The sequence below is a fragment of the Sphaerisporangium rhizosphaerae genome (assembly GCF_042665155.1).
Taxonomy (GTDB): domain Bacteria; phylum Actinomycetota; class Actinomycetes; order Streptosporangiales; family Streptosporangiaceae; genus Sphaerisporangium; species Sphaerisporangium rhizosphaerae.
In genome coordinates this window covers 1-115343 of record NZ_JBHTCG010000015.1, presented here as the reverse complement: position 1 = coordinate 115343, position 115343 = coordinate 1, and the positions used below count along the sequence as shown (strand labels likewise).

The window sequence follows — 115343 nt, the reverse complement described above, 5'->3', positions numbered from 1 at the left end:
ATCTTGCGCTGTCGGGATCGGATAGTGGTGCGGTCGGGGTGGTGGCCAATCGGTTGAGTCCTGGGCTGCCTGGGGCCCGTAACACCGGCATCGCCGCGTTGGACACCGATCTGGTGGCCTTCTGCGACGACGACGACGTGTGGCTTCCCGGCAAGCTGACCGCCCAGCTCGCGGCGCTCGACGCCGACCCGGACGCCGAGTTCGCCGGGTGCGCCATCGAGGTCGAGTACGGTTCGCGCCGCGTCGTCCGCCTCGCCGGCACCGACCAGGTGACCAGGCGGCATCTCACCCGCTCCCGCATGGTGATGGTGCACTCCTCGACCTTCCTGTTCAGGCGCGGCTCGATCTGGCCGGACGAGAGCGCCCCCGGCGGGCAGAACGAAGACTGGGACCTCGCCCTGCGCGCCGTCGGCCGCCACCCGATCGCCTACGTCGACCGGCCCCTGGTACGGGTCCGCTGGGGCGGTTCCGCGTACGCGACACGGTGGGCCGACCGCATCGCCGGCCTGGAATGGATGCTCGCCCGTCATCCTTACCTGGCCGCCGACCCGCGCGGAGCCGCGCGCATCTACGGCCAGCTCGCCTTCCACCACGCGGCGCTCGGACGCCGTGCGGCCGCATGGCGGTGGGCGCGCCGCGCGTTCGCCGCCCGCCGGGGCGAGCCGCGCGTCCCCATAGCCCTCGCGGTCGCCTCCGGCCTGGTCCCCGCGCAGACCATGCTCGGCCTGCTGCACACCCGAGGGCACGGCATCTGATGACGCCCCGCACACTTCCCGGTCACCCTCTTGCCGCAGACATCGCGGACGCCGCCGGAGGCCCCGGTTCGGTGGCCATCGCGGGAGCCGCCGGTTCGGCGGAAACCGCCATGTCCTCAGGGGCCGCCGGAGCCGTCGGCGGTGCCGTTGGCGCGGGGCTCGGCGGCCGGGCGCGGGTCACGGTGGCGGGGGTCACGGTCGACACGCTCACCGAGGAGCAGGTGGTCGAGCATGTCGTCACGGCCCTGCGGCAGGGGCGGGGCGGGCACGTCGTGACCCCGAACGTCGACATCTGCCGGGCCTGCTCCCGCGACCCCGAGGTGCGGGCCATCGTCGAGGGCGCCGACCTCGCCGTGCCGGACGGCATGCCGCTGGTCTGGGCGTCCAAGCTGCTGGGCACCCCGGTGCCCGAGCGCATCACCGGGGCCGATCTGATCTGGTCGCTGTCGGCGGCGGCCGCGTCCGCCGGGCTGTCGGTCTACCTCGTCGGAGGGCTTCCCGGCGTCGCCGTACGCGCCGCCGAGGTGCTGAGCGACCGTCATCCGGGGCTGCGCGTCGCCGGGGTGGTGTCGCCTCCGTTCGGGTTCGAGACCTCGGCGGAAGGGCTCGCCGCCGTGCGGGAGGCGTTGCTGCGAGCCCGTCCCGACCTGGTGTTCGTGGGTCTGGGCTTCCCCAAGCAAGATCGCCTTATCGGCCTGCTCCGCGCCGACCTCCCCCACACGTGGTTCGTCGGCTGCGGCTCGGCCATCGGGTTCGCCGCCGGGGCGGTGCGGCGGGCGCCCGAGTGGATGCGGCGCTCCGGCCTCGAATGGCTGTTCCGCCTGGCTGCCGAGCCCGGCCGGCTCGCCCGCCGTTACCTGGTCGACGATCTCCCCTTCGCGCTGCGCCTGCTCACTTCGTGCCTCCTCCGGCACGCCGCCCGCAGGCTCAGGCCAGACCGCTAGAACGCGTCTGACGATTCGAGGTGGCGGAGCCGACGCGTCAGGGCTCCGATGGTGGGTCACCACGCCTGACCACGAGGGATCATCTAACGCGATCACCGTGATCATCTGCGGTACATGCTCTGGCGCGGCTTGGAAGGCGAGCGGGGCCACATCAACCGGCGGTGCGATGGATCGTGTGTTCTCGATCTGTTCGCGGATGGCCAACGCTGATCCTTGGGCTGCGTGGCCCGGCCGCTGGTGCGGTGGCCCTCACCTTCGCCGGGCCGCCTCCCCTTCAGCCCGGGTCGATGCCGGCAGCGTGACGGTGACGGCCAGTCCGCTGCCCTCGGCGTTCGGCGCCGCCGTCACCGTGCCGCCGTGCGCGTGCACGATGGACCTGACGATGGCCAGGCCCAGACCGGTCGACCGGGAGCCCGCGGCGCGGCCGGACGCCAGCCGCTGGAACGGCTCGAACAGCCGGTCGACCTCCGCGGGAGGGATCACCTCGCCACTGTTGCGCACCGTGACCACCGCTACCCCGCCGGCCGCGCCCCGATCGTCGGCAATGTCGCGATCATCGGCCATGCCGCGTCCATAGGTCACGTCACGACCGTCGACCATGCCGCGTCCATCGGCCACGTCGCGACCGTCGATCGCTTCACGACCGTCGATCGCTTCACGACCGTCGATCGCTTCACGACCGTTGGCCGCGCCGTGGCCGGTGGTGACCTCGACCCAGCCGCCTTCCCGGTTGTGCCGGATCGCGTTGTCCACCAGGTTGCGCACCAGGCGTTCGAGCAGGACCGGGTCGCCGTCGACCAGGGCGGGACGCAGGTCGGTGGTGACGTCCAGGCCGGCGCGCTCGGCCTCGTCGTCCGCCTCGCTCACCGCGACGGCCGCCGCCACCGCCAGGTCGTACGGCTCGTGGGCGATGACGCCGCTGTCGCTGCGGGCCAGTGCCAACAGGCCGTCCAGCAGCCGTTCGGCCCGGCCGGCCGCGGTCAGCGCGTTGTGTGCCATGGCCTCCCACTGGGCGGGCGTGCTCTCCCGCTTGCCGAGCAGCACCTCGGCACCTGTACGGACGATCGCGAGCGGGGTGCGCAGTTCGTGCGAGGCGTCGGCGACGAACCTCCGCTGGCTGTTGAACGAGGCTTCCAGCCTGGCCACCATCTCGTCGAAGGTGTCGGCCAGTTCCTTGAGCTCACCGCGCGGTCCGGTGAGCGCGACGCGCTCGTGCAGCCGGTCCTGGGAGATCCGCCGGGTCGTGGCGGTGAGCGTCCGCAGCGGCCGGAGCATGCGCCCGGCGACGACCCAGGAAACTCCGAGTCCCAGCATGGCGGTGACCGCCAGTGCGATCGCCGAGGTTCCGGCGCTCTTCAGCAGCGTGTCGGCCCGCAGCCGGTCGAGGCCGCTCTGCTTGATCTCGTCGAACCTCGCGGGGTCGCCGGCGCTGGACTTCTCGTCCCTCAGCAGCGAGTCTTCTCCGGCCGAAGTGTCGCCCGTCGCCCCGGCCGAGGGGCGGCGTCCGATGCTGTCGGTGTACAGGCTCTGGTAGAGCAGGGCGTAGTTGAGCGCGAGGAGCGCCGCGCAGGTCGCCACGAGCACGACCGCGTAGACGAGGGTCAGCCGCAGCCGGATCGACGGGTGCTTTCGGCGGCGCCTCACAGCCGGTACCCTGCGCCGATGACGGTCTCGATCAGCGGTGGGTCGCCCAGTTTGCGGCGCAGCCGGGCGATGGTGACCCGCACGGTCGCGGTGAAGGGGTCGGCGTGCTCGTCCCATGCCCGTTCCAGCAGGTTCTCGGCGCTGACCATGCCTCCGTCGGCGCTCATGAGGATCTCCAGCACGGCCAGTTCCTTGGTGGTCAGCGGGATGATCCGGCCGTCGCGGGTGACGACGCGCCGCGCGGTGTCGAAGGTCAGGCCGGCGCGCCGCAGGACCCGTGGAGCGTTGTTGGCGCGGCGGGCCAGAGCGCGTATCCGCAGCACCAGCTCGTCGAAGACGAACGGCTTGGCCAGGTAGTCGTCGGCGCCGAGGATGAGGCCGGCGACCCGGTCCGCCGCCTCGCCCGCCGCGGTGAGCATGAGGACGCGGGCGTCAGCGCCCCCCGCGGCCAACGCGGTGCACACCTGGTCGCCGTGGACGAGCGGCAGGTCACGGTCGAGCACGATCACGTCGTACCGGTTCGCGCCGGCCTTGTGCAGGCCGTCGAGCCCATCGGCCGCGAGGTCGACCGCGATGCCCTGATCCCGTAGCCCGTCGGCGACCTGTTCGGCCAGCAGTACTTCGTCCTCGATGAGCAGCACTCGCACCCCTGCACCCTCCCTGACCGCAGTATCCGCGATCGCGCATTACACCGGTGTTACCCGCTCTGTGACGACCGGGTTGCCGGCGTCCTGCTCCACTGGGCCGACAGGACCAGAGGAGAACACCGATGAGAACGCAATTACTGGCCGGCTGCCTGCTACCGCTCTTGCTGGTGGCGACGGCCGCCTGTACCCGACCGGCCGACGGCGAGCACGTCGCCTCGGCGGGCGGCTCGGCCGCGCCGACGGCGACGGCGAGCCTCAGCCTCCTGGACCAGGGAATCAGGTGGGCGCGGTGCATGCGGGAGCACGGGGTGCCGCAGCCGGATCCGGTGGTCAATCACGGTGACGGCATCCGTTACCAGGGGCTCGCCAAGGACGCGGTGGACGGCAACGTGCTGGAGAAGGCACAGCAGGCGTGCGAGAGCCTCCGCCCCGTCCTGCCGGCCGACGTGCGGCAGTTGAAGCAGGGGCTGTCGCGCGTGCTCGCCCAGTGCATGCGGGAGCAGGGGGTGGCGGACTTTCCTGATCCGGAGCCCGACGGTCACTTCGAGATCGAACCGTCGGTGGAGAACGACCCCCGGTTCCCCGCGGCGAAGGAGACCTGCGACGCGCGGGAGGACGCGGCGGCCGCGTCGGCGCGGCCGAGCCCGCGGCAGAGCCCGTGAGCGGCGTGGCGCCGGCGAGCGACAGAGAACGGACGGGCGACGCGGTGCCGGCGGGTGACAGAGAACGGACGGGCGATGTGGCGCTGGCGGACGACGCCGTGCCCGCGAGCGACGGCGAACGCGCGAGCGACGGCGAAGGCACGGATGACGGAGAAGGGACGGGTGACGTCGTGCCGGTGAGAGACCGCGCCGCCCGGCGGAGGCGCGGCGGGACCGTCGCGGTGCTCGGCGCGGTCCTGCTCGCGGCAGGTGCGGCGACCGCGGGCGCGGTCGGATTCGGCGGCGGCGGGTTCGGCGGCGGGGGCGGCACGGGTGCGCCGGCCGCGGCGAACCTGCCGCCGGCCACCGCCCAGGTGACCCGGATGACGATGCTGGACACCGACGAGGTGCCAGGTGATCTGGGCTACCGTGCCGAGACCGTCCTGGCCGGCCGGATCGCGGGTGTCGTCACCAAGATGCCTCTGCCCGGCGACGTCATCGCCAGGGGCCGGCGGATCTACCGGGTGGACGACACACCGGTCGTGCTCATGTACGGCGACGTCGCCGCCTACCGGACGCTCGCTCCAGGCGTCACCGGCGCGGACGTGCGGCAGCTCGAACGCAACCTCAAGACGCTCGGCTACGGCGGGTTCACGGTGGACAAGACCTACACGTGGAGCACCTCGGTCGCGGTGCGGCGATGGCAGAAGGATCTCGGCCTGCCGCGGACCGGCCAGGTCGAGCTGGGGCGGGTGGTGTTCGCCCCGGGCAGGATCCGGATCGACGCCGTCTCGGCGGGGGTGAACCGGTCCACCGGCGGCGGGCAGGAGGTCCTGCGGTACACCGGGACCGGCCGCCAGGTCACCGCCCGGCTGGAGGTGTCCAAGCAGCGGCTGGCCCGCAAGGGGGTCCGGGTACGGGTCCAGATGCCCGACGGCCGGAAGGTCGCCGGCCGGGTGGAGCGGGTCCGTACGGTGGTCCTGCGGCCGACCGGCTCCGGAGGGCAGGCGGAGACCTCGATCGAGACGATCATCGGGCTGCGCGATGCCAAGGCGGCCGCGGGGATCGAGGTGGCCGTGGTCAGCGTGGTCTTCACCGCGGCCGAGCGCGAGGACGTGCTCACCGTGCCCGTCGCGGCGCTCGTGGCGCTGGCCGAGGGCGGCTACGGCGTCGAGGTGGTCGAGGGATCCGCCACGCGCTACGTCAAGGTGAAGACCGGCCTGTTCGCGAACGGCCGGGTCGAGATCACCGGCGACGGGCTGCGCGAGGGCACGACCGTGGGGATGCCGCGATGATCGAACTGACCGACGTGACGAAGGTGTACCCCGGCGGTGTGCGGGCGCTCGCCGGCGTCACCCTGACCATCGGCGCCGGCGAGCTGGTCGCGGTGGTCGGCCCGTCCGGCTCGGGTAAGTCCACCATGCTGCACGTGCTGGGCACGCTCGACCGGCCCACTTCCGGCCGGGTGGTGGTCGACGGCCACGACGTGTCGCGGCTGTCCGACCGGCAGTTGTCGGCGCTGCGCGCGACCCGCATCGGCTTCGTGTTCCAGCAGTTCCACCTGGCCTCGGGCGTGCTGGCGCTGGACAACGTGGCCGACGGCCTGCTCTATGCCGGGGTCGCCCTGAGGGAGCGGCGACGGCGGGCCGGGGCGACGCTGGAGCGGGTGGGCCTCGGACACCGGCTCGACCACGAGCCGCATGAATTGTCCGGCGGTGAGAGGCAGCGGGTGGCGATCGCCCGGGCGGTGATCGGCGACCCCGCGCTGCTGCTCGCCGATGAGCCGACCGGCAACCTCGACTCCGCCTCGGGCGAAGGGATCATGGCCGTGCTGCGGGAGCTGCACGCCGCCGGCACGACGGTCGTGGTCATCACGCATGACCTGGACATCGCGGCCCGGCTGGACCGGCAGGTGCTGATGCGCGATGGCAGGATGGTCGGCGACACCGTCACCATGCCGCACGAGGCGGGAGTGACCACGTCATGACGGGCCGGCAGACCCGCCCCCGGCTCACGCCCGCCCGGCTGTCCCCGCGTGAGGTGGTCCGGGTCGGCGCGACCGGCTTGCGCAACCGGCCGACCCGGGCACTGCTCTCGGCGCTGGGCATCGCGATCGGCATCGCCGCGATGGTGGCGGTGGTGGGCATCTCGTCCTCCTCGCGGGAACAGCTCGAACGGCAGCTCGCCGCGCTCGGCACGAACCTGCTCACGGTCGTCCCCGGCCAGACCTTCGACGGTCAGGAGGCGAAGCTTCCCGCCGAGGCCGAGGCCATGATCGCGCGGATCGGACCGGTCACCGCCGTCTCCGCCACCGGGGCGATCCGCGACGCCAAGGTGTACCGCTCGGACAGGATCCCCAAGGTGGAGACCGGCGGGCTGACCGTGTCGGCCGCCCGGGCGAGCCTGCCGGGGACCGTCGGTGCGACGCTGCGCAACGGCGTCTGGCTGAACGGCGGCACCGGCCGGTACCCGGCCGCGGTGCTCGGCGCCGACGCGGCCGGGCGGCTCGGCATCGGCCGGGCCGGGCCGGAGACGATGATCCTGGTCGGCGGCGAGCGGTTCACCGTGATCGGCGTGCTCGACCAGGTGAAGCTCGCACCCGAGCTCGACACGGCCGTCCTGATCGGCTGGCCGGCCGCCACCGACCTGTTCCGCTTCGACGGGCGGGCGACCACCGTCTACACCCGGTCGCAGGACAGTCAGGTCGAGGCGGTGCGCGCCGTCCTGGCGGCCACCGCCAACCCGCAGGCGGCTGGTGACGTCAGCGTGTCCCGGCCCTCGGACGCCCTGGCCGCGAGCCGGGCGGCCAACGCCACCCTGAACGGACTGCTCCTCGGCCTCGGCGCGGTGGCACTGCTGGTGGGAGGCGTCGGGGTCGCCAACACGATGGTGATCTCGGTGCTGGAGCGCCGGTCCGAGATCGGCCTGCGCCGTTCGCTCGGCGCCACCCGAGGGCAGATCCGGACACAGTTCCTCGCCGAGTCGCTGCTGCTGTCCGCGCTCGGCGGCATCGGCGGGGTACTCCTGGGCATCGCGGTGACCACCGGCTACGCCGCTTATCAGAGCTGGCCGACCGTCGTGCCGGCGTGGGCGACGACCGGCGCGCTCGCCGCCACCGTGCTCATCGGCGGCGTGGCCGGGCTCTACCCCGCGATCCGCGCGGCCCGGCTGTCCCCGACGGAGGCGTTGGTGATGGTCTGAGTCCGTCCGCGCGGCCCGGTTGTTCTCGCCGGAGGCGTTGGTGATGGTCTGAGTCCGCCGGCGCGGCTCGGTTGTCCCCAGCGGAAGCGCAGGTGATGCGCTGAGTCTGCCCAGGCGGCCTGCTGTGTCTTCGTCGGAGCGTTGGGACGATCTACGTTTGGACGACTATGGCGAGGGCGTTCGGAGCGGCGCTCCTGGTCGTGTGCCCCCTTCCCGTGGTGTCCTCGATCATGATCACGTCCCCGGTCGTGAACGTACGCGTCTCGCCGTCGCTGACGGTCACCTCGATCGCGCCGCTCATCATCACCATGAGCTGCTCGCGCGGCGCGGGATGCGCCTCGCTCGACCAGTTGTCGGGCAGGGCGAGGAACATCGAGCGCGCCGCCGCCGTGGGCGGCGAGACGAGGATGGCGGGGGCCGGCGGGGCGAACTCGGCCAGGCCGAGCGTCATGCTGTCGTCGGTGAAGTGGGATTCGCCGTCCTCGTCGGCGTGCAGCCGGACGACGGGGACCGAGTGGTTCTCGTTCATGCCACCTATCCTCTGACCAGCATGGATGTGCTGACAATTCCCTCCATGACATTGCCTTGACGCATGGAGGGGGCCGGCCGGTGTCACCGGGAGGCGAAGACGCGCACGCGAGCGGCCGTCATCGCGTGATCGCTTCGATGAGCGAGAGGTCCTGGGCGGTGAGCCCGGCGGGCGGGCGGGCGGCGGCGCTGGCCGAGTCCATGCGGCGGTAGGCGGTACGCGACAGACCCGTCCAGGCGAATCCCCCCGCCCGAGGGGATCCGTCCGCCTGAGCGGATCCAGCCGTCCGGGTGGACCCGCCTGCCCGGGTGGACCCGTCCGTCCGAGTGGACCCGCTTGCCCGGGTGGAGCCGTCCGTTCGGGTGTCGCCGTGGCGCGCGGCGGGAGCGTCGTGCGGCGGGCGGGCCGCGCGGGAGCCGGTCGTGCAGGCGCGCTCGACGCGCCGGGCCGCGCGGGGCGTCCAGGGCAGGCCGCACCAGGCGTACAGATCGCGGTAGCCGGCGAGCGGATCGGCGGCCAGGTGCTCGTAGGACACCAGGCGGACGGCGGGGTGGCGGGCGGTCAGTTCCCCGGCGACCTCCCGGGCCACGGCCCACAGTGTGGCGATCGCGGCGACGTGGTCGGGGGAGCCGGCCAGCGGGCGCACCCGTCCGACCACCGGGTGGTCGCGCAGCAGGAGCGGCTGTTCCAGCAGCTCGTGAAGGTGAACGGTCCAGCCGAGCCGCCGCCAGCTCGCCACCAGGGACGCCGGATCGCGCACCAGCAGCACCACCCGGCAGCCGAGGCGCTCGGCGAACCAGCCCGCCGAGAACAGTGCGAACGGGTCGTCCAGCAGCGCGCGGCGGCGGCGTGCCCGGCCGAGCGCGAAGGCGGAGGCGTTCTTCGCCAGACGCGCCAGATCGCCCGGCGAGCGGTTGCGGCGCAGCTCGGCGACGTACTGATAGCGCAGGGCCACGGTGTCGGCGAAGGCGCGCCGCCACGCCTCCTCGTCGTCCCGGCAGATGTACTGGAACCGGTGCTCCACCGTGGCGTTCAGCACGCCAGGGGAGCGCCCGGGCGGGCGCTGCGGGTTGAGCGGCTCGTTGACGTACACCGCGCCGCCCCCGGCGGTGAGCATCTTGCCCGCCCAGCTCGTGCCGCTTCGCGGCAGCCCGGTGACCAGGATGGGCGCCGCTTCTCGCGTCACGTCGCCTGGTCGCGGCGCGCGCTTCATGTGTCTCCTCGGGGGCCGGTGTCGCCTTCTCGGTCGCTCATCTCGCCTTCTCCGAGCATCGCGTCGTCTCCGCGGGGGCCTCGTGTCGCCTTTCCAGGTCTCATGGCGGCCCTCCGGCGGACATCACGTCGCCTCTTCGGCGCGCCAGAGGCGGAGGGAGGGGAGGCTGTGGGCTCCGAAGGGACGCAGCCCGTACAAGCGGGCGATCTTCACCAGGGGCATCAGGTTCTTGGCGAACATCCCGCCGGACCAGCCGAGGGCGGCGCCCAGCGCCCCGTGCGAGGGGACGAGCGCGACGTCGAGCGCGACGGTGACCGCGATCGCGCTCAGGATGTTGGCCGTGCTCGCGGCGGTGTGTCCCGCGGCGATCAGCATGACGTCGGCCATGCCGCACGCCGTCGCCAGCATCATGGTGGCGGCCAGGACCACGGCCACGGCGGCTCCGTCCGGGTAGCCGTCGCCGAAGGCCCGCAGCAGCCAGGGGGCGAGCACGGCGTAACCCAGCCATACCGGCCAGGTCAGCAGGACGAGCCACATCGTGGTCATCTGGTACAACCTGCGGGCGAGGGGGAGATCACCCTCGGCCATGGCCCGGACGAGCCGGGGCTGGGCTGCCTGGGCGAACCCCTGGTTCACGAGCTGGCCGACCACCTTGAACCGGGTGGCGGCCGTGTACAGCGCCGCCTGCGCGGGCCCGGCCAGCACGGCCACGACGACGACGTCCAGCCGCTGGAACACCGCCTGCGCCGCCCCGCCCACCGCACGCGGACCGGTGTACCGCCAGAACGCGCGGGCCGCTCGGGGGACGTACGGCCCGGTGGGCATCCGCCGGCGCAACCAGAAGGCGCTCAGCGCGAGCACCGGCAGCGCGGGCGCCGCCCAGGCCGCTGCCAGGAGCCACCCGGTGCCGGACGCGGAGCCGGGCGTCCGGGTGCCCTCACCTACGCCGCTTGCGCCGGCCAGGACGACGGCGCCGACCAGGAGGAGCTGCGCGCCGGGCTGGAGTACCCCGCTCAACAGCGCGGTCGGCCGCATGACCCCGAAGCCCCTGGTCGCCGACACCAGGATGTCGGCCAGGACGATCACGGGAAGCGCCAGACCGAGCCCGCGCAGCGCCGCGCCGAGCAGGACGACAGCGGGGTCAGCGCCGGGCGAGGGCGCCGCGGTGGTCCCCAATACGACATGGGCGGGGCCGGTCGTGACGGGACTCGGTGAGGTCGTGGCGGGGGTCAGGCCGGCCACGGTGGGAGGCGGACCGGTGACGGCCGGGGTCAACGAGGTCGTGGCGGGGGTCAGGGAAGTTGCGCTGTGGGGCAGTGAGGTCGCGGTGTGGGTCAGCGCGGTGGCGAGCGCGTCCGCGTAGGCGACGACGAGGGCCGCGACGGCGAAGGACAGGATGACCACGGGCAGCAGGGCGGCCCGCAGGTATCCGCGGGGCGCGGCGGGCATGGCAGGGGTGGCGGACGTGGATACGCGAAGGGTGGCGCGCCCTGCGGGGGTGGGTTCCTGTGCGGGGGTGGCGGTGTGGGCTCCGGCGATGAAGTAGATCAGGCCGTTGCCGCAGTCGAGGCGCAGGACGCCGGCCGCCATCAGGCACACGGTGGTCGCGGTGAAGAAGCAGCCCGCCGTTCGCGCGTCGAACCCGCGGGTGACGGCCACCACGATCAGGAACTGCGACCCCGCGGCCACCGCCGCTCCCACCAGCCCGGCCGCGCCGCCCTTGACCACCGATCGCGTCGCGCCCGCTCCGCCGGCGGAGACGACAGGCATGGGGTGCGGGGTCAGGGGCGCCATGAGGGGCGCTCGTCGAGCCAGGGTTCGAGGCGGGCGTCCCAGGGGGCGAAGTGCTCCGACAGCCGTCGCCGCAGACCCGCCGGCATGTCGCACGGGCGGGGGCGGGCGTTGTGCCGCTCGAACACCGGGTCGCCGAGGCGGGGCAGCCCGAGGAACTCCAGCACCCGGTCGTACGCGCGCTCGGGTGCGGTGAACAAGGACCCGCTGTCGAGCACCAGGATGCGGTCACGGCCCACCAGCGGCTCCAGCCGCGCGAGCTGTTCGGCGTACTGACCGCGGGCGACGTAGGCGTGGTGCCGGTGGGCGCGGCTGCGCGCGGCCGGGTCGGCGCGCAGCCGTTCCTCCTCGCCGTCCAGGCGGTAGGGCTCCAGCGCGAGCGCCCGCTCGAACGAGGCCTCGGTCTCGAACCCGCGCGCCACCTCGTGCGCGTGCGCCGAGTAGGCCCGCTCGACCGGGTCGCGGACCAGGGCGATCAGCTTCACCCCCGGCAGGTCGGTGGCGATGCGCGAGGGGACCATCGGATGGAACAGGTAGTACGGCGAGGATTCGAAGCTGAGCGGGCGGATGCCGAACCTGCGTTCCAGGCGGTGCGCGGTGACCTTCAGCGGGAAGTGCGCGCGATACCAGGAGGAGCCCTTGCCGTAGGCCATGTCGAAGTAGTGCACCCCCTTGCGCAGCACGGGTTTGAGGATCAGGGGGTGCTGTGCCAGGGCGCGGTACAGGGAGGTGGTGCCGCAGCGCTGAGCGCCGGCGATCAGGAAGGACGGCAGGAGCCGCCCGCTCACGGTGAGCCGGCCCGCCGTATGGGACAGGGCGTGCGCGGATCTCTTCACCGTGCGGTTCAATGCAGGACCTCCAGATGGTCGAGGGCGGGGTTGAGCCACGCGGCCGGCGGGCCGAGCGGCTGGTGGCCGTCCCCCTCATGGCGGTCGGCCAGGGTGATCAGGTACTGGACGGCCGTCCACCGCGCCGCGCCCGCCGAAGGGCCGTACGGCGCGAGCGTGCGGACGGCGCCCGCCACGCACGCCTCGGCGGCGAGCCGGGGAGGCATCCGGCGCAGTGCCCGCTGGAAGAAGTGGTGCAGCGCGTCGAACCCGAGCGGCACGCCGGTGGTGAAACGCTCCCAGTCCCAGACGGCCAGGCGGCCGTCGGGGGAGAGGGCCATGTTCCACGGCGAGAAGTCGCCGTGCCAGGCGTGGTCGCCCCGCCCGTCCGCCGGGAGGCGCAGGACGCGTGCGGCGCCGTCGTTCACCTCGCCGCCGGCGGGGCAAGAGCGCGCCGGGTGGCCGGTGGCGAGGTGAGGCACCGGGTCGGCGAGGTCGTCCTCGCTGGGGCGCTGGGAGGGGACGAACGGAGAGGGGTGGCCCTCGCCGGGCATGGCCCGGGGGACGGCGAGTGCGGCGATCTCGTGGACGGCGTCCTCCAGCAGGGCCGCGGGGATGCGCCGCCGCCGCGTGGCCAGCGGGGACAGGGCGAGCACGTCGAGGCCGTTCCAGACGCCGTGGTGCAGCACGGTGGGCGCGGCGACGACCCGCAGTGGCAGCCCGGCCAGCGCTTCGAGCACCGCGCTCTCGTGCCGGACCAGCGACCGGGAGCGCTCGGTGTCCCCGATCTTGACGAACGCGAGCGGCTCCCCGGAGCCGGAACGGATCTCCAGGATGGGCTTGCGGTTGGCCCGCCGGGCCGGCCGGACGTGCACGATGACCTTGACGGGCCGGCAGAACACCTCGCTGAGGTAGGTCTCGATCGTGCCCGGCCCGTGCGGCAGGCGCCGTCGTCCCGGCAGCCAGCGGGAGCGCGGCACGAGCCGCCGGGGCAGGTACCTGCTCGGCAGCACGGCGTACGCCGCCCGGGCCCCGGAGGTCTCGGAGGCGCTGGAGGTTCCGGAGGCCCCGAAGGCGCTGTAAGCCGCTGAGGCCCTGGAGGGCTCCGAGGCGTTGGAGGGCGCGGAGGCGATGGAGGGCGCGGAAGCCTCGGCGGCGCCGGGGTCCATGCCGGGGGCGATCGCGGGGTCCGTGGTGGTGGAGGAGGTGGGGTGGCGGGTCGGGGACGAGTGGGCCGGCTCCGGGTCGATGGGGACCGCGGTGCCGGGGGCCGTGGGTGGGGGCTGGGACGGCGTGGGAGCGGGGGTCGGGTAGAGCAGGGTGGTGACCTGGTCGAGATAGCCCAGACGGGCGCGGTAGTCCCTCACCGGAACGCCTCCATTGGTGCGGTGGTCGTCGTACCGGTGGTCCGTGTCGGACGACCGGCCTCATTACCGACTGCCCGCAGACGACCGCGGGTCACGCCACCGACGGTCCGCATCGGGTCAGTGACCGCCCTGTTGTCGTTCAAGATCGGTTCGGTGCCCGCCGTGCCGTTCGTCCCGATCGGGGCGGTGAGGGCTTGCGGTCCGGCGGGTCCGGGGGGCGCGGTGCCAGGGACGGGGGCGTTGCGCCAGAGGAGGGCGTAGGAGACCAGGTAGAGGATCAGCGCGGTGACCAGGCCGTCGTACACGACCATGTACATCAGCACCAGGATCATGACCAGCGTCCCCGCCTGGCCGATGGGGGTGCGGTCGTGCCGGAACCGGCGGACGGCCCCGGCGAAGAACGCGATGTACAGCGCGGCGCCGGTGTAGCCCTGAGTGATCAGCAGCAGCCACAGCTGCCCGTCGCTGCCGAGCGGGGGGTGGCCGCATTCGGCGCACCAGTCGGTGCGGCCCGTGGTGATCGTCTGGTAGTTGCCGAAGGCGTTGCGGGTGTTGCCGTACCCGATGACCGGCGAGTGGGCGGCGGCCTCCAGCGTGCCGGCGACCGTGAAGGCCCTGATGCGGTTGCTGTGCGGGCTGTCCAGGCGCTGGGCGACGATGGCGCCGAGCGGCCCGGCCCAGAACGCGAGCGCCGCCGCCGCGAGGGCCGCGCCGACCGCGAGCGCCGTGCGCGACCGGGCGCGCACCAGGACGTAGGCGACGGTGACGGCCAGGCCGATCCACAGGCCGCGGTTGAGGGAGTAGACGATGGGCACGGTGGCCAGCGCGACGACGGCCGCGCACAGCAGGCGGCGGACGGTGCCGCCGTAGGTCCACCAGCCGACGACGAACCAGATGAGCAGCACCGAGATGTTGCTCCCCCAGGCGTTGGCCCATTCGAAGGGCGCTTCGGGGCGCGGCGAGGCGTGCCCGAGGACGTGCTGTACCTGCGCGGCCGTCGGGTGGATCAGGTTGCGGACGTAGGAGTTGCCGCCGATCCACTCGGGCAGCGCCATCTCCAGCGGCGAGGTGAACTGGAAGCCGGGGGCGAGCACGCCGAGCAGCCCGCCGGCCACGGTGGTCACGCAGAGCACGCCGAGCATGCGCACCAGCGTGCGCTGCGGCAGCTCGTCGGGGGTGAGGTTCCCCAGGTACAGCACCATGATCATGAGGGACAGGTAGAGCGCGAGCCGCATCGCGTACCCAAGGACGCGGCCGGCGCCGAGGTCGCCGTAGGTGCCGGGCGGCATTTCGCCGAGCATGAGGGCGCTGACCAGGTATCCGGCGATGAGTAGCGCCCACAGGCCCATGCCCTTGGGCACCGCGATCGGCCGCCGCCGCCACAGCACGACGGCCATCGGGACGGCCAGGACCACCAGGGACAGGCCGCCGAAGCCGAGCGCCCACCACAGCGGGTAGCCCACGAACAGCGCGGCGATCGGCCGGCGTGCCGGGGGCGGCGGCCGCAGGAGCCGTCTCATGAGGCGCGGGAGGCGGGGTTGCCGGGGTGACGGTGGTGGCCGTGCGGCAGGGAGGCTTGGCCGCGGGGCAGCGGAGCGGGCGAGGGCAGCAGGATCACGCCGAGGGGCGCGGTGTCGGTGCGCCTGAGCTGCCGGACGGCCTGGGCGAGCTGCTTGGACCGGGCGGCGCGGCGCTCGACGACCAGCACCGCGGCGTCGGCGCGCGCCGCCTGGTCGGTGCGCACCCAGATCGGGGCCAGGCCTGTGAGCGCCACGCGCAGGTCGTCGGCGATCGGCTCGGGGTCGGTGTCGGGGGAGACACCGCGCACTAACAACTCGCCGCCGTCGCGTAGGTGGCGGGCCACGGCCATGGCCAGCTCGCGCAGCTCGCGGGCGTTCTCACCCTCGCACAGGACGGGCAGCCCGGTGAGGCGCTCGATGTCGGCGGCCGTCCTGAGACGGGTGTCGAAGCGGTCGCGGACCATGGCGGCGCCGGCCCCGGCGAGCAGGCCGAGGAACAGCCCGCTGCCGAGGTAGAGCGGAGGGCTCGGCTGGGAGGGCGACGCGGGCGGGCGGGCGTCGCTGATGACGGTGCCCGGGGTGATCGCCACGGTCTTGAGGGCGTCGTACTTGACGGTGAGGTTGTAGACCTGCCGGCTCAGGACGTTCTGCCGCTGGCCGGCGATGGTGCGTGCCGCCGAGCCCGGGGCGGTGCGGGGCAGGCCGGCGACGGTGGCGGCGAGCCGGGAGTCGATCTCGCGCAGCTTGCCGGAGAGCACCTTGAGCTGGGCGTCCAGGGCGCGGGTGGCCGTCGCCTCGCGGTTGGCGAGGTAGGCCTTGGCGAACGCCTGCGCGCCCGCGGCGGCGCTGACCGGGTCGGCGGCGGTGTAGGAGATGGCGAGCACGGCGGAGTTGGGCGGCACGGTGACCGCGACGCGGTCTCTGAGCGGGTCGGGGTCGTTGACCTTGAGGGCGCGCGCGGCGCGGGCCGCGACCACGGCCGAGCGGGCGACCTGCGCCTCGGTGTCGAGGTTGAGCGGCTCGCGCTGGCGGGGCGTGGTCGGGTTGGTCTGGTCCTGCACTCCGGTGGGGGCCACCAGCACCTCGGCGGTGGCCGTGTACGAGGGCGGGGTGGTCGCGAGCACGACGCCGCCGGCGCACACCCCGGCGAGCAGGAAGACGGTGAGGGCGACGCGGCGCCGCACCAGCATCGAGCCGAATTCGGCGAGCTCGCGCCCGGGGGCCGGGCCGGAGACTGAGGACGCCGGGTGGTCCATGGGAACGGCATGCCTCTCGGTGCGGAATTGTTCCTGCGAAATCCGCCCGGTTCGCTGTGATGTGCCGGGCGCCGCGTGGTGAACGGTTCCCGAGGGGCGGATCCAGAGAACTATAGGCACAACGCGGGATGCCGCGACCGCATACCGGAGTTTTGGTGGACGAGGCATCGTCCCAGCTCAGCCTCATAATCGGATATTTCCGTTATAGGGGTCCGGTATGACGTGCGCCGCGACGTGGAGCCAACGACGGAGCCAACGATGGCGCGGATGCCGGACCGCCGGGAAAGCGCGCCGAGTTACCGGCGGCATGGCACCGATTAGTGGGAAGGTGAATAGCGACCTTCGGGGAAGACCGGGGAGAAGGGGGTTTGAGTGCATTGCGAAAAGTGACGGGAATATGGTTTTTCGGCACCGGGCTCGCCGTCGGCTGTGGTCTGATCATTTACGCCGTGGCCTCGGTGAAGCCCCCGCAGCCTGCCGTGGAGGGAGACCGCGTCCCGGGCGCCGGCGTGACCGCCACCGACGACGCCCCCGACTGCGCGGCCACCGCCAAGCTCATTCCGAGCTGCGGAGCGTGGTGGGGGGTGGCCCCGGAGGTCTTCGGCGGACGGTCGCCCGCCCGGTCCATCGCCGCCGCCGAGGAGCGCATGGGCCGCAGGGCCGACATCCTGCACGTCTACCACCGGGGCGGCGACCCGTTCCCCACCCCCGAGGAGCGCCGGCTGGCCCGGAAGCGCATCCTGCTGATCAACTGGAAGCCCTCCGTGCGCCACACGTGGGCCGAGATCGCCGCCGGCGCCATCGACGGCCGCATCGACCGCGTGGCCCGGCGCATCAGGCGCACGCTGCCCGAACGCTTCTTCCTCACCGTCCACCACGAACCCGAGAACGACGTGCGCGCGCGCCCGGGGTCGGGGATGACCGCCGAGGACTACGCCGCCATGTACCGCCATGTCGTGCTACGCCTGCGGGAGCGCGGGGTCAAGAACGCCGTCACGGTCATGACGTACATGGGGGCGCCCAACTGGGCCGCCAAGCCGTGGTTCGAGCGGCTCTACCCCGGAGACGACGTGGTCGACTGGATCGGCCTGGACCCCTACGCCGACCGCCGGGTGAACGACTTCGCCGGCCTGGTGGACAAGACCCGTGACGACCACTCCGGCTGGCCCGGCTTCTACCGCTGGACGCAGATGCGCTTCCCCGGCAAGCCGATCATGGTGGCCGAGTGGGGCGCCTTCGAGCGGCTGGACGAGCCGGCGTTCAAGGTGTCGTTCTTCAACTCGGTGCGCCGCCAGATCAAGGGGTACCCGCAGATCAAGGCGCTGGTGTACTTCGACTCGCCGCGCGCGCCGCGCGGCGACACCCGCTTCGACGCGACGGTGGCCGCCCGGCGCGCGTTCACCGAGCTGGCCCGCGCGCCCTACTTCAGCTCCACCCCGGTCCCCGACCACTGAGCCGGAGCGCGGGCGGGGCGGAGGCTCAGCGCAGCCAGCCGCCTGCGGTGAGCACGTCGAGCACCCGCTCGACCCCGCGCTCGACCGATATGCCCGTCGTGTCGAGCGTCAGATCGGCGTCCTCCGGCTCCTCGTACGGCGAGGAGATGCCGGTGAACTCGGGGATCAGCCCGGCCCTGGCCTTGGCGTACAGGCCCTTGCGGTCGCGGCGCTCGCACTCGTCCAGCGGCGTGGCCACGTGCACCAGCAGGAAGTCGGCGCCGACCCCCTCGACCATGTGGCGCACCTCGTCGCGCGTCGCCGCGAACGGGGCGATGGGCGCGCAGATGGCGAGGCCCCCGTGGCGGGCGACCTCGGCGGCGACGAAGCCGATGCGGCGGATGTTCAGGTCGCGGTCGTGCCGGGAGAAGGTGAGCCCCGCCGACAGCAGCCGCCGCACGACGTCGCCGTCCAGGTAGGTCACCGTGCGGGTGCCGCGTTCGAGCAGCGCGTCGTGCAGGCCGCGCGCGATCGTCGACTTGCCCGACCCGGACAGGCCGGTGAAGAACACCACCAGGCCGCGCCGGTGCGGCGGCCCCGGCAGCGTGACCGGCTCGGGCCCGGCCAGGTGCTCGACCGCCCCGTACGCCGTGGCGACGTGCTCGCGCAGTTCGAGGTCGATCTCGGGTTCACGGGGGGCGAGCGGGACCACGGCGACGGCGGTGCCGGACGGCAGCCGGTCGCGCGCCTTGAGCGCCGCGCGGACGACCGCCGGGCCGCCCTCGCCGAAGGCCAGCGGCAGCAGCAGGATCGCCGCGTCCAGCTCGCGGGCGGTGGCGGTGATCTCGTCCAGGTCGTCCAGCGGCCCCCGCATGGTGACGGCGAGGACGGGACGCTCGCCCAGCTCGGCCCGCACCTGCTCCGGCGAGCGCCGCAGCCGGGCGAAGGGGCCGTGCTCGGGCGCGCCGAGAGAGGTCACCGGGCCGGCGACCAGGCCGTCCGCCGTGCGCTCGGTCACGCTCACGACGGCGACCGCGGCGCCTTCGGGGTCGCGCAGCGTGAGCTCGTCGCCGGCCGAGACGGGGTGGTCGTGCGGCACCAGGAGCGTGACCGGGTCGGGCCACGGCGTGCCGTCGGGAAGGCGCCCGTCCTCGGTGACCGAGGCGGCGTCGGCCGAGCCGAGGAACCCCTTCAACGGGGCGAACGCCCCCGAGAGCAGCAGCTCGAGGTCGGCCAGTTCGCGCGCGTCGGGCACCCACTCGGGGGCCGTCCCGGAGGGCGGCGTCGTCTGCTCCACGTTTCCCACCGGGACAGGATAGTGCGGGAGTGCGTCCACGGAACGGGGTGAGGCATAGCGGGGGGCGGCCGGTCGCGTCCTAGGGGCACGACGACTTCTGGAGGTGATCGTGGACGTTGCCGAGGAGCGACGTTTCCGCGAGTTCGTGTCGGCGCGGTCGCCCGCGTTGATGAGGCTGGGCTTCCTGCTCACCGGCGGCGACCAGCACGCCGCAGAGGACCTGCTGCAGACCGTCCTGGCGCGGGCCGCCGCGCGGTGGAGCCGCATAGACGACCCCGAGCCGTACGTCCGGCGCGCCATGTACCGCCAGCAGGTGAGCTGGTGGCGGGGGGCGTCGCGGCGGCACGAGACGGTGGTCGCTGACCCGCCCGAGCGGGCCGGGCGCGACGACACGCATCTGGCCGACACCAAGCTCATCCTGCGCCGCGCGCTGGCCCGCCTCACCGCGCGCCAGCGCGCCGTGCTCGTGCTGCGCTACTTCGAGGACCTGCCGGAGGCCGAGGTCGCACAGATCATGGGCTGCTCGGTCGGCACGGTCCGCAGCACCGTCCACCGGTCCATCGCCCGGCTGCGCTCCATCTCCCCCGAGCTCGCCGACCTCCGCGCGCCGCACCACCCGTTCGAGGAGGTCACCCCATGACGCCCGAATCCCTTCTGCCCGAGACCCTTCGCGAGTGGTCCGAGGAGGCGACGGTGCCGCCCGGACTGAGCGACCGGGCGCTGGAGCGGCGTTCCCGGCGGCGCCGTGGCACGGTGGTGCTGGCCCTCGCGGCCTCGGCCGCCGTGGTCGCCGGGGCCGTCCTCGTGCCGCAGACGCTGTCCCGGGGGGCGGGCCGGCCCGTCCCGGCGACGGGGGTGACCGGTTCGGCCTCGCCCACCGGCGAGAACGGGCCGGAGCCGACGGCGACCACGACGGCCGCCGTGACCGAGCGGGGCCTCGACGTGCACGCCGACCCCCGGAACTCCCCGCCGAAGACCCTCGTCGCGGCGGGACGGATCGCCGTGTCGGCATACCGCGTCTGGGCGCCGGAGAAGATCGGCCCCACGTCCGAGCGCCGCCGCGACCAGTGGTTCCTGTACGACCCGGGCACCGGCCGGTACGAGGAGACCCCCTGGGCGGCGCTCGACGTGGCTCCGGGCATGCGGTTCGCGGCCGTGCTGGAGCGTGACCTGCCGGCCCGCAGGGTCGGCATCCTGGACATGACCACCCGCGAGATCATCCGGTGGGTGGACCTCGACCATCCGGTGGCGGACGTCTCCTGGTCGCGCGACGGCGCCAAGGTGCTCGCCACGGCCTACGACCGGGACCCGACGATCCGGTTCGACGTGTCCGCCGACGGAACCAGCTGGCGCGAGCCGGACCCCGGGCGCACCGGCTTCCAGGTGGTGGACGTCGCCTCCGGCCGGGCGTCGTTCATCGCCGTGCCGCCGCCGGGCGGCAGCCCCTACCGCCCGTTCGCCTGGGCGGATGACGGCACGCTCGTCTGGCAGCTCAACCCGGCCTTCGGCGAGGCCGGGGAGCGGCGGGAACTCGTCTACGACCTGGAGGGCAGGCCGCACGACCCGCCCGCGGGGCCGCTGGAGACCGACCAACGGGCCGGCGTCTCCCCGGACGGGACGATGTACGCCTCCTACGGGCGCCCGCCGGGTCCCGAGACGTCGGTCATAGAGGTCGCCACGGGCAGGCTCGTCGGCAGGCAGAAGATGCTGCAACTTCTGGCCTGGGCCGACGACGAGCACCTGATCGGCCTGGGCTGCGCCGGCGAGTGCCGCAACGAGTTCAACAACGGCCTGGTGCTGGTGGGCATCGACGGCAAGCACACCGTGCGGCTGTCGGGCGACCGGAAGAACAGCGAGCGGCCCGGAAGCTGGGAGCCGCTGCTCACCGTGCGCCGCTGACCTCCCGCCCGCCCGGTGCGAGAGGCCGACACAGGGGCCGGGCTCTCAGATCAGGCGGGCGAAGTGGTTCTGCGGCTTGCGGATGACCAGGGTGATCTCGTCGCGGCCGGCGGGCAGGCGGTCGCCCGAGAGGTGCTGGACGACGCGCAGCGCGGCCCGCACCAGCTTGGGGTGCCGTCCGCGCAGCGCGGGGCCGGAGGTCGCCGAATAGTCCTCGGCGATCATCAGCCCGCGCATCAGGCAGTACGAGTGGATGCCCTCGCGGGAGGCCACCTGCTCGTAGACCGCCCGGAGCGGGCCGACGGCGCCGGCCGGGGCGAGGCGCGCCCACAGCAGGCGGCGCAGCCACCACGGCGTGAGGCGGTCGCAGAAGCCGTACGCCGACGTGCGGTCGCGCATCCTGATCAGCAGCAGCCCGCCGGGGCGCAGGGCGTTGACCATGCGGTCGAGAACGAGCTCGGCGTTGCGCACCCGTTCGAGCAGGAAGGCGGCGTGCACGACGTCGAAGGTGCGCGGCGGCAGCGGCGCGTCGCGCAGGTCGCCGAGGAAGCGGGCGTCGAGGCCGGAGCGGCGCTCGACGGCGGCGCGCAGCACCGGGGTGTCCTCGTCGATGCCGGTGACCCGGGTGTCCACGCGCTCGACGTCGATCGCGTCGCCGCGGGCGCACCCGGCGATCAGGACGTCGAGCCGCCGGCCGAGCTGCTCGGTCCACAGCTCGCGGATGCGGTGACCGAACACGTCGCCCTGGGTCTCCGGCCACCATCGAACCTCTGACATGTGACTCAGAGTAGTCACCCTGGCCCTCTCTGTATTGGATTCACCTGACGAAAGCTCCGGCTTTCGCCGCCGGGAGCGTGCCGCGTCCGCCCTCAAGGCCCGCGCCGGGCGGCCGGGGAGTTTCGCGTTTCCCGACAGAACGGACGGAGGGACGGTTCCCGGCATGGTGCCGCCGAGGGGGAAGTAGCCTTGAGACAACCCCGACTCCGACGAGCCGGGGTCGCGCGTGTCGTCGTGGACACCGTGGGCCGTGCCGGTGCCGTCATGTCGTGATTCGATGGACGTGTTCCGTCCGCGGTCATCGGTGGGTTCGCGGTGTGATGCGCGGTGACGGGCGCCACGCGGGGATCTCGGCCGGCCGATCAGGCCGACAAGATCGAGAAGGCCGGCAGGCCGGGCCCTGAAGCGCGGGAGAAGGCGGGGATGACCATGTGGGGGCATTTCTAATGAGTCTTTCCGGACTGCTCGACCTTGTCGTCGCCGATCCGCAACTCGCCGGTGCCCTTGAGCGCCACGGCGAGGACGTCAACCTGGTCGCGCCGCCCGCGCTGCGGCCGTTCGCCGTGGCCGCCCTCGCGCGCCGGCGGCCGGTCCTGGCCGTCACCGCGACCGCCCGCGAGGCCGAAGACCTCGCAGCCGCGCTCACCGGCCTGGTCGGCGACCACGCCGTCGCCGTCTTCCCGGCCTGGGAGACCCTTCCGCACGAACGGCTCTCGCCGCGCAGCGACACGGTCGGCCAGCGGCTGGCCGTCCTGCGCCGGCTGGCCCACCCTGTCCAGGGCGACGCCGCCGCCGGGCCGCTGGATGTCGTGGTCGCGCCGGTCCGGGCCCTGCTGCAGCCGCTCGTCGCCGGGCTCGGCGACCTTGAACCGGTGCGGCTGCGCTCCGGGGACGACGCCGATCTGGAGAACGTGGTCGAGCGCCTGGTCGGCAACGGCTACCACCGCGTCGACATGGTGGAGAAGCGCGGCGAGGTCGCCGTGCGCGGCGGGCTGCTGGACGTCTTCCCGCCCACCGAGGAGCACCCGCTGCGCCTTGAGTTCTGGGGCGACACCATCGAGGAGATCCGCTGGTTCAAGGTCGCCGACCAGCGCTCGCTGGAGGTCGCCGAGGGCGGGCTGTTCGCCGCGCCGTGCCGCGAGCTGCTGCTCACCGACGAGGTCAGGGTGCGGGCGGCCGAGCTGGCCGACCGGCATCCCGCGCTGAAGGACATCCTCGACCAGCTCGCCGACGGCATCCCCGTCGAGGGCATGGAGGCGTTCGCGCCCGTCCTGGTCGACGGCATGGACCTCCTGCTGGACCACCTCCCGGCCCGCGCGTCGGTGTTCGTCTGCGATCCCGAGCGCATCCGCGGGCGCGCCGTCGAGCTGGTGCGCACCAGCCAGGAGTTCCTCGAGGCGTCCTGGATCAACGCCGCCGCCGGCGGCGAGGCGCCGATCGACCTCGGCGCGGCGGCCTTCCGCGACCTGGAAGAGGTGCGCCGCCACGCCCGCGAGCTCGGCCAGTCGTGGTGGACCATCGCCCCGTTCGCCACCACCGACCAGCCCTCGGGCGGCCAGGCCCCCGCGGCGCCCCCCGCGTCGAGCGGCGACGTCTACGGCGAGAGCGAGATCGTCGAGCTGTCCGCGCGCGAGGCCGAGGCCTACCGGGGGGACACCCAGCGCGCGCTCGGCGACATCAAGGGATGGCTCGGCGAGGGCCGCGCGGTCGTCCTGCTCAGCGAGGGCCACGGCCCCGCCGAGCGCATCGTCGAGCTGCTCAAGGGCGTGGACGTCGCCGCCCGCCTGGTGCCCGGCCTCGAGACCGCCCCCGGCAAGGACGTCGTGAGCGTCACCACCGGCCGGGTCGAGCACGGGTTCGTCGGCGACGCGGTCGCCGTCCTGACCCACCTCGACCTGGTGGGGCAGAAGGCCTCCACCAAGGACATGCGGCGCCTGCCGTCCCGGCGCAGGAACATGGTCGACCCGCTCCAGCTCAAGGTCGGCGACCACGTGGTCCACGGGCAGCACGGCGTCGGGCGCTACGTCGAGATGGTCCAGCGCTCGGTGCAGGGCGCCACCCGCGAATACCTGGTCATCGAGTACGCCAAGGGCGACCGGCTGTACGTGCCGACCGACCAGCTCGACGAGGTCACCCGGTACGTCGGCGGCGAGTCGCCCACGCTCAACCGCATGGGCGGCGCCGACTGGGCCAAGGCCAAGTCCCGCGCCAAGAAGGCCGTCAAGGAGATCGCCGGCGAGCTGATCCGCCTCTACAGCGCCCGCATGGCCTCGCCCGGGTACGCCTTCGCCGCCGACACCCCCTGGCAGCGCGAGATGGAGGACGCCTTCCCCTACGCCGAGACGGGTGACCAGCTCGAGGCCATCGACGAGGTCAAGCGCGACATGGAGCGCGCGGTGCCGATGGATCGGCTGATCTGCGGCGACGTCGGCTACGGCAAGACCGAGATCGCCGTGCGGGCGGCGTTCAAGGCCGTGCAGGACGGCAAGCAGGTGGCCGTCCTGGTGCCCACCACGCTGCTGGTCCAGCAGCACCTGTCGACCTTCGGCGAGCGGTTCGCGAGCTTCCCCGTGGTGGTGAAGCCCGTGTCGCGGTTCCAGAGCGACGGCGAGGTCAGGGCCACCCTGGACGGCCTCAAGGACGGCGCCGTCGACATCGTGATCGGCACCCACCGGCTGCTCAACCCCGACATCCGCTTCAAGCAGCTCGGCCTCATCATCGTCGACGAGGAGCAGCGGTTCGGCGTCGAGCACAAGGAGGCCATGAAGCACATGCGCACGCAGGTGGACGTGCTCGCCATGTCGGCGACGCCGATCCCGCGGACGCTGGAGATGGGCCTCACCGGCATCCGCGAGATGTCCACCATCCTCACCCCTCCGGAGGAGCGGCACCCGATCCTCACCTTCGTCGGCCCCTACGACGAGAAGCAGATCGCCGCCGCCGTCCGCCGCGAGCTGATGCGCGACGGCCAGGTCTTCTTCGTGCACAACCGGGTCTCCTCGATCAACAAGGTGGCCGCCCGTCTGCGCGAGCTGGTTCCCGAGGCCCGGGTGGCCGTCGCCCACGGCCAGATGAACGAGCAGCAGCTCGAGAAGATCATGGTCGGCTTCTGGGAGCGCGACTTCGACCTGCTGGTCAGCACGACGATCGTCGAGTCCGGCCTGGACATCCCGAACGCCAACACCCTGATCGTCGACCGCGCCGACAACTACGGCCTGTCGCAGCTCCACCAGCTCCGCGGCCGGGTCGGCCGGGGCCGCGAGCGGGGCTACGCCTACTTCCTGTACCCGCCGGAGGCCCCGCTCACCGAGACCGCCCACGAGCGGCTGGCCACGATCGCCCAGCACACCGAGATGGGCGCCGGCATGTACGTCGCCATGAAGGACCTGGAGATCCGCGGCGCCGGGAACATCCTCGGCGCCGAGCAGTCCGGCCACATCGCCGGCGTCGGCTTCGACCTGTACGTCCGGATGATGGCCGAGGCCGTGCAGGAGCAGAAGGCCAAGCTGTCGGGCCAGGAGGTCGTCGAGGAGCGCCCGGACGTCAAGGTCGAGCTGCCGGTCAACGCCCACATCCCGCACGACTACGTCACCTCCGAGCGGCTGCGCCTGGAGGCCTACAGGCGCATCGCCGCGGTGGGCGACGGCGCCGACATCGTGGCCGTCCGCGAGGAGCTCGTCGACCGGTACGGGCGCCCGCCGCAGGAGGTGGACAACCTGCTGGAGGTTGCCCGCTTCCGCGTCCACGCCCGCCAGGCCGGCCTGACCGACGTCGCGCTGCAGGGCCAGCACATCAGGTTCGCCCCGGTCACGCTGAGAGAGTCCCAGCAGGTCCGCCTGGACCGGCTGTACCCCAAGGCGATCCTCAAGGTGGCCGCCGAGACGCTGCTGGTGCCGGTGCCGAAGACCCGTCCGCTCGGCGGGCAGCCGCTGCGCGACCTGGACCTGCTGAAGTGGTGCACCGACCTGGTCGAGGCCATGTTCCTGGAGCCCGCGCGGGCGGCCGGTGGCCAACGAGCACATCGATGAACGGACCTGCGCGCGGTTTGAGTAGAGTAGCCGCGTCTGTCGAAGGGACCGCTAGTGAAGTCGAATCCTGTGCGCCTGCTCCTGGCCGCCGCGGCCGCGTGCGTCGCGCTGACCGCCTGCTCCTCGCCCGTGCAGGTCGGCACGGCGGCCACCGTCGGCGGCGAGCGCATCAGCAACGGCCGGCTGGACTCCGAGATCCGCGAGTACCAGGCGGCGCTGAAGCAGGCCAAGATCAACGAGTCGCAGCTCCAGATGCCCTCGATCCCGCGCGCGGTGCTGCTCCAGCTGATCTACTTCAGCCAGTTCGAGCAGTTCGCCCAGCGCACCGGCCTCACCATCAACGAGGGTGACGTCGACAAGTTCATCAACGAACAGGGCGGCATCGAGAAGGTCGGCCCGGCCATGCTCGGCAGGGGCGTCCCGCCGTCGGAGGTCCGCAAGTGGGTCCGCACCTCCCTGACCTACCAGAAGGGCCTCGAGCGATTCGGGGCCAACCTCACCGACCAGGCCTCCGTCCAGGCCGCGCAGCAGAAGCTGTTCCAGCAGCTCGACTCCATCCCGGTCAAGGTCTCCCACCGCTACGGCACCTGGGACACCGAGCAGGGCCTGGTCGAAGAGGCGCGCTTCGGGGCTCCGGCCCAGGGCGCGGCCCAGCCGGCGCCGCCCGCCGCCCAGTAGACACATGCCCCTCCTCGTCGTCACGACGTCGCCCAGGGTGGCTCCGGGCCTGCTGAGCGGGCGGGCGTGGGCGGCCCTGGGCTCCGGGCGGGTGCTCACCGGCTCCGGTGACCACCCGCTGCTGCCCTACCTGGCCGAGGAGGACATCCCGGTCGAGGTCGTGACGCCCGACCCGGCGGCCCTGGCCCGCGAGGGCCGCGACGGCACTGTGGTGTGGCTGGCCGCCCAGGACGGCGACGAGCAGCTCATGCGCGCCATCGGCCACGCCGCGCTCGGCATGGACGATCCGCCGGTCATCGAGCTGGTCCCGGGCTCCTACGACCTGCCGGGGGCGCGGGTGCTCGACCTGGTGGCCGTCATGGACCGGCTGCGGCGCTCGTGCCCGTGGGACGCCGAGCAGACCCACGAGTCCCTCCTGCCGTACCTGCTGGAGGAGTCCTACGAGGTCATGGAGACCATCGAGGACGGCGACCACGCCGCCCTGCGCGAGGAGCTCGGCGACCTGCTGCTCCAGGTGGTCTTCCACGCCCGGCTGGCGCAGGAGCGCTCCTCCGAGAACGGCGGTTTCGACGTCGACGACGTCGCCGCCGGCATCGTCGACAAGCTCGTCCGGCGCCACCCCCACGTCTTCGCCGACACGGTGGTCGAGGGCGCCGAGGACGTCAGCGCCAACTGGGACGCCATCAAGGCCGCCGAGCGGGCCGCCAAGGGCTGGGAGTCGGTGCTCGACGGCGTGCCGATGGGCCAGCCCGCGCTGTCGCTCGTGAGCGGGCTGCAGAGCCGCGCCGAGCGCTCCGGGGTCCCCGACTCGCTCGGGCGCGCGGTCGGGCAGGGCATCGGGCGCGAGCTGTTCGACCTGGTGCGCCGGGCGCGCGCCGCCGGCATCGACCCCGAGGCCGAGCTGCGTGCGGCCGCCCGCGCCTACCGCGACCGGGTGCACGCCTGGGAACGCTCCGAGGGGCGCCCGGAGCAGTAGGCGGCGCGTCCGGGTTCGGTGTGAGGCCGGGGGCGGCGGGTGTCCGCAAACGGTTCGAGGCGAGAGCGGCGAGCGTCCGGGAGCGGTGTGAGGCGGAAGCGGCGGGCGTCCGCGTCCCGGTCGTCCCGGGTTCACCCGAGTGTGGGCAACCAGACACCTGATCCGCGGGCGCGGCATCCGTACCCGCCGGTAGACCCCGATAGGCTCGTGAGGCAAACCGTCCGCAACCGCATCGCGTACGACGGTGCGGTGATGGGTTCCGGGGGCCCGTCCCCGGGCTACTGACTCATAGGAGCGCTTCGTGGCTGCCATCGAGGCCGTTACCGCCCGCGAGATTCTCGACTCACGGGGCAACCCGACGGTCGAGGTAGAGATCCTGCTCGACGACTACAGCACCGGGCGCGCGGCCGTCCCGAGCGGTGCCTCCACCGGCCAGTTCGAGGCCGTGGAGCTGCGCGACGGCGACGAGCGTTACGCGGGCAAGAGCGTGCAGAAGGCCGTGCTCAACGTCACCGACGAGATCGCCGACGAGATCATCGGGTTCGACGCCGAGGAGCAGCGGCTCGTCGACCAGACCATGATCGACCTCGACGGCACGCCCAACAAGGGCCGGCTCGGCGCCAACGCCATCCTCGGCGTCTCCCTGGCCCTGGCCAAGGCCGCGGCCGACAGCGCCGACCTGCCGCTGTTCCGCTACGTGGGCGGGCCGAACGCCCACATCCTGCCCGTCCCGATGATGAACATCCTGAACGGCGGCGCGCACGCCGACAGCAACGTCGACATCCAGGAGTTCATGATCGCGCCGATCGGCGCCGAGACCTTCTCCGACGCCGTGCGCATGGGCGCCGAGACCTACCACGTGCTCAAGAAGGTGCTCAAGGAGAAGGGCTACTCCACCGGCCTCGGCGACGAGGGCGGGTTCGCCCCCAGCCTGCCGAGCAACCGCGACGCGCTCGACCTGATCCTCGTCGCCATCGAGAAGGCCGGCTACACCCCGGGCGAGGACATCGCGCTGGCCCTGGACGTGGCCGCCACCGAGTTCCACTCCAAGGGCGTCTACACCCTCGACGGCAAGGGCCACGGCTCCGACGAGCTGATCTCCTTCTACGAGGACCTGGTCCGCTCCTACCCGCTGGTCTCCATCGAGGACCCGCTGGACGAGGAGGACTGGGAGGGCTGGAAGGCCATGACCGCCGCGCTCGGCGGCAAGGTCCAGATCGTCGGCGACGACCTGTTCGTCACCAACCCCGAGCGCCTCGAGCGGGGCATCGCCGAGGGCGCGGCCAACGCCCTGCTGGTCAAGGTCAACCAGATCGGCACCCTGTCGGAGACCCTCGACGCCGTCGACCTCGCCCACCGCAGCGGCTACCGCTCCATGATGAGCCACCGCTCCGGCGAGACCGAGGACACCACGATCGCCGACCTGGCCGTGGCCGCCAACTGCGGTCAGATCAAGACCGGCGCCCCGGCGCGGTCCGACCGCGTGGCCAAGTACAACCAGCTTCTCCGCATCGAGGAACTTCTCGACGATGTCGCCCGCTACGCGGGTCGCGGAGCTTTTCCGCGCTTCCAGGGCTAGTTTCTTCCGTACGGCTTGCGCGCTTATGGGCGCAAGCCGTACGGACCCGGGAGGACCATGAAGAAGCGACCGCAGTTGACGGGACGGGCCGCGATCCTGGCGGTCGTCGTGTGCGCGATCGCCATGAGCCTCGCCTATCCGGTGCGCGAGTACGTCGCGCAGCGACGCCAGATCGCCCAGCTGGAGAGGCAGCAGGCCCAGGCGCTGAAAGACCTCCAGGAGCTGGCCGAGCGCAGCCGGCGGCTCGACGACCCCGCCTACATCAGGCAGCTCGCCAGGGGCCGGTTGCACTACTGCGGCGACGGCCGCCAGACGTGCTACGTCCTGCTGGACCCGGCGAAGAAGGCCAAGAAGCCCGCGGCCGGGGCCACGCCGCAGTCCGCGCCCCCGTGGTACCAGACATTGTGGGAGTCCATCGAGGCCGCCGACCGCGGCACCGGCCAGAGCGTCGAACTCGGCGCCCGCACCCCCGCCCCCTGACCTCGCACGCTCGGCCGAGCCCGACTCGGCGGCGTGGCGGTGACCGGAGTCGGCGGTCGCCCTCGAACATGAAGAAGCGACCGCAGTTGACGGGACGGGCCGCGATCCTGGCGGTCGTCGTGTGCGCGATCGCCATGAGCCTCGCCTATCCGGTGCGCGAGTACGTCGCGCAGCGACGCCAGATCGCCCAGCTGGAGAGGCAGCAGGCCCAGGCGCTGAAAGACCTCCAGGAGCTGGCCGAGCGCAGCCGGCGGCTCGACGACCCCGCCTACATCAGGCAGCTCGCCAGGGGCCGGTTGCACTACTGCGGCGACGGCCGCCAGACGTGCTACGTCCTGCTGGACCCGGCGAAGAAGGCCAAGAAGCCCGCGGCCGGGGCCACGCCGCAGTCCGCGCCCCCGTGGTACCAGACATTGTGGGAGTCCATCGAGGCCGCCGACCGCGGCACCGGCCAGAGCGTCGAACTCGGCGCCCGCACCCCCGCCCCCTGACCTCGCACGCTCGGCCGAGCCCGACTCGGCGGCGTGGCGGTGACCGGAGTCGGCGGTCGCCCTCGAAATGGTGCCTTCGGCGCAGTTTCCCAGGCGACCCTCGCCGCCGCCAGCTCGGCGCCGCCGCGCGGGCACCCCGATGCCCGTCAGGGTATGTGAGCAGGCTGTGGCCCTCTCCCGCCTTCCACCGTCGGAGTATGTGAGCGCGCCGTACCTATCCCTCGCCTTCAGCGTGGGTGTTTCCGGCGCCGAGGCGGTGGGAAGGTGGTCGGCGATTCCGGCGCCGTCGTACGGCGGCCAAGGCTTCAGGCGCATGCCGGGGAGTTGACCGGTCCTGTCCGCTCCTCAACGCCGCCTCCCAGATCGCTGGACGTCCGGGGAGCGCGAGGGGCCGGCAGGCCTCTCGCCGGGGGCTCGGGGGCGTGCCCCCGAAACAGCACAGCCCGAGCGCCGCTTGCGCGAAGCGCGCCGAAGCTCGGACCGTGCCCTTCGTGGCTTGTGCGGGTCCGATCGGAGCTTGTGTGAAGCGCGCCAAGGCTGGTGGCCGTGCTCTGTGGTCTCTGGGCATCGGTGCTCGTGGGGTGCTGGATACTTACGTGTCCGGGTTTTCGGTCCGGGTGTGCCCGACGGGCCTGCCCGTCGTTCTCAGGGGGAGTGCGCGATGGTCGATCCGGCCGACACGGCCGCCGGAGGCCGGGAAGGGGCGCCGGAGGTGGACCCGGCGGACGCCGCCGTGGTCGAACGGCAGCTCGGCCGCCCGCCGCGAGGCCTGCGGGCCGTGGCCCACCGGTGCCCGTGCGGACTGCCCGACGTCGTCGAGACCTCCCCGCGGCTGGCCGACGGCTCGCCGTTCCCCACGCTGTTCTACCTGACCTGCCCGAGGGCCGCCTCTGCCATCGGCACACTGGAGTCCTCCGGGCTCATGAAGCGCATGCAGGCGCGGCTGGCCGAGGACCCGGCCCTGGCCGAGGCGTACGCGAAGGCGCACGCCGCCTACGTCGAGAGACGCGACCAGGCCGCCGCCGAGGACGGCCTGGAGCCCCTGCCCCGCGACATGCAGAGTGCCGGCGGCATGCCCGACCGGGTGAAGTGCCTGCACGCCCTGGTGGGCCACGAGCTGGCCATGCCGGGCACCAACCCCTTCGGCCGCGAGGCCCTCGACGCTCTGCCCGAGTGGTGGAGCGACGGGCCCTGCGTGCCGACCGGCCCCGACGAGCCCGAGGAGGGCGCATGACCCGCGTGGCGGCCATCGACTGCGGCACCAACTCCGTTCGCCTGCTGATCGCCGACCTCACCGGCGACCCGGCCGCCGGGCGGCTCGTGGGCGTCGAGCGGCGCATGGAGATCGTCCGCCTTGGCGAGGGCGTCGACCGCACCGGGCGGCTGGCCCCCGAGGCGCTGGAGCGCACGTTCACCGCGATGCGCGGCTACGCCAAGCTGATCAGGGAGCACGGCGCCGAGCGGGTGCGCGTGGTGGCCACCAGCGCCACCAGGGACGCCGCCAACCGCGCCGACTTCGTCACCGGCGTGCGCGAGATCTTCGGCGTCGACCCCGAGGTGGTCACCGGCTCGGAGGAGGCCCACCTGTCCTTCCTCGGCGCCATCGCCGGGCTCACGGGCGTCCAGGCTCCCGTGCTGGTGGTGGACATCGGCGGCGGCTCCACCGAGTTCGTCCTGGGCTCAGCCGACGTGGAGGCCGCGATTTCGGTCGACATCGGCTGCGTCCGCCTCACCGAGCGCCACTTCGCGGCGGCCGGCGCGCGTCCCGGGGCCGGGTCTGCGGCCGTGGCGGCGGCGAGCGCCGACATCGAGGCGGCGCTCGACCGGGTGGCCGAGGCCGTGCCGGTGGGCCGGGCGCGCACGCTGATCGGCCTGGCAGGGTCGGTGACGACGGTCGCGGGCATCGCCCTGGATCTGCCCGCCTACGACCCCGAGCGCATCCACGGCTCGCGCGTCCCGGCGGCCGCGGTGGGCGAGATCTCCCGGAGCCTGCTGGACATGACCCACGACGAGCGGGTGGCGATCCCGGTCATGCACCCCGGCCGGGTGGACGTGATCGGCGCGGGCGCGCTCATCCTCGACCGCATCGTCAGCCGGTTCGGCTTCGGCGAGGTCGTCGTCAGCGAACACGACATCCTCGACGGCATCGCCCGCGGCCTCGCCTCCTGACGGCCCGCCGAGGCGCTCAGCGCCGGCGGGCCAGAAGAAGCTCCATGGCCTCGTGCGGGGCCTTGGCCGGTGATCCGGCGTCGAAGGGGGGCTGGGGGTCGTACTCGATGGCGAGTTGGGCGGCCTCGGCCGCCGTCCGGCCGGCGATGCGCTCGAACAGCGTCAGCGCCATGTCGATGCCGGAGGACACCCCGGCGGCCGTCACGATCTTGCCCTGGACGACGACGCGCTCGGGCGTGTAGGTCGCGCCGAAGGCCTCGAGCGTTTCGACGGCGCCCCAGTGGGTCGTGGCGCGGAGCCCTTCCAGCAGGCCGGCGCCGCCGAGGATCAGCGACCCGGTGCACACCGAGGTCGTCCAGGTCGTGCCGTCGTGCAGCCGCCGGATCCACGCGGTGAAGGCCTCATCACGCATCATCGTCCGCGCTCCCGGTCCGCCGGGGACGACCAGGACGTCGCAGGAGTCCACCTCGGCCGGCGTGGCGGTGGCGGACAGGGCCAGCACCCCGACGCCGTCTCGGACGGGGCCGGCCTCCGGGGCGGTGAACACCACCTGGGCCTCCGGCAGCATCCGGAGCACCTCGTAGGGGCCGACGACGTCGAGAGCGGTGAAGCCTTGGAAGAGCGGGATGACGATTCGCATGGTGAGTCCTCGGTCGGTGGTCCGGTCGGGTGCCGCCGGGCTTCGGCGGCCCTCGACGTCGTGGCGGTGACGACAGGCGTCATGATGATCCTGCCAAAGGCGGCGAGCGCGGCGCGGGTGGCCGCGGAGTGGTCGGGGCATGCTCGGGTGGCCGCGGGGTGGTCAGGGCATGCCGGGGTGGCTGGCACGATCGGGGTATGAGCTTTGTTCCCCCTGGCAGTGGCTGGCCGGAGGATCCGGCCGGGCCGGACACCCCTGTGGCCGGCACGCCCGAGGAGGTCGCCGATCTCGCCCGCACGAGCGGCACGCTCGCCGAGCTGACCGCCCGGCAGTCGGTGTGCCGGGCGTGTCCCCGCCTGGTCGAGTGGCGGGAGGAGGTCGCGGAGGTCAAGCGGCGGGCGTTCATGACGGAGACCTACTGGGGCAGGCCCATCGCCGGCTGGGGGGACGACAAGCCGCGCGTCCTGCTCGTCGGGCTCGCACCGGCGGCGCACGGCGGCAACCGCACGGGCCGGGTCTTCACCGGTGACCGCAGCGGCGACTGGCTGTTCGCCTCGCTGCACCGCACCGGGCTGGCGGCGCTGCCCACCAGCACGCACGCCGGGGACGGGCAGCGGCTGCTCGGCGCGCGCGTGGTCGCGGCCGTCCGCTGCGCCCCGCCGGCCAACAAGCCGACGGTCGAGGAACGGGCGGCGTGCTTCCCGTGGCTGGCCCGGGAGCTGGAGCTGGTCGCCGATCCGCTGCGCGTCATCGTCGCCCTCGGCGGGTACGCCTGGCAGGCCCTGTGGCCCGCGCTGCGGCAGGCCGGGTACACGCTGCCGAGCCGCAGGCCGCCGTTCGGGCACGGCGCCGAGGTGGAGATCGCGCACGGCGGCGCGCCGGTGCGCCTGCTGGGGTGCTATCACCCGAGCCAGCAGAACACCTTCACCGGGCGGGTGACCGAGGAGATGCTCGACGCGGTCTTCGCCCGCGCGGTGGAGCTCTCGGGCTGACGCCCGCGCCCGAGGCAACGGGCCCGCCGTCCTCGCGACGGCGGGCCCGTTCCGTTCCGCGGACGTGCTGACTTGGAGTGAAGTTCGTCACTAGACGAAAGTTTTGCCGAACTTCTGTGGAGAAACCCCTGCTCACGAGGCTAGTTTCGGAAAAATCGCCAAAGTTTGATGCCTGGCGGGATTGGCGTCGATAGGCAACCGTGACGTAAGCTTGTGAATGGTTTCACAAGCGACCATGCCGCGAAGGGGCACTCACGTGGACCAGAAGGCGAAGCACATCCTGATCGTCGGCGGAGGGTACGTCGGCCTCTACACGGGCCTGCGGCTGCAGCGCCAACTGCGCGACGAGCTGCGCTCCGGGCGCGTCCGCATCACGATCGTCAGCCCGCAGTCCTACATGACCTACCAGCCGTTCCTGCCGGAGGCCGCGGCCGGCAACCTGTCGCCGCGCCACGTCGTCGCGCCGCTGCGCCGGGTGCTGAACCGCGTCCGCATCCTGAACGGCAAGGTCACCAAGGTGCACCACGCCAACAAGTCCGTGACGTTCGAGCCCAGCACCGGCCCGGCCAAGGAGCTCACCTACGACGTCCTGGTCATGGCGGCCGGCTCGGTCTCGCGCACGCTGCCCATTCCGGGCCTGAAGGACGCCGCCATCGGCTTCAAGACGGTCGGCGAGGCCATCGCGCTCCGCAACCGCGTGCTCGCCCTGTTCGACCGGGCCGACTCCACCGACGACGAGCAGGTGCGGCGCAGGGCGCTGACCTTCGTCGTGGTCGGCGCCGGCTTCGCGGGCGTCGAGGCGCTGGCGGAGCTGGAGGACATGGCGCGCGACGCGGTGCGCTACTACGACACCCTCAGCGAGAGCGACCTGCGCTGGGTGCTCGTCGAGGCCAGCGACCGCATCCTGCCCGAGGTGGGCCCCGAGATGGGCAAGTGGACGCTGGAGGAGCTGCGCGAGCGGGGCATCGAGGTCAAGATGCGCACGCTGCTTGAGTCCTGCGAGGGCGGCCACGTGATGCTGTCCGACGGCGACCGCTTCGAGTCGGCCACGATCGTGTGGACGGCGGGCGTCAAGGCGAGTCCCGTCGTCAACGCGGGCGACCTGCCGCTGGACGAGCGGGGGCGCATCAAGACCACGACGCGGCTCACGGTCGCCGGCGTCAAGGACGCCTTCGCGGCCGGCGATGTCGCGGGCGTGCCCGACATGACCAACCCCGGGCAGTTCTGCGCGCCCAACGCCCAGCACGCGGTGCGGCAGGCCAAGGTGCTCGCCGACAACATCGTCCGGCACCTCAAGGGCCGCCCGCTGCGGGAGTACCGGCACAAGTACGTCGGTTCGGTGGCCGGGCTGGGGCTGCACAAGGGCGTCGCGAACGTCTACGGCGTCAAGCTTCACGGATTTCCTGCGTGGTTCATGCACCGCACCTACCATCTGTCCCGGGTGCCTACGTTGAACCGCAAGGTCCGCGTGGTGGCCGACTGGACGCTCGCGCTCTTCTTCAAGCGGGAGACCCTCTCACTGGGTGAGATCGAGTCTCCGCGTGAGGAGTTCAAGGCGGCCGCCGCCACCGGCTGACCGCTTCTGGTACGGCTCGCGCCCGAGGACCTCGGGCGCGAGCCGTACCGTTGTCTGTAGGCATAACAAGGATGCGTGGTGGAATTGGGCTACTTGAGCGGTCTGTTGTTCATTGCCCGAGTCGCGGGGGCGTGCGACGTATACGGTTATCTTGCGGACTACGGAAGGAAGAGCGGAGACGTGGGCTCTGACCCGTTACGCAAGTGTGGTCCGTTACGTATGATTACGGCGCCCCCGTAGCCCAATGGCAGAGGCAAACCCCTTAAAAGGGTTCCAGTGTGGGTTCGAGTCCCACCGGGGGCACTCTGCCGGCTATATGAAACACCCCGTGATAGTAACGACGGGGCTCTTGCCCCTATAATTGTTGGTTCGCCACCCGGAGCCGCGTGTTTATCCCCGGCCTCCGTGCGGGTCCCGCGGGCCCTGCTCCGTCCGTCCTGGGCAATCGTTACCGTCTTGTGTCCTGCCGCGGCGCCGTCCCGGCGCTCCCGCCGGTGGCGCCGCTATTCGCCGCCCGGCCCGTCGATGATCTACGCACGGTAATTGCTTATAAGCGATAAAGTCACCATAAATAGGGTAGCGGTCAACAATGGTGGAAAAATCCACCTACGGCGGAGGTTAGGGACGGGACAGAACCTCCCATTCCAGTGACGGTACGTCCCGCGAAGCCCCGAGTCCGCCATCGGACGCCGACCTCGCCGGTCGGAGAAGTCACGGGAGCGCCGTCCGGGCGGACCGCGGTGATCCAACCGCAACATGCGGGGCGGAACTCAGGTGGAGAGTCGGTCGTTGTACTCGTTGCCGCCGGAGGCCGGGATGCCGTCCCCGGCGGCGCAATACGGCAGGGTCGTCCTGACCGCCATGACCGATGACGAGTTTTCGCGTGCAAGCGGCATCCCCTGTGAGGCTCGACGAGCAGGGTGATCGCAGGTCGCAGTGGAGGCAGTGATGCAGAGCAGGAACCCGGTCCTCAACCGGCTGGGTAAGAACAACCGTCAGTCGTGGGCGGGCCCGACCGCCAGTCCGCAGTACCTGCAGGAGATGTACAACACTCCGTCGTACGCTCCGCCGACCGCGACGCGGCCGATGACGATCGACGATGTCGTCGTCCGGGGCTTCATCACGCTCGGCACCCTCGTGGTGTCCGCGGCGCTCGCCTGGTACCTCAACCTGGGTCTCGCGGTGGCCATGCCGGCGGCGATCGTCGGCCTGGTGCTCGGCCTGATCGTCTCGTTCCGGCAGAGCACGAACCCGGCGCTGATCCTCGGCTACTCCGTGGCCTACGGCCTGGCCATCGGGGTGATCAGCAACGCCTACAACTACATCTACGAGGGCATCGTCTTCCAGGCGGTGCTCGGCACGATGGTCGCCTTCGGCGGCACGCTCGCGGTGTACGCGCTCAAGATCTTCCGGCCGACGCCGAAGTTCACCAAGTTCGTCGTCGCCGCCGGCTTCGCGGCCGTCGGCCTCATGCTGGTCAACTGGGTCGCGGGCTTCTTCACCGACGGCGGTCTCGGACTGCGCACCGACAGCCCGATCGGCTGGGTGTTCAGCGTCGCGATGATCCTGCTCGGCTGCTTCTTCCTGCTGCTGGACTTCGACTCCATCGAGCAGGGGGTGCGCGCGGGCGTCCCCGAGAAGTACTCCTGGCTGATGGCCTTCGGTCTCACGGTGAGCCTGGTGTGGCTCTACCTGGAGATCCTGCGCTTCATCAGCTACTTCTTCAACAACGATTAGATCCTCGCCACGCACGCCCCGCCCGGTCCCGGGCGGGGCGTCCGTATTTGCTGGTTCCTGACCGAAAACCGGCATGGCAAGCGTAGGTATGGGTATGCCAACGCGCTGCGACCAATGATCTACCTGGTGAGATGCAAGTCTGGCCTTTGGGCCCTTGCCATCACGGGGCTGGTGATGCAGTGTCGAGCAAAAGAGGCTTCACTCATGGAGGTGCCCATGTCGTTGAACCACTCACCGGAGACGCAGAACAAGCTGATCGCCAGGGTTCCGGACATCACCGGACGCGCACTCCCAGAGTGGTTCCAAGCCATCGACAACGGCCCGTCGTTCCTACGCTGCGATGAGCGGGCCAACTGGCTCGCCGACGAGCACGGGCTGACCCACGGCTACGCCGCCGCGATCGTCATCGAGCACGAGCGGCAACGCCGTTCCCGCATGGGCTTCATGTAAGTCCTGCAGTCCCAGCGCCCACGTCACCGTCTGGCGTGGGCGCCGTTCTGTGCCAGGGGCCGGCGCCCGCCGTGACGTCCCTCCGCCGGCATGGATCATCATGGAGACATGGATCTCGACAAGGCCCGTGAATTCCTCCGCGCCAACCACCGCGCGGTGATGCTCACCTACCACCCCGACGGCCGCCCGCAGATGTCACCGGTGACGGTCGGCGTGGACGCCGACGGGTACGCGGTGGTCAGCACCCGGGAGACCGCGGCCAAGACCCGCAACCTCCGCCGTGACCCCAAGGTCGCGCTGTGCGTGATGAACGACGGCTTCTACGGCGACTGGATCCAGATCGAGGGCACCGCCGAGGTCGTCTCCCTGCCCGAGGCGATGGAGCACCTGGTCGGCTACTACCGCACCGTCGCGGGCGAGCACCCAGACTGGGACGACTACCGCGCGGCCATGACGCGGGACCGGCGGGTGATCGTCCGCATCGACCTCACCCGCGCCGGCCCCGACGTCCACGGCTGACCGTCCCTCGCCGGGCGTTCGCGAGCGACCCTCGGCCCCGACGTCCACGGCTGACCGCCCCCGGCCGGGCGTCCACGGCCCCAGGGCCGCGTGGCGCGCCCGGTCGCCGGGGAGGCGTCTAGTTGAGGCGCTCCAGCACCATGGCCATGCCCTGGCCGCCGCCGACGCACATCGTCTCAAGGCCGATCGACTTGTCGTGGAAGCGCAGGCCGTTGAGCAGCGTGGAGGTGATGCGGGCGCCCGTCATGCCGAACGGGTGCCCGACGGCGATCGCGCCGCCGTTGACGTTCAGCCGGTCGAGGTCGATGCCGAGCTCCTGGTAGGACGGGATCACCTGCGCGGCGAACGCCTCGTTGATCTCCACCAGGTCGACGTCGGAGATCGACATGCCGGCGCGGCCCAGCGCCTGCCGGGACGCCTCCACCGGCCCGAGGCCCATGATCTCGGGGGACAGGCCGGTGACGCCGGTCGACACGATGCGGGCCAGCGGTGTGATGCCCAGTTCGGCGGCCTTGACGTCGCTCATCACGATCACCGCGGCGGCGCCGTCGTTCAGCGGGCAGCAGTTGCCGGCCGTGACCGTGCCGTCGGGCCGGAACACCGGCTTGAGCTGCGAGACCGCCTCGTAGGTGGTGCCGGGCCGCGGGCCGTCGTCCCTGCTGACGACCGTGCCGTCGGGCAGCGTCACCGGGGTGATGTCCTGCTCCCAGAACCCGTTGGCGAGGGCCTTCTCTGCGAGGTTCTGCGAGCGGACGCCGAACTCGTCCTGCTCCTGGCGGCTCACGCCGCGCATGCCGGCGACGTTCTCGGCGGTCTGGCCCATCGCGACGTAGATGTCGGGCAGCCGCGCGTCCTGGCGCGGGTCGTGCCACACCGGCCCGCCGCCCTCGGCGCGGGCGTCGGTGCGCGTCTTGGCGTCCAGGAACAGCGGGTTGGTGGTGTCGGGCAGCGAGTCGGAGTTGCCCTTGACGAAGCGCGAGACGCACTCGACGCCGGCCGAGATGAACACATCGCCCTCGCCCGCCTTGATGGCGTGGAAGGCCATGCGGGTGGTCTGCAGCGAGGAGGAGCAGTAGCGGGTGACCGTGGTGCCGGGGACGCCGTCCAGCCCGAGCAGCACCGAGACCACCCGGGCCATGTTGAACCCCTGCTCGCCGCCCGGCAGGCCGCAACCGAGCATCAGGTCGTCGACCTCGTTGGGATCGAGCTGCGGCACCTTGTCGAGCGCGGCTTTGATCATCTGGACGGTGAGGTCGTCGGGACGGATGTCCTTGAGCGACCCCTTGAAGGCTCGGCCGATCGGCGAACGTGCGGTCGCGACGATGACTGCCTCGGGCATGTGGCTCTCCTGGGTTCGTGACAGGGCTCCCTCCAGCGGAGGTTACCGCGCGGTAGGGCCGTTGCCACGCGCCGGGGCGTCAAGAAACAGAACTATGTACGGCCAACACGTGCCGGGCCGCGCCGGCCTGTGCCCCGGCCCATGTGTCAGCCGTACATACCGGGAGCGGTGCCCGTGGCGTCCCGGACGGCGTGCACGGCGCCCTTCTCGTCGCGCCACAGGCGCCAGCCGTCCTGGCTGCCGGTGAACCACGCGGGCGGCGCGCCCGCCGCGCTCAGACGCCTGCCGGTGGCCAGGTCGAACTCGCACAGGGCCGCGACGGAGTAGAAGCCCTGGGCCGCCTCGCGCAGCGGCAGCGGCTTGGGGTCGGTCACGCAGAACGACCAGCCGTGCTGCCCTCGCACCGGGGCGGCCCGCCCGGAGGCCAGGTCGAACGCCGAGCCGGCGGTGCCGGGCTTGAGGAAGCCGAGCCGCCCCATGTCGCCCGGGAAGGCGAGCCACCAGCCGGTGCCGGGGACCTGCTCGGAGGTGATCTGCCCCGTCACGCGGCCGGTGCCGGGGTCGAGCCGGGCGAAGCCGCCGTACTGCCCCTGCTCGTCGACGGGACGCACGATCGGGGCGAGGCCGGGGCTGCCGCTGGGGTAGACGCGCACCACCGACGGACGCAGCCAGTTGACCCGGCCGTCCGCCAGCCGCACCGAGAAGACGCCGAAGGAGGAGGTGCGCTTCTTCTCGGGGTTGGTGTAAGGGGCGACGTAGCCGACCAGGTCGCCGCCGGTGGCGCCGAAGGCCCAGCCGCCCGACAGGTCGACGCCGGTGTTCAGCGCCTGCTCCACCGGAAGCCGCCACACCGGCTTGCCGGTCCTGACGTCGTGGGCGGACAGCACGGGGTGCCTGGCCATGCGGAGCATGACGACCCGGGCCGCGTCGGACCACTCGACCTCGGCGATGCCGGGCAGCCGCCACAGGGTGCGGCCGGTGAGCGGGTCCAGGACGACCATGCGGGCGGAGGCCAGGGCGGTGTTCTCCGACACGCAGAAGTAGGGCCCGCACCGCTGCGGGCCGAAGGTGGAGTGGATCGGGCGGGACCACCTGCGCTGCCCGGTCCGCGCGTCCACGGCGGCCAGGGACGCCGTCCATCTGCCCTGCGCGACCGGGTCCACCGCGGCGACGACCCCCTGGCCGGGGGCGGTGTCGACGGCGGCCGGGGGTTGCACGCCCATGCCCGGCAGGCGCCCGGCGATGGTGGCGGGGCGGGCCCACAGCTTCCGGCCGGTGACGAGGTCGAGGGCGGTGGTCTCCAGCGTGCCGTCCGCCCTCATGGAGGTCACCGCGGCGACACCGGCGGCCACGGTGGCGCGGCTGACGGCGTTGACCTCGTCGTTGCGCCAGGTCGGGTGCGTCTGCTCGCCGGCCGCCTTGCTGCTGGAGCAGCCGGCCAGGGCCAGGACCCCGGCGAGCGCCAGGGCTGGTTTCGCGAGAGACCGGATCACGGGCATTACCCTCCAATGCCGACATAGTGACGGCTGTATCGCGGAGGGTGACCGGGTCTAGGCGCTGCGAGGCATCGTCCCCGGCCGCCGACGAAGAATCATGGCCCATCTGCCGTGGGGGCCGGTCGCGCGGCCGGCGACGCGGGTCGCGGTGACCTCGGTGCCGGACTCCTCCGCGGCCTTGGCCGCCGCGAGGTAAATCGATTGCGATCCCTCGCCGCGCTCGGGCTCGGGCTCGGGCCCGAATCCCAACGCGGCGCATACAGAAGGTAGCACTACGTAAGCGGACCGTTGGTAACCTCGGGCAGATGGGTGATATCGATCAGGTCCGAACATCTCGTCCGGATATGTCGTGAATTCCGGGCCGAGGATGTCGGCGAAGGCCACCGTGCGGCCGCCCTCCTCGATCACCGCGACCGTCTGCGCCGCCGCGAGCTGCCGGCTCCACCGCTGCGTCATCCAGCGCAGCGGCTGGGCGATGGGACGGATCGTCCCGAGGTCGGGACAGGTGCCGACGACGACCTCCGCGTCCGCCTCGCGCAACCGCGCCACGGCCTCGCGCAGGTGCCCGACCGCGTCGCCGGGCCGGGTCTTGGTGGTCACGTCGTTGGCGCCGACGAAGATGACCGCGATCTCCGGGCGCGTCTTGAGCGCGCGGTCCACCTGGTGGGACAGGTCGGCCGACACCGCGCCCGACCGGCCGAACACGTCGAGCCGGACGGGCCGGCCGGCGGCCGCGGCCAGGCCTCTGGCGATGATCACGGCGGGGGTGTCCTCAGGATCGGACACGCCGAGCCCGACGGAGGTGGAGTCGCCCAGCATGACCATGGCGATGGGCCGGCCCTGCTCGGCCCCCGCCCGGCCGTAGAGCCCATCTGAGGCGGGGCCGTCCATGCCGTGCGGGCGGCCGACGATTCTGCGGGCGACCAGCGCCTCGGTGAACAGGACGGCGTACATGGCGGCTCCGAGCGCGGTCACTCCACCGCCGCCCAAGGCGGCCGCGGTGGCGATCCGGCGAGCGGCCCGTGCGGTCGCGGGCGTCCAGATCACTTCCGGTGTCCTTTCCTGGATCCGTTTGCTTCTGTGATGATTCCCATCCCGGCCGCGGTGCTCACAACGACGCGGTCGGCCGGTGAACGGCGGCCGACGAGGACCGCCGTGCGCCCGCACCCGTCTTTAGGGGCCCCCGACTCGTGGCGGCCCGTCCCCTGTGGTCCTGGTCGTGACGGTACGGTGAGGAATTGGAACCAGCCGGCCCCCGGATCACGCACCGGAAACCGGCATCAATCGGCACGCTGACACAGCTTCGGCAAATGAGGTGTTATTCCCGGTGCGCGTTCACGATTCGCTCATCGAGCTCATGGGCGACACTCCGCTCGTGCGGCTGCGCAAGGTCACGACCGGCATCTCGGCGCAGGTCCTCGCCAAGGTCGAGTACTTCAACCCCGGTGGCTCGGTGAAGGACCGCATCGCCCTGCGCATGGTGGAGGCCGCCGAGCGCTCGGGCGCGCTGCGGCCCGGCGGCACCATCGTGGAGCCGACCTCGGGCAACACCGGCATCGGCCTGGCCATCGTGGCCCAGGACCGCGGCTATCGCTGCCTGTTCGTGGTCCCCGACAAGGTCGCCCAGGACAAGATCAACGTGCTGCGCGCGTACGGCGCCGAGGTCGTGGTGTGCCCGACGGCGGTCTCGCCCGACCACCCCAACAGCTACTACTCGGTCTCCGACCGGCTGGTGCGCGAGGTGCCGAACGCCTGGAAGCCCGACCAGTACTCCAACCCCGAGAACCCCGAGAGCCACTATCGCTCGACCGGGCCGGAGATCTGGGAGCAGACCGAGGGGCGCATCACCCACTTCGTCGCCGGCGTCGGCACGGGCGGCACGATCAGCGGCACCGGGCGCTACCTCAAGGAGGTCTCCGGCGGCCGGGTGCAGATCATCGGCGCCGACCCCGAGGGCTCGGTCTACTCCGGCGGCTCCGGGCGTCCCTACCTGGTCGAGGGCGTCGGTGAGGACTTCTGGCCGGCGACCTACGACACCAAGATCGCCGACCGCATCGTCGCGGTCTCCGACAAGGACTCCTTCTGGATGACCCGCCGCCTGGCGCGCGAGGAGGCGCTGCTGGTCGGCGGCTCCTGCGGCATGGCGGTCGTGGCCGCCCTGCGGGTCGCGGCCGAGGCCGGTCCGGACGCCGTCGTGGTCGTCCTGCTGCCGGACGGCGGGCGCGGCTACCTGTCCAAGATCTTCAACGACGACTGGATGGCCGACTACGGCTTCCTGACCTCCTCCAGCGAGGAGGGGCTGGTCGGCGACGTGCTCGGCCGCAAGTCTCCCGGCCTGCCGGAGTTCGTGCACACCCACCCGCACGAGTCGGTCAGCACGGCCATCTCGATCATGCGCGAGTACAGCGTCTCGCAGCTTCCCGTCATGAAGGAGGAGCCGCCGGTCATGGCGGCCGAGGTGGTCGGCTCGATCGTCGAGCGCGACCTGCTCGAGGGGCTGTACCGGGGCAAGGTGCGCGGCGAGGACCCCATCGAGGACCACATGTCCGCGCCGCTCCCCATGGTCGGCGCGGGGGAGCCGGTCGCGGTCGCCATCGAGGCGCTGGAGAAGGCCGACGCGGCGGTCGTCCTGGACGACGGCAAGCCGATCGGCCTGATCACCCGCCAGGACCTGCTGGCCTTCCTCGCCAGCACGGTCAACGCCTGACCTTCGCCCCTCAGGAGGCGGTGGTCTCGCGGTCCGCGCGGTCGAGGGGGAACCAGGCGCGGACCTCCCATGCGCCGTCGGCGGCGGGGCCCGCGACGAGGTCGCCTCCGACGGCCTTGACCCGCTCGGCCATGCCGACCAGCCCGTACCCCCCGCCCATCTTGGACAGGCGGGGGTCGGCCGAGGTCCGCGGGTTGCGCACGCGCAGGGCCACCCCGCGTTCGGCCGGGCGCAGGTCGGCCGTCACCCAGGCCGCGTGGGGCGCGTGCCGCCGTACGTTGGTCAGGGACTCCTGGAGGACCCGGTGCAGGGTGGTGAGCACCTCCGGCGCCAGCGACGGCTCAGCGAGGCCCTGGCCCACGTCGAAGGCCACCTGCGGGCCCGAGGAGGAGAAACGCTCGACGAGCAGGCGCAGGTCGGCGAGCGTGGCCCCCGCGTTCCGCGAGGCGTCGTCCTCGGCCCGCAGGACGCCGACCAGGCGGCGCATGGACGCCAGCGCGTCGGCCCCGGCGCCGGCGATGGCGGAAAGGGCGGGCTCGACGGCGTCGGGCCGGTGGGCCGCCACCGCCTTGGCCGCCTGTGCCTGGACCACGATGCCGGTGATGTGGTGGGCGACCAGGTCGTGCAGCTCGCGCGCCAGCTCCAGGCGCTCGGCCCTGCGCACGGCGCTCACGGTCGCCTGACGGCGTTCCAGCTGGTAGCGCAGGTAGCTGCCGATGCCCATCGCGGCGGCCCAGGCGACGAACATCATGAACCCGAAGGCGAGGTTGGCCGAGGTCATCGGGCGCAGGCTCGCCAGCTGCAACGTGAGGGCCGACAGCACCGCCAGCAGCACCGCCGTGCGCAGCGGCCGGACCCAGCGCACGACGCCCACGGTGATCAGCAGGAGGGCGCCGGCCTCGGCCAGCCCGGGGTTGCCGTGGGAGCGCAGCGCGAGCACCGCGATGGAGACGGCCGCGGACATCGCCATCAGCAGCACCGCGCCCTGCGCGCGGTAGCGGTGGCGCAGCAGATAGGCTCCGATGCCGATGAGGCCGCACAGCGGGACCGCCGGCTGCGCCTTGCCGACCTGGAAGGCGATCACCGTGTCGACCGCCAGCAGCAGGCACAGGAACCCGACCAGCGTGATCTCGCTGAGCCGCTGGACGACGTGGACCAGCTGCGGGGTCTCCCTCACAGGCATCGAGGTTAACCGCCGTCCGGACATCCCGTATCGGCCGTTCGGCCGGTTTCCGAGGCCGTGCCCGCGCGGCGTTCGGGGGGCCCTGCCCGCGAAGTCGGGGGCCCTATTGCTCCCGGTCGGGGCGGCCGCGCGGGAAAACGGGGTTCACACGGCGCCGATCATGTGGTCGCGCCCGTGAGAGCGTCCGGCCGGCGGCGCGTTGCATCGACGTCGTGCGGCGGAGCGGGAGCCGCCGTCCGGAGTGCTCGGTCTCGGCACGGCCGGCGTTAGGGGTTCCCCGCGCCGCGCGCCCGCGAGCGCCGGGCCGATCCCGGCGTCATCGCGGATACGTCGTCCCCTGCCGCCGTTTCCCCCTCCGAGAGGGCGATACCGTGAAGTCATGATTGAAGGCTTTGAGACGCTGGCCATTCACGCAGGCCAGGAGCCCGACCCGCACACCGGCGCGGTCGTGCCCCCCATATACGCCGTGTCGACCTACAAGCAGGACGGCGTGGGAGGGCTGCGATCGGGGTACGAGTACAGCCGCTCGGCCAACCCGACCAGGGACGCGCTGCAGGAGTGCCTGGCGGCCATCGAGAGCGGGACGCGCGCCATGGCGTTCGCCTCCGGCCTGGCGGCCGAGGACGCCCTGCTCCGCACGATCTGCCGGCCCGGCGACCACGTCATCATCCCCGACGACGCCTACGGCGGCACCTACCGGCTGTTCGCCAAGGTCCTGGAGCGCTGGGGCCTGCACTTCGACCCGGTGCCGCTCGGCGACCTGGACGCGGTGCGCGCGGCGGTCCGGCCGGCGAGCACCAAGGCCATCTGGGTCGAGACCCCCACCAACCCGCTGCTGAACATCGCCGACATCGAGGCGCTGGCCTCCATCGCCCACCAGGCGGACGCCCGGCTGGTGGTGGACAACACCTTCGCCTCGCCGTACCTGCAGCAGCCGCTCGCCCTCGGCGCCGACGTGGTCATCCACTCGACCACCAAGTACGTCGGCGGGCACTCCGACGTGATCGGCGGCGCGCTCATCGCCCGCGACCGCGACCTCGGCGACGAACTGGCCTACCACCAGAACGCCATGGGCGCCGTCGCCGGCCCGTTCGACGCCTGGCTGACGCTGCGCGGCATCAAGACCCTCGCACTGCGCATGGAGCGCCACTGCGACAACGCCGAGCGGGTGGTCGACCTGCTGCTGTCGCACCCCAAGGTGACCCAGGTGCTCTACCCGGGTCTGGCGAGCCACCCCGGGCACGAGGTGGCGGCCAAGCAGATGCGGCGCTTCGGCGGCATGGTCTCCTTCCGCGTGGCGGGCGGCGAGGAGGCGGCCGTCGAGATCTGCAACCGCGCGAAGCTGTTCACGCTGGGCGAGTCGCTCGGCGGCGTGGAGTCGCTGATCGAGCACCCGGGGCGCATGACCCACGCCTCGGCGGCGGGCTCGCCGCTGGAGGTGCCCTCGGACCTGGTGCGCCTGTCGATCGGCATCGAGACCGCCGGGGACCTGCTGGCGGACCTCACCTACGCCCTCGGCGATTGAGCAGGACGACGCCGACCCCTGGCGCCGGCGGCGTCAGGGGTTGAACCACACCATCAGCACGAGGATCACCAGCCAGATGAGCGCGGTGATCGAGCCCAGAGTGGCGATGCGCCCGGTCTGCACCTTGGCGTCGTCCTCGGGCGTCTCGTTGGACAGGGCCCGGACGGCGGCGCGCTGGTCGCGTTCGATGATGACCAGCAGCACCGCCGCCACGACGAACAACGTCATCGAGATCGACAGGTAGGGCCGGCCCAGGGCGCTGCCGCCCAGCGCGATGCCGAACAGGAAGACGCCGAGGGTGAGGACGCCGAAGACGCGCGTCGTGCGGTGCAGATGACGCAGCACCCCGACGTCCTTGGCCCGGATGTATCGCGGCGTGAAACTGGTGGCGACCGTGACCGGCCCGATCGCGAAGATCGCGAAGCCGATGTGCAGCCACAGCAGAAGTTTGTCGAGGAACGACATGCCGCTGAGGCTACCGTCTCAGTGATCAGCGTGGGAACGGTGTGACGGGCGGCCGTGGACAATCATGGGACGCGGCTCAGGCGTTCGGGACGTTCGGGGCGTCCTGCGCCGCCTCCTCGGTGAGGGGCGGCTCGTCCACCGGCGGCCTGGCCTGCAGGTGGCGGTTGTTCACGGTGAGCTCGAACATCGCCACCGTGATGATCATGAGCGCCAGGAGAGCGATCGCGGCGAACATTGCACTCTCCTTTCATGACGGGCCGTTGCCGGCCGCTTTTGCGATGGCTTGGACCACCTCCAATAAATATCCTCCGGTATTGCATATCAGTCAGCAAGCGATTAACGAAGCGCATCGAATGCCCGGACCAAATCGGAGCGCGGTCCAGTGAAATGGACATACCCCCGTAAACCAGTCGATAGACCAGCTCGCGGGGGTCGGCCCTCAGAGGCGCCCTGGTTCAGCGGGAGCGGCGCGCCCGCAGGAAGTCGCTGACCACGTACTCGCCGAGCCGGTCGGCGCTGGGGGAGAAGACCCGGCCGCCGTTGCGCCGCGCCACCTCGTCCACGAACTCCTTGAGCCGCTCGTCGGTGGCCAGCATGAAGACGTTGATCGTGGCCCGGCGCCGGGTCATCTTGTCGACCTCGGCCAGCGTCAGCTCCAGCGTCTCGCGCGAAGGCGGCCACTCGAACCATGACCGGCCGTTGCGCATGAGGTGGGCGGTCGGCTCACCGTCGGTGACGACCAGCACCACCGGCTCGAAGTCGGGGTGCCGGTCGAGATGGCGGCCCGCGATCAACAGCGCGTGGTGGAGGTTGGTCCCCTGCACCATGTCCCACTCGAGCCCCGCCAGCTCCTCGGGCTGGAGCACCCGGGCGTAGTTGGAGAAGCCGACGATCTGCACGGCGTCACCGGGGAACTTCGAGGCCACCAGCGCCTGCAGGGCGAGCGCCGTCTGCTTGGCGGGCGCCCAGGTGCCGCGCAGCGCCATGGAGTAGGACAGGTCCACCAGCAGGCACACGGCGGCGGCGGTGCGCCGTTCGGTCTCGGCCACCTCGAAGTCGTCGACGGACAGCGACACCCGGCCCTCGCCGGCAGGCCCGCCCCGCCGCACGCCGTTGACCAGCGTGCGCACCACGTCGATGGGCTGCTCGTCGCCGAAGCGCCACGGGCGGGTGGTGCCGGTGAGCTCGCCGGCGGCCCCCGCGTCCCGCTGGTCGTGGTCGCCGCGGCGACCGGCGTCCAGCGAGTCGAACACGCGGCGCAGCGCGGTCTCGCCGAGCCTGCGCACGGCCTTCGGGGTCAGCTCCAGCTTGCCGCGCTGGCGGCGGAGGTACCCCTGCTCCTCCAGCTCGCGCTCGATGCGCCGGAGGGCCTCCAGGTCGTCGACCGCCGAACGGCCGAGGGCGCGGCGGATCGCGGCCTCGTCGACGTCGTCCAGCCGGGCGCCCGGGTAGTCCTGCGCGAGTGACTGCTCCAGGCGGTCGAGGTCGGCGAGCTCCTCCAGCGCGCTGACGGCGTCGCCCATGCCGAGGGGCTGGTCGCCGTCCATCCGCTCGGAGCCGTCCCAGGCTAGGTCGGGCCGCCGGGCGTACAGGGCCTCGCCGAGGCGGGCCATCTGCTCCGACAGGCCGGCCTGGTCGAGGGTCTGGTCGATCAGGGCCTGGAGCTCCGCGCGCTGCTCGGGGGTCATGGAGGCGAGCATGCGCTGGGCCGCGGCGGCGCGGCGGGCGAGGATGTCGACCAGTTCTTCAAGGTTCCGGGGATTCTCCGGGAAGAATTCCCCATATTTTTCCATAAATTGCTGGAAATCCTGCTGGGTGTGCTGGCCTTGCGCATCCCGGTCCAGCATGTCGTTCAAATCCGACATCATCTGCCGGACCCGTTCCATCGCCTCCGGGTCCGGATTCGCGAGCGCGTCTCGCATTCCGCGGAACCGGCTGTCGAGGACCTCACGGCGCAGCAGATCGCGCAGTTCCTCGAAGGTCTGCCGCGCGGCGGCCGAGCGCCACTCGTAGGAGCCGAGCTGCTGGACGGCGCTCGCGGTGTCGGCCGGCACCGAGTCCAGCTCGGCCTCGCGCAACCGCGCGTCGTCGGAGGGGTCGGGGAACAGCTCGGCGCGCTCCTGCCCGATCGCCTTGTCCAGCAGGGCGCGGGCGCGTTCGAGCGTGCCGTTCAGGTTGCCGCGCTCACGCAGCTCCCGGCGGCGGCGGCGCACCTCGCGCAGCAGCTCGTCCAGGCCGCGCCGGTCGGGCGCGCCGGGCAGGCCGCGCCGGAGCAGGTCGCGCAGGGAGTCCAGCGGGGTGGAGCCGGACAGGATCGCGTCGCCCATCTCGTCGAGCGCGGCGCGGACGTCGTACGGAGGCGCCAGCGGGTCCGGACCGTCGTGGTACTCGCCGTATCGGTAGCCACTCATCGCATGTGAGCCTAATCGTCGTATGTCCGGTGTGCGAAGAACGTCCGCTCAGCGCAGACGGGGGCGTCCGGGCTCCCGGAGCGAGGGGAGACCGGAGGCCGGGCCCGGCGCGGCCGGAGGGGCCGGCGGGGCCCGGGGTGCTCAGGTGCGGTAGACCGCGCCTCCGTCGACCTCGTCCTTGGACAGGCGGCGCATGAGGTAGAGCCCTTCCAGGGCGAACTCCAGCGCGGCGGCGGCGTGCCCGGGGGACTCCTCGCCCTCGCCCATCCCGACGCCCGCCATGATCTTGGAAAGGCCGTTGACCGGGCCGATCTGCTGCAGCAGCTCGGTGGCGGGGGTCATCTCGCCGGACTCGATCTGGGCGCCCTCGGAGAACTTGTCCAGCAGCGCCGACAGGTCCATGCCGCCCAGGGTGCCGCGGAAGGTCTCGGCCACGGCCCGGCGCAGCAGGTGCGCCAGCACCTCGACCTCGCGTCCCTCCTCGCTGACCTCGAACTCCACCTTGCCCCGCAGCGTGGGGACGACGCCAGGCAGGTCGGCGACCCGGGCCACCGGGCGCTCCTCCCCGGTCAGGGCCGCCCGCCGCACCGCCGAGGCGGCGGCCGTCTCGGCCGCGGCGATGGCGAACCGGGCCGACACGCCCGACCGGGAGTCCACGGCCGTGGACTCGCGCACCAGGCGGGTGAACCGGGCGATCGTCTCCACCAGGTGCTCGGGCAGCTCGGCGCTCAGGCCCGCCTCCGCCGCGCCGCCCTGACCCTCCGGCTCGTGCCCGCGCCAGTTGAGCGCGGACTCCTGGCGGATGAGCGCCAGCTCGTCCTCCAGGGTGAGCGGGTAGTGCGTGCGGATCTCCGCGCCGAAGCGGTCCTTCAGCGGGGTGATGATGCGGCCGCGGTTGGTGTAGTCCTCGGGGTTGGCGCTGGCGATGAGCAGGATGTCCAGGGGCAGCCGCAGGTTGTAGCCGCGGACCTGGATGTCGCGCTCCTCCAGCACGTTCAGCAGCGACACCTGGATGCGCTCGGCCAGGTCGGGCAGCTCGTTGACCGAGAACACGCCCCGGTTGGTGCGGGGCACCAGGCCGTAGTGGACGGTCTCGGGGTCGCCCAGCGTGCGGCCTTCGGCGATCTTGATGGGGTCGACGTCGCCGATCAGGTCGCCCACGGAGGTGTCGGGCGTGGCGAGCTTCTCGCCGTACCTGTCGTCGCGGTGCTTCCAGGCGACCGGGAGGTCCGCGCTCTTCTCGGCGGCGAGCTTGAGGCAGCGGACGCACTCGGGCGCGTACGGATGGTCGTTGATCTCACAGCCGTCGATGACCGGGGTCCACTCGTCCAGCAGGCCGGTGACGGTGCGGATGAGGCGGGTCTTGCCCTGACCGCGCTCGCCCAGCAGGACCAGGTCGTGACCCGCCAGCAGGGCTCGCTCGAGGTGGGGCAGCACGGTCTCGTCGAATCCGACGATGCCCGGGAATCTCGGCGCCCTTGAGCGTAACCTGGCCAGCAGATTCTCGCGGATCTCCGCCTTGACCGTGCGATAGGTGTGTCCACTTTCGCGCAGCTCGCGGAGAGTGCGAGCTTGCGGCGTTTCACTTCGCTGTGTGGGCGATTCATGCACGAAGACGAGACTACGTCGCGGGGGACGGTGTCGGCAGCATTCCGGATTTCGGATCTTGACTATTGCGGGGCGCTCCGTACGCGTTGTTAGTCCCGTAGTGGGGAGAATCCGGCTAAGAGGGGCGAACGTACGACACACTACGACTCGCGACACTGGAGGAGGCGAGGCGTGTGGCAGTGCTGACGAGCCGGTTCTCGGACGGTCTCGCCGTGGGCCCCGACCTGGTCGGCGCCGCCGAGGCCGCGGTACGCCAAGCGCTGTCCGGCCTCTCCGGGCCACCCGACCTCGTGTGCTTCTTCATCTGCGGCGACGACCCCGAGGAGGTCGCCCGCGCCGGGCTGCGCGCCATGCGCATGGCACCGGGCGCCGAGATCATCGGCTGCAGCGCCACCGGCGTCATCGGCGACGGCCAGGGCGTCGAGCTGACCTCGGCGGTCAGCGCGTGGGCGGCCAGCTTCGACGGCGGCCGCGCGACCACCTTCGCCCTGGAGACCCTCCGCATGGAGGACCGCTTCGTCATCATCGGCCTGCCCGACCGCGACCCCGACGACCGGGTGGCCGTCCTGCTGGCCGACCCCTACAGCTTCCCCACCGACGCCTTCGTCGAGCACTCCTGCGACGTCCTCGGCGATCTCCCGATCGTCGGCGGCCTGGCCAACGGCATCGGCGGGCAGGGCTCGGTACGCCTGTTCGCGGGCGGCGAGATGTACACCGAAGGGGCGATCGGCGTCATGCTGAGCGGCCCGATCAACGTGAGCACCGTGGTCAGCCAGGGATGCCGCCCCATCGGCCCCACCATGGTCGTCACCCGCTCCGAGGACAACCTGCTGCTGGAGCTCGCCGGGCAGCCCGCGCTCGCCCGCCTGGAGGACATCGTCAGCGGCCTGGACGAGGAGGACCGCGAACTGGTCGCCTCCGGGCTGCAGATCGGCGTCGCCATGGACGAGTACGCCGAAAGCCACGAACGCGGAGACTTCCTCATCCGCGGCATCCTCGGCATCGACCCCGAACGCGAGGCCGTGGCCGTCGGCGACGTGCTCGACATCGGGCAGAGCGTCCGCTTCCAGGTCCGCGACGCCGCCGCCGCCGACGAGGACCTGTACGAACTGCTCGACGCCCACGTGGAACAGCGCGGCCGCATCGACGGCGCCCTGCTGTTCTCCTGCAACGGCAGGGGCTCGGCCATGTTCGGCAGCTCCGACCACGACGTCCTCGCCCTGCACGATACCCTCGGCCCCATCGGCATGGCCGGCTTCTTCGCCGCCGGCGAAGTAGGCCCGGTCGCCGGCCACAACCACGTCCACGGCTTCTCCGCCGCCATCCTCGTCTTCTCCGCGTAGCTTTCGCAGTGTTTGCTTGGCCTCGCTCCGCTCGGCGGGCTCGGGGCGCCCTTGAGGCGGCGCCGCTGGAATGGCTCTTGATCCCTACGAACTACGTCAACATCGAGGCGGTCGAGGGCCGTGGGTCGCTGCCCATACCCTCAGGTCATGGGCACAACCGTGGGTACGGCCGCCATCACGAACCTGATCGCCGAGTACGCCGAACTGGTCGACACCGGAGACTTCGCCGGCGTCGGCGAACTGTTCGCCGACGGGGTGTTCATCGGCAGTGGCGCACCGGTCCATGGCCGGGAAGCCGTCGAGAAGATGCTCCGCGACACCGTGATCCTCTACGAGGACGGCACGCCGCGCACTCACCACGTCACGACCAACCTCGCCGTCGACATCGACGAGGAGACAGGGACCGCCGCTGCGCGTTCCTACGTCACCGTGTTCCAGGCCCTGCCCGAATTTCCGCTGCGGCCCGTTGCCGCAGGGCGCTACAGCGACCGCTTCGAGCGCCGCGACGGACGCTGGCGATTCGTCGAACGCCACGTCCGGATCCACCTGGTCGGCGATGTCAGCCGCCATCTGCGTGCCTAGCCCCCTCCAGGAGACGGCATCAGGCGTCCCGGACTCGGTCCCGAAGCCCGCTGACTCCCACTTCGGAGATGAGCCGATCTCGGAAGTCGGTTCATTTTGCTTGGCACGCTCGGGGAGGGGCGTGTGATCCTTGGGGGCGTGGAGCGTGCGGGCGAGGGCTGGGAGGGTGGTCGGTGGGGCGGGAGTTGTTGGGCGATGTGGCGCGGGAGTTGGTGGAGGAGGCGGAGCGCGACCGCGAGTGCGTGCTGGCCATCGACATCGGCGGGACGAAGTTCGCCGTCGGCCTGGTCGGGGCGCACGGGGAGATCGTCGTTGCCGAGCGCGTCGCCACGCCGCCCGGCGGGGACGCCGGCACGCTGTGGAAGACGCTGTCCGACCTGATCGACGTGGTCCTCGCGCGGCGGCCGGAGGCACGGACGGTCGGCGTGGGCGTGGGCTGTGGCGGGCCGATGACCTGGCCCGAGGGCGCCGTCTCGCCGCTGAACATGCCGGGCTGGCGCGGGTTCCCACTCCGCGAGAGGCTGGCCGGGCGGTTCCCCGGAATGCCGGTGCGCGTCCACAACGACGCCATCTGCGTCGCCGCCGCCGAACACTGGCGGGGAGCGGGCCGGGGCAGCGACCACATGCTCGGCATGGTCGTCTCGACCGGCGTCGGAGGCGGCCTCATCCTCGGCGGCCGGCTGATCGACGGCGGCACCGGAAACGCCGGGCACATCGGGCACGTCGTGATCGACCCCGACGGCCCCCCATGCCAGTGCGGCGGCCGTGGATGCCTGGAGGCCATCAGCCGCGGCCCGGGCCTCGCCGCCTGGGCTCTTGAGCAGGGCTGGACGCCCGGCGCCACCGGCGCCCGCCCCGAGGGGCCGTACGTCGAGGCCGCTCAGGCGAGCGGCCGGCAGCTCGCGGCCGACGCCGCCGCGGGCGACCCGGTCGCCATCGCGGCCTTCGCCCGCGCCGGCCGCGCGCTCGGCATCGGCATCGCCTCGGCCACCCATCTGTGCGACCTGGACGTCGTGACCATCGGCGGCGGCGTGTCGCAGGCCGGGCCGCTCCTGTTCGGCCCGCTCGAGGAGGCGCTGCGGAGGCACGCCCGCCTCGGCTTCGCCCAGCGCGTCCGCGTCGTCCCCGCCCACCTCGGCCAGGACGCCGGCCTCATCGGCGCCGCCGCCCTGGTCCTGCGCCCCACCCACTACTGGACCGGCCCGCCCGACATGTGAGATGACGGCGGGGGGCGCGTGATCGGTGGGCCGGTGAGATTACGGCGGAGCCGGGAGTGGGAGACTGCGGGCATGGCGCAGTCTGAGGTGACCTACGACGATGTGGTCGCCGCCCGTGATCTGCTCGAAGACGTCGTGATCCGCACCCCCCTGCTGCATTCGCGCGTGCTGTCGGAGATGATCGGCGGCCCGGTGTACCTCAAGTGCGAGAACCTCCAGCGGGCCGGGTCGTTCAAGGTCAGGGGCGCCTACGTGCGCATCGCCCGGCTGACCGAGGAAGAGCGCTCCCGCGGCGTGGTGGCGGCCAGCGCGGGCAACCATGCCCAGGGCGTGGCGCTGGCGTCGGGGCTGCTGGGCTGCAAGTCCACGGTGTTCATGCCCGAGGGCGCCCCGCTGCCCAAGGTCGAGGCGACCCGCGCCTACGGAGCCGATGTGATCTTCGCGGGGACGACCGTCGACCAGGCGCTCGCCGCGGCCAAGGAGCACGCCGAGGAGACCGGGGCGGTCTTCATCCACCCCTTCGACCATGCTGACGTCGTGGCGGGCCAGGGCACCGTCGGGCTGGAGATCCTCGACCAGCTCCCCGACGTCGGCACGATCACGGTCGCGGTCGGCGGCGGCGGGCTCGCGGCCGGGGTGGCGCTCGCGGTCAAGTCCATGCGCCCGGGGGTGCGCGTGGTGGGCGTACAGGCCGAGCAGGCCGCCGCCTACCCCGCCTCGCTCGCGGCCGGGCACCCGGTCGTGGTCGACCCGGCGTCCACCATGGCGGACGGCATCGCCGTCGGCCGGCCCGGCGACATCACGTTCGAGATGATCCATTACCTGGTCGACAGCGTGGTCACCGTCTCGGAGGAGACCCTGTCGCGCGCGCTGCTGCTGTGCCTCGAACGCACCAAGCTCGTCGTGGAGCCGGCGGGCGTGGCCGGGGTCGCGGCGCTGCTCGACTGGCCGCACGCCTTCGAGCCGCCGGTCGTCGCGGTGCTGTCCGGCGGCAACATCGACCCGCTGCTGCTGTCCAGGGTGCTGCGCCACGGCCTGTCGGCCGCCGGTCGCTATCTCGCCTTCCGGCTGCGGCTCCCCGACCGCCCGGGGGCGCTGGCGACGCTGCTCGCCCGGCTGGCCGACCTCGGCGCGAACGTGCTCGACGTCGGCCACGAGCGGGTCGACCCCCGCCTCCACCTGGACGAGGCCGAGGTCCTCCTCCACCTGGAGACCCGCGGCCCCGTCCACTGCGACGAAGTCCTCGCCGGCCTGCGCCGTTACGGCTACAAACTCATCTTCGGCTGATACGCGAACGGGTTCCCTCTGCCTACGAGCCCGTGTCTAAGCGGGCGGACCGAGGGCTCTGGTCACGACGTCGGTGACGTGCTTGCGGAAGACGTTCGGCGCGTCGGTGTTCCGCGACTTCAGGGCGACCATGGCGGTCAGGATGACGTCGCAGAGTTCACCGTCGACCTGCTCCCAGGTGTGGGTCACCCCTTTACGGGGGTTCTGGCCGAGGGCGCCGATGACGGCCGCCGCGACCTCGCCCGTCTCCTCCGACACCTTCATCAGCCGCAACAGCAACTCGGTCTCCGGCGCGAGGTCGCTCGCCCTGTCCAGCCAGGTGACCAGTTGGTCGACCTTCTCCCACGCATCGGCATCCATGGCCCGCGAGGCTACCCGCCTGCTGTGAAGAGTGTGACGACATCTCCTATAGAAACTTCGAATCGTCCGCTATGTTTCTTTTGCTGGCCATGCCCATTCCGGGGGCTGGTTGGGTGAACCGGTCGACCTTCATGCCGCTGATGAAGGTGCGCCATTCGTCAGCGGCGAATCGCAGTATCGGGCGGGTGGGGTTCTTGTTGTCCCGGATGGCCAGATCTCCCAGAGGAAGATGTGCTACCTCGACGCAGTTGTCATCGGTTCCGCTGTAGCTGCTCTTCTGCCAGGCAAGCATGCCTTGGTCCATGTTTCGCCTACTTCCTCTGCTGGGCCATCACCGGCGGCATGGGTTGGCGAACCGGCCGATCTTCGTGTCGCTGAGGAATGCTTGCCACTCGCCGGCCGAGAACCTCAGCACTGGTCCGCCCGGGTTCTTGCTGTCGCGGACGGCTGTTCCGCCCTCGGGGAGAAGTGCTACTTCCACGCAGTTGTCGTTCGACGTGCTCCGAGAACTCTTGCGCCAGGCGAGCGGGGCGCTGTGGTCCACTGTTTCGCCTCTATTCCTGTTGTAGTCGTTCGTGAAGTTCCGACAGGTACCGTACTGACTCGTCAGGTGGCAATGCCGACGCCTGGGCCTGGCTGAAGGTGAGGGTGTAGCGCTGGATCTCCTCGGGGGTCTCCAGCCAGAGACTGTCGGTCAACGTAGCCAGATGGATCAGGCTCGGATCGTCGGGGGACGGGAAATCCAGGATAACGAATGGGCCGTCCAACGCGGAGTGGGCGCCCACGCAGTTCGGCAACACCTGAATGGTGATGTTGGGGTGTCCTGCCAGCTCCAGCAGGTGGTGTACCTGGTCGCGCATGACATCGCGACCGCCGATCATTTTCAGGAGTGCCGCCTCGTCGATGACCGCTACCAGTGTGGGCGGGTCCTGGCGCCTGAGGATCTCCTGCCGCGCGAGTCTGGCGTGAACGTGCCGTTCGAACATCCTTTCGTGTAGAACCTGCCCGCCTCGGAAGATCGCCATCATGTAGGCCGAGGTTTGGAGTAGACCGGGGATGACCACGGCCTCATAGGTACGGATCATGGACGCGCCGGCCTCGAAGTCGGGGAGCGAAGTCCGGAAGACGTCCTGATAGTCGGCCCACCAACCCCGCTGCCGTGACTCGCGGGCGAGACTGAGCAGTGCATCTCGCCGACGCTCGTCCGTCACTCCATAGAGATCGAGCAGTCCTCGAATGTCGTGCGGAGCGGGCCGCTTCCATTCGTCGCGTTCCATCCGCGTGATCTTTGAAGGATCCCAGTCCAACTGCTTGGCCACCTCTGCTGCGGTGAGCCCGGATTCGACACGAAGTTGTCGTAGCGCGGCGGAAAGCCGTCGCCGCTTGACGGTAGGACTGTTGGACATGGTTCTCCCGGCGTATGGCGACAAATGGAATGTGAGGCTCTATTTGGACAATCACCCATAACTCAAATTACGTCTTGCAAGTTGAGGGCTGCGCCTTCACTATGGTCGCACGGCTCGCCGCAGAGGGTGAGCGTGTTATGGCAACGATTCAGATGGCGCGCATCCATCGGTGACGCAATCTGATCACTCTGAGCGATGCGTATTTACCTGCGACGATTTCCAAGTAGTAACGAATGTCTGTATTGCCAATCTGACTCAATTGGCAATACAGGGACCGATTCGTCCGGTGATGCAAACGCACGAGCCCTTAGTCGAGCCGGAAGGGAGTGGTGATGTGACAAGGTACGGGTGCCAGGTGTGGCCGAGGGGGCGTCACCGGCAGGGGGCGGGGTTCGAGCAGGTCGTCCGGCGACAGTGGGACCTGGCGGAACGAGCCGCCGCACACCAGTTGGACCTGCTGGAGCCCGGATGGACGGTCCTGTACGGCGTGGGTACGCGCCGCTTCTATGCCCTCGCCACCTGGCCTGCCCCGGAGGCGGTGATCGTTCAGGCGCGGGACGCGGACGAGCTGCGTCGCCTGATGCGCGAGGCCGAACAGATCGCGTGGCTGGGCGGCGAAGCCGGCGTTTCCTCGCTCGTGGCCGATCGCTCCGGCCGGACGACTCACCCATCCCTACGTACGTCACGCACTCGGCAGGGAGCCTTGATGCCAGAGACGCCTGACGGTCTTCGCACCGTCTGCTGGGACCTGCCGCACGACCTGTCGATGGTCGGCAAGGTCCGTCGCATCGTCGTCGACACGCTGAACGACTGGGACCTCCGCGATCTCGCGGATGACATCGTTCTGGTCGTCAGCGAATTGCTGGCGAACGCGGTGACCTATGGAGAGGCCCCGATCCGACTCTCCTTGTGGGCATTGCCAGGAGAGTTCTGCGTCCGCGTTACCGATCACGGCTCCGACCGGCCGCGTCACCTGGACCTCGGCCTCGATGCCCTCCACGGACGCGGCCTCGCCATCGTCGCCGCCCTCGCACACGATCACGGCATCACTCCGCTCGCCGATCGCCACGGCAAGACCGTCTGGGCCCGCTGGGGGCTCGAACTCAGGAGCGCCGAGATCACCGCCGGCGACTCGTCCGCCGAGCGGCTGATCGTGCGTGACCTGCCGTTCGTCGGGTTACTTGAGGCGGAGCCCGATTTCGCGGAACGCTCGGAAGAAAACCTCTCCGTGGAGGACGATCACTCTTTGTGATCGATACACAAGGCCGCCGACCGGTGCGGCTACTGGAGGGTGGGGCGGGTGGGCTTGTAGAGCCAGGCGTCGAAGAGGGGGGTCAGGGGCTTGCCGCTGAGTTTTTCGGCGAGGGTGACGAAGTCGGCGGTGGTGACGCCGCCGTAGCGGTGCTCGTCGGTCCAGGTGCGCAGGAGCTTGAAGAAGGTCTCGTCGCCGATCTGGCGGCGCAGGGCCTGCAGGGTCATGGCGCCGCGGACGTAGACCGAGTTGTTGAACAGATCATCGCGCTGGGCGGCGCCCGGGGGGTACTTCCACATCGGCGCTTCCTTGGCCGAGTAGTAGTCCTGGAAGGTCTTGTCGGCGGTGGTGCCGCCGTTGTGCTCGCTCCACAGCCACTCGGCGTAGGTGGCGAAGCCCTCGTTCAGCCACAGGTCCTTCCACCGGGTGATGCTCAGGCTGTCGCCGAACCACTGGTGGGCCAGTTCGTGGGCGATGATGCCCTGGTCGGGCTGGAAGCCGCCGTACATGGGCTTGGTCTGGTTCTCCAGCGCGTAGCCGGCCGAGAAGTCGTCGATGACCCCGCCGGTCGAGGAGAACGGGTAGGGCCCGAACACCGTGGACCAGTAGTCGGTGACCTTGGCCGAGGTCTTGAACAGGAAGCCGAGGTCGTCGCGGAAGGCCGGGTCGGTGGCGGCGTACACCGGGATGCCGTCGGGCGAGCGGCCGGTCTTGACGTCGAACTTGCCGAGCGTGATCGTCGCCAGGTAGCTCGCCATCGGGTGTGTCTCGCTCCAGGAGAAGCTGGAGCGCCCGCCCGAGGTGACCGGGGCGCCGCGCATCTCGCCGTTGGCGACGACCGTGATGCCGCTCGGCACCGTGACGTCGAAGTCGTAGGTCGCCTTGTCGGCGGGGTGGTCGTTGCACGGGAACCAGGTCCTGGCGCCGTTGGGCTCGCTGGTGACGAACGCGCCGTCCTTGGTGGGGATGAAGCCGTAGGTGCCCAGGTTGGAGGAGTTGCGGACGGGATCGGGCCGGCCGCCGTAGTCGACGGCGACCGTGAACACCGCGCCCTTGGCCAGCATGGCGGCCGGGTCGATGACCAGTTCGTCGCCCTTGCGGGTGAAGGTGGCGGGCCGTCCGTCCACGCTGACCTTGTGGACGGTGAAGCCGTGCAGGTCGAGGTCGAAGCGGGACAGCCCCTGCGTGGCGCGGGCCCTGACCTCCGCGGTGCCCGAGAGGTTCTTCACCGCCGGGTCGTAGGAGAGCCGCAGCCCGTAGTGCTCGACGTCGTAGCCGCCGTTGCCGTCGGTGGGGAAGTCGGCGTCGCCGATGCCGGCCGCGCCGATCGTGTCGCCGTGCGCCGACTGCGCTTCGGGCGACCCGCTGGGCGCGGTCGCCCCGTTCGAGGGCGCGCAGGCGTTCAGCACGACGACCCCGGCCGACAGCAGGGCGGTGGTCATCCGCCGTGGACCCTTGAGCTGCATGTCAGGCAGCCTACGTGAAGAACCGCAGGTCATCAGGCGTCTACGACAATGGTGGAGGCGGCTTTGTCGTGCAGGGCCTGCTTTTTTCCGTCGAACAGGATCCACAGCAGGTCGACCAGGCCCAGGCAGCACACCACGCCGAAGACCCCGTAGACGATCTCGCGGACCGCCACCTGCCCGGCCGAGACCCGCTCTTGGGTGGGGAACTGCACGACCCGCAGGCGGAACAGCCTCTTGCCGACGGTCTGGCCGTTCCAGAAGGCCGTGAGCAGCCAGTAGTACAGGAACCAGACGACCGCGACGCCCAGGCCGTTGACGGTGCGGACGGCCTCCAGGCTGCCGTCGGCGGCCCGCACGGTCAGGGTCGTGGAGAACGGCGAGGTCAGCACGCTCACGATCACGATGTCCAGCACCCCGGCGAACAGCCGGCGCCAGCGCCCGCCGAGCGGGGCGCCCCAGGGCCCGTACGGCGGTCCGCCCTGGTCGTACCCCTCCCAGGGGCGCGCGCCGGACGGCCCCGCGGGGCCGTAGGGGACCTCCGGGGTCCCATACGGCGGCCCCCCGTGCGGCTCGTGCGGCTCGTCCGGGGGGCCGTCGTACGGTCCGCCTCCTGGTGATCTCATGGGTGAGAGATCGCCGGGAAGCGATGGCGCCAAACCGGGGCGGGGGCGTGCCCCGGTTCGGCGCCGTCCACGGCCGCGCGCGCGGCGCGGCCGTGCGTGGTGCACGGCCATGTGGGGGGGCATGGCCGCTTTGGGTGCACGGCCACGTGGGGGGTCATGGCCGCAGGGAAGGCGCGGCCATGGGAGGGCATGGCCGCGCGGGGAGGGTCAGAGGTTGCCGCGCCTGGCCTGCTCGCGCTCGATGGCCTCGAACAGCGCCTTGAAGTTGCCCTTGCCGAAGCCGAGGGAGCCGTGCCGCTCGATGAACTCGAAGAACACCGTGGGACGGTCCTGCACCGGCTTGGTGAAGATCTGCAGCAGGTAGCCGTCCTCGTCGCGGTCCACCAGGATGCGGTGCCGCTTCAGTTCCTCGATCGGCGCGCGGACCTCGCCGATGCGGGCGCGCAGCGCGGGGTCGTCGTAGTAGGAGTCGGGCGTGTCCAGGAACTCCACCCCGGCGGCGCGCATCCGCTCGACGGTGCGCACGATGTCGTTGGTGGCCAGGGCGATGTGCTGGACGCCGGGCCCGCCGTAGAACTCCAGGTACTCGTCGATCTGCGACTTCTTGCGGCTGACCGCCGGCTCGTTCAGCGGGAACTTGACCTTGCGGGTGCCGTTCGCGACGACCTTGGACATCAGCGCGGAGTACTCGGTGGCGATGTCGTCGCCGATGAACTCGGCCATGTTGGTGAAGCCCATGACGCGCTTGTAGAACTCCACCCACTCGTCCATCCGGCCGAGCTCGACGTTGCCCACGCAGTGGTCGATGGCCTGGAAGTACCGCTTGTCCGGCGGCTCGACCAGCGGGGCGGCGGCGACGTAGCCGGGCAGGTAGACGCCGCTGTAGTTGGTGCGGTCGACCAGAGTGTGGCGGGTCTGGCCGTAGGTGGCGATGGCGGCCATGACGACCTTGCCGTGCTCGTCCTCGACGACGTGCGGCTCGGCCAGGCCGCGGGCGCCGGCGGCGACCGCGTGCGCGTAGGCGGCCTCGACGTCGGGCACGTCCAGCGCCAGGTCGATGACGCCGTCTCCGTGCTCGGTCACGTGCCGGGCGATCTCGGTGCCGGGGCGCACCGAGCCGCGCAGTTCGAAGCGCGCGCTGCCAGAGGTGAGCACGTACGCCACCTCGTCCCGGCTTCCCGTCTCGGGGCCCTTGTACGCGACCAGGCGCATACCGAAGGCCGAGGAGTAGTAGTGGGCCGCCTGCTTGGCGTTGCCCACGGCGAACACCACCGAGTCCATGCCGTGTACGGGAAATACATCGCTCATGGGGCCACTTTCCGGCCGGATGGCTGGAATGCGCAAGTGTTACCCGAAATGGTGGGCAGATTGCCTAGCGGAGAGCGGGAAACGCCGGTAATCCTGTACACCATGACGATCGATGAGCTGGACGCCCGTTTGATCGCGCTGCTCGCCGCCGAGCCGCGCGTGGGCATCCTGGAGGCGTCGCGCAGGCTCGGGGTGGCGCGCGGCACGGTGCAGGCGAGGATGGACCGCCTGACGGCGAGCGGCGTGATCACCGGGTTCGGCCCGGACGTGGACCCCGCCGCGCTCGGCTACCAGGTGACCGCGTTCGTCACCCTCCAGATCAGACAGGTCAGCGGCCACGAGCCCGTCGCGGGGCTGCTCGCCTCCATACCGGAAGTGCTGGAGGTCCACACGATCACGGGCGGTGGTGACATGCTGTGCCGTGTGGTCGCGCGGAGTAACGCCGACCTGCAACGGGTCATCGACCTGATCGTGGACGTCGAGGGGGTGGTGCGCACGTCGTCGGTGATCGCGCTGGACACGCCGGTCGCCTACCGGGTGCTGCCCCTGGTGGCGGAGGTCCCACGCCGCCGCGACCGTTGAACGGACCCGCCGCTCGACGGACGGCGCACCGTTACGTATCGTTTACCGTAGGACGATCCGCCCAGCTTACGGGGGTTTGCTGAGCAGTAGATCGGGGGTTGCGCCGTGCGGGACGCAGACAGGAAACGCCGTTTCAGGCGGCGTCTCCTCCGCCGCTTCTTGATCGCCGGTGGCGTCGTCGTGCTCTGCCTGGCCGCCCTGTTCGCCGTGGCCTGGGTGCTCACGCCGATCCCGGACACCACCCAGAAGGACGCGACCGCGCAGGGTTCGCTGATCTACTACCGCGACGGCAAGACCGTGCTCGCCCGGCAGGGCGTCAACCGCAAGAACGTGGACATCGACAAGGTGCCCCAGGTGGTCCGCGACGCGGTCATCGCCGTCGAGAACCGCACGTTCTACCAGGACCAGGGCGTGTCGATCGAGGGCACGGCCCGCGCCATGTGGTCGACGGTCACCGGCAACCAGATCCAGGGCGGCTCGACGATCACCCAGCAGCTCGTCCGCAACTACTACAGCGGGCTGAGCCAGGAGCGGTCGGCCGTGCGCAAGCTCAAAGAGATCATGATCGCGCTCAAGGTCGACCAGTCGAGGTCCAAGTCCTGGGTGCTGGAGCAGTACCTCAACACCATCTACTTCGGCCGGGGCGCGTACGGCGTCCAGGCCGCCGCGCAGGCCTATTTCGGCAAGGACGTCGACAAGCTGACCGCCGCCCAGGGTGCCTACCTGGCGGCGGTGATCCAGCAGCCGTCGCGCTTCGCCGCCCCCCGCGGCGCCGACCTTTCCGCCGCCCGGGCCCGCTGGCAGGCGGTGGTCAAGGCCATGGTCGAGACGCGTGCGCTCGACCCCGCAGAGGCGGCCTCGCTGAGCTTCCCCACGCTCGCCAAGCTGAAGAACCCGCTCTCGCTCAACGGGCAGAAGGGGTACGTCCTGGCCCAGGTGCGGGCCGAGCTGAACCGCCGGGGCCTGTCCGACGAGGACATCCAGCAGGGCGGCCTGAAGATCACCACGACGTTCGACAAGAAGCTCATGGCCGCCGCCGAGCGCGCCGTCGAGGAGACCCTGCCCGAGGACACCTCCAAGAAGGTGCGCACCGGGCTCGCGGCCGTCGCGCCCGGCACCGGCGAGGTCGTCGCCTTCTACGGCGGCAGGGACTACGCCGCCAACCAGTACGACAACGCCTTCTCGGCCAAGGTGCAGGCCGGGTCCACCTTCAAGCCGTACACGCTGGCCGCCGCGCTGGAGGACGGCCTTGACCTCAACACCCGGGTGGAGGGCAACTCCCCGATCAGAGTGGCCTCGGCCAAGCAGCCCATCCCGAACTCCGGCGGCGCCTCCTACGGCTCGGCCATCGACCTGGTGGAGGCCACCCGCAACTCGGTGAACACCGCCTTCGTCGACCTCGCGCAGAAGGTCGGGCTGAGGAAGGTCGCCGCGGCCGCCGAGGCGGCGGGAATCCCGGCCGAGCAGATCGCCAAGCAGAAGGACTTCCCGACCTTCCCCCTCGGCACGGCGTCGGTGAGCGCCGTCCAGCAGGCGTCGGGGTTCGCCACGTTCGCCGCGGGCGGCGTCCACAAGGAGGCGCACGTCATCCGCTCGGTGACCGACGCCAAGGGCAAGACCAGGAAGTTCACCTTCCCGGGGGCCCGCGCCTTCAGCGAGGCCACCGCCGCCGACGCCACGTACGCGATGGAGCAGGTCGTCCAGAGCGGCACCGGCACCGCGGCCCGCCTGTACGACCGTCCGGTGGCGGGCAAGACCGGCACCAGCGACTCCTCCAGCGCGGTGTGGTTCGTGGGGTACACCCCGCAACTGTCCGCCGCGGTGAACATGTTCCGCGACGACAACAAGACCGTGAGCGTCCCCGGGTACGGCGCCCTGTTCGGCGGGTCGCTGCCCGCGCAGGTGTGGCGGGCGTTCATGTCCGAGGCGATGGCCGGCAAGCCGGTGGAGGACTTCCCCGGCTCGGCCTCCTACGACCCTTACGGCCGCGATGGCTGGGGCGGCTGGGGCGACACCGGCTGGAACGCCGACCGCGACACCGGCGCCCCGCCCACCGACCAGCCGACGGCGGGCCCGGATGGCCCGAACGGCCCGAACAACCCGCCGGACGTGACCCCGCCGAGCCATGACCCGGGCGGCCCGGACGGCGACCGTCCCGACGCGCGGAACGCCCCCGACGGAGACCCGAACGGCGGCGGCCCCGAGGGCGGCCCGGACGGCGGCCCCAACCCGCCCAACCAGCCCGACCAGCAGGGGCCCGACGACCTCCCCGCGGACCTCCCGCCCGGCTGACGCCGCCGTACGACCGTCACCCCGGACGGCCCCATCGGCCGCGGTCTTTCACTGATCACGGCGCCTTCAGGAGATGGTGCGGAGTTCCTTGGACAGGTCGGCGGGAGTGGTCACCGGCATGCGGCAGGCGAAGTTGCGGCAGACGTACGCGGCCGGCCGGCCGTCGACCAGGCCGCGGCCCTCCATCAGGGGCACCCCGCCGTCGCCGAGCGCGATCACCGTGCCCGGGACGCCCGCCATGAGCGCGGCGCGGTGCAGCGCGGAGGTGCGCGGGTCGTCGAGGGCGCCGGTGATCGCGACCTCGACCGGCCCGGCCAGGGCGGCCTCGGCCACGGCCAGCCCCCATCCGGCGAAGCGCGCGTGCCGGTCGGCGAGCGTCGTGACCGTGCCCAGGGCCGCCTCGGCGGCCTCTCTGTGGCGTTCCGACCCGGTGAGCGCCGCGTACGTCAGCAGGGCCCCGGCCGCGGCGAACTGCCCCGACGGCGTCGCTCCGTCGGTCGGATCCTGGGGGCGCTGGAACAGCCGCTCGCCGTCGTCGGCGGTGTCGTAGAACCCGCCGCGCCCGTCGGGGAACCGGTCGAGCACCGTGTCCAGCAGAGCGCCCGCCTCCCGGAACCACCGCGACTCCCCGGTGACCCCGTACAGGGCGAGGAACCCCTCGGCGACGTCGGCGTAGTCCTCCAGCACTCCCGCGTTGGCGCCCACCCGGCCGTCCCGCGAGGTGCGGGCCAGGCGTGAGCCGTGCAGGTGCACCCGGACGAGGAGCTCGGCGGCGGCGCGCGCCGCGCCCACCAGGTCGCGCCGGTCGAACAGCGCCCCGACCTCGGCCAGGGCGGCGATGGCGAGCCCGTTCCAGGCGGCCACCACCTTGTCGTCGCGGCCGGGCCGCACCCGGGACGAGCGGGCCTTGAGCAGATCTCTGCGCACGTCGGTCAGCATCGCCTGGTCGACCGGGTCCGACAGCAGTTGCAGCACCGACGAGCCGTGCTCGAAGGTGCCCTCCTCGGTCACCGAGAACACCGAGGTGGCCCAGGCGCCGCGCTCCTCGCCCAGCGCCTCCCGCAGCTGCCGGGGCGTCCAGACGTAGAACCTGCCCTCCTCGCCCTCGCTGTCGGCGTCCAGGGCCGAGGCGAAGCCGCCTTCCTGGGTGCCCAGCTCGCGCAGCAGCCACTCGGCGGTCTCCAGCGCGACGCGCCTGGCCAGTGGAGACCCCGAGGCGCGCCACCAGTGGGCGTACACCCGCATCAGCAGGGCGTTGTCGTAGAGCATCTTCTCGAAGTGCGGGACCACCCAGCCGGCGTCGACGCTGTAACGGGCGAAGCCCCCGGCGAGCTGGTCGTACATGCCGCCGCGCGCCATCGCCTCCAGCGTCTTGTCGGCCATCGACAGCGCGCGGGGGGTGCCGTGCCTGAGCAGGAACTCCAGCACCATCGAGGGTGGGAACTTGGGCGCGCCGCCGAACCCGCCCCGGGCCGGGTCGAAGGTGCGGGAGAGGTCCTGCACCGCCCCTTCCAGCACCTCGCGCGTCGGCGTGGACCCGCGCGGCAGGTCCGCCCCCTGGCTCAGCGCGTCGACCACCTGGGACCCCTGGGCGAGCACGGCGTCGCGCTGCCCGGTCCACGCCTGCGACACCCCGGCCAGCAGTTGCTGGAAGCGCCGTCGGGGGAAGTAGGTGCCGGCGTAGAAGGGATGGCCGTCGGGGGTGGCGAACACGGTCATCGGCCAGCCGCCCTGGCCGGTCATCGCGGTGGTGGCGCTCATGTAGACGGCGTCCACGTCGGGACGCTCCTCGCGGTCGACCTTGACGTTCACGAACAGCTCGTTCATCATCTTGGCCGTCTCGGCGTCCTCGAAGGACTCGTGGGCCATGACGTGGCACCAGTGGCAGGCCGAGTAGCCGACGGAGATCAGCAGCGGCACGTCGCGCTCGCGGGCCTCGGCGAAGGCCTCCTCGCCCCATTGATGCCAGTGGACGGGATTGTCCGCGTGCTGCAGCAGGTACGGGCTCGTGGCGTCCTTCAGCCGGTTCATGGGACCTCTCCTGCGTCGGCGGAGCGTGCGTCCTGCGCGGGGCCGGCCGGACGGCGTGCCTGGTCATCCTCCCGCGCGATCCGTCTCACAGTAGACGGGCGCTCGACGGCCGCCACGGGGGGCGTGCCCACCGCGCGTCCTTCCCCGCTCACCTGTTCTCACTTCCCGGCTCAGGCCCGCAATCACCTCACCACGAGGACGAACGCGTTGTGCCGGCGCCGCGGGTGCGGCAGGTCCACCGCGACGCGGCGCTCACCTGCCGTTCAGCGCGGGCAGGGCCGCGCCGGGGAAGCCGGGGGTGTGCCAGGAGTCTCCCGAGGCCGTCACCGCGAACGCCTCGAATCCCGCCAGCCCCTCCACCCATTCGCGGGCCGCGCCGCCCATCGCGAAGGCGGCCGTGGCGTAGGCGTCGGTGCTGGTCAGGGACGCGCCGACCAGGGTGATCGCGGCCAGTTCCGTCGCCGGCCGGCCGGTGTGCGGGTCGACGATGTGCGGCCCGCGCTCGGCCGTGCCCGAGGTCGCCACGGCGAGCCTGCCGGAGCGGCACTCCACGACGGCGGCCAGGCGGCCGGGGTGGAGGGGGTCGGCGATGCCGGTGCGCCAGGGACGTCCGGGTTCGGCCGTGCCGGCGAGCTGGACGTCGCCGCCGCCGTTGACGCAGTGGTTCACGGCTCCCGCGCCGGTCAGCACGCGCGAGGCCCGCTCGATCGCCCAGCCCTTCACCATGGCCGACGGGTCCAGCCGCCCGCCGGGGCGGGCCGTGAAGTACCCGTGGGACACCCGCGCCGCCTCGGCGCACATCGCCAGGATCTCGGCCACCTCCGGCGGGCAGTCGTCCAGGCCGATCTCGCCCCGGCCGAGCCTGCTGACCGGGCTTTCCGGCCGGTAGGTCGAGAACGTCTCGTCCACGCGGCGCAGCCACGCCACGGCCTCGGCGACGGCCCGCCTGACGGCCTCCGGCGCGGGCGGGGCGCCGTGGTCGCAGCCGTGGTCCCCGGCGTGGTCCCCGGCGTGGTCCCCGGCATGGTGCTCGCCGTGGTCGCAGCCGTGGGCGCGTACGTCGAAGGAGAAGACCGTGCCCATGACGTGCTCGACGTGGCGGATCACAGGCCCGCCTTGTCCAGGGCGCTCTGCAGTGACCGGACGTACCCCTCGCTGGTGTAGGTGGCGCCGGAGACGGTGTCGATCTGGGCGGACTGGGCGGCCAGCGCCTCCTGCTCCAAGATGGGCAGGGCCCGCTCGTTGATGACGATGTCGCGCCGGTTGCCGTCGGGCGACCGGAGCACCCTGATCGCGGTCACCTTGCGACCGGACAGCGTGACCTCCACCTGCACGGGGCCCCACCGGGTGTCGGCGGCGTCCCCGGCGACCGCCCGGCCGTTGCCGCTCGATGAGGCGTTCCCCCCGGTTCCGCCCTGCCCGTCCGGCCGCGGCGTGGACCGTGCCGCCGGAGGGGTGACCCTGTCGCCCTCGTCGCCCTCGTCGTCGTCCCCGCCGGTCACGGCGCCGTCCGGGCCCCCGGCGGCGGAGAGGTCGCCGCCGCCTTGACCGGCGCCGGCCTGGGACGACGCGGCGGGGCGGTCCGCCGCTGCGGTGATCGCGTGCGGCTTGAACGACAACAGCAGCACAAGGCCCACGGCCGTGACGAGCACGGCGAACATCGCTCTGCGCATGGGATCCCCCTAGAACTCGAAAGACTCGTGGTGGACGCGCCGCCTGTGCACTCCGGCGGCGCGCAGGGCCGCGATCACGTCCCTGGTCATGCCGGCCGGCCCGCAGACGTAGACGTCGTGCCGGGTCAGGTGGGGGACGAGCGCGGTGAGGGTCTCGGCGGTGAACGGCTCGCCGATCCGGTCGCGGGGGCCGACCGAGTAGTGCAGCGCCGCGCCGCGATGGACGGCGATCGCCTCGAGCTCCGAGCGGAACGCCAGGTCCTCGGCGTTCCTGGCCCGGTAGAGCAGAGTGAGGTCGCCGGGCGCGGCCGGGATCGACTCGAACAAGGCGCGCAGCGGGGTGATGCCCACCCCGCCCGCGATCAGCAGCACCTCGCGGCCCCTGCGGCGGGCGGGGGTGAAGGCGCCGTACGGGCCCTCGGCCAGCACGCGGGTGCCGGGACGCAGGCGGGCGATCTGGCGGCTCTGGTCGCCCAGGTCCTTGACGGTGATCCTCAGCCGGTCGTGGCGGGGCGCCGCCGACAGCGAGTAGGGATTGGCGGACCACCACAGCTCCCTGGTCAGGAACCGCCACCGGAAGAACTGGCCCGGCTCGGCCCGCAGCCGGTCCAGGCGGCGCCCGGTGACGTACACCGAGACGACTCCGGGGCCCTCCCGCACGACCTCGCCCACCCTCAGCCGGTGCCGGAACGACTGGCGCAGCGGCGTGAGGAACCGGTACCAGAGCAGCACGACGGCGACCCCGATGTAGAGGGCGTACCAGGCGGCCTGGGCGAGCCGGGACCCCTGGAACTGCTCCCCGGTCGCGAGCTGGTGGCCGAAGGCCAGGTAGGCGGCCAGGTAGGTGTAGAAGTGCAGGTGGAACCAGGTCTCGTACCGCATCCGCGGCCGGACGGCGCGCGCCGAGACGACCCCGACCCCGACCAGCAGCAGCACGGCCACGGTGGCCTTCAGGACGTCGGGGTAGCTCAGGTTCAGCGTCACGGTCTCGCCGACGACGTTCGTGGCGTCCGTCACCGCGTATCCCCAGGTGATCAGCAGGGTGTGGGCGACGCACAGCCCGACGGTGTACCGGCCGCCCATGGAGTGCCAGCGGGCCAGCCGGTCGGAGCCGACCCCGCGCTCCAGCGCCGGGACGCGGGCCATGAGCGCCAGCAGCACCGCGAGCGCGTAGCCGGCCAGCAACCCGGTGATCCGGCCGGCGCCGGTCAGCGCGCCGTCCAGGCCGACGACGCCCGGCGTGTCCGCCCACCACAGTGCCAGCACGGCGAGCGCGCCCGCGGCGATGGCCGCGAGGACGGCTCCCGGGTGCGCCCGGGCGCCGCCGGGCGGCACGCCCTGGTGCCGTCCCGTCGCGGTCCTGTCGGCGAAGGTGGTGCTCACGGAGTCTCCTCTCGTCCGATCCGTGACACACCGTGCCAGCCGAACTTCTCGATTTCCTCTGAACCAGAGCATGCCCGGACGATTCATACGATGCTCAGAGGTGCTTCATAGGAACGAAGAGGACGCTGGTCCCACTATGCGCGCGACTTCCCGAGATCTCCCTGAGCTGCTGCGTCCGGACGGGACGCCCGTCCGCGTGCTGGTCGTGGACGACGAGCCCGACCTGGCCGAGGTGCTGACCGCCGTGCTCCGCTACGAGGGCTGGGAGGTGCGCGCCGCGGGGGACGGCGCCGCCGCCGTCGCGACGGCACGCGAGTTCCAGCCCGACGCGGTCGTCCTGGACGTCATGCTGCCCGACATCGACGGCCTCACGGTGCTGCGCCGGCTGCGCGCGGACTCCCCCCACGTGTGCGTGCTGTTCCTCACGGCCAAGGACGCCGTGGAGGACCGCATCGCCGGGATCACCGCCGGCGGCGACGACTACGTGACCAAGCCGTTCAGCCTGGAGGAGGTGCTCGCCCGCCTGCGGGGCCTGCTGCGCCGCGCCGGCGCGGCCCGGCCGGTCGAGGGCGACCGGCTCGTCGCCGGCGACCTGGTCATGGACGAGGACGCGCGCGAGGTCACCCGGGGCGGCGACCTGGTCGAGCTGACCCCGACCGAGTTCGAGCTGCTGCGCTTCCTGATGCGCAACCCGCGCCGGGTGGTCAGCAAGGCGCAGATCCTCGACCGGGTCTGGTCCTACGACTTCGGCGGGCAGGCCCACGTCGTCGAGCTGTACATCAGCTACCTGCGCAAGAAGATCGACGCCGGCCGGGCGCCGCTCATCCACACCGTGCGCGGCGTCGGATACGTCCTGAAGCCATGAGCCCGCTCCGGGCGGCCCTGCGGAGGCTGTGGCCGCGCACGCTGTGGGCGCGGCTGGTCGCGGGCGCGCTGGTGCTGCTCGCGCTCGCCTGCGCCACGATCGGCGTGGCGACCTCGATCGCGCTGGACCGCTTCATGGTGGACCGGGTGGACCAGCAACTGGCGCTGACCGCCGGCAGGTTCGCCGCCAGCCTGGAGCACCGCGAGGAGTACGGCGAGCACGGCGACAGCAGGGGACAGGCCCCCGGCACGCTCGGGGCGCGCCTGCTGGAGGGCAGGGTGACCGACTCCGCCGTCGTGGTGCCGGACCGCGCCGGCCACATCCTGTCCGCGGGGGACGCGGCCGTCCTGGCCGGCGTCCCGGTGGACCGGCGCGGCCACACCGTCGAGCTGCCGACCCTGGACGACTACCGGGTCATGGCCGTCGAGGGCGGCGACGGCGACGTCCTGATCAACGGGCTGCCGCTGGAGGGCGTCAACACCACCGTGCACCGGCTGCAGCTCGCCGAGCTGGTGCTGTTCGCCGTGGTGATGCTGGTCGCGGGGGTCGTGGGCACGATCGGGGTGCGGCTGTCCCTTCGTCCCCTGGAACGGGTGGCGGCCACGGCTCGGCGGGTCAGCACGCTGCCGCTGGCCAGCGGCGAGGTGACGCTGCCCGACCGGGTGCCCGGCGAGGACCCGCGCACCGAGGTCGGCCAGGTGGGGGCGGCGTTCAACCGCATGCTCGGCCACGTGGGGGAGGCCCTGGCCGAACGCCACGCCAGCGAGCAGCGCATGCGGACCTTCGCCGCCGACGCCAGCCACGAGCTGCGCACCCCGCTGGCCACGGTGCGGGCCCACGTCGAGCTGGCCCGGCGCCACCCCGGCGAGGTGCCCGAGCAGGTGCGTCACTCCCTGGAACGCGTCGAGGCGGAGTCGGCCCGCATGGGCAAGCTGGTGGACGACCTGCTGCTGCTCGCCCGGCTGGACGCGGGCCGGCCGCTGGCCCGCGACCAGGTGGACCTCACGCGCGTGGCGATCGACGCCACCGGGGACGCCCGGGTCTCGGCCCCGGGCCACCGCTGGCGGCTGGACCTGCCCGAGGAGCCGGTCACGCTGGTCGGCGACGCCGACCGGCTGTACCAGGTGGTCACCAACCTGACGGGCAACGCCCGCGCCCACACCCCGCCGGGGACCACGGTGACGGTCTCGGTCCGCGTCCCCGGGCCGGACAGGGCCGAGCTGACCGTCGCCGACGACGGGCCGGGCATCCCCGAGGAGATCCGCGGCGAGCTGTTCGAGCGGTTCGTCCGGGCCGACAAGGCCCGCTCCCGCGCCTCGGGCGGGAGCGGCCTGGGCCTGGCCATCGTGCGGGCCGTGGTGGCCGCCCACGGCGGCACGGTGACCGTCGAGACCCGCCCCGGCCGCACCGCCTTCCACGTCATGCTCCCCACGGCCTGATTCGTACGCGGCGAAGGCCGGTTGAACGTCGCGCGTCCCTGGCGTGAACGCGTCACGGCACCATCCCGCCGCCTGCCGATATTGACGCTGTTGCCCCTGATGCCGGAGTTTCGGCTCCGAAGATGCACGATCTCCGCCGCCCGCCGCCAGGCCCGCGGCACCCCCTGGAGAGCAGGAGCGACCCCCTTTGCGTACCTGGACAGGACCAGCACCACGGCCATGGCCGGGGCGGAGGAGGGGCGGCCGTCGCGTGGCCCTGCTCGGCGCCGTCGTCCTCGCCGCGCTCACGCTGACAGCGCAACCCTCCCTGGCCGCGATGGCGCAGGCCACCCCCACCCCCGCGCCGGTCTCCACCGCGGCGCCGACGCCCGGCGGCGCGTCCACCGGCGGTGCGGACGCGGAGCCCGCGCCCACCACGAGCCCGGCGCCCGACGCGGCGAGGGAGCAGGCCGCGGCCAAGGCCGCCCAGACGGCGCAGCCGTTGTGCGACGCCCCGGCCGAGGGCAGGGCCAGTTGCTTCGCCATGCGCCGCGGCCTGCCCGAGGGGGCCAAGCGCCAGGCGGGCCCGATGGCCGCCGGCGCCACTCCTGACGGGCACGGTCCCGCGGACCTGCTCAGCGCCTACGACCTGCCGGCCGACGGCGGCGCCGGACAGACGATCGCGGTCGTGGCCGCCTTCGACGCCCCGGCCGCCGAGGCCGACCTCGCCGTCTACCGCGCGCAGTACGGCCTGCCGCCCTGCACGACCGCGAACGGCTGCTTCCGCAAGGTCGACCAGCGCGGCGGCACCGAGTACCCGCAGGCCGACGAAGGCTGGGCCGGCGAGATCGCCCTGGACCTGGACATGGTGTCGGCGATCGCGCCGCGCGCGCGGCTGCTGCTCGTCGAGGCCGACACCAACTTCCCCGTGGACCTGGGCATCGCCGTGGACCAGGCCGTCACGCTGGGCGCCAGGTTCGTCAACAACTCCTACGGCACCGCCCAGGAGTACCCCGACCAGGGGACGCTGGACGTGTACTACAACCACCCAGGGGTGGCCATCGTGGCGGCCTCCGGCGACTCCGGCTACGGCGCGTCCTACCCCGCGGCCTCGACGTACGTGACCTCGGTCGGCGGCACCTCGCTGGTGCGCGACGCCGGCTCGGCGCGCGGATGGTCGGAGACGGTCTGGAACTCCCACTGGCAGTCCGGCGGCGTCGAACGCTGGGGCGCCCCGGGCTCGGGTTGCTCGCGGTACGCGGTCAAGCCGGCCTTCCAGTCCGACGCCGGCTGCGCCGGGCGCACGATCGCGGACGTCGCCGCCGTCGCCGACCCGGTGACCGGCGTCGCGGTCTACAACAGCTACTCCGACACCGGCTGGGCCGTCTACGGCGGCACCAGCGCCGCCTCGCCGATCATCACCGGCGTCTACGCCGTCGCCGGGACCCCGGTGGAGGGCACGGACGCCAACTCCTACCCCTACGCCGCGCGCGGCGCGCTCAACGACGTCACCAAGGGGGACAACGCCAGTTGCCCGGCGGGGCTGTGCGGCTTCGGCACCGAGCCGTCCTGCGACCCGGCGTACCTGTGCGTGGCGGGCCCGGGGTACGACGGGCCGACCGGGCTCGGCACGCCCAAGGGCGTCGCGGCCTTCCGCGGCGGCCCGCACGGGACGATCTCCGGCACGGTCACCGACGCGACCACCAAGGCCCCGCTGGCGGGCGCACTGGTGAGGTTCGGCGACTACACGGCGACCACGGGGCCGGACGGCGCCTACCGCCTGGCCGTCCCGGCGGGCGCCTACCAGGGCGTGATCAGCGCCTACGGGTACCGGCAGGCGTCGCTGGACGGGGTGACCCTGGAGGACGGCGCGGCCCTGACCCGCGACGTGGCGCTCGACCCGGTGCCGACCGAGACGATCTCGGGCACCGTCACCGACGGCGGCGGCCACGGCTGGCCCCTCTACGCCGAGATCACCATCGAGGGCGTGCCCGGCGCGCCGGTCAACACCGACCCGGCGACCGGCCGCTACAGCGTTGAACTGCCGCAGGACGCCACCTACAAGCTGACCGTCACCGCGAACTATCCCGGCTACCTGCCCGCCACGAAGTCGGTGGCGCTCGGCCGCGCCGCGGTGACCGCGGACGTCTCCGTCCCGGTGGACACGGCCAAGGCCGGCGCTCCCGGGTACACGCTGAGCTACCACGGCGGCTCCGTCCAGGACTTCGAGACCCGGTCGGCCCCCGCGGGCTGGACGGTGAAGAACAACAACGACAACGGCGGCTGGGACTTCGACGACCCGCTCGGCCGGACCAACCAGACCGGGGGCGGCGGCGGCTTCGCGATCGTCGACGACTTCCACTACGGCTGGGCCGAGGTGGACACCGAGCTGCGCAGCCCGTCCTTCGACCTGTCGCGCGAGAAGACCCCCGTCGTCGAGTTCGACACCCACTTCCCGCCGGTCCAGCGCATCAACGTCCCGACGGCCACCATGGACGTCAGCTTCGACGGCGGCGCGAACTGGTACACGCTGTGGAACTCGCCGCCGGGCATCGTCGGGCCCGAGCACGTGTCGGTGTCCCTGGCCCCGTTCGCCGGCAAGCGTGACGTCCGCGTCCGCTTCCACTACGTGGGCGGCCTCGGCAACATCTGGGAGATCGACAAGGTCGCCGTCGGCACCCGCGTGTTCGGCCCGGCCGAGGGCGGTCTGGTCGTCGGCAAGGTGACCGACGCCAACACCGGGGCGGGCGTGACCGGCGCCACCGTCTCGGCGCCCGGGGCGGCTCCCGCCACCAGCGTGGCCGCGCCGCAGGACCCGGTCAACGGCGACGGGCTGTACTGGCTGTTCTCCCCCAAGACGGGCGAGCGGCGGGTCACCGCCGACAAGGCGGCCTTCCACTATCCCGCGCTGGCCGAGCAGGTGAAGGTCACCAGGGGCGTCACCCGCGCCGACTTCCGGCTGAAGGCGGCCCGGCTCGCGGTGTCCCCGGCCACGCTGTCGGCCCCGGTCACCTGGGGGGAGAAGGAGAAGCTGCGGTTCACGGTGCGCAACACCGGCACCGCGCCCGCCACCGTGACGCTGGGCGAGCTGAACCGGTCCGCGAGCCAGGCGGCGGAGCAGGCCGCCGGGGCTCCGCTCAACCGGATCAAGGTCGAGCGTGACCGGATCAGGCCGGACGTCCTCAGCCGCGCGGACGGCAGGCCGGTCGCTCCGGCGCCCGGCGCGGTCACCACGCGGGGCGGCGGCACCGCCTGGCAGCAGGTCTCCGCCATGCCGAAGCCGTCGATCGGCATGGTCGCCGGCCTCTACGACGGCAAGCTGTACGCCGGACTGGGCAGGAGCACGGAGCTCACGAACTTCTCGAATCACTGGGTTTCCTACGACCCGCGGACCCGCGCGTGGACCACGCTGGCCTCTCCGGTCTACCGCCGGTCGGCGGCGGCAGGCGGCTTCATCGACGGGCGGTTCTACCTGACCTCGGGCCGCAACGCCATGGGCGGCACCGTCGAGGCCACCGAGGTCTACGACCCCAAGACCGGCGCCTGGCGCACCGTGGCCCCGAACCCCCACCCGTACGGCTCCTCCGGCGCGGCGACCCTGGACGGGAAGCTGTACGTCGTCGGCGGCTGCATGATGGGGGCCGGCGGGGCGGAGGACTGCCACCACGGCGACGTCATGGTCTACGACCCGGCGGCCGACCGCTGGGCGAAGGCGGCCTCCTACCCCTACGGCGTCGACTCCCTGTCGTGCGGCGGCATCGGTGGCAAGCTGTACTGCGCCGGCGGTTTCACCAGTGAGGGCACCACGGCCAAGGCGTACGCCTACGACCCGGCCGTCAACGCCTGGTCGCCCATCGCCGACATGCCGGTGGACCTCGCGGTCTCCGCGTACGCCGCCGCCAACGGCACGCTGATGGTCTCCACCGGCTACAGCTGGAGCCAGAACGCGATCACCAATGAGGGGTACGCCTACGACCCGGGCTTCGACACCTGGACCCCGCTGCCCAACGCCCCCACCACGGCGGTCTACGCCACCGGCGCCCCCGGGTTCTACCTGGTCGGCGGCATGGACGTCGCGACCGGCGAGCCCAGCTCCCAGGCGATCATGCTCCCCGGCTACGACCGGCCGTACGCCGACGTCCCGTGGCTGTCGGCGCGGGCGGGCACGACCCGGCTCGAACCGGGGCACGGCACCACGGTCACCGTGGAGCTGAACGCCGACCGGCGCACCACGACGGCCGGTACCGACTACACGGCGGCGCTGGCCGTCGACGGCGAGACCCCCTACCCGTCGGCGTCGGTGCAGGTGCGGATGCAGGTGCGCCCGCAGGAGCCCGGCGGGAACCAGGGCTGACCCGGCGGGCCCGGGCGGACGACGCCCGGGCCCGCCCGTGACCTCCCCCTGAACGGCCGGTCCCCGCGGGACTCCACACCACTCCGACCCGCGGGGACCGGCGCATGCCTGAGGACAGGACGGCGGTCCCGGCGGTCACGCGGCCCGGGCGCCGCCACACCGTTGCACCCTCCGCTTCACCCCTGCGCGTCGGGGTCCCACCAGCCGCGCCGGGCGGCCAGGACGCCGGCCTGGAAGCGGCTGGTGGCCGACAGCCGGACCATGAGCGCCTGGATGCGGCGCTGGACGGTGCGGTGGCCCATGTCGAGCTGCCGGGCGATCGCCTCGTCCGGCAGGCCGAGGGCCAGCAGCGAGACGATGCGCCGCTCCTCCTCGCTGAGCGGCGCATCGCCGGGCGCGCCCGCCGGGTCCCCGTTCGCGGCGGCCTGGCCGGCCAGGAAGGGCTGCGCCTGCCGCCACAGCATCTCGAACAGGGTGGACAGGGCGTCCAGCAGCGAGGAAGGGCGCACCAGGATGCAGGAGTCGAGGACGCGGGGCGTCGCCTGAAGCGGGATCAGCCCGAGATCGTCGTCGGCCAGGATCATCTTCATCGGCACGTCCGCCAGGACGCGGACCTCCTCCCCGTCGGCGACGCCCTGCTCCAGGCGGCGGGTCTGCCCGGCCAACCGCAGGTTGCCGTACTCGTGGATGAAGCGCCGCCGCACCGTGTGCTCAAGCACGTTCACCCGCGAGGTGACCCGCTCGCCCTCGATGGCCCGCGCGTAGGGCGGGGCGTCGATGCCGCGGACGACCTTCTGGGCCCGGCGCAGCAACTGCTGTCCCGACCTCGCCACCGCCTCCGGGCCGGAGATGACCTCGATCAGCTCGGAGGCGTCGCCCCCGGAGCGGGCCCTGCGGTGGCGCTCGCCCAGGTGGTGCGCGAGCGCGCGCACGCGCTTGATGTCGCGCTCACGCGACAGCAGCAGGACCTCGATGGCGGTCTGCGGGGGCAGCGCCGCGTAGCGCACCGGCTGGCCGGGCACCCGGGAGATCAGCCCGCGGTCCTCCAGTCGCTGGAGCACCGCGCCCATCACCTCCCGGTCGACGGTGGTGACCCCGGCGAGTTCGTCGGCGGTGAGCGGGTTGCCGTCGATCAGCGCCAGGTACGCTTCCTCACCCCAGTGGTCGACCCCGAGGACTTCGAGCACGGTGACACCTCGCTTGCGCGCTCGCCGGCCGCCGTCCGCGCCCCGACGCGCGGACCCCACGAGCGCGGACGGCCCGCCCGGCCGGGGCGGCGCCGTCTCGTACGGCGGGAAAGAGGGGGGCGGCTCAGGCGGTGGCGGTGACCAGCAGGGCGATGCCCAGGAGCACCACGATCGGGATCAGCCACATCACGGCCTCGATCGCGAATTCCTTGTACATGCGTCTTCCTCTCCCTGGGGATGATCGGGTGTGCCGTGAATGGCCCGCCGTGCAGCTTAACCGGACAATACGCGAGCTCCGACCCCCGGGCACGGATATCGGCCCACCCTCCCGCGCATCTGCTCTCCACGGCGTGGACGGTGCCTTGACGAGAGGCGACAAGGGATTCACAGTCGTGATCAGTGGCCACTGATCAGCGTGCACGTCTCCCGCCGTCCCCCCCTGCCATGAGGATGTGTCATGACGCTTGCCGAGTCCGCGCGCGGCGGCCCCCTGGCCCCGGCCGACGAACCGCCCGCCCACCGAGGCCGCCTGGTCGTGCTGAGCGTGCTCGCCGGAGCGGTCCTCGCCGCTCTGTGGTCCTTCCACTTCGTCGACAGCGTGATCGGGGACAACGTCGCCAACACGCTGCTCGGGCACGACGCCAAGGGCACCGCGATCACCGGTGTGGTGGCGGGCGCGGTCTTCGCGTTCGTCTCGGGCCTGGCCGGCACGTTCACCGCCTGCAACGTCGCCGCGTTCGGGGCGGTGGTGCCGCTGGTGCGCGAGGGCGCGTCCTGGCGCGACCGGCTGGGCGCGACGCTGCGCCCGCTCGGCCGCCTCGCGATCGGCATGGTCGTGGTGAGCGGCCTGTACGGCGCCGTGGGCGCCCTGCTCGGCGACCGGCTGCCGCAGTTGTCGACCGCGACCGTGGGCAACGGGCTGCCCGTGCGGCTGATCCAGGCGTCGGTGGTCTTCGGCGTCATCGGGCTGGTGTTCGTCTGGCTCGGCCTGGCCGCGCTGCGGCTGGTGCCCGACCCGCTGGCGGGCCTGGAGCGCCGCTTCCCGGGCGCGCGCCTGGTCGTGCTGGGCGCGCTGGTGGGCGGCTTCCTCATCGGCCGCCCGTTCCCGCTGTTCCACAAGCTGTTCACCTACGCCGCGCAGACCCACAACCCGCTGTACGGCGCGGCCGTGTTCGTCCTGCAGTCGCTGGGCAACATCGTGGTGATGGCGGTGCTGTTCGCGCTGCTCACGCTGGCGGGCCGGGGCCGGTTCGCCCGCTGGCTGGTGGCCGAGCCCGGTCGGCTGCTGACGGTGACCGCCGCGGCCTTCCTGGTCGCCGGCGCCTTCACCGTCATCTACTGGGACGTCCGCCTGCCCGCCATGTTCGGCTACGGGTGGTACCCGACGGCTCCCTGGTGAGGGCCGCCCGCGGTCAGCGGGTGAACAGGTGGGCGTTGACCTCGCGGGCCGCGGCGGCGAGGCCGGGGTGCTCGACGACCTCGACGCCGGCGTCGCGGAGGGTCTCGGCGCCGGTGCAGTCGACGAACACGTCGGGTTCGCGCCAGGCGAAGACGACGCGGGGAACGCCCGCGGCGATGATCAGCTCGGTACAGGTGCGGGGACGCGAGGCGCGCCTGGTGCACGGTTCGAGCGAACTGTAGAGGGTCGCCGAGGCGAGCCGGGGGTCGCCGGGGACGATCTTGGCCAGGGCGGCCTCCTCGGCGTGGTCGTGCGGGCCGCTCTCGCGGGAGTGGCCGGTGGCCAGGACGGCGCCGTCACCGGCCACGACGACGGCTCCCACGGCGAAGGCGGTGGTGGAGACCGGGCAGCGGCGCGAGAGCTCGATGGTGCGCTCCAGCCACCGCCGGTCGTCCTCGGGGGCGGGGGTGGCCGGGACGTCAGGCATCGGAGGGCTCCGGAGGCAGGTAGCGGAGGAGGACGACGTCGCCGATGGGGCGCGCCTCGGCGAGCCGCATCGGCCGGTCGTGGCCGTAGGGGAAGGACGCGCCGCCGACGAAGCGGGGAGCGGCGGGGTCGCCGACCAGGAACGGGGCGACGACCAGGTGCAGCTCGTCCACCAGCCCGTGGGCCAGGAAGAGCGTGTGGACGGCGGTGCCGCCCTCGACCATGAGCCGGCCGACCCCGCGCGCGGCCAGGTCGGCGAGCACGCCGGGAAGGTCGAGCGGGTCGCCGGCGTCGACGACGGTGGCCACGCCGGAGAGGGTGCGGCGGACCCGCCCGGCGGACGGGCCCGTGACGTACACGATCTTCTCGGCGTCGCCGAGTGCGAAGAAGCGGCGTGCGGGGTCCAGGTCGCCGCGGCCGGTCAGCGTGACCTTGACCGGGGTCTCGGTGAGCCCGCGCCGCACCCGTTCGGCGCGGCGGGCCGCGGATCGCACGACGAGCCGAGGGTCGTCGGCGCGGATGGTGCCGGCGCCGACGAGGATCGCGTCGCAGCCGGCGCGCACCTCGTCCACGCGGTCGAAGTCGGCCTCGTTGGACAGGGCGAGCGGCGCGCCGGAGGCGTCGTCGATGAAGCCGTCGATCGACATCGCCACCGACAGCAGGACGTAGGGCCGCTCACCCACGGTGCGTCTCCACGCCTCAATCATGGCGGGTCGCGCGGTGACGGGTGAGCGGGAGGCGGGCGGACCGGCGCGGGACCGGTCGAGACCGGTCGAGACCGGTCAGGGCGGGGTCAGGCGGCTTCGGGAAGCGCCTTGTCCACCCAGCTCTGGACCAGGCGGATGACCAGGGCCTCGACGAGGATCACGGCCGCCTTGGCGAGCACCGTGGCAAGGAAGTTGTACACCATAACCTCACAGGAAGGGGACTTCGAGTGCTTTATACAGGATTACGCATCTATGTAGCTAGATGTCCGTCTGTGAGTGTACGAAAGATGAACGTTCAGTGACCAGAGCCGCCGAAGTAGCGAGACGGTTCCACCAGGCGTCCCACCAGCCCCGCGGCGACCCCGCTGCCCAGGCCGATCGCCCATCCGAACGGGCCCACCGGCCGGCAGCCGAACAACCGGCTGACCCCAGGCGTCGAGACGGCCAGGACCAGGCACGCCATTGAGGCCGAGGTGGCCAGCATGACCGTGCGGTCGCGCCCGCCCACGGCGAGGGTCTGCACGAGCTGCGCCGACACCAGGCCGATGAGCCCCACGGTGTCGGCCCGGCCCTGCGAGCCGGTGGAGCGCGCGAACAGCCAGGCCGCGGTGGCCGCCGCCGCGGTCGTCACGGCGCGGGCGTAGATGTCGCGGGTGAGCGCCGCGCCCAGCGACGCCTCGGGACCCTCCTCCAGCAGCTTCTCGGGGCTGGTCGCGCTCGGCGGCCTGATGGCGATCGCCAGGGCCGGCAGCATGTCGGTGAGCAGGTTGACCAGCAGCAACTGGCGGGCGTTCAGGGTGTTGCGCCCGGCGATCAGGTTCGACCCGACGGTGAAGACGATCTCCCCGAGGTTGCCGCCGAGCAGGATGCCGAGCGCGTCGCGCACCGAGCTCCACATGGCGCGGCCCTCGACGATGGCCTCGACGATCGTCTCGATGCGGTCGTCGGTCACCACCACGTCGGCGGCGGCGCGCGCGGCCGGGGTGGCCCGCGAGCCGAGCGCCACGCCGACGTCGGCGAGCCGGATGGCCGGAGCGTCGTTGGCGCCGTCCCCGGTGACCGCCACCACCTTGCCCGCCTTCTGCAGCCCGGCGACGATGCGCGCCTTGTGCGCGGGGGTGACCCGCGCGAAGACCGACACACCCGGCAGCGCCTCGGCGAGCGCCTCGTCGTCGATGCGGTCCAGCTCCGGGCCGGTCATGATGTGCAGGCCGCCCAGCAGGTTCAGCTCGGCGGCGATGGCCTCGGCGGTGCTCGGGTGGTCCCCGGTGATCATGACGACCCGGACGCCCGCGCGCGTCAGCCGGTCGACGCTGCGCGCGGCGGTCGGCCGCACTGGGTCGGCCAGCCCGAGGAACCCCAGGAAGCACAGCTCGCCGACGGCGGCCTCGTCCAGCTCGCGCAGGTCGCCGGCGCGTCGCTCGGCCACGGCCAGCACGCGGTACCCCTGCTGGGCGAGCTGGTCGACCTCCTTGATCAGCGACTGCGCCGCCTCCTCGTCCAGGGGCAGCACCGCGCCGTCGGTGAGCAGCGTGCCGCACCGCGTGAGCACCACCTCGGGGGCGCCCTTGACGCTGAGCAGGCGGGAGCCTCCCGCCGGGTCGGTGGTGCCCAGCACGGCGTGGAAGCCCCTGGCCGGCTCGAACGGCAGCTCGTCGATGCGCTGCCAGGCCGCCAGCCCCTCGGCCGGCAGGACGCCCGCCTTCCTCGCCCCCTCCTGCACGGCGCGGTCGGTGAGGTGCGGGACGGCCCGCTCGCCGTCGATCTGCGGGCCCGCGCGCAGCGCCGCCGCGAGGATCCGCCGGAACTCCGGCGGCAGCTCGTCCACGGGGTGCTCCACGCGGCCGTCGGAGACGCGGCCCAGGGTGATGTGCCCCTCGGTGAGGGTGCCGGTCTTGTCGAAGCACAGCACGTCGACCCGGCCGAGCGCCTCGATGGTCGAGGGGTTGCGCACCAGCGTCTCGCGGGTGGACAGCCGCCGCGCCGCGGCCAGTTCGGCGACGGTGGCGATGAACGGCAGCCCCTCGGGGACGGCGGCCACGGCCAGGCTCACCGCGGGCGCGACGGCGGCGGCCAGCGGCGTGCGGCGCAGCAGGTTGGTGGCCATCAGCACGACGCCGGACCCGAGCGCGGCCGGCATGATCTGGCGGCTCAGCGCCCGCAGCCGCAGCTCCACCCCGGTCGGCGGGGCCTCCTCCGCGCCCATCTCCGCCGTGCGCCCGGCCTCGGTGGCCGTGCCGGTGGACACCACCACCGCCAGGCAGTACCCGGCGGCGACCGTGGTGCCCTCGTACACCATGGAGCTGCGGTCGGCCACGGCCAGCGCGGCGGTCGGCGCCACCGACTTGGTCACCAGCTGGGACTCGCCGGTGAGCGGCGCCTCGTCCACCTCCAGGCCGCGCGCCTTGATCACCCGGCAGTCGGCGGGCACGGCGTCGCCGGCCCGCAGCTCGATGACGTCGCCCCGCACCAGGTCGTCGGCGGTGGCGTCCACCGGCCCCTGCGGGCGGCGCAGCCGCACCGGGACCGCCGTGGCGTCGGTCAGCCGGGTCAGCGCCCGGTCGGCGTTGGTGCGCTGCGCGCCGCCGATCAGCCCGTTGACGCCGAGCACTCCGGCGATGAGCACGGCGTCCAGCGCCGAGCCTACGGCGGCGGACAGGCCCGCCGCGGCGGCGAGCACCGGGGTCAGCGGGTTGGCCAGCTCCTCGGCGGTCGCGCGCAGCAGCGACGGCGCCGCGACGGTCTCCTTGCGGCTCGGACCGTTGCGGCGGCGCGCGGACTCGGCCTCCGAGAGCCCGGACGGGGTCGAGGACAGCCGTGCCAGCACGTCCTGCGCGGGCAGAGCGTGCCACGGGGTGCGGTCCACCCGCATGGGCAGCCCGCCCCGGCCGAGGTTGCGGGCCGACCACACGCCCATGACCAGGGACGCGAGCGAGGTGCAGTCGCTGACGAGCTGCACACGGCGCACCGACCCCGCGGCCGAGCCGACGACGGTCAGCCCGGTGCCGAGGGCGGCCCCGCCGGCGGAGACCTTCACGCTGCGGCCGCTGGTCGTCCTGGCCACGCGCAGCGACCGCAGCAGCAGGTGCGCGACGTCCGGCCCGCCGATCACGTCCGCGTCCCACGGAGGCCGCCCCCCGGAGGCCAGCACGCCGATGCCCAGATCGGCCTCGCCCAGGCCGCGCCCCGACCGCCCGCTCACGAGGGCGACGCCGTGCCCCTCCACCTGCAGCTCCCGGATGGACGCGGCCAGCCGGTGGCCGCCCTCCACCCGCCGCAGGACGCCCAGGCGCGCGGCCAGCCCGGCGTCGTCCCCGGCGAGGACGACCTCGCACCTCTGCGCGGCGCCGATGAGCGCCTCGGCGTAGGGATGGGTCTCGGGCACCATGCCGACCACGGCGACCGTTTCGCCGCGACAGGTCACCGAGACGGGGCGGATGCCGCCCTCCTGCCAGTCCGACGCCCGCGCCGGCGGCGCCGCGGCCGGTTCGGCCGCCCAGTCGCCCTGCTCACGGCGCACCGTGACGTCCGCGCCTTCGAGCAGCATGTAGACGCGGGCGTGCAGCTCGTCGGCGGGCACGCCGGCGCCGGAGGCGAGTGTGATCACCTCGTGGATGGTCCAGGAGGGCATCGTCAGGGTCCGCGCGTCGAACACGACCGTGTCGACGCGGTCCATGGCCCGCACGGCCTCCCGGTGCAGGACCAGCCCGCCGCGGTGGGCGACGGCCCGCCCGATCGCGCTGACGAAGGCGTCGCGTCCCAGCCGCGCGGCCTTGGGGGTCTGGGCGATCAGCATCGCCAGCGCGCGCTCCTGGTCGCGGCTGATGACCGAGGTGACCCCGTAGGAGGCGAGCGCGCCCACGCTCAGCCCGTCCGCGTACCGCTCGATCGGCCCGTAGGGCATGGGGACGGGGCGCAGGGACAGCTCGCTCCTGATGTGCTCGTAGGCGCCCTTGTGCTGGGCGAACTCCTCTTCCCTGACCCGCCACGCCCGCCGGCCCGCCACCGCCTCGGCCAGGCGGCCGGCCGCGGACAGCGAGTCGATGAACAGCCCGACGGGGCGCAGGGCGAGCGTCTGGGCGGTGAAGCGGGTGTAGGCCCAGATCACGTCTGCGGTCGGCCGCCCGACGCGGCGTTCGAGCTCGTGCCGGACGCGGGGCGTGGACTCCACGAGCTGGAGCAGGGCCGGCAGCGCGGAGGGCACCCGGGCGACGTGCGTCACCTGGCCGACGAGGGTCACGCCGGCGCCGAGCAGCCCCGCGCCGAGCTCCAGGACCGCGCGGGCCTGGTTCTCCACCGCGTGCCGGCCCTTCCGGCCGTCGCCGCCGCCGCGCCGGGGGACGTCGTGCTCGTCGATGATGGACAGGAGCTTGCCGACGTCGGCGCCGTCGCGCTCGCAGGCGATGTAGACGAAGCCGAGGGCGCCGTTGACCTCGGCCCGTCCGGCGCCGGCGATCTCGCGGAGGCGCTCCTCGAGCAGCTCGGCCTCCTGGGAGGTGCCCGGGGCGCCGAGGTTGCGCAGCTCGATGCGCAGACCCCCCGGGCACTCGTGGACCTGCCGGGGGAAGGGCAGCGCCCCGCGCACCGTCTCCGGCAGCAGTGACGCCAGCAGCCCTATCGGCCCCCTCAGCTCACGAAGCAGGAACACAACGCCTCCAGGGCCCCCGGTGCCAACACGCCGATCAGGCCGCCCTTACGCGCGGCCTGATCGTTCGACCCTAAGTATGCCCAGGTCAGGCGGTTGAACCCTCTCTGCGGCGCTTTGCGATTTCGTGGCGAAGCGCGCGGCGGGGACCCGCTGGAGGCGGGTGTCAGGCGGTGCCCGGCTGCGGGCCGCCCGTGGACTTCTGCGCCGCCGTACGCGTGGAGCGCGTGGACGTCCGTGCGGTGCCCGTGGTGCGGCTGCGGGTGGAGGGGGTCGCCGTGCGGCCGGAGGCGGTGCTCGCCCGCGCCCGCGTGGCCCGGGGCGTCGCCGGCTGCTCGGCCGTGGTGTCCTGCGCGGCCCGGCCCTGCATCCGGCCCTGCATCATGCCGCCTTGCTCGCCCATGCCGCCCTGGTGCCGCATCGCCCGCGACGCGATGGCGGTGCTGGCGCCGACGACCACGGCGATCGGCCACTCCACCAGCCCGAGGGCCGCGAGCAGGCCGAGACCGCCGTAGTACATCAGGCGCTCCGGCGGCGGCAGGAAGGTCCTGGCCGTTTCCACGGCCCGGTTCATCTCCTGCCCGCGCGCGCCGGACGGACGCGACATCCCGGGCATGCGCGGCATCCTCGGCATGTGCGGGCGGTGGACGTGGAGGCTGACCACGGGTGTGTCCAGCTGGATGAGATCGCCGTTGGACGTGGATCCCGATGGCGCGCCCCGGCTTTCTCGCGACGTCTGGCTCACTGTCATGGCCCCCTCCTCGGGTCGGAATTCAGCTCCTCTTTTCACCCTTTGCCCACTTCAGCGGCACTCACCAGGGCCTTTCGTCACCATCAGTGCTTGTTGTCCTATTCATTTGGTTGGGTCGACCCGTGCGCGCCACGCGTCCGGCCTGGCAGAACGGTCCCGCTGTCGCCGTCCGGCCCGGGGGCGTAGGCTCACGGGACGTGACAGTCGATCTGGGCTTCGTCAGCGAATACGCAGGTAGACCCGCGGCCCACCTCACCCGGCGGGACGTCGCCCGGGCCCTGCTCGCCGTACCGAGCGGCCAGGCGCTGGTGGCCGTCCCCGACCTCCGCCGCGCGATGCTGGCGGCGGGCAACCCCCTCTCGGCCGCGTTCTGGGACTCCGCCAAGGCCACGCTCGCCGGCATCGAGAACGGCGTGGCGACGGTCGGCGACGTCCAGAGATGGCTGGAGGCCACCGGCACCGAGCCCATCCTGATCACCCGCGGCTACTTCGTGTGGCCCGAGGAGGGCGAGCGCGGCCCGGTGGCGACCGAACTGCACGAACGGCTGGTCGCCCACCTGGAGGAGCACGTCAGCACCGGCGAGATCGACCCCGACCGCCTGGTGGCCGGCGACGCCGAGGCCCGCGAGGTCTACGAGCGCGTCCAGGACCACTGGCTCGCCACGCCCCTGCCCGACGGCCGGGTGCCGAGCAGCGCGGTCGGCGAGGAAGTGGACGAGGAGCTGTTCGCCACCTGGGACGAGGAGGAGGCCTTCGCCCTCGGCGAGCTGCGCCGGGTGCTCGCCGACCTGCCCGAACCCGACCTGCCCTCCGGCGAGCTGGCGGCCGCGGCCCGGCGGTTGCGCGCCCTGCTGGCCGAGCCCGGATACCCCGGCAACGTCCTGCGCGCGTGCTCCGGCCTGGAAGGCGAGCCGCTGCCCGAGGACGACACCGAGCTGTGGCTCATGGTCGCCGCCGGGGTCGCCTCACCCGTCTCCGACCTGCAGGACGAGGACGAGCACCAGTTCTGGGACCTGGAGGGCGAGCTGAGCCAGGAGGACGCCGCGCTGGCCGCCCTGTGCACCATCCACCACGCCGACTGGCTCGCCACCGTCGCCGCCCTCGCCCGGCGCGGCCCCGGGGTGCTCGCCTCACCCGAGCGCATCGCCCGGCTGGTCGCCGAGTCCGACGACATCGACGTCGACATGGACGACCCCGAGGACCTGGAGACCACCGAGACGCTGTTCACCACGGTCACACCGCTGTGGCGCGAACTCGGCATCGTGGACGACAGGACCGTCCTGACCCCCCTCGGCTGGTGGGGCCTCCCCAAGTCCCTCGAACGCGCCTGGTCCCCCGAATAGCCTTTGTCGCGTGCTGGACGGTCAGTGGGAGGGTTCCACGGGCTGTGCGGGGTCCGCGGGATCGGCGGAGGCGGCTTTGGCGACCAGGTCGGCGTACTCGGGGTGGCGCTCGATGTACCGGGCCACGAAGGGGCACAGCGGCACGACGGGGGCCCCGGCCGCGCGCGCGGCGTCCAGCGCGCCGCGCACCAGGCGGCTGCCGAGCCCCTGCCCCTCGAACTCGTCCTTGATCTCGGTGTGGGTGAACACCAGCCGGCCGCCCCTATGGCGGTACTCGGCGAAGCCGGCGAGCCGGCCGCCCACCGTGACCTCGTAGCGACCGGCGTCCGGGTTGTCGGTCACCTCGACCGTCTCGTTCATCTGGAGCTTCCTCTCGGCGGGGGAACGACGGTCAGCGCGAGCCGTTGGGCCGCGGCTCGGTCTCCGTCGTCTCGGCGCGGTCGGCCTTGTCCAGATCGGCTTGACGCGGAACCTCGATCTTGGAGATCTGCTTGTTCATCGACTTCACCAGGAAGTACAGCGCGACACCGATCGCGGCCACGACGAGGAAGCCGATGAGCCCGGGGCCGACCGGCGGGGGAGCGGCCCCCTGTGCGGCGGCTGCGTGTGCGGCGATATCAGTCACACCTCAAGTCTGCCACCCGGGGGCCGCCCCCTCCTCAGCGGTCGGCGCGCCGGCCGCACGGCCCGGTCTTGCCGTGGCCGGACGGCCGGCGCGCGTGACCTCAGTGGTCGGCGCGTGACCTCAACGGTCCGCGCGTCACCTCATTGGCCGGCGCGTGACCTCAGTGGTCGGCGTGGGCCACCTCTTCCGCGCGGATTCCGGTGAACAGGTCCTCCTCCGGCAGGTCGGTGTCCACCAGCGACCGGGCCAGGTGGTAGTCCTCGGTCGGCCAGATCTCCTCCTGCAGGTCGCGAGGGCACACGAACCAGAAGCCGTCCGGGTCCACCTGGGTGGCGTGGGCCAGCAGCGCCCTGTCGCGGGTCTCGAAGTACTCCCCGCACGGCACCCGCGTGGTGACCTCCCACTTCTGCGGGCGGTCCTCCCAGCGGGCGATCCAGTCGCCGTAGGGCGAGCCGATGCCGCGCTCGGTCATCGCCTGGTGCAGGGCCTCGAAACGCGCCCGGGTGAATCCCATGTGGTAGTAGAGCTTGAGCGGCTGCCACGGCTCGCCGAGGCCGACATAACGGTCGGGGTCGCCCGCGGCCTCGAACGCCTCCACCGACACCTTGTTGGTCATGATGTGATCGGGGTGCGGGTAGCCGCCGTCGTCGTCATAGGTCAGGATCACATGCGGCCGGAACTCGCGGACGGCCGCGACGAGCGGGGCGGAGGCCACCTCCAGCGGCTGCAACGCGAAGCATCCCTCGGGCAGCGGCTCGCTCTCGTCGTCCGGCAGACCGGAGTCGATGAAGCCCAGGAAGCTCTGCCGCACGCCCAGGATCTCGCGTGCCCGCTCCATCTCCTGGCGGCGCACTTCGGTGATGTTCTCAAGGATGTCCGGCAGCTCCATCTTCGGATTCAAGATCGAACCGCGCTCACCGCCGGTCAGGGTACAGACCAGCACATCAGCGCCTTCGGCCACATAGCGCGCCATCGTGGCGGCGCCCTTGCTGGACTCGTCGTCAGGGTGGGCGTGTACGGCCATCAATCGCAGTGGTGCACTCACGGGTCGGTTTCTCCTCAAGTGTCCGGGCCGGGCTCCCCCAGTGGGGCTCTTCTGGGGGCGGCGCGTAGAGCGGAGCCTCCGCAGGGGACAATTGTCTCGTGCAACGACAAGGGACCGCTGGGAGATTCCACCATGACCGATAGACCCGTCGGTTCGCACGTGGACCAGCCGATCCTGGGGACCCCAGACTCCTTTCCGGAGCGTCGGCCCACTTCCGGACGCGCCGGGCGAACCATTGCCTTCGTCATCATCGGGATCTTTATCGCGATCGCGATGGGCGGCTGGGGGTACGTCATGATGACCGCGCGGGGTAATCCCGACGTGCTCACGATCGCTTTCACGGTCGACGGCCCGAACTCGGTGACGATAACCTTCCAGGCGCACAAGCCCGCCGACCGCACGTCCGTCTGCCGCCTGCGGGCCACCGACGTCGATCATGTGGAGGTGGGCGCCCGCGACGTCACGATCCCCCCCGGGGAGGAGGACGTCCGGCTGACCGAACGCGTCGACACCAGCTCGCGCGCCACTTCGGGCAGCGTGCAGTACTGCTATCTCGTACAATGAGACTTTTGGGAAAGCGTCCGACCGGGTTAATTTGTTAGTCTCCCGGAATTCGGACGCTCGCAACTCTCACGAGTACGCAAGGAGAACCCGTGGTCGACTCCCGCCAAGAGAACGTCACCTGGCTGACGCAGGAGGCGTACGACCGCCTGAAGGCGGAGTTTGAGCATCTCTCCGGGCCCGGGCGCGTCGACATCGCCAAGAAGATCGAAGCCGCCCGCGAAGAGGGCGACCTCAAGGAGAACGGCGGATACCACGCCGCGAAGGAGGAGCAGGGCAAGATGGAGGGTCGCATCCTCCAGCTCCGCCAGCTGCTCGACCAGGCGAGGGTGGGCGAGGCCCCCCGCGCCGAAGGCGTCGTCGGTCCCGGTATGACCGTGACCATCCGGTTCGACGGCGACGACGACGAGGTCACCTTCCTGCTGGCATCCCGCGAGGAGAGCGGCGCCCCGATCGACGTTTACTCGCCCCGCTCCCCGCTCGGCGCGGCCATCAACGGCAAGAAGATCGGCGAGAGGGCCACTTACACCCTCCCCAACGGCCGGCAGAACACCGTGGAGATCCTCGAAGCCGTCCCCTACATCGGCAACTGAGCCGTCCCGCACCGGTCGGCCGGTCGGCCCGCATCCCGCGTCCGAGCGCCGGACGGTCCGCGTCCGGTGGCCGGTCAGGCGGGGTTCTCGCCCGAAGGCAGGCCGCCGGCCGCGTCCGGCGGGCGCACGGGCGTCCGCGCCCTGATCCATCGTCCATCCAGATCCGCCGGAGCCCGGCTCCGGCGGATCGCCGCTGTCAGGCCTGCGGGCCACCGCAGGGCTTGACGGCGAAACGCCGGACACCCGGCCCGGGGTCAGGGACAATCGGGCATTGACGGGACGACTTAGGCGCGACCCTCCGGAACCACCTGGACGTTCCGGCGGACATGCGGCACGCTCTTTGGTGCCCGCACGACACGGCTTCGGTGGCCGGCGACGGCTTCGGCATCCGGACCACGGTGGCCACGGCAACGACGGTGACCACGGCAGCGACGGCAGAGATGACGGCGAGAAGGGGGAGAAGGTGCTCGATCGGCGACCGCGTGGCTCGACCGCCGTCCGAGAGACCCTCACCCGCAGCCTGGGGTCCGTCCAGGGCTACCTGAGCGGCGCGCTGGCCGAGGTCCGCGAGGACCTCAGCTACCACCCGCGCATTCCCCGCCGGCGCCGCGCCAGGGCCAGGCTGCGCCGCCGCACGGTCGCGGTCGTCGCCACCGGGCTGGTCGCCGTGCTCGCCACCGACCTCACGGTCTTCGGCGAACTGAGCGCCAGGGAGGCGCGGAGCGCCGCGGCGGCCCGCGTGCAGGCCGGGCAGCGCGTCCCCGGCTACCTCCCCGCCGCCCGTGGCCTCACCGTCACCCGTGCCCCCGCGACGACGCGCGTCCCCGGCGCCACGGGTGCCGGAGGCGGTCCCGCCACCGCGCCCACGGCCGGAGCTCCGGCGGCGAACGGCTCCGCCTCCGGTGGAGGTTCCTCCACCGGCTCCACCTCCGCAGACGGCTCGCGCAAGCTCCCCGCCGGCGACCCGCCGCAGACGGCCACGAACACCCAGGTCGCGCCGCTCAGCGTCCTGCGCAGGCCGCACCTGTTCGTCGTCGCGCCGCGCTCCCTGTCGGCGGCGAGCGTCCGCAGGGTCAAGGCGAGCAAGGGCGTCAGGGCGGTGGAGGTCGTGGACGCCGCCGACGTCATGATGGACGGCAAGCGCGTGCAGACCATGGGGGTCGCCCCCTCGACCTTCCGCGCCTACACTCCCCGTGCCACCGCCCGCTCCGACGTCCTGTGGAACAGCGTCGCCGCGGGAGACGTGGCGGTCTCCTTCACCCTGGGCAGCGACGGAGGGGTGGCCCTGGGCTCCACGGTGAACGGGGGAGGCAGGAGCCTGCGCGTCGGCGCGTACGCGACCATGGGCATGGGCATGATCAATGCCGTCGTCTCGCGGGATGTGGCCACGTCGCTCGGCATCCCCAAGGACAACGCGCTGGTCGTCAGCGCGCCCGGCGTCGACTCGACCCGGCTGCGCCTGCGGCTGCTCAAGGTCCTGCCCAAGGGCAGCCAGGTCGCCCTGATCAACCCGGTGCTCACCCCGCCCACCCAGTCGCGCACGAACTGGCCGGCCAGCGCGTTCATGTCCGCCGACCAGCTCCGCGTCGCCCTGACCGCCGCGGCGAGCAAGCTCGGCCGCCCGTACGTCTGGGGCGCCGAGGGACCGGACACCTTCGACTGCTCCGGCCTGGTGCAGTGGGCCTTCGCCCAGGCGGGCGTGCGGATGCCGCGGGTGACCCACCAGCAGTGGGTGACAGGACCGCAGATCCCCCTGTCGCAGGCCCAGCCGGGAGACCTGCTGTTCTGGCGCAGCGACCCGACGAACCCTGGCTACATCTCCCACGTGGCCATCTACTGGGGCAACGGCAAGATGTTGCAGGCCCCCCGCACCGGCGACGTCGTGAAGTTCTCCCCCGTCAACACCAGAAACCTGGCCGGCGTCGTCCGCGTCAGCCCCTACGTAGCCGCCCGCGTCCGCTGACGGACCCTCACGACCGCCGGCTGACCGGTCCTCACGACCGCTGAAGGTGCCCGGACCGCGAACCCGGCAGCCCAAGGAGCATCGCACTGTCGTCTTCGGTGACACCCGCCTGACGCAGCCGGGTCGCCACCTCGACGGCCATCCTGCGCAGATGGGCGCGCTCTTCCTGATAGGAGGCGAAGAGCTCTCGCGGTACGCCTGGTATCTCGTAGACGTACTCCACCGAGACGGGAACGTCTTCGGGCACGTCAAGGACGAAGTGCTTTACCGCTTCCACCTCTTCGAACAGCTCCGCGAGTGTGCGGCCGCTCACTCCGGAGCGGATGGAGCCGTCGACGGGATCGGCCCCCCAAACGGTGATATCCGTGTCGAGCGTCTTCTCGAGGGTGACACGGAACGTCACGTGGCGAGGAGTCGGCACACTCGCGGTCATCGCAATCAGCCCTCTCCGAACACGTGCTCCAGATCGCGTTCGAGGTTGACGAGCACTGTGGACCGATCGCGGATCTCCTGATAGCTGCTCAGCACGCGGCCACGGTAATGAGACGCATCGGAATCGTCCGGGGAATCGTCGCCTGGGACTCCAGACGGTCGGGCTGTAAGCCGCGGGATGCGTTCGGGATGATGGGGCGGTCACGCTTTGTGGCCCAGGGCGGCTGTGGCCGCTGGGATGTTGACGTAGTCGCGCAGGCGTGCGATCTGCCCCTCGCGCACGGTGAGCACGACGATGTTGGGAAGCGTGAACTCGCCGGTGGCGGCTCCGGTCCCGATGGCCTCCTGCTCGACGATGATCGTTTTTGGATCGCCGGTGTCGTGGACGGCGAGAGTGCGGTAACGCTCGTACTTCAGCGGGTTGGCCTTCCAGCCCGCGGCGATCCAGGTCACGATCGCGTCCCGGCCCTCAAGTCGGGACGGCAGGCCGGGGGCGGTGAACGGGAACTCGTGGACCGCGTCGGCCGCGTACAGACGGCTCATGTCGTCGGCCGACTGGCTGATGGAGGCTTGGCGCCAGCGTTCCAGAACCTCGTGCGGGCCGGCTTCTTGCTTTCGCCCGCCGAGCGGTGCTCGCCTGGCGGTCACCTTGCGGTAGTGGATCTTCCAGCCGTCGGGCCGGCGGGTGATGACGTCGTCGTAGACGACGCTGCCGGCGGTTCCGTCGGCCTTGATGCCGATCCCTTTCGACCGGGCCCTCGCGGAGTGTTCGTCGATCTGAGTGATCACGATGTTGGTGACGTGGTGGCCGACCGGGTTGGCGTCGCCCAACGCGAGCGCCGCGTCACGTATGGCCGCGGTCCCGTGCAACGCGCCTAAGCCGAGGTCGCCCACGTCATAGGTGACGTCGGGAGTGAGCAGCTCAAGTGCCTCATCGAGCGCGCCCGCGTCCGTGAGGTGGCCGTGGAGATTGATCAGGTCGTTGATGTCGATTCGGTCCTGCTCCGACAGCGCCATAGGGGGCGGCCCTCCATGCCGTAAGGTGGATCACGTCGTTAAAGTGAGACATGGTCCGGTTAGGCGAGGACGTTACCGGACTGTGTCCCCGGTTAGCAAGGGTGTGGTGATCGCGCTGGCAGGCCACGAATCGCGGCCGCGTGCCGGACGTCCGAAGCGCGCGGACGCCCGGCGCAACTACGAGCAGTTGGTCGAGCAGGCGCGACGGGCGTTCGCCGAGCACGGCGTGGACGCCTCCCTGGACGAGATCGCCCGGCGGGCAGGGGTGGCCAGCGGAACGCTGTACCGGCATTTCCCCACGCGACTGGATCTCATCGAGGCGGTGCTCGGCGAGCAGATAGCCGAGTTGGTCGACCTCGGTCGCGGGTTGCTGAGTGCCGAGGACCGATTCGACGCGCTGTTCACGTGGTTGCGCGCCGCCCTCACGCATTCCTTGACCTACCGGGGTCTCGCGGCCGCCGTGATGAACTCGGCGCTGGACCGCGGGAACGGCCTGGTGTCGACCTGGCATGCCGAGATGTTCAAGGTGGGAGCCGCGTTGCTGGCGAGGGCACGTGAGGCGGGCGTGATCGCCGCCGACGCGGACGAAGCGGATGTGCTGAAGTTGGTCGGCGCCATCGCCTGGGCCGTCCAGGACGCCGCGGACGGCCCGGCCCAGGCCGACCGCCTGCTCGCCCTCCTCATGAACGGCCTGCGCTTGGACGATCGTCGCTAATGGTGCAAATCCTCGTAAATGGTCTATCTATTCGTGCTCCGCTGTACGGACATATCCATACTCGGGGGTCGAGACCGGATTTCGCGCGGTTAGTGTGTCCGGACGGTCGAAATGACGGCCGCGTAAGTGCCGCCGAATTGTTAGCTCGATTTCGGCGGGGGTGGGATCTGATGGAACGTACCAATGGCCGGCGGCAGGAGGACGTGTGACCACTCCGAAGATCCCCACCATGGACGACGCCCTGGCGGTCGTCCAGCGAGATCAGCCGGTGAACCGGACTCTGGACCTCCCGCCGCTCCAGGTCAACGTCAAGCATGGCGACGTGCTCGGCTTCGGCGACCAGGAAGTGACGGCCCAGCTCATCAGGATCTACCGGATCGCCGGTCACGACCCCGCCCTCGCCCAAGAGTTGACCGACACGCAACTGCGCCTCTGGCTGCTGTACGCGGTCAATCTGCTGGCGGAGAACCGCGCGGCCGTCCCCGGTTTCGATTTCAAGGGGGCACTGACGTGGCTGGTGCGCAACATCCCCGCCGAGCCGGTGATGCCCGCCCCGAACCACGCCGAGTTCGAGCTTCACGTGCTCGGCCGCACCGGGTGGCTGCGGGCGGCGCTGAAGGCGAAGGTGGCCCGGCTTCCCGACCAGGTGCGGCAGCAGGCCGCCGCCTGCTACAGCCCTCCGCCGTCCAACGTCCCGAGCGGGCCCGGCGCCTCCAGCGGGCCGAGCGATCAGACGCCGCCGCTCGACAAGGACCTTCTCCGCAAAGAGCTCCTGCCGAAGCTGCAGAACCTCCTGGTGAACCATGTCGTGCAGTGGCGACGGCAGGCGGGGCAGGAACCAAGATTCCAGCGGTGGGAAGATCTCGGGCTGATCGCGCGGCTCGCCCAGGCCGTGGCCTGGCGGATGCTCCAGCCGTACGCGGCGGCCCGCGAGGACGGTCCCTTCTTCACGGGGTTCGACTACTTCTCGAAGATCTACGACAAGACCAGGACGATGCCGAGCGAGCAGGACCTCGTCAAGCACCTGATGAACCGGGCCTATGTGGTCGGCGAGGACACCTCGGCGGGCAAGTCGATCTTCACTCTCGCCGGATACGACTCCATGCGCTCGGACGACAGGGTCTTCCTGTTCAAGACGCTCGGACAGTGGATCGCCGACAACTCCACGGCGCGCAAGCTCGCGGTCTACTTCTTCCAGCACATCGGCTCCAACTCCCACGCGGGCGCGGACGGCGGCGGCGGTGTCGGTCTGGTCACCGAGTTCAGGACCGACCGGCCGGAGTCGCAGGCGCGCTGGGAGACCATCGAGACGATCGTCCACGAGATGACGCACAACCTCATCCACCCGAACCTCCTCGCGCAGACGGACAAGGTGCGCAGGCCCATGGTGATCAAGGAGGGGTTCATCGAGGTGGTCACCAGGGAGGTGTTCAACTGGATGATCGACAACGGGAGCGAGTCGTCCACGAAACGGCTGATGATGGGGGTCGAGGGGCAACTCGTCCCGCCGGTCAGGAAGACCACGCTGGGCTACGCCGAGAGCGGCGCGTACGCGGACCAGATCTTCCAGCTCGTCGGCCGCGAGCGCTTCCTCACGGCCTTCATGACGGGGGACATCGAGCTGGTCGGCCTGACACCGAGCTGAGTACGGGGTCCACCTGCCCGCACCGGGGGCCCGAACGGCCCCCGGCTTCGGATTTTCTTGTATCGGCACCGCCACCACTCGGGGCGGCGCTGATGCCCCCGGGGGTTACTCGCTGGTGAGTTCGGTGTTCTTGAGGCTGCGAACGAAGGTGTGCCATTCGTCGGAGGTGAAGCGCAACGTGGGTCCGGTTGGGTTTTTACTGTCTCGTACCGCCAAGCCGCCGGTGATGGACGCGACCTCCACGCAGGCGCCACCGTTGCCGCTGCTGTACGACGACTTGCGCCAGTGCAGGTTGGTCACTTCCATGTCTCTGCCACCTTTGTCATCAGCTCGATGGATGGTCGTGCCGGAAGCGCCTCGGCTCGCAGGGATTCCCACAGGCATTTCAGAGCCGCTACGTCGGGGGCGTGTTCGATGACATCACCACTCAGCGCATTGTCCACGTAGACGACCTCGCGTCCCTCGAAAGTCGTGACGACAAGGGGCCCGGCGAGGCCAGGATAAGCACCGGCATCGAGTGGCACAATCTGAATTACGACCCTGGGACGTTTCGCCACTTCCAGCAGATGCGTGATCTGGTCGAGCATCACCTGAGGCCCGCCGATCGGGCGGCGCAGCACTCCCTCGTCCAGAACGATGACGAACATGGGCGGTGTGTCCCCGTTCAGGATTCGCTGACGGGCCAGTCGTGCCTCCACCTGGTCGTCGATGTCGTACTGCCTTCCCGATTTCGCGATCACTTCGCGGGCGTAGGGCTCGATCTGCAGCAACCCGGGCACGAGCAGTGGCTCGTACCAGAGCAGTGACGTCGCTCTTCCCTCAATCAGCAACCACTTGCCGACCCATTCCGGAGGCATGGCCTTGCAGACGAGGTCTTGGGCGAGGCGGGTGAGGATGCCGCCGGTTTCGAGGGTGCGGTCGCAGCGTTCGGCGAAGTCGGGCTTGGGGACTCTGCGGGCGGTCTCGACCATGGCGACGAAGGACGGCGAGTAGCCGACGATCGCGGTGGCGAGCTGGGCCTGGCTGAGGCCGGCGGACTCGCGGGCCTGCCGCAATTCCCTGGCGAAGAATTCGAGCGGTGTCATGCGGTTGCCGTTCACGATGCCCCTCACAGGTGTTCACGGAATCGTCGCCGAGGTCACCCTTCCGGGGTACACGCGGCCTCTGCGGCCGGACCCTAAGACGCTGGTAGGGAACATGGGAAGGGGTAAGGGGCATCTGTGGAGTTCCGTCGTACGAGAGAAGGGCGCGGGGGTCTTTCCGCGTTTTTGCGGCCGGACAAATCTGGCCGAATACGTCGGTCCGTCGATAGCGGGTCCGTTTTGTGCGTGCGAACGACAGGCATTACCCGAATTTCCCACCATCACTACAACGGCAAGGAGTGCCGATGTCGCAGATGTCGGACGGTCTTCGGGTCGCCTGCTGGGAGATCCCGGGCGACGCCTCGGTCGTGGGCAAGGTCCGCGCCATGGTGAAGGAGGCTCTCGGCGGGTGGAAGCTGTCCGGTCTCGCGGACGACGTGACCCTGGTCGTCGGGGAACTGCTGGCGAACGCGATCTCCTACGGCGAGCCACCGATCAGGGTCTCGCTGTGGGCCGGGGACGGCGACCTGTTCGTGTGGGTCACCGATCACGGCCCCGGACAGCCGCACCGCCTGGACCTCGGGCTGGACTCCACGCACGGGCGCGGCCTGGCCATCGTCGCGGCCCTCGCCCACGGTCACGGCGTCACCCCGCTGACCGGCGCCACCGGCAAAACCGTCTGGGCCCGCTGGAGTCACTCCAGTGCACGACACCACGATGGCTCTGGCAGCGGTGGAGAAGGGAACCTCCCCTGGGACGCGGTCGTCTAGCGGACGACGGGGTGAACGGCTATCGCGGTGGCTCCGGCGCCGTCAGGTGAGGTGTTCGCGCCGAAGGGTCATTGGCGGCGATGGGCGCTGGGCGGCGTCGCCGGGCTGCTCGTGATCGAGATCATCTATTTTCTCGGCATGGCCGGCGGCAAGGTAGGACCGGCTCAGAGGGGCAGGCCTTCTTCGAGGAGGCCGAGGACGCGGTCCATCAGGTCGGCGAGGGGTTCGGTTCCCTCGGATTCGATCCACAGCTCGATGGCGGCCATCCAGGCGCCCATGACCGCGCCGGTGAACACGCGCAGCCGGAAGTCGTCCTCCGGGACACCGGTGCGCTGGGCGATGGCGTTCCTGAGCGTCGCCATGGTGGCGATCTGTCCTTCCACCTGACGGGCGCGCAGGGCGGGGATCGACCACACGAGTTCGATGCGCCGCAGCATCGTGTCCTTCTCCTGGGGGAACACCTCGTCGAAGACCTGGCGGATCGTCGCGCGCAACGCGGCCAGCGGGGTGAGCGTGGCGGGCTGGGCGACGAACGCGGCGGCGATCACCGGGTCGTAGTCGTCCTGGATCACCACGTCTTCCTTGGTGGGGAAGTAGCGGAAGAACGTGCTCGGCGAGATCTCCGCGGCCTCGGCGATCTGCTCGATCGTGGTGCTGTCGTAGCCCTGCTCCACGAACAACCTCATGGCGTGCTCCTGGATCGTCCGCCGGGTCTTGGCCTTCTTGCGCTCGCGGAGGCCGGGATACCGCTGCTGGGCGTTCGCGGGAGAGCTCATCTTCCAATTCTCGCGTGACCCCAGACGGACCTTCACCGCACAAGGCGCCCACTTCACCGCATAAGGACTGACTTCGCCGTACGAGGATCGACTCCGCCGTACGAGGCGCCGACTTCGCCGTACGAGGCGCCGACTTCGCCGTACCCCCTTCACACCGTCGCGGCGCCTGTGGTGGTCCGGGGTGGTGCGGTGGATGGCCGTCCTCGGCGGCGGCACCGGGTGGTCACCGCGGAGGGGGGCCTGGCAGAGCCGCCACCCCGCTGTCGGCGACGAACATCCGGATGGGCAGCCGTGTGGGCCCACCCACCTGCATGCGGGTGGGTTTGTTGGGTGGGCAGCAGTGTTGGACCGCTCAGGTGCTTGCGGGGTGGGGTCGTTGGGTGGGATTCCCGTGCCGGCCCACCCACCTAGGTGCGGTGTGGGGCTGTTGGGTGGGCAGCCGTGCCGGCGCACCCACCCGCATGCGGGTGGGGTTTGTTGGGTGGGCAGCAGTGTCGGACCGCTCAGGTGCTTGCGGGGTGGGGGTGTTGGGTGGGCAGCCGTGCTGGACGCTCGCCTGTCGGGCGGGGTGGGGCTGTTCGGGGGTGCTGGTCACGGGCGGGGCGAGGTCCGTGGCGTTCTTGGCCGGTGGCGCGACGGGGATAGCTGATAGTCGCCTTCAAGAGATGGCAGTGGCCGGGGGCCTCCTCTTGAGACGATCGAGTAGGGGTGTAATCCTGATTACATGGAAACAGACGAAACAGTGATCACATCATGGTTCATCGGACGCCTGCCGGAGGAGTGGTTCACCGGGCAGCCTGAGTTCGTGATCGACCGCGAGGAGATCGCGGTCATCGGCACGCTGCCGGTGCCCGAGGCCGCCGAGGCGACGTCCGGGGCCGAGCGGGCCGCCCTGCTGGACGGGCACATCGGGCGTTACCGCGAGGAGACCCGCGAACGCCGCATCGAGATCGCGCGCGAGGCCGAGCACCGCTTCCGCCGCAAGGTCTCCTGGGGCGTCTCCTGCGAGGACCGGACAGTGATGTTCACCACCCTCTCGATCCCGGTGATGACCCGGCTCAGGCAGCAGGAACGGCGGGTGCTGGACACCCTGGTCGCCGCCGGGGTCGCGCGCAGCCGCAGCGACGCCCTCGCCTGGTGCGTCCGCCTGGTGGGCGGCCACACCGACACCTGGCTCGCTGACCTGCGCGATGCCCTCCAGCAGGTCGACCGCGTGCGCTCGGAAGGCCCTGACGTGACCACGTAGATTGGTGCAAACCAATCTTTTGAATGGCCTAGACCATTTCCAGTGGTTTATACCAATGACACCTTCCGGCGCCGGCGGGCGATCGGCCCGCCGGCCGGAAAGCGGCTCTCCAATCTTCGGCAAGATGGTTAAACTCCCGGGAAACCATCGGGGTCCCTGCACGTTATGACGCCGCCCGGATGGGCAGTGCGCAGGGCTGACGACGGCTGTCCCGAATTCACCGGCACGAACGGAGTCGAAATAGCAGGCGCCGGATCTCCTCTTTTGAGGGGCTCTTGAACCTCTGTTTCCACGACTGGTCTATGCCAATTGGATTCGGCGCGGTCCGTCGTTGATGATGTTTGGCCTGAGAGTAAGGAGCCGGCTCCGTGTCACTTTCCATTGAAATGACCGCCCCGACGTCCCATGCCGAGCTCGCCGCCTGGGTCAGAGAGATCGCCGAGCTCACCCGCCCCGACCGCGTCGAGTGGTGCGACGGGTCGGAGGCCGAATGGACGCGCCTGACGAACCTTCTCGTCAAGCAGGGCACGCTCACGCGACTCGCCGCGCGGCCCAACAGCTTCCTGGCGACATCGGACCCGAGCGACGTCGCCAGGGTGGAGGACCGCACGTTCATCTGCTCGGAGGACCCGCGTGACGCGGGCCCGACGAACAACTGGATCGCGCCCAAGGAGATGCGCGCCACCTTCGACGAGCTGTTCCGCGGCTGCATGCGCGGGCGCACGATGTACGTCGTGCCGTTCTGCATGGGCCCGCTCGGCGGCGAGATCTCCCAGTTGGGGGTGGAGATCACCGACTCGCCCTACGTGGCCGTCTCGATGCGCGTCATGACCCGCATGGGTGACCAGGCCCTGCGGCTGATCGAGGAGCGCGGCGACTTCGTCAAGGCCGTCCACTCGGTCGGCGCCCCGCTGGCGCCCGGCCAGGAGGACGTCCGGTGGCCGTGCAGCTCCACCAAGTACATCAGCCACTTCCCGGAGACCCGCGAGATCTGGTCCTACGGTTCCGGTTACGGCGGCAACGCGCTGCTCGGCAAGAAGTGCTACGCGCTGCGCATCGCGAGCGTGATGGCCCGCGACGAGGGCTGGCTCGCCGAGCACATGCTGATCCTCAAGCTCACCCCGCCGGACGGCGAGTCCCGCTACGTCGCGGCCGCCTTCCCCTCGGCCTGCGGCAAGACCAACCTGGCGATGCTCCAGCCGACCATTCCCGGGTGGAAGGTCGAGACCGTCGGCGACGACATCGCCTGGATGCGTTTCGGCGAGGACGGACGGCTCTACGCCATCAACCCCGAGGCCGGCTTCTTCGGTGTCGCGCCCGGGACGGGCCGGTCGACCAACGTCAACGCCGTCAGGACGCTCTGGGGCAACAGCATCTTCACGAACGTGGCCCTGACCGACGACGGCGACGTGTGGTGGGAGGGGCTCACCGACGAGCCGCCGGCGCACCTGACCGACTGGCGGGGACGCGACTGGACGCCCGCCTCGGGGGAGCCGGCCGCCCACCCGAACGCGCGGTTCACCACTCCGGCCTCCCAGTGCCCGACCATGGCTCCCGAGTGGAACGACCCCAAGGGCGTGCCGATCTCGGCCATCCTGTTCGGCGGGCGCCGCGCGACGGCCGTGCCGCTGGTGACCGAGTCGTTCAGCTGGCGCCACGGCGTCTTCCTCGGCGCGAACGTCGCCTCCGAGAAGACCGCCGCCGCCGAGGGCAGGGTCGGCGAGCTGCGCCACGACCCCTTCGCGATGCTGCCGTTCTGCGGCTACAACATGGGCGACTACTTCGCCCACTGGCTCAAGATCGGTCAGACGGGCGATTCGGACAAGCTGCCGCGCATCTACTACGTCAACTGGTTCCGCAAGGACGCCTCCGGCCGCTTCCTGTGGCCGGGCTTCGGCGAGAACAGCCGGGTGCTCAAGTGGATCGTCGAGCGGCTGAACGGCCGGGCCGGCGCCGTGGAGACCCCGATCGGGCTGCTGCCGACGCGCGACGCGCTGGACACCGAGGGCCTCGACATCGCCGAGGAGGACCTGGCCACGTTGCTCTCGGTCGACCGGGAGGTGTGGAAGCAGGACGCCGCGCTGATCCCCGAGTACTTCGCGACCTTCGGCGACCAGCTGCCGAAGGGGCTGTGGAAGGAGTACCACTCCCTGGTTGACCGCCTGGGATGACGCTCGGGCCGTGAGCGGGTGTCAGCGCGCGAGCGACGACGGTGCGCGAGCGACGGTGCCCCGGCGACCGGCATCGACCGGCCGACATTGACCGACCGGCGTCCACCGGGTGCCGTCGAGCGCGCGACCAGGGGCGAAGTGGTCCATTCGCCGCCCGTTCCCCGTTCCGGGAAGCAACGGCAACCCAAAGCGGGGGGCGGGCACGGGTCCGGGCACGTGATAATTGCCTGTTGTCAACGTCCGACAGCGGACGGGCGGCGAAGAGGAGGTCTCCATGGGCGTGCGCGATCTCGTGTACCGGCTGTACGAGCGCCGTCTGGAGACCAAGCTGTCCGGCGACCAGATACCCCGGCACGTGGGCGTCGTCGTGGACGGCAACCGCCGCTGGGCCAGGGCCATGGGGCTGCGCGACGTCAGCCACGGCCACCAGAAGGGCGCGGACAAGATCTCCGAGCTGCTGGTGTGGTGCCGCGAGGCCGGCGTGGAGATCGTCACGGTGTGGTTGCTCTCGAACGACAACCTCTCGCGGCCCAAGGAAGAGCTCGACCCGCTGGTGGAGATCATCGAGGACACCGTGCAGGGCCTGGTGGCCGGCGGGTGGCGGGTGAACGCGGTCGGAGCCCTGGACCTTTTGCCCGATCGCACGGCTCGCATCCTTAAAGATGCGAAAGAAGTGACATCACGCCGTCCTGGCCTGATTGTGAACGTTGCAGTTGGGTATGGAGGAAGGCGTGAGATCGCTGATGCGGTGCGCTCCCTCCTCCAGGAGCACGCCAGCAAGGGCGCGAGCATCGAGGAACTCGTCGAGGTCCTCGATGTTGAGCACATCGCGGAGCATCTCTACACGCGCGGCCTCCCCGACCCGGATCTCCTCATCCGCACGTCGGGAGAGCAGCGACTCTCAGGATTCCTGCTCTGGCAGAGCGCTCACTCCGAATTCTACTTCTGCGAGGCCTACTGGCCTGACTTCCGCAGAGTCGATTTCCTGCGGGCGCTGCGGTCGTATGCCGCGCGGCACCGGCGGTACGGAAACTGAAACACCCCGTGAACACCCCCTATCAGCCCTGGTCCGGCTGTTGGGTAGGGGGCGTCCACGACGTACCGTAAGGAGTAGGCAGTCCATACGGCCTACTTCGGGAGAGGGTCCGCCCTTGCGTCGCCTTTTGACGAGGAGGGCCGGGATCCGGCGTCGCCTCGCGCAGGTGGGGGCGCACGATCGGGCCCGGTCCGCTCACCACCTCATAGGCAGGGCGCTGACTCCTGGCGCCCGGGGGAGAACGCGTGGCAGTGTCCTCGAGCAACCCGTCCACTACCTCCAGTAGCCTCACGCCATCGAGGCGCACGTACATAGTGGACACCTCTGTCCTGCTGGCCGACCCTGCGGCGATGAGCCGCTTCGCCGAGCACGAAGTCGTCCTTCCGATCGTCGTGATCACCGAGCTGGAGGCCAAGCGCCACCACCCCGAGCTCGGTTACTTCGCCCGCAAGGCGTTGCGCTTCCTCGACGATCTTCGTGTGCGGTACGGCCGGCTGGACGAGCCCATGCCGATAGGCGAGGGCACGATCAGAGTCGAACTGAACCACAGCGACCCCGCGATCCTGCCGGCCGGTTTCCGGCTCGGCGACAACGACACCCGCATCCTGACCGTCGCCCGATCCCTCGCCGCCGAGGGCCACGACGTGGTGCTGGTGTCCAAGGACCTGCCGATGCGGGTCAAGGCGGCCTCCATCGGCCTGTCCGCCGAGGAGTACCGCGCCGACCTGGTGGTCGAGTCCGGCTGGACCGGCATGGCCGAGCTCCAGGTCACCACCGATGACGTCGAGACGCTGTTCGAGCACGGCACCGCCGAGCTGGAGGAGGCGCGCGAGCTGCCGACCCACACCGGCCTGCGGCTGCTGTCCAGCAGGGGCTCGGCGCTCGGGCGCGTGCAGCCCGACAAGTCGGTGCGGCTCGTGCGCGGCGACCGCGAGGTGTTCGGCCTGCACGGCCGCTCCGCGGAGCAGCGCATCGCCCTGGACCTGCTCATGGACCCCGAGGTGGGCATCGTCTCCCTCGGCGGCCGCGCCGGCACGGGCAAGTCCGCCCTCGCGCTGTGCGCGGGCCTGGAGGCGGTCCTCGAGCGCCGCCAGCACCGCAAGGTCATCGTCTTCCGCCCCCTGTACGCGGTCGGCGGCCAGGAGCTCGGCTACCTGCCCGGCTCCGAGAACGAGAAGATGGGCCCGTGGGCCCAGGCGGTGTACGACACGCTCGGCGCCGTGACCACGCCCGAGGTCATCGAGGAGGTCCTCGACCGGGGCATGCTGGAGGTCCTGCCGCTCACCCACATCCGCGGCCGGTCCCTGCACGACGCGTTCGTGATCGTGGACGAGGCGCAGTCGCTGGAGCGCGGCGTCCTGCTGACCGTGCTGTCGCGCATCGGCGCCAACTCGCGGGTCGTGCTCACCCACGACATCGCCCAGCGCGACAACCTCAGGGTCGGCCGGCACGACGGCGTGGTCGCCGTGGTCGAGAAGCTCAAGGGCCACCCGCTGTTCGCGCACGTCACGCTCACCCGCTCCGAGCGCTCCCCGATCGCCGCGCTGGTGACCGAGATGCTGGAGGACATCACCCCCTGACGCCGCCCGCCCGTCTCCGCCCGCCCGCGGTTCGCCGGCGGGCGGTCACGGGGGCAGGTTGACGCCGGGCGCGGCCAGGTCGTGGTACTCGCGGCAGGTGTGCTCGCCCAGCGCCAGCGGCCCCTTGGGCGTCGTCTGGGTGATCTTCACGGCCCAGATCTCCTCGCGCAGCCGCGCGGTGCAGGTGATCTGGGCCATCGCCGTCCTGCCGAGCCGGCCGGGCCCGTTGACGATCACGTGCAGCCGCAGGCCCACCGGGTTCTCCGGGTCGTTGCGCACGCCGCTGTCCACCCCGTACCGGCCGAGCACGCTCTGCTCGACCGTGAAGGACGACAGCGCCGACCCCAGGCCGTCCCCGGACCGCTTGCTCACCTCGAACAGCGCCCTGATCACGTCCTCGGCCGCGTTGGAGGCCGTGGACACCTGCTTGGCGGCCAGCCGCCCGTCCCGCAGCAGGTAGACGTTCGCGATCGCGCCCTTGGCGCTGATCACCGGGGCCGGGCCGGCGTCGACCACCCCCGTCGGGTCCACCCCGCAGGCCGCCGTCCCGGCCAGCAGCGCACCGAGCGCCGCCGCCGCGATCCTCCGGCGCACTCTCATGAGGAGGGGATCCAGACCGTGAACTGCGTGCCCGGGTCGCACAGCTCCACCCTGATCGTCCCGCCGTGCAGCTCGGCGTTGGCCTTGGCGATGGCCAGGCCCAGCCCGCTGCCCTCGCTGCGCGCCCGACCCGCGCCCACCTTGTAGAAGCGGTCGAAGACGTGCGGGAGGTCCTGACGCGGGATGCCCTTGCCCCGGTCGCGCACCTTCACCTCGAGGCCGCTGCGCAGCACGCGCGCGGCGACGCTCACCGGAGGAGCGCCGTGGAGCAGGGCGTTGCCCATCAGGTTGGCCACGATCACGTCGAACCGCCGGGGGTCCAGCGAGAACGACAGGCCGCGCGGCACGTCCAGGCGCACCCGCCCGGTCCAGCCCCTGATCTCCAGGCAGTCGGCGAGCGCCATGCCGACGTCGACGTTCTCCCTGGTCAGCACGGCCGCGCCCGAGTCGAACCGGCTGGCCTCGATCAGGTGCTCCACCAGCACCCTGAGCCGGTTGATCTCGCGGACCACCAGGTCCACGGCCTTGCCCGCGTCGGGCGGCAGGTTCGCGGCCTCCTCGGTGAGCATGTCGGTCACGGCGGTCATCGCGGTCAGGGGCGTGCGCAGCTCGTGGGAGACGTCGGCGACGAACCGCCGGGACATGGCCTCCAGGGCGCGCAGTTCGGACACCGTCTGCTCCAGGGCGCCTGCGGCGTCGTTGAACGTCGCGGTGAGCCCGGCCAGCTCGTCGCGGCCGTGCACGGGCAGGCGGGTGTCCAGGTGTCCGGCGCCCAGGGCGCGGGCCGCGTCGCCCAGCCTGCGCACCGGCCGCAGGACGCTGCGGGCGGACACCAGCGCGACGGTGAGCGCGACCGCCAGCGTGATCCCCGACGCCTGGCCGAGCGCGGTGCGCAGCCGCGCCAGGACGCCCTCCTCCTCCTTCAGCGACACGAACACGTAGATCGTCATGCCGGTGGGGCGCACCGCGCCGGTGCGGGTCCGCCGGTGCACCTGGGTGCCGATCAGCAGCCACGGGTCGTCCTTGATCAGCAGCCGCTGGCGGACCATGCGCTCGGCGGCCTGGTGGCGCAGCTCCGCCGGGACGTCGTCCAGCCCGAACGTCGTGCCGGTGCTCAGCCGTTCCTGCTCGCCGTACTTGAGGATCACCTGACGGTCCGGCCCGCCGAGGGACTCGGCCAGGTTGGTCAGGTCGCTGTCGGTCACCACCGCGTCGGTGGGCCACAGCAGGTCACTGGTGCCGAGCGGCAGCGCGATGCGCTGCAGGACGTCGCGGACGTCCACGACGGCGCCGGTCTCGGCGCGGTCCAGCAGCGCCCGGCGGACGAGCTGGTAGCCGATCCCCGCCACCAGGGCGGAGGCGGTCACCGCGACCAGGACGAAGGTGATGACCAGCCGGCCGCGCAGCCCGGTGGGACGCCGCAGGCCGAGACTCACGGCGGGCTGAACCGGTAGCCGAAACCGCGCACCGTGTGGATGTAGACGGGTTCGGCGGGAACGGGCTCGATCTTCGCGCGGATGCGCTGGACGCAGGCGTCCACCAGCCGGGAGTCGGCGACGTGGTTGTGGTCCCAGACCGCGCGCAGCAGGTAGCGGCGGTTGAGCACCTGCCCGGGGTGCCGCACGAGCTCCAGCAGCAACCGCAGCTCGGTGGGGGTGAGGTGGACCTCGCGTCCCGCCAGGGTCACCTTGAGCGCCCCCCGGTCCACCACCAGGTCGCCGAAGCTGATGCGGTCGGCGGAGGCCGACTCCAGGCGGCGCAGCACCGCCCGGATGCGGGCGTCCAGCACCCGCGGCTCCACCGGCTTGACGACGTAGTCGTCGGCGCCGGCCTCCAGCCCGACGACCACGTCCAGGTCGTCCCCGCGCGCCGTGAGCAGGATGATGGGCAGGGAGTCCAGCCTGCGGATGCGGCGGCACACCTCGACCCCGTCGATGCCCGGCAGCATGACGTCGAGGATCACGATCTCGGGTCTGCGGGCGCGCACATGGTCCAGGGCTTCCTCGCCGGTCGCGTACGCGGTCACGGAGTGCCCCTGGCGGGTCAGGGCCAGCTCGAGGCCCGTCCGGACCGAGGGGTCGTCTTCGACGAGGAGGATGCCGGCCATCCGCACATTATGGCCGAAACCCCGTCACCTCCTTAGGTGTCACAGAACTGTGACATGGCCCGCATGGGAACCCGACAGTAAGCCGTCACGCTGAAGGCGTCCGCGGCCGTCCCGTCTCACGCGCCCGCGCGCCGAGGGCGGGCACGGTGCGGGCCGGGCATCCGGTCCGCCCGCGCGGACGCGCCTCCGGGGCGGACGATCGCCCCGCCGCCCTCCGGATCGGGGGTCTGGAGGGCGGGCCGGCGGCAGCCGGGGGCAGTCGGGGGCACCGTGTGACGAAAATCACATCGGCCGGGGAAACCGCACGTTACTCGCCGGTTAGCCACGTAACCGTCAAATAACTTTTACGTTTGGGTTGCGGACCACCCCCCAACTCACGGCAAGCTCATAGGCCGTGAGCTCAGGTCAGCAGGTGAGAGACAGGCGAAGCAGGCGGGACGGCGACGACGACGCCGCGCCGCCACGTGGCCGTGTCGAACAGCGGCCCGCGCGCAAGTCATGGTTCACCCCGAAGCGCGTCGTGGTCATCGGCCTCTCCTTCGCCGTGGTCGCCGCGCTCGGCGTCTTCACCGTGCAGACGATGCGCGAGAACGCCGCCACCCCCGCGACCCCGCTCAGCCTGAACGAGCTCACCCGCATGTCCGACCCCTTCGCGCCGGACGCCGAGGCCGACGCCCTCAAGGCCGTCGCCGCCCAGGCGCAGCGCGAGCGCGACATCAAGGCCGCCCGCAACAAGTCGGCGCCCAAGTGGGACTCGGTGAAGATCGTCAAGTCCGCGCCCGGCGGTGGCGGCTTCGCCGCGCACGCCTTCCCGCCCGGTTCCCAGCCCAACCCCGGCAGCAACAAGGCGCTCGGCCAGGAACTGGCCGCCGCGCGCGGCTGGGCCGGCGAGTGGGGCTGCCTGGAGAAGCTCTGGGACCGCGAGAGCCACTGGAACGAGCGGGCCATGAACCGCAGCAGCGGCGCCTACGGCATCCCCCAGGCGCTGCCCGGCAGCAAGATGGCCAGCGCCGGCGGCGACTGGCAGGTCAACGCCGCCACCCAGATCAAGTGGGGCCTGGGCTACATCGCCGCCCGCTACAAGACCCCCTGCGGCGCTTGGGCGCACTCCCAGGCCACCGGCTGGTACTGATCGCCTCGCGGTGGTCCGTCCGCCGCGACCGATCCACTCCCGTCCGTCGAGCCGATCCGATACCGGCCGGCCGCCCCGCGGTCCGTCCGCCGAGCCGGTCCCGCCCGCGGCCGGGCGCCACGCCCGGCGCGCCGGTCATGATCCGCGCGAACTCTTAGTCAGGGTTGTTCGAGGTTTCGGCAAGCCTGGGGGCGCGCGGGCGACGCGCGGCGGCACGCTGGCCGCATGGGTGTGAAGGTCAGCGTGGTGGTGCCGGTAGCGGAGCCAGGCCCGGACGATGACGCGTTCGACGCGTGCGTGCGTTCGCTGCTGGAGCAGACGATGCCGTCGGACGAGTACGAAGTGATCTTCGCGGACGACAGGTCGGACGACGGCACGCGCGAGCGCCTCGACGCCGTCGCCGCCGTGCGGCCCAACGTCCGGGTGCTGCACCTCGAACACACCGGCTCGCCCGTGCGCGGGCGCAACGTCGGACTGGCCGTGGCGCGCGGCGAGTACGTCTACCTGCTCGGCCAGCGCGACCGCCTCGAGCGGGTGGCGCTGGAGGCCATGTACCGCATGGCCGCCGAGACCGACGCCGACGTGCTGATCGGCCGGCTCGTCCAGGGCGACAACCCGCCGCCGCGGGCCTTCTCCCGCAACCGCGAACGCGCCGACGTGCTGCGCGACCGCCTGCTCGCCCTGCCGACGGCGCACAAGCTGTTCCGCAGGAGCTTCCTGGACACCCGCGAGATCCGCTTCGCCGACGTCGACCCGGAGCTGTCGGAGCAGGCGTTCGTCCTCGCGGCCTACCTCACCGCCAAGGTCATCACCATCCTCGCCGACCAGGTCTGCTGCCACCTGGGCGCCGAGCCCGAGCGCCCGGCCGACCCGGCGGCGCTCGTCGAGGGCGTCCGCGCGGTCCTGGCCGTCGCCGACGCCCACAGCGACCCGGGGGAGCAGCGCGAGCGCCTGTACGCCCACCTGTTCCGCACGGCCGTGCTGCGCCCGCTCGGCGGACGCCGGCTGCTGTCCGCGCGGCCCGACCAGCGCTCGGCGTTGTTCGCCGCGCTGCGCGACCTGACCCGCGAACGCTTCCCCGAGGCGCTGGACGCCGGTCTGCCGGTCCATCTGCGCGCGCGGGCGGTTCTGCTCAGAAGTGGTGAACTCAGGCGCCTGGTGGCCCTCAGCGAGGCTTCCAGGGGCATCTCCCTGCGCGCCGAGCTACGCGAGGTGCGCTGGGACGACGACGTCCTGCTGCTCGACCTGGCCGTGGAGATCGTCGACGCCGAGGGGACGCCCATCGCCTTCCGCGCGGACGGCGACCGGCTGCTGTGGACGCCGCCGCTGGACGGGTTCACCCTCCCGCCGCGGCTGGCCGACGTCACCGAGTCGGTGGAACGGGCCCGCATGGAGGTCTACGTCCGCCACGCCGACCACGGGCTGATCTTCTTCCTGCCGGTGTCCGGCGAGATGTGCCGGTCCCAGGAGGGCGACCGGGTGCGCCTGTGGGCCGTCGGACGGGCCCGGATGGAGGTGGGCACCGCCGCGCTCGGCCGCCCGCTGCGCCCCGGCGAGTGGGAGGTGCACGTCCGCATGCACACCGGCGCCAACCATGCCCGCACCCGGGTCGCCGGGCACCGCGGCGCCCAGCTCAGCTGCGTCGGCGTCCTGGCCGGGCGGCCGAGCAGGCTGGTCATCCCCTGCTGGTCGGAGCAGCGCGAGCTCAGCGTCTGCGTCGAGCCCAAATCCTTCGCCGAGTCGATCGTGCTCGTCTCGCCGGCGGCCGCGGTCACCCACCGGGACGGGAGCGTCTTCGTCGTCCTGCCGGTCCCGTACGTCCCGCCGAGCGGCGGCCCGCCGGCCGAACTGGTGCTGCGCCACCTGGTCAACCGCGGGCGCGTCGTCAGCGTGCCGGCGCTGGTCGAGCCCGGAGTGCCCGGACGCTACCCGGGGCAGCTCGTCGCCAAGGTCGCCACGCGCCGGTTCGCGGGCGAAGGGCACATCGGGCCGGGGGTGTGGGCGCCGCGCCTGCGCGTCGACGGCAAGGAGGCCGACCTGCGGTTCGTCCTGGAGATGGCCAGAGGAGGCCGGGTGCGCGTCGAGGCCGGCGCGGAACCCGGAAGGCTGCTCCCGAAGCGCTCGTCGCTGGCAAGGACCCTCACGCGCCTGCCCGGCGGCAGGTACCTGCTCCGCATGGCCCACGCCGTCCAGCAGCGCTACCTGCCCTCCGCCCCGGAGGAGTAGAGCGGCGAACCGGGGTCGCCGGCTTCTGTGGTGGCGGCGTAGGAGCCGAGCAGCGCCAGCGCCTGGGCGGACTCCGACCCCGGCTCGGCGTGGTAGACCACCAGGAGCTGGCCGTCCACGCCGTTGAGCGCCAGCTTCTCGCGCCGCAGGTGCAGCGTGCCCACCAGCGGATGCAGCATGTGACTCGTGCCGCCGGCCCGGCGCTCGACGTCGTGCCGCGCCCACAGCTTGCGGAAGCGCTCACTGCGCAGCGACAGCTCGCCCACCAGCGACTCCAGTCGCGGATCACCGGCCGCGTCGGGGCCGGCGCTCGCGCGCAGCCCGGCCACGACGGCCTTCGTCGCCCGCTCCCAGTCCTGGTGCAGCTCGCGGTCGGACGGGTCGAGGAAGAGCGCCCGCAACACGTTGACGCCCGGCCGGAAGTTCGGCGAGAGCGCCTGGGCGATCGGGTTGGCGGCCAGCACGTCCATGTACCTGCCCTGCACGAACGCCGGCATGGTCAGGGAGCCGAGCAGCATGGCGACGCCCGCGGGCACCCGCTCAGGAGGGGTGCGGGGGGCGCGTCGCTTGCGGGGCCGCGCCAGCTCGTGCAGGTAGGCGGCACCGTCCGCGTCGAGCCGCAGCGCCGAGGCGAGGGCGTCCACCACCTGGGCGGAGGGACACTGATCTCTGCCCTGCTCCAGGCGCAGGTAGTAGTCGGAGCTGATCCCGGAGAGAAGGGCGAGCTCTTCGCGCCGCAGGCCGGGCACCCGCCGGCGACCGCCGGGCACCAGGCCGACGTCCTCGGGACGCACCAGTTCACGACGCGCACGGAGGTACTCGCCGAGCGCGTTCTTGCTGTCCACGGTACAAATCCTACGAGCCCTGGACGAAATTAGGCTGTCCCTGCGAGTCCCAGGAACCGCGCGGCATCCTCTGACTCCCGAGTCGTCACCCAGACTCGTGCCGTGGGCCGCCGCCTCTCCGGCGACGCCCCGCCCGTCGGCCCGCCCCCCGCCCACCCGGGCCGGGCCCGACCGCGCCCCGCGTGGCGGCGGTTCCGAGGAGACCCGAGGAAAGAAGACGACATCATGACCACCACGACTCCCGGCGGCAGCCTGACCCTCGCCGAGGACCTCACACTGAGCCGGATGGGCTACGGCGCGATGCAGCTGGCCGGACCCGGGGTGTTCGGCCCGCCGAAGGACCGCGACCAGGCCGTGGCGGTGCTGCGCGAGGCCGTAAGGCTCGGCGTCACCCACATCGACACCGCCGACTTGCCGCCGCCCGAGCAGACGGCAGGGCCGGGGGCGCGGGGGCCCCACGGCCTGGGCGGTCATGGGGGCGGGGCGAGTTCGATCTCGTGCGGGGCGTCGGGGGCGGAGAAGGCGAGCAGTCGGGCGCCCTCGTCCTGGACGGCGGAGACCTCGCCGGCGGACAGCCGGGTGAACGGTTGGATCACCAGCCGGGCCATGCCCCTCGCGCCCTTGCCGGCCCTGGACTCGGTGATCTTCCAGGAGGCCCGTGCCACGCCGTCGACCAGGACGCTCGCCCGGATGATGCCGTTGACGGTGAACAGCGCGGGACGGTGCTCGGCCGCCACGACCCGGGAGCCGTCGGCGTAGGACAGCAGCAGGTTGTCGAACTCGGGCAGGAACCGCACCGGCGCGGGGACCCCGGGATCGGGGCGGGGGGCGTCCGGCAGGTCGTACAGCGTGGCCCCGCGCTCGTCGCGGAACACCCGCAGGGCGGGCCCCAGCCGTTCGACGACCTCCTGCAGGCGGGTCAGGCCCGACCACTTCTGCACGTCGGCCACCGTCGCCGGCCCGAAGGCCGAAAGGTAGCGCAGGACCATCGCGTCGGGAGCCGCCGACGACGCCATCGGCCGGCCGAGCCAGGACTCGGCCGTGGTGACCGTCGGCCGGCCGCTCTTGCCCCAGACGGCGCGGGGCGGCACCTGCACGAGCGGCAGGTAGGTGCGGACGATGTTGAGCAGCGCCTGGCGGTCGAGGCCCGGCCACCGCTCCATGAGCAGGCGGCCCAGCTCGCCGGTGTCGCGCGGCCGCTCCTCGACCAGGGCGCGGCCGAAGGCGACGACCTCCTCGACGTCGAGAGCGGCGAGCTGCCCGGCGTGGGCCGCGCGCAGGGTGCGTTCGAGCATGGGCTGGAGCACCGGGCGCAGGGCCAGGCAGTCGGCGGCGCTGACCAGGTGGACCGTGCTGCGCATGAGCGCGAGGCGCACGACGCCGCGGTCGATGAGCAGCTTGGACAGCTCGTCGGGCTGGAAGCCGGAAAGGCGGGTCCACAGCCCGGTGTACGGCGGGAACGGCGCCTGGGCCTGCATGCCGACCAGGCGCTCGACGGCCTCCAGCGCGGTCAGGGAGGCCCGGCGCAGCAGGAGCTGCCGTTCGAGCGTGGCGCGGTTGAGCGCCCTGATGTCCAGCACCGTCATGACCGACCTCCTCGTGCCGCCGCCTCCCCGGCGACGCGGCCGGCCGGCCCCTGCCGCCCGTCCACACCCCGCACCCTAACCACCCCCACCGACAAACCCGGGACCCTCCGGCGGGATGGATCCCCGGGAACCGGACAGCGCCCCGGGATGCTCGCTGGTCGCGAAGGTACGGCCGCCCGGTTCGCGGTCACGACGGTACGGCGCCTTGAGCGGTTCGCGGGTCAGGACGGGCCGGGGTCCTCGGGGGTGGTGGGCCGGGGCGGGCGGGTCATGGCCAGGACGTCGAGGGCGGCGTCGAGGGCCTCCTCGGTCAGCTTGCCCGAGGCCACGTGGCCGCGTTCGATCACGACCTCACGGATGGTCCTGCGCTCCTTGAGCGACTGCTTGGCGATGCTCGCCGCCTCCTCGTACCCCAGGTGGCGGTTGAGCGGGGTGACGATGGACGGCGAGGACTCGGCGTACTCGCGAAGCCGCTCGGGGTTGGCGGTGAGCCGGTGGACGCAGCGGTCGGCGAGCAGTCGGGACACGCTGGCCAGCAGCCGCGTGGACTCCAGCACGTTGCGCGCGATCACCGGCATCATCACGTTGAGCTCGAAGTTGCCCGAGGCCCCGGCGATGGTCACGGCGGTGTCGTTGCCGATGACCTGGGCCGCCACCATGCACGCCGCCTCGGGGATCACCGGGTTGACCTTGCCTGGCATGATCGACGAGCCCGGCTGGAGGTCCGGCAGGTTCACCTCGCCCAGCCCCGCCCTCGGCCCCGAGCCCATCCAGCGCAGGTCATTGGCGATCTTGGTGAGGGACACCGCGATCACCTTGAGCTGCCCGGACAGCTCGACAAGGGCGTCACGGGCGCCCTGCGCCTCGAAGTGGTCGCGCGCCTCGGTGAACGGCAGCTCCGTGGCCTCCCGCAGCTTCTCGATCACCTTGGCGGCGAAGCCGGGCGGGGTGTTGATGCCCGTCCCGACCGCCGTCCCGCCCAGGGGCAGTTCGGCGACGCGCGGAAGCGTCGCCCGCAGCCGCGCGATGCCGTTCTCGATCTGCGTCGCGTACCCGCCGAACTCCTGGCCGAGCGTCACGGGCGTGGCGTCCATCAGGTGGGTGCGCCCGGCCTTCACCGTCGTGCCGAACACCTCGGCCTTCTGGCGCAACGCGACGGCCAGGTGGTCCAGCGCGGGCATCAGCTCGTAGACCACGTCCACCGTCGCCGCCACGTGGATGGACGAGGGGAACACGTCGTTGGACGACTGCGAGGCGTTGACGTGGTCGTTGGGGTGCACCGGCCGGCCCAGGCGCTTCTCGGCGAGGGTGGCGATCACCTCGTTGGCGTTCATGTTGGACGAGGTGCCCGACCCGGTCTGGAAGACGTCGATCGGGAACTCGTCGTTCCACTCGCCCTCGGCGACGTCGGTGGCCGCCTCGGAGATGGCCTCGGCCATCTCGGGCGTGAGGACGCCCAGCTCGCCGTTCACCTCGGCGGCCACGGCCTTGATCAGCCCGAGCGCCGCGATGTGGGCGGGCTCGAGGCCGCGCCCGGATATCGGGAAGTTCTCCACCGCCCGTTGCGTCTGCGCCCGCCACTTGGCCGCGGCCGGGACGCGCACTTCGCCCATCGAGTCATGTTCGATCCGGAAATCCTCCATGACCCCAGTCTTGCTCTACGAACCCCCGGGCGTGTCCTCGCGGGCCGGCCGGAACGAAGAGAGCACGGCGTCGCGCTGGGCGTGCTGTGCCTGCCAGCGCGCGTCGGGCGCCGACCAGGAGATCGCGTACAGCGAGCCGCCCGGCACCGACACCCAGCGCGACAGCACGCGCGTCGAGCCCGTGGCCGAGGTGTAGCGGAACTCCCAGTCGGCCACGTCCGTCCCCGTGTACGGCGCGGGACGGGTCGCGGCCAGGCGGATGAGCGCGTACCCGGGGTAGGTGCCGGCCGCGAGCGCCCGGGCTTGGGCGGCCTTGGCGGAGTTCAGCACGTCGGCGGAGCCGTCCGCCGACCGGGCGACGCGGACCGCGCGCGCGTCCCCGGGGGCGGCGAAGGCGACTCCGGAGCCCTTGGCCACCGCCCGCAGGGGGGCCGGCACGTCGATGGCGAAGCCGGACCTGTCCATGTAGCGGCGCATCCCCGGCTCCGGTGCGGCGCCCTCCCCGACGGCCGACGACACCTCCTCCGCCGCCCCGGGAGTCGCGCCGCCCGCCGTCCCCGGGGACGCGCTGTCACCCGTCCCGGGAGTCGTGCCGTCCGCCGCGGCCGGGGAGGCGCCGTCCCGGGCGCCGAGGTCGGCGCCGCCTCCTGGACCGAGCGTCGTGCTCGCACGGGCATCGACGGCGGTGGCGGGCGCCTGGACGGAACCGGCTCCGGCGGGCTCCTTCGCGCCGCCGGGGCGCGACGGCGAACCGCCGCCGGAGACCGCCGAGGCGACGAGCATGACGATGGTGGCCAGGCCGAGCAGGGCGACGACCACCAGGACGATCATCCCGACGGGGCTGCTGCCCCTGGGCGGCGCGGTGCCCTGGAAGGAGAACAGATCGGTGCCGAGGCCGCTGGGCGGGGTCGCGACGTCCCCGTCCCCGCTCCACGCCCCGCCCGGCCCGGTCGGCGGATGGGAGCCGCCCGGCACACCGGTCCCGCCGGGCACACCGGTCCCGCCCGGTCCGCCCATCCCGCCCGGTCCGCCCATGAGGCCCGGACCGCCCGGACCGCCTGGCCAGGCGGGGCCACCGAGGCCGCCCGCGCCGTCCGGTGCGCCCATGCCGGCCGAGTACGGCGCCGCCGGTTCGCCGGGTGCGTACGCTCCCGGCCCGGGACGGGCGCCCGGCGCCCGCGAGGCGGGCGGCAAGCG

Annotated in this window: 99 protein-coding genes and 1 tRNA gene (1 of these 100 running past the window's edge); 49 read left to right on the top strand and 51 right to left on the bottom strand. The window is 72.0% G+C overall.

Translation table 11 applies throughout. From position 1 onward, the window contains the following. Positions 1-755, top strand: the 3' portion of a protein-coding gene (locus ACFQSB_RS22590) for a glycosyltransferase family 2 protein (protein WP_380828883.1). 301 nt of this gene lie to the left of the window's left edge; the window shows 755 of its 1056 coding nt (coding positions 302-1056); its start codon lies beyond the left edge, outside the window; it ends in the stop codon at positions 753-755. Positions 756-865: 110 nt separating this feature from the next. Further along, the gene (locus ACFQSB_RS22585; protein ID WP_380828882.1) at positions 866-1699 is read left to right on the top strand and encodes a WecB/TagA/CpsF family glycosyltransferase; all 834 of its coding nucleotides are present in this window, start codon (positions 866-868) and stop codon (positions 1697-1699) included. 249 nt (positions 1700-1948) lie between these two features. Here ACFQSB_RS22585 and ACFQSB_RS22580 read toward each other — a convergent pair whose 3' ends face one another. Continuing rightward, positions 1949-3343, bottom strand: coding sequence for a sensor histidine kinase (locus ACFQSB_RS22580; RefSeq protein ID WP_380828880.1), 1395 nt, complete (start codon positions 3341-3343; stop codon positions 1949-1951). Then, positions 3340-3990, bottom strand: coding sequence for a response regulator transcription factor (locus tag ACFQSB_RS22575; RefSeq protein ID WP_354839861.1), 651 nt, complete (start codon positions 3988-3990; stop codon positions 3340-3342). The genes ACFQSB_RS22580 and ACFQSB_RS22575 overlap by 4 nt, the downstream gene beginning before the upstream one ends. 122 nt (positions 3991-4112) lie before the next feature. Between ACFQSB_RS22575 and ACFQSB_RS22570 the strand changes: the two genes are divergently transcribed. From ACFQSB_RS22570 to ACFQSB_RS22555, 4 genes are all read left to right on the top strand, one after another. Then, a complete protein-coding gene (locus ACFQSB_RS22570) occupies positions 4113-4652 on the top strand; it encodes a hypothetical protein (protein ID WP_380828878.1) in 540 nt (179 codons plus the stop codon). Between the two features lie 77 nt (positions 4653-4729). Further along, positions 4730-5926, top strand: a complete 1197-nt coding sequence (locus ACFQSB_RS22565) for a peptidoglycan-binding protein (RefSeq protein ID WP_380828877.1) — start codon at positions 4730-4732, stop codon at positions 5924-5926. Then, on the top strand, positions 5923-6618 hold the full coding sequence (locus tag ACFQSB_RS22560; protein ID WP_380828876.1) for an ABC transporter ATP-binding protein: 696 nt from the start codon (positions 5923-5925) through the stop codon (positions 6616-6618). The genes ACFQSB_RS22565 and ACFQSB_RS22560 overlap by 4 nt, the downstream gene beginning before the upstream one ends. After that, entirely contained in the window at positions 6615-7832 is a 1218-nt protein-coding gene (locus ACFQSB_RS22555) for an ABC transporter permease (protein ID WP_380828875.1), read from the top strand. Before ACFQSB_RS22560 ends, ACFQSB_RS22555 begins: the two co-directional genes overlap by 4 nt. A gap of 151 nt (positions 7833-7983) precedes the next feature. Here ACFQSB_RS22555 and ACFQSB_RS22550 read toward each other — a convergent pair whose 3' ends face one another. The 7 genes from ACFQSB_RS22550 to ACFQSB_RS22520 form a co-directional block, all read right to left on the bottom strand. Beyond that, positions 7984-8361, bottom strand: a complete 378-nt coding sequence (locus tag ACFQSB_RS22550) for a cupin domain-containing protein (protein WP_354839876.1) — start codon at positions 8359-8361, stop codon at positions 7984-7986. Positions 8362-8479: 118 nt separating this feature from the next. Further along, a complete protein-coding gene (locus ACFQSB_RS22545) occupies positions 8480-9574 on the bottom strand; it encodes a sulfotransferase (protein ID WP_380828874.1) in 1095 nt (364 codons plus the stop codon). A gap of 123 nt (positions 9575-9697) precedes the next feature. Further along, entirely contained in the window at positions 9698-11344 is a 1647-nt protein-coding gene (locus ACFQSB_RS22540) for a lipopolysaccharide biosynthesis protein (protein WP_380828872.1), read from the bottom strand. An 11-nt stretch (positions 11345-11355) separates the two neighbouring features. Next, positions 11356-12213 (bottom strand): sulfotransferase domain-containing protein, encoded by an 858-nt coding sequence (locus ACFQSB_RS22535; protein ID WP_354839885.1) that lies wholly within the window; start codon positions 12211-12213, stop codon positions 11356-11358. Beyond that, positions 12210-13559, bottom strand: coding sequence for a phosphotransferase family protein (locus ACFQSB_RS22530; protein ID WP_380828870.1), 1350 nt, complete (start codon positions 13557-13559; stop codon positions 12210-12212). The genes ACFQSB_RS22535 and ACFQSB_RS22530 overlap by 4 nt, the downstream gene beginning before the upstream one ends. Beyond that, positions 13556-15079, bottom strand: a complete 1524-nt coding sequence (locus ACFQSB_RS22525; protein WP_380828868.1) for a hypothetical protein — start codon at positions 15077-15079, stop codon at positions 13556-13558. The genes ACFQSB_RS22530 and ACFQSB_RS22525 overlap by 4 nt, the downstream gene beginning before the upstream one ends. Beyond that, complete coding sequence (locus ACFQSB_RS22520; protein WP_380828867.1) at positions 15076-16335, bottom strand: hypothetical protein; 1260 nt, start codon at positions 16333-16335, stop codon at positions 15076-15078. Before ACFQSB_RS22520 ends, ACFQSB_RS22525 begins: the two co-directional genes overlap by 4 nt. 449 nt (positions 16336-16784) lie before the next feature. On the opposite strand from ACFQSB_RS22520, the gene ACFQSB_RS22515 reads away from it, so the two are divergent. After that, complete coding sequence (locus tag ACFQSB_RS22515) at positions 16785-17789, top strand: glycoside hydrolase family 26 protein (protein WP_380828865.1); 1005 nt, start codon at positions 16785-16787, stop codon at positions 17787-17789. A 25-nt stretch (positions 17790-17814) separates the two neighbouring features. Here the strand turns inward: ACFQSB_RS22515 and cysC are convergent, their stop codons facing one another. Continuing rightward, a complete protein-coding gene (gene cysC / locus ACFQSB_RS22510; RefSeq protein WP_380828864.1) occupies positions 17815-19074 on the bottom strand; it encodes an adenylyl-sulfate kinase in 1260 nt (419 codons plus the stop codon). Positions 19075-19174: 100 nt separating this feature from the next. Here cysC and ACFQSB_RS22505 point away from each other — a divergent pair, with 100 nt between their 5' ends. Continuing rightward, positions 19175-19705 carry a SigE family RNA polymerase sigma factor gene (locus tag ACFQSB_RS22505; RefSeq protein ID WP_380828863.1) on the top strand — a complete coding sequence of 177 codons (531 nt, stop codon included), beginning with the start codon at positions 19175-19177 and terminating at the stop codon, positions 19703-19705. Then, positions 19702-20964 carry a hypothetical protein gene (locus ACFQSB_RS22500; RefSeq protein ID WP_380828862.1) on the top strand — a complete coding sequence of 421 codons (1263 nt, stop codon included), beginning with the start codon at positions 19702-19704 and terminating at the stop codon, positions 20962-20964. Before ACFQSB_RS22505 ends, ACFQSB_RS22500 begins: the two co-directional genes overlap by 4 nt. Before the next feature lie 45 nt (positions 20965-21009). Here ACFQSB_RS22500 and ACFQSB_RS22495 read toward each other — a convergent pair whose 3' ends face one another. Beyond that, positions 21010-21741, bottom strand: a complete 732-nt coding sequence (locus tag ACFQSB_RS22495) for a class I SAM-dependent methyltransferase (RefSeq protein ID WP_380828860.1) — start codon at positions 21739-21741, stop codon at positions 21010-21012. A 446-nt stretch (positions 21742-22187) separates the two neighbouring features. Between ACFQSB_RS22495 and mfd the strand changes: the two genes are divergently transcribed. The 8 genes from mfd (at position 22188) to ACFQSB_RS22455 (ending at position 32142) form a co-directional block, all read left to right on the top strand. Beyond that, the gene (gene mfd / locus ACFQSB_RS22490) at positions 22188-25769 is read left to right on the top strand and encodes a transcription-repair coupling factor (protein ID WP_380828859.1); all 3582 of its coding nucleotides are present in this window, start codon (positions 22188-22190) and stop codon (positions 25767-25769) included. A gap of 54 nt (positions 25770-25823) precedes the next feature. Next, a complete protein-coding gene (locus ACFQSB_RS22485; protein WP_380828858.1) occupies positions 25824-26447 on the top strand; it encodes a SurA N-terminal domain-containing protein in 624 nt (207 codons plus the stop codon). Between the two features lie 4 nt (positions 26448-26451). After that, positions 26452-27423: a nucleoside triphosphate pyrophosphohydrolase gene (locus ACFQSB_RS22480; protein ID WP_380828856.1), complete on the top strand. Its 972-nt coding sequence runs from the start codon at positions 26452-26454 to the stop codon at positions 27421-27423. 301 nt (positions 27424-27724) lie between these two features. After that, on the top strand, positions 27725-29002 hold the full coding sequence (eno, locus tag ACFQSB_RS22475; RefSeq protein ID WP_354839916.1) for a phosphopyruvate hydratase: 1278 nt from the start codon (positions 27725-27727) through the stop codon (positions 29000-29002). A 57-nt stretch (positions 29003-29059) separates the two neighbouring features. Next, positions 29060-29482, top strand: a complete 423-nt coding sequence (locus ACFQSB_RS22470) for an FtsB family cell division protein (protein ID WP_380828855.1) — start codon at positions 29060-29062, stop codon at positions 29480-29482. Positions 29483-29550: 68 nt separating this feature from the next. Then, the gene (locus ACFQSB_RS22465; RefSeq protein WP_380828855.1) at positions 29551-29973 is read left to right on the top strand and encodes an FtsB family cell division protein; all 423 of its coding nucleotides are present in this window, start codon (positions 29551-29553) and stop codon (positions 29971-29973) included. Positions 29974-30634: 661 nt separating this feature from the next. Next, the gene (locus tag ACFQSB_RS22460; RefSeq protein WP_380828853.1) at positions 30635-31207 is read left to right on the top strand and encodes a DUF501 domain-containing protein; all 573 of its coding nucleotides are present in this window, start codon (positions 30635-30637) and stop codon (positions 31205-31207) included. Then, the gene (locus tag ACFQSB_RS22455; RefSeq protein WP_380828852.1) at positions 31204-32142 is read left to right on the top strand and encodes a Ppx/GppA phosphatase family protein; all 939 of its coding nucleotides are present in this window, start codon (positions 31204-31206) and stop codon (positions 32140-32142) included. The genes ACFQSB_RS22460 and ACFQSB_RS22455 overlap by 4 nt, the downstream gene beginning before the upstream one ends. 16 nt (positions 32143-32158) lie before the next feature. On the opposite strand, the gene ACFQSB_RS22450 is transcribed toward ACFQSB_RS22455, so the two are convergent. Then, a complete protein-coding gene (locus ACFQSB_RS22450; RefSeq protein ID WP_354839926.1) occupies positions 32159-32782 on the bottom strand; it encodes a DJ-1/PfpI family protein in 624 nt (207 codons plus the stop codon). Positions 32783-32979: 197 nt separating this feature from the next. On the opposite strand from ACFQSB_RS22450, the gene ACFQSB_RS22445 reads away from it, so the two are divergent. The 6 genes from ACFQSB_RS22445 (at position 32980) to ACFQSB_RS22420 (ending at position 38056) form a co-directional block, all read left to right on the top strand. Continuing rightward, positions 32980-33774, top strand: coding sequence for a uracil-DNA glycosylase (locus tag ACFQSB_RS22445; RefSeq protein WP_380828850.1), 795 nt, complete (start codon positions 32980-32982; stop codon positions 33772-33774). 217 nt (positions 33775-33991) lie between these two features. Continuing rightward, complete coding sequence (locus ACFQSB_RS22440; RefSeq protein WP_380828849.1) at positions 33992-35350, top strand: NAD(P)/FAD-dependent oxidoreductase; 1359 nt, start codon at positions 33992-33994, stop codon at positions 35348-35350. 230 nt (positions 35351-35580) lie between these two features. Further along, a tRNA-Leu gene (locus tag ACFQSB_RS22435) sits at positions 35581-35653 on the top strand. A 645-nt stretch (positions 35654-36298) separates the two neighbouring features. Further along, positions 36299-37087: a Bax inhibitor-1/YccA family protein gene (locus ACFQSB_RS22430; RefSeq protein ID WP_354927485.1), complete on the top strand. Its 789-nt coding sequence runs from the start codon at positions 36299-36301 to the stop codon at positions 37085-37087. Between the two features lie 216 nt (positions 37088-37303). Then, positions 37304-37537, top strand: coding sequence for a DUF4287 domain-containing protein (locus ACFQSB_RS22425; protein ID WP_248961667.1), 234 nt, complete (start codon positions 37304-37306; stop codon positions 37535-37537). 108 nt (positions 37538-37645) lie between these two features. Beyond that, on the top strand, positions 37646-38056 hold the full coding sequence (locus tag ACFQSB_RS22420) for a PPOX class F420-dependent oxidoreductase (protein ID WP_380828846.1): 411 nt from the start codon (positions 37646-37648) through the stop codon (positions 38054-38056). A gap of 118 nt (positions 38057-38174) precedes the next feature. On the opposite strand, the gene ACFQSB_RS22415 is transcribed toward ACFQSB_RS22420, so the two are convergent. The 3 genes from ACFQSB_RS22415 to ACFQSB_RS22405 all read right to left on the bottom strand — a co-directional run bounded on the left by ACFQSB_RS22415 (position 38175) and on the right by ACFQSB_RS22405 (position 41938). Next, positions 38175-39395 carry an acetyl-CoA C-acetyltransferase gene (locus tag ACFQSB_RS22415; protein ID WP_380828845.1) on the bottom strand — a complete coding sequence of 407 codons (1221 nt, stop codon included), beginning with the start codon at positions 39393-39395 and terminating at the stop codon, positions 38175-38177. A gap of 146 nt (positions 39396-39541) precedes the next feature. Then, positions 39542-40894 (bottom strand): outer membrane protein assembly factor BamB family protein, encoded by a 1353-nt coding sequence (locus ACFQSB_RS22410; protein ID WP_380828844.1) that lies wholly within the window; start codon positions 40892-40894, stop codon positions 39542-39544. A 51-nt stretch (positions 40895-40945) separates the two neighbouring features. After that, a complete protein-coding gene (locus tag ACFQSB_RS22405) occupies positions 40946-41938 on the bottom strand; it encodes an SGNH/GDSL hydrolase family protein (RefSeq protein ID WP_380828843.1) in 993 nt (330 codons plus the stop codon). A 280-nt stretch (positions 41939-42218) separates the two neighbouring features. On the opposite strand from ACFQSB_RS22405, the gene ACFQSB_RS22400 reads away from it, so the two are divergent. Further along, positions 42219-43598 carry a cystathionine beta-synthase gene (locus tag ACFQSB_RS22400; RefSeq protein ID WP_354839956.1) on the top strand — a complete coding sequence of 460 codons (1380 nt, stop codon included), beginning with the start codon at positions 42219-42221 and terminating at the stop codon, positions 43596-43598. A gap of 10 nt (positions 43599-43608) precedes the next feature. Here ACFQSB_RS22400 and ACFQSB_RS22395 read toward each other — a convergent pair whose 3' ends face one another. After that, on the bottom strand, positions 43609-44775 hold the full coding sequence (locus ACFQSB_RS22395) for a sensor histidine kinase (RefSeq protein ID WP_380828841.1): 1167 nt from the start codon (positions 44773-44775) through the stop codon (positions 43609-43611). A gap of 385 nt (positions 44776-45160) precedes the next feature. Between ACFQSB_RS22395 and ACFQSB_RS22390 the strand changes: the two genes are divergently transcribed. After that, positions 45161-46306: a cystathionine gamma-synthase gene (locus ACFQSB_RS22390; RefSeq protein WP_380828840.1), complete on the top strand. Its 1146-nt coding sequence runs from the start codon at positions 45161-45163 to the stop codon at positions 46304-46306. Between the two features lie 33 nt (positions 46307-46339). Here ACFQSB_RS22390 and ACFQSB_RS22385 read toward each other — a convergent pair whose 3' ends face one another. The 4 genes from ACFQSB_RS22385 to ACFQSB_RS22370 all read right to left on the bottom strand — a co-directional run bounded on the left by ACFQSB_RS22385 (position 46340) and on the right by ACFQSB_RS22370 (position 50793). Continuing rightward, positions 46340-46771 (bottom strand): hypothetical protein, encoded by a 432-nt coding sequence (locus tag ACFQSB_RS22385; RefSeq protein ID WP_354839964.1) that lies wholly within the window; start codon positions 46769-46771, stop codon positions 46340-46342. Between the two features lie 76 nt (positions 46772-46847). Then, positions 46848-47006, bottom strand: a complete 159-nt coding sequence (locus ACFQSB_RS22380) for a hypothetical protein (protein ID WP_354839967.1) — start codon at positions 47004-47006, stop codon at positions 46848-46850. A gap of 220 nt (positions 47007-47226) precedes the next feature. After that, the gene (locus ACFQSB_RS22375; RefSeq protein WP_380828838.1) at positions 47227-49182 is read right to left on the bottom strand and encodes a vWA domain-containing protein; all 1956 of its coding nucleotides are present in this window, start codon (positions 49180-49182) and stop codon (positions 47227-47229) included. A 141-nt stretch (positions 49183-49323) separates the two neighbouring features. Further along, positions 49324-50793, bottom strand: a complete 1470-nt coding sequence (locus ACFQSB_RS22370; protein WP_380828837.1) for a sigma 54-interacting transcriptional regulator — start codon at positions 50791-50793, stop codon at positions 49324-49326. A gap of 170 nt (positions 50794-50963) precedes the next feature. Between ACFQSB_RS22370 and ACFQSB_RS22365 the strand changes: the two genes are divergently transcribed. From ACFQSB_RS22365 to ilvA, 4 genes are all read left to right on the top strand, one after another. Beyond that, positions 50964-52133 carry an FIST signal transduction protein gene (locus tag ACFQSB_RS22365; RefSeq protein ID WP_354839975.1) on the top strand — a complete coding sequence of 390 codons (1170 nt, stop codon included), beginning with the start codon at positions 50964-50966 and terminating at the stop codon, positions 52131-52133. 147 nt (positions 52134-52280) lie between these two features. Further along, positions 52281-52715, top strand: a complete 435-nt coding sequence (locus ACFQSB_RS22360; RefSeq protein ID WP_380828835.1) for a nuclear transport factor 2 family protein — start codon at positions 52281-52283, stop codon at positions 52713-52715. Between the two features lie 173 nt (positions 52716-52888). After that, a complete protein-coding gene (locus ACFQSB_RS22355) occupies positions 52889-53932 on the top strand; it encodes an ROK family protein (protein WP_380828834.1) in 1044 nt (347 codons plus the stop codon). Between the two features lie 72 nt (positions 53933-54004). Next, entirely contained in the window at positions 54005-55219 is a 1215-nt protein-coding gene (gene ilvA, locus ACFQSB_RS22350) for a threonine ammonia-lyase (RefSeq protein WP_380828833.1), read from the top strand. A gap of 36 nt (positions 55220-55255) precedes the next feature. On the opposite strand, the gene ACFQSB_RS22345 is transcribed toward ilvA, so the two are convergent. Genes ACFQSB_RS22345 through ACFQSB_RS22330 form a run of 4 tightly spaced genes read right to left on the bottom strand, consistent with a single transcriptional unit; the run spans position 55256 to position 56985 of the window. Beyond that, positions 55256-55579, bottom strand: a complete 324-nt coding sequence (locus tag ACFQSB_RS22345; protein WP_380828832.1) for a MazG-like family protein — start codon at positions 55577-55579, stop codon at positions 55256-55258. Positions 55580-55625: 46 nt separating this feature from the next. Next, positions 55626-55883 (bottom strand): DUF397 domain-containing protein, encoded by a 258-nt coding sequence (locus ACFQSB_RS22340; RefSeq protein WP_380828831.1) that lies wholly within the window; start codon positions 55881-55883, stop codon positions 55626-55628. Between the two features lie 27 nt (positions 55884-55910). Continuing rightward, positions 55911-56123 (bottom strand): DUF397 domain-containing protein, encoded by a 213-nt coding sequence (locus tag ACFQSB_RS22335; protein ID WP_380828830.1) that lies wholly within the window; start codon positions 56121-56123, stop codon positions 55911-55913. A gap of 10 nt (positions 56124-56133) precedes the next feature. Beyond that, positions 56134-56985, bottom strand: coding sequence for a helix-turn-helix domain-containing protein (locus ACFQSB_RS22330; RefSeq protein ID WP_380828828.1), 852 nt, complete (start codon positions 56983-56985; stop codon positions 56134-56136). A 448-nt stretch (positions 56986-57433) separates the two neighbouring features. Here ACFQSB_RS22330 and ACFQSB_RS22325 point away from each other — a divergent pair, with 448 nt between their 5' ends. Next, positions 57434-58237, top strand: coding sequence for an ATP-binding protein (locus ACFQSB_RS22325; protein WP_380828827.1), 804 nt, complete (start codon positions 57434-57436; stop codon positions 58235-58237). A gap of 29 nt (positions 58238-58266) precedes the next feature. Here ACFQSB_RS22325 and ACFQSB_RS22320 read toward each other — a convergent pair whose 3' ends face one another. The 3 genes from ACFQSB_RS22320 to hppD form a co-directional block, all read right to left on the bottom strand. After that, the gene (locus tag ACFQSB_RS22320; RefSeq protein WP_380828825.1) at positions 58267-59703 is read right to left on the bottom strand and encodes a M1 family metallopeptidase; all 1437 of its coding nucleotides are present in this window, start codon (positions 59701-59703) and stop codon (positions 58267-58269) included. A 32-nt stretch (positions 59704-59735) separates the two neighbouring features. Further along, entirely contained in the window at positions 59736-60326 is a 591-nt protein-coding gene (locus tag ACFQSB_RS22315) for an RDD family protein (RefSeq protein ID WP_380828823.1), read from the bottom strand. Positions 60327-60533: 207 nt separating this feature from the next. Further along, positions 60534-61634 (bottom strand): 4-hydroxyphenylpyruvate dioxygenase, encoded by a 1101-nt coding sequence (hppD, locus tag ACFQSB_RS22310; protein WP_380828821.1) that lies wholly within the window; start codon positions 61632-61634, stop codon positions 60534-60536. 102 nt (positions 61635-61736) lie between these two features. On the opposite strand from hppD, the gene ACFQSB_RS22305 reads away from it, so the two are divergent. Together ACFQSB_RS22305 and ACFQSB_RS22300 are read left to right on the top strand one after the other, a co-directional pair. Next, a complete protein-coding gene (locus ACFQSB_RS22305) occupies positions 61737-62216 on the top strand; it encodes an Lrp/AsnC family transcriptional regulator (RefSeq protein WP_354840009.1) in 480 nt (159 codons plus the stop codon). A gap of 159 nt (positions 62217-62375) precedes the next feature. Further along, on the top strand, positions 62376-64508 hold the full coding sequence (locus ACFQSB_RS22300; protein ID WP_380828819.1) for a transglycosylase domain-containing protein: 2133 nt from the start codon (positions 62376-62378) through the stop codon (positions 64506-64508). Positions 64509-64574: 66 nt separating this feature from the next. On the opposite strand, the gene ACFQSB_RS22295 is transcribed toward ACFQSB_RS22300, so the two are convergent. From ACFQSB_RS22295 to ACFQSB_RS22280, 4 genes are all read right to left on the bottom strand, one after another. Further along, a complete protein-coding gene (locus tag ACFQSB_RS22295; RefSeq protein WP_380828818.1) occupies positions 64575-66539 on the bottom strand; it encodes a thioredoxin domain-containing protein in 1965 nt (654 codons plus the stop codon). Between the two features lie 252 nt (positions 66540-66791). After that, positions 66792-67646 (bottom strand): FAD:protein FMN transferase, encoded by an 855-nt coding sequence (locus tag ACFQSB_RS22290; protein WP_380828817.1) that lies wholly within the window; start codon positions 67644-67646, stop codon positions 66792-66794. After that, the gene (locus ACFQSB_RS22285; RefSeq protein WP_380828816.1) at positions 67643-68212 is read right to left on the bottom strand and encodes an FMN-binding protein; all 570 of its coding nucleotides are present in this window, start codon (positions 68210-68212) and stop codon (positions 67643-67645) included. The genes ACFQSB_RS22290 and ACFQSB_RS22285 overlap by 4 nt, the downstream gene beginning before the upstream one ends. 9 nt (positions 68213-68221) lie before the next feature. Next, positions 68222-69595: a ferredoxin reductase family protein gene (locus ACFQSB_RS22280; RefSeq protein ID WP_380828814.1), complete on the bottom strand. Its 1374-nt coding sequence runs from the start codon at positions 69593-69595 to the stop codon at positions 68222-68224. Between the two features lie 136 nt (positions 69596-69731). Between ACFQSB_RS22280 and ACFQSB_RS22275 the strand changes: the two genes are divergently transcribed. The 3 genes from ACFQSB_RS22275 (at position 69732) to ACFQSB_RS22265 (ending at position 76232) form a co-directional block, all read left to right on the top strand. Then, complete coding sequence (locus tag ACFQSB_RS22275) at positions 69732-70460, top strand: response regulator transcription factor (RefSeq protein ID WP_380828813.1); 729 nt, start codon at positions 69732-69734, stop codon at positions 70458-70460. Next, positions 70457-71899 carry a sensor histidine kinase gene (locus tag ACFQSB_RS22270; protein WP_380828811.1) on the top strand — a complete coding sequence of 481 codons (1443 nt, stop codon included), beginning with the start codon at positions 70457-70459 and terminating at the stop codon, positions 71897-71899. The genes ACFQSB_RS22275 and ACFQSB_RS22270 overlap by 4 nt, the downstream gene beginning before the upstream one ends. A gap of 250 nt (positions 71900-72149) precedes the next feature. After that, on the top strand, positions 72150-76232 hold the full coding sequence (locus ACFQSB_RS22265; protein WP_380828810.1) for a carboxypeptidase regulatory-like domain-containing protein: 4083 nt from the start codon (positions 72150-72152) through the stop codon (positions 76230-76232). Positions 76233-76408: 176 nt separating this feature from the next. Here ACFQSB_RS22265 and ACFQSB_RS22260 read toward each other — a convergent pair whose 3' ends face one another. Beyond that, entirely contained in the window at positions 76409-77419 is a 1011-nt protein-coding gene (locus ACFQSB_RS22260) for a helix-turn-helix domain-containing protein (protein ID WP_380828809.1), read from the bottom strand. Positions 77420-77876: 457 nt separating this feature from the next. Between ACFQSB_RS22260 and ACFQSB_RS22255 the strand changes: the two genes are divergently transcribed. Beyond that, complete coding sequence (locus tag ACFQSB_RS22255; protein WP_380828807.1) at positions 77877-78818, top strand: hypothetical protein; 942 nt, start codon at positions 77877-77879, stop codon at positions 78816-78818. A gap of 13 nt (positions 78819-78831) precedes the next feature. On the opposite strand, the gene ACFQSB_RS22250 is transcribed toward ACFQSB_RS22255, so the two are convergent. The 4 genes from ACFQSB_RS22250 to ACFQSB_RS22235 all read right to left on the bottom strand — a co-directional run bounded on the left by ACFQSB_RS22250 (position 78832) and on the right by ACFQSB_RS22235 (position 85407). Beyond that, positions 78832-79305 (bottom strand): deaminase, encoded by a 474-nt coding sequence (locus tag ACFQSB_RS22250; protein ID WP_380828806.1) that lies wholly within the window; start codon positions 79303-79305, stop codon positions 78832-78834. Continuing rightward, positions 79298-79987 carry a RibD family protein gene (locus ACFQSB_RS22245; protein ID WP_354922692.1) on the bottom strand — a complete coding sequence of 230 codons (690 nt, stop codon included), beginning with the start codon at positions 79985-79987 and terminating at the stop codon, positions 79298-79300. The genes ACFQSB_RS22250 and ACFQSB_RS22245 overlap by 8 nt, the downstream gene beginning before the upstream one ends. A 319-nt stretch (positions 79988-80306) precedes the next feature. Then, positions 80307-84659 (bottom strand): cation-translocating P-type ATPase, encoded by a 4353-nt coding sequence (locus ACFQSB_RS22240; protein WP_380828805.1) that lies wholly within the window; start codon positions 84657-84659, stop codon positions 80307-80309. A gap of 163 nt (positions 84660-84822) precedes the next feature. Next, complete coding sequence (locus ACFQSB_RS22235) at positions 84823-85407, bottom strand: hypothetical protein (protein WP_380828804.1); 585 nt, start codon at positions 85405-85407, stop codon at positions 84823-84825. 197 nt (positions 85408-85604) lie between these two features. Between ACFQSB_RS22235 and ACFQSB_RS22230 the strand changes: the two genes are divergently transcribed. Then, entirely contained in the window at positions 85605-86750 is a 1146-nt protein-coding gene (locus ACFQSB_RS22230) for a hypothetical protein (RefSeq protein WP_380828802.1), read from the top strand. Between the two features lie 21 nt (positions 86751-86771). Here ACFQSB_RS22230 and ACFQSB_RS22225 read toward each other — a convergent pair whose 3' ends face one another. The 3 genes from ACFQSB_RS22225 to mca all read right to left on the bottom strand — a co-directional run bounded on the left by ACFQSB_RS22225 (position 86772) and on the right by mca (position 88420). Then, positions 86772-87110 carry a GNAT family N-acetyltransferase gene (locus ACFQSB_RS22225; RefSeq protein WP_380828801.1) on the bottom strand — a complete coding sequence of 113 codons (339 nt, stop codon included), beginning with the start codon at positions 87108-87110 and terminating at the stop codon, positions 86772-86774. Between the two features lie 31 nt (positions 87111-87141). Next, the gene (locus ACFQSB_RS22220) at positions 87142-87375 is read right to left on the bottom strand and encodes a hypothetical protein (RefSeq protein WP_354922710.1); all 234 of its coding nucleotides are present in this window, start codon (positions 87373-87375) and stop codon (positions 87142-87144) included. Positions 87376-87535: 160 nt separating this feature from the next. Next, the gene (gene mca, locus ACFQSB_RS22215) at positions 87536-88420 is read right to left on the bottom strand and encodes a mycothiol conjugate amidase Mca (RefSeq protein WP_354922713.1); all 885 of its coding nucleotides are present in this window, start codon (positions 88418-88420) and stop codon (positions 87536-87538) included. Between the two features lie 132 nt (positions 88421-88552). Between mca and ACFQSB_RS22210 the strand changes: the two genes are divergently transcribed. The 3 genes from ACFQSB_RS22210 to ACFQSB_RS22200 all read left to right on the top strand — a co-directional run bounded on the left by ACFQSB_RS22210 (position 88553) and on the right by ACFQSB_RS22200 (position 91537). Further along, a complete protein-coding gene (locus ACFQSB_RS22210; RefSeq protein WP_354922720.1) occupies positions 88553-88984 on the top strand; it encodes a DUF4307 domain-containing protein in 432 nt (143 codons plus the stop codon). A gap of 89 nt (positions 88985-89073) precedes the next feature. Continuing rightward, on the top strand, positions 89074-89574 hold the full coding sequence (gene greA / locus ACFQSB_RS22205) for a transcription elongation factor GreA (protein WP_354840072.1): 501 nt from the start codon (positions 89074-89076) through the stop codon (positions 89572-89574). Positions 89575-90037: 463 nt separating this feature from the next. Then, positions 90038-91537, top strand: a complete 1500-nt coding sequence (locus ACFQSB_RS22200; RefSeq protein WP_380828800.1) for a C40 family peptidase — start codon at positions 90038-90040, stop codon at positions 91535-91537. Positions 91538-91568: 31 nt separating this feature from the next. On the opposite strand, the gene ACFQSB_RS22195 is transcribed toward ACFQSB_RS22200, so the two are convergent. Then, complete coding sequence (locus ACFQSB_RS22195) at positions 91569-91940, bottom strand: hypothetical protein (RefSeq protein ID WP_380828799.1); 372 nt, start codon at positions 91938-91940, stop codon at positions 91569-91571. Between the two features lie 230 nt (positions 91941-92170). Then, on the bottom strand, positions 92171-92986 hold the full coding sequence (locus tag ACFQSB_RS22190) for a nuclear transport factor 2 family protein (protein WP_380828798.1): 816 nt from the start codon (positions 92984-92986) through the stop codon (positions 92171-92173). Between the two features lie 106 nt (positions 92987-93092). Between ACFQSB_RS22190 and ACFQSB_RS22185 the strand changes: the two genes are divergently transcribed. Next, positions 93093-93701, top strand: coding sequence for a TetR/AcrR family transcriptional regulator (locus tag ACFQSB_RS22185; RefSeq protein ID WP_380828796.1), 609 nt, complete (start codon positions 93093-93095; stop codon positions 93699-93701). 205 nt (positions 93702-93906) lie between these two features. Beyond that, entirely contained in the window at positions 93907-95346 is a 1440-nt protein-coding gene (locus ACFQSB_RS22180; protein WP_380828795.1) for a hypothetical protein, read from the top strand. A gap of 105 nt (positions 95347-95451) precedes the next feature. Here the strand turns inward: ACFQSB_RS22180 and ACFQSB_RS22175 are convergent, their stop codons facing one another. Beyond that, entirely contained in the window at positions 95452-95652 is a 201-nt protein-coding gene (locus ACFQSB_RS22175; RefSeq protein ID WP_380828793.1) for a DUF397 domain-containing protein, read from the bottom strand. Continuing rightward, complete coding sequence (locus ACFQSB_RS22170) at positions 95643-96446, bottom strand: helix-turn-helix domain-containing protein (RefSeq protein WP_380828792.1); 804 nt, start codon at positions 96444-96446, stop codon at positions 95643-95645. The genes ACFQSB_RS22175 and ACFQSB_RS22170 overlap by 10 nt, the downstream gene beginning before the upstream one ends. A gap of 287 nt (positions 96447-96733) precedes the next feature. Between ACFQSB_RS22170 and ACFQSB_RS22165 the strand changes: the two genes are divergently transcribed. After that, positions 96734-97198: an ATP-binding protein gene (locus ACFQSB_RS22165; protein WP_380828790.1), complete on the top strand. Its 465-nt coding sequence runs from the start codon at positions 96734-96736 to the stop codon at positions 97196-97198. Positions 97199-97362: 164 nt separating this feature from the next. On the opposite strand, the gene ACFQSB_RS22160 is transcribed toward ACFQSB_RS22165, so the two are convergent. Next, positions 97363-97974 carry an acyl-CoA-like ligand-binding transcription factor gene (locus tag ACFQSB_RS22160; RefSeq protein ID WP_380828789.1) on the bottom strand — a complete coding sequence of 204 codons (612 nt, stop codon included), beginning with the start codon at positions 97972-97974 and terminating at the stop codon, positions 97363-97365. A gap of 724 nt (positions 97975-98698) precedes the next feature. On the opposite strand from ACFQSB_RS22160, the gene ACFQSB_RS22155 reads away from it, so the two are divergent. The 4 genes from ACFQSB_RS22155 (at position 98699) to ACFQSB_RS22140 (ending at position 104007) form a co-directional block, all read left to right on the top strand. Then, the gene (locus ACFQSB_RS22155) at positions 98699-99220 is read left to right on the top strand and encodes a hypothetical protein (RefSeq protein WP_354840099.1); all 522 of its coding nucleotides are present in this window, start codon (positions 98699-98701) and stop codon (positions 99218-99220) included. A gap of 386 nt (positions 99221-99606) precedes the next feature. Further along, positions 99607-101391, top strand: coding sequence for a phosphoenolpyruvate carboxykinase (GTP) (locus tag ACFQSB_RS22150; protein WP_380828947.1), 1785 nt, complete (start codon positions 99607-99609; stop codon positions 101389-101391). Between the two features lie 274 nt (positions 101392-101665). Next, positions 101666-102427: an isoprenyl transferase gene (locus tag ACFQSB_RS22145; protein ID WP_380828788.1), complete on the top strand. Its 762-nt coding sequence runs from the start codon at positions 101666-101668 to the stop codon at positions 102425-102427. Positions 102428-102738: 311 nt separating this feature from the next. Continuing rightward, positions 102739-104007 (top strand): PhoH family protein, encoded by a 1269-nt coding sequence (locus tag ACFQSB_RS22140; RefSeq protein WP_354840629.1) that lies wholly within the window; start codon positions 102739-102741, stop codon positions 104005-104007. Positions 104008-104052: 45 nt separating this feature from the next. Here the strand turns inward: ACFQSB_RS22140 and ACFQSB_RS22135 are convergent, their stop codons facing one another. Genes ACFQSB_RS22135 through ACFQSB_RS22125 form a run of 3 tightly spaced genes read right to left on the bottom strand, consistent with a single transcriptional unit; the run spans position 104053 to position 106714 of the window. Then, positions 104053-104607 carry a hypothetical protein gene (locus tag ACFQSB_RS22135; protein WP_354840105.1) on the bottom strand — a complete coding sequence of 185 codons (555 nt, stop codon included), beginning with the start codon at positions 104605-104607 and terminating at the stop codon, positions 104053-104055. After that, entirely contained in the window at positions 104604-106043 is a 1440-nt protein-coding gene (locus ACFQSB_RS22130) for a sensor histidine kinase (protein ID WP_380828787.1), read from the bottom strand. Before ACFQSB_RS22130 ends, ACFQSB_RS22135 begins: the two co-directional genes overlap by 4 nt. Further along, positions 106040-106714, bottom strand: coding sequence for a response regulator (locus ACFQSB_RS22125; RefSeq protein WP_380828786.1), 675 nt, complete (start codon positions 106712-106714; stop codon positions 106040-106042). Before ACFQSB_RS22125 ends, ACFQSB_RS22130 begins: the two co-directional genes overlap by 4 nt. Before the next feature lie 412 nt (positions 106715-107126). On the opposite strand from ACFQSB_RS22125, the gene ACFQSB_RS22120 reads away from it, so the two are divergent. Further along, a complete protein-coding gene (locus ACFQSB_RS22120; protein ID WP_380828784.1) occupies positions 107127-107846 on the top strand; it encodes an aggregation-promoting factor C-terminal-like domain-containing protein in 720 nt (239 codons plus the stop codon). 225 nt (positions 107847-108071) lie between these two features. Beyond that, complete coding sequence (locus ACFQSB_RS22115) at positions 108072-110072, top strand: glycosyltransferase family 2 protein (protein ID WP_380828783.1); 2001 nt, start codon at positions 108072-108074, stop codon at positions 110070-110072. On the opposite strand, the gene ACFQSB_RS22110 is transcribed toward ACFQSB_RS22115, so the two are convergent. From ACFQSB_RS22110 to ACFQSB_RS22090, 4 genes are all read right to left on the bottom strand, one after another. After that, a complete protein-coding gene (locus ACFQSB_RS22110) occupies positions 110045-110917 on the bottom strand; it encodes a helix-turn-helix transcriptional regulator (RefSeq protein WP_380828781.1) in 873 nt (290 codons plus the stop codon). The genes ACFQSB_RS22115 and ACFQSB_RS22110 overlap by 28 nt on opposite strands. A 470-nt stretch (positions 110918-111387) precedes the next feature. Continuing rightward, entirely contained in the window at positions 111388-112503 is a 1116-nt protein-coding gene (locus ACFQSB_RS22100; protein ID WP_380828780.1) for a winged helix DNA-binding domain-containing protein, read from the bottom strand. A gap of 221 nt (positions 112504-112724) precedes the next feature. Continuing rightward, positions 112725-114146: a class II fumarate hydratase gene (locus ACFQSB_RS22095; protein WP_380828779.1), complete on the bottom strand. Its 1422-nt coding sequence runs from the start codon at positions 114144-114146 to the stop codon at positions 112725-112727. A gap of 15 nt (positions 114147-114161) precedes the next feature. Next, a complete protein-coding gene (locus ACFQSB_RS22090; protein WP_380828778.1) occupies positions 114162-115253 on the bottom strand; it encodes a hypothetical protein in 1092 nt (363 codons plus the stop codon). Between the last annotated feature and the right edge of the window lie 90 nt (positions 115254-115343).

Excerpts from the sequence above, each read along its gene's own strand:
- ACFQSB_RS22585 (WP_380828882.1), top strand. The coding sequence starts at position 866 with ATGTCCTCAGGGGCCGCCGGAGCCGTCGGCGGTGCCGTTGGCGCGGGG.
- ACFQSB_RS22570 (WP_380828878.1), top strand. The coding sequence starts at position 4,113 with ATGAGAACGCAATTACTGGCCGGCTGCCTGCTACCGCTCTTGCTGGTG.
- ACFQSB_RS22560 (WP_380828876.1), top strand. The coding sequence starts at position 5,923 with ATGATCGAACTGACCGACGTGACGAAGGTGTACCCCGGCGGTGTGCGG.
- ACFQSB_RS22555 (WP_380828875.1), top strand. The coding sequence starts at position 6,615 with ATGACGGGCCGGCAGACCCGCCCCCGGCTCACGCCCGCCCGGCTGTCC.
- ACFQSB_RS22550 (WP_354839876.1), bottom strand. The coding sequence starts at position 8,361 with ATGAACGAGAACCACTCGGTCCCCGTCGTCCGGCTGCACGCCGACGAG.
- ACFQSB_RS22545 (WP_380828874.1), bottom strand. The coding sequence starts at position 9,574 with ATGAAGCGCGCGCCGCGACCAGGCGACGTGACGCGAGAAGCGGCGCCC.
- ACFQSB_RS22540 (WP_380828872.1), bottom strand. The coding sequence starts at position 11,344 with ATGCCTGTCGTCTCCGCCGGCGGAGCGGGCGCGACGCGATCGGTGGTC.
- ACFQSB_RS22525 (WP_380828868.1), bottom strand. The coding sequence starts at position 15,079 with ATGAGACGGCTCCTGCGGCCGCCGCCCCCGGCACGCCGGCCGATCGCC.
- ACFQSB_RS22520 (WP_380828867.1), bottom strand. The coding sequence starts at position 16,335 with ATGGACCACCCGGCGTCCTCAGTCTCCGGCCCGGCCCCCGGGCGCGAG.
- ACFQSB_RS22500 (WP_380828862.1), top strand. The coding sequence starts at position 19,702 with ATGACGCCCGAATCCCTTCTGCCCGAGACCCTTCGCGAGTGGTCCGAG.
- ACFQSB_RS22495 (WP_380828860.1), bottom strand. The coding sequence starts at position 21,741 with ATGTCAGAGGTTCGATGGTGGCCGGAGACCCAGGGCGACGTGTTCGGT.
- mfd (WP_380828859.1), top strand. The coding sequence starts at position 22,188 with ATGAGTCTTTCCGGACTGCTCGACCTTGTCGTCGCCGATCCGCAACTC.
- ACFQSB_RS22480 (WP_380828856.1), top strand. The coding sequence starts at position 26,452 with ATGCCCCTCCTCGTCGTCACGACGTCGCCCAGGGTGGCTCCGGGCCTG.
- ACFQSB_RS22470 (WP_380828855.1), top strand. The coding sequence starts at position 29,060 with ATGAAGAAGCGACCGCAGTTGACGGGACGGGCCGCGATCCTGGCGGTC.
- ACFQSB_RS22465 (WP_380828855.1), top strand. The coding sequence starts at position 29,551 with ATGAAGAAGCGACCGCAGTTGACGGGACGGGCCGCGATCCTGGCGGTC.
- ACFQSB_RS22460 (WP_380828853.1), top strand. The coding sequence starts at position 30,635 with ATGGTCGATCCGGCCGACACGGCCGCCGGAGGCCGGGAAGGGGCGCCG.
- ACFQSB_RS22455 (WP_380828852.1), top strand. The coding sequence starts at position 31,204 with ATGACCCGCGTGGCGGCCATCGACTGCGGCACCAACTCCGTTCGCCTG.
- ACFQSB_RS22450 (WP_354839926.1), bottom strand. The coding sequence starts at position 32,782 with ATGCGAATCGTCATCCCGCTCTTCCAAGGCTTCACCGCTCTCGACGTC.
- ACFQSB_RS22445 (WP_380828850.1), top strand. The coding sequence starts at position 32,980 with ATGAGCTTTGTTCCCCCTGGCAGTGGCTGGCCGGAGGATCCGGCCGGG.
- ACFQSB_RS22440 (WP_380828849.1), top strand. The coding sequence starts at position 33,992 with ATGGTTTCACAAGCGACCATGCCGCGAAGGGGCACTCACGTGGACCAG.
- ACFQSB_RS22430 (WP_354927485.1), top strand. The coding sequence starts at position 36,299 with ATGCAGAGCAGGAACCCGGTCCTCAACCGGCTGGGTAAGAACAACCGT.
- ACFQSB_RS22425 (WP_248961667.1), top strand. The coding sequence starts at position 37,304 with ATGTCGTTGAACCACTCACCGGAGACGCAGAACAAGCTGATCGCCAGG.
- ACFQSB_RS22420 (WP_380828846.1), top strand. The coding sequence starts at position 37,646 with ATGGATCTCGACAAGGCCCGTGAATTCCTCCGCGCCAACCACCGCGCG.
- ACFQSB_RS22415 (WP_380828845.1), bottom strand. The coding sequence starts at position 39,395 with ATGCCCGAGGCAGTCATCGTCGCGACCGCACGTTCGCCGATCGGCCGA.
- ACFQSB_RS22410 (WP_380828844.1), bottom strand. The coding sequence starts at position 40,894 with ATGCCCGTGATCCGGTCTCTCGCGAAACCAGCCCTGGCGCTCGCCGGG.
- ACFQSB_RS22390 (WP_380828840.1), top strand. The coding sequence starts at position 45,161 with ATGATTGAAGGCTTTGAGACGCTGGCCATTCACGCAGGCCAGGAGCCC.
- ACFQSB_RS22385 (WP_354839964.1), bottom strand. The coding sequence starts at position 46,771 with ATGTCGTTCCTCGACAAACTTCTGCTGTGGCTGCACATCGGCTTCGCG.
- ACFQSB_RS22380 (WP_354839967.1), bottom strand. The coding sequence starts at position 47,006 with ATGTTCGCCGCGATCGCTCTCCTGGCGCTCATGATCATCACGGTGGCG.
- ACFQSB_RS22375 (WP_380828838.1), bottom strand. The coding sequence starts at position 49,182 with ATGAGTGGCTACCGATACGGCGAGTACCACGACGGTCCGGACCCGCTG.
- ACFQSB_RS22360 (WP_380828835.1), top strand. The coding sequence starts at position 52,281 with ATGGGCACAACCGTGGGTACGGCCGCCATCACGAACCTGATCGCCGAG.
- ilvA (WP_380828833.1), top strand. The coding sequence starts at position 54,005 with ATGGCGCAGTCTGAGGTGACCTACGACGATGTGGTCGCCGCCCGTGAT.
- ACFQSB_RS22345 (WP_380828832.1), bottom strand. The coding sequence starts at position 55,579 with ATGGATGCCGATGCGTGGGAGAAGGTCGACCAACTGGTCACCTGGCTG.
- ACFQSB_RS22340 (WP_380828831.1), bottom strand. The coding sequence starts at position 55,883 with ATGGACCAAGGCATGCTTGCCTGGCAGAAGAGCAGCTACAGCGGAACC.
- ACFQSB_RS22330 (WP_380828828.1), bottom strand. The coding sequence starts at position 56,985 with ATGTCCAACAGTCCTACCGTCAAGCGGCGACGGCTTTCCGCCGCGCTA.
- ACFQSB_RS22320 (WP_380828825.1), bottom strand. The coding sequence starts at position 59,703 with ATGCAGCTCAAGGGTCCACGGCGGATGACCACCGCCCTGCTGTCGGCC.
- ACFQSB_RS22315 (WP_380828823.1), bottom strand. The coding sequence starts at position 60,326 with ATGAGATCACCAGGAGGCGGACCGTACGACGGCCCCCCGGACGAGCCG.
- hppD (WP_380828821.1), bottom strand. The coding sequence starts at position 61,634 with ATGAGCGATGTATTTCCCGTACACGGCATGGACTCGGTGGTGTTCGCC.
- ACFQSB_RS22305 (WP_354840009.1), top strand. The coding sequence starts at position 61,737 with ATGACGATCGATGAGCTGGACGCCCGTTTGATCGCGCTGCTCGCCGCC.
- ACFQSB_RS22295 (WP_380828818.1), bottom strand. The coding sequence starts at position 66,539 with ATGAACCGGCTGAAGGACGCCACGAGCCCGTACCTGCTGCAGCACGCG.
- ACFQSB_RS22285 (WP_380828816.1), bottom strand. The coding sequence starts at position 68,212 with ATGCGCAGAGCGATGTTCGCCGTGCTCGTCACGGCCGTGGGCCTTGTG.
- ACFQSB_RS22275 (WP_380828813.1), top strand. The coding sequence starts at position 69,732 with ATGCGCGCGACTTCCCGAGATCTCCCTGAGCTGCTGCGTCCGGACGGG.
- ACFQSB_RS22270 (WP_380828811.1), top strand. The coding sequence starts at position 70,457 with ATGAGCCCGCTCCGGGCGGCCCTGCGGAGGCTGTGGCCGCGCACGCTG.
- ACFQSB_RS22255 (WP_380828807.1), top strand. The coding sequence starts at position 77,877 with ATGACGCTTGCCGAGTCCGCGCGCGGCGGCCCCCTGGCCCCGGCCGAC.
- ACFQSB_RS22250 (WP_380828806.1), bottom strand. The coding sequence starts at position 79,305 with ATGCCTGACGTCCCGGCCACCCCCGCCCCCGAGGACGACCGGCGGTGG.
- ACFQSB_RS22235 (WP_380828804.1), bottom strand. The coding sequence starts at position 85,407 with ATGACAGTGAGCCAGACGTCGCGAGAAAGCCGGGGCGCGCCATCGGGA.
- ACFQSB_RS22225 (WP_380828801.1), bottom strand. The coding sequence starts at position 87,110 with ATGAACGAGACGGTCGAGGTGACCGACAACCCGGACGCCGGTCGCTAC.
- ACFQSB_RS22210 (WP_354922720.1), top strand. The coding sequence starts at position 88,553 with ATGACCGATAGACCCGTCGGTTCGCACGTGGACCAGCCGATCCTGGGG.
- ACFQSB_RS22190 (WP_380828798.1), bottom strand. The coding sequence starts at position 92,986 with ATGGCGCTGTCGGAGCAGGACCGAATCGACATCAACGACCTGATCAAT.
- ACFQSB_RS22175 (WP_380828793.1), bottom strand. The coding sequence starts at position 95,652 with ATGGAAGTGACCAACCTGCACTGGCGCAAGTCGTCGTACAGCAGCGGC.
- ACFQSB_RS22165 (WP_380828790.1), top strand. The coding sequence starts at position 96,734 with ATGTCGCAGATGTCGGACGGTCTTCGGGTCGCCTGCTGGGAGATCCCG.
- ACFQSB_RS22160 (WP_380828789.1), bottom strand. The coding sequence starts at position 97,974 with ATGAGCTCTCCCGCGAACGCCCAGCAGCGGTATCCCGGCCTCCGCGAG.
- ACFQSB_RS22155 (WP_354840099.1), top strand. The coding sequence starts at position 98,699 with ATGGAAACAGACGAAACAGTGATCACATCATGGTTCATCGGACGCCTG.
- ACFQSB_RS22150 (WP_380828947.1), top strand. The coding sequence starts at position 99,607 with ATGACCGCCCCGACGTCCCATGCCGAGCTCGCCGCCTGGGTCAGAGAG.
- ACFQSB_RS22145 (WP_380828788.1), top strand. The coding sequence starts at position 101,666 with ATGGGCGTGCGCGATCTCGTGTACCGGCTGTACGAGCGCCGTCTGGAG.
- ACFQSB_RS22135 (WP_354840105.1), bottom strand. The coding sequence starts at position 104,607 with ATGAGAGTGCGCCGGAGGATCGCGGCGGCGGCGCTCGGTGCGCTGCTG.
- ACFQSB_RS22125 (WP_380828786.1), bottom strand. The coding sequence starts at position 106,714 with ATGGCCGGCATCCTCCTCGTCGAAGACGACCCCTCGGTCCGGACGGGC.
- ACFQSB_RS22115 (WP_380828783.1), top strand. The coding sequence starts at position 108,072 with ATGGGTGTGAAGGTCAGCGTGGTGGTGCCGGTAGCGGAGCCAGGCCCG.
- ACFQSB_RS22100 (WP_380828780.1), bottom strand. The coding sequence starts at position 112,503 with ATGACGGTGCTGGACATCAGGGCGCTCAACCGCGCCACGCTCGAACGG.
- ACFQSB_RS22095 (WP_380828779.1), bottom strand. The coding sequence starts at position 114,146 with ATGGAGGATTTCCGGATCGAACATGACTCGATGGGCGAAGTGCGCGTC.
- ACFQSB_RS22090 (WP_380828778.1), bottom strand. The coding sequence starts at position 115,253 with ATGGGCGCACCGGACGGCGCGGGCGGCCTCGGTGGCCCCGCCTGGCCA.